The sequence below is a fragment of the Blastococcus sp. SYSU D00820 genome (assembly GCF_054050695.1).
This window is the reverse complement of sequence record NZ_JBJGZW010000011.1, coordinates 1-110,807: the sequence shown is the minus strand read 5'-3', so window position 1 is coordinate 110,807 and position 110,807 is coordinate 1. Positions and strand designations below refer to the sequence as shown.

Sequence of the window (110,807 nt, the reverse complement as noted above, 5' to 3'; positions counted from 1 at the left end):
GCCGGCTGTCGGCGGCCGAGGCCGGGCAGCTGGTGCGCACCGGGCGGGCGATGGAGCACCTGCCGGCGCTGGCCGAGGCGCACGAGGCGGGTCTGGTGACCGCGCAGCAGGTCGCCGTGGCGGCCAAGGCGGTCACCCCGGCGCGGCTGGCCGCGGCCGCCGACCAGGGGGTGGACCTGGCAGTGATCGACGCGGTGCTCACGCAGGTGGCGGTCGACCAGCCGCACGAGAGCCTGGTGGCCGCGGTCGAGCACTACCTCGACGTCCTCGATCCCGACGGGCCGGAGCCCGACCCGACCGAGCAGCGCGAGCTGCACCTGACCAGGAACGGTGACGGCACGGTCAGCATCCGCGGCACCCTGGACGCCGTCGGCGGGGAGAAGCTGCAGGCCGCGGTCGAGGCCCACACCCAGGCCGACCGGCCCGCCGGTGACGAGCGCACCCGCGCCCAGCGGCAGGGCGATGCGCTGGTGCAGATCGTCGACGACGCCCTCGCCGGTGGCAGCTTGCCGGTGCTGCGCACCCGCAAGCCCCAGGTGGTCGCGACGATCCCGCTGTCCGACCTGGCCTCGCCCGACACCGGCCGCGGCGCCGGGCGGATGGGCTTCGGTGCCACCATCTCCGCCGCCCGCGCCCGCTGGCTCGCCTGCGACGGCGAGATCACCCGCCTCGTGATGGGCCCCGAGGGCCAGCCGCTGGATGTCGGGCGGACCGCCCGGGTCGTGCCGCCGCACCTGCGGCGGGCGGTGGAGGCCCGCGACGGAGCGTGCGTGTTCGCCGGGTGTACCGCTCCGACGCACTGGTGCGACGTCCACCACCTGGTGCACTGGATCGACGGGGGCGCCACCAGCCTGGACAACTCCGCGCTGCTCTGCGAGCGGCACCACACGAAGGTGCACCACGGGTTCCGCATCGAACGGCAACCCGACGGCCGATGGCGCACCCTCCGGCCCGACGGGAGTGAGATCAGCTTCCCGCCCGCGCTGGCCCGGACCGGCTGAGCGCTGCCCGTACGCTGGACTCCCGTGAGCTTGACCATCGGGATCGTCGGCCTGCCCAACGTCGGCAAGTCGACCCTCTTCAACGCCCTGACCAAGAACGACGTGCTGGCCGCGAACTACCCGTTCGCGACCATCGAGCCCAACGTCGGCGTGGTGGGCGTGCCCGACCCGCGGCTGGACAGGCTCGCCGAGGTCTTCTCGTCGCAGAAGATCATCCCGGCGACGGTGTCGTTCGTCGACATCGCCGGCATCGTGCGCGGCGCCAGCGAGGGGCAGGGGCTGGGCAACAAGTTCCTCGCCAACATCCGCGAGAGCGACGCGATCTGCCAGGTCATCCGGGTGTTCACCGACCCCGACGTCGTGCACGTCGAGGGCCGGGTCGACCCGGCCGACGACATCGAGACGATCAACACCGAGCTCGTGCTGGCCGACATGCAGACGCTGGAGAAGGCGATCCCGCGACTGGAGAAGGAGTCGCGCAAGGACAAGGAGCGCAAGGTCCTGCACGACGCCGCCGTCGCGGCGCAGGAGGTGCTCAACAGCGGTAGGACCCTGTTCGCCGCCGGGGTCGACCCCGAGCCGCTGCGCGAGCTGACGCTGCTGACGACCAAGCCGTTCCTCTACGTCTTCAACGTCGACGCCGACGAGCTGTCCGACTCCGCGAAGCTCGACGAGCTGCGCGCGCTGGTCGCGCCGGCCGAGGCGATCTTCCTCGACGCGCAGACCGAGTCGGAGCTCATCGAGCTGCCCGCCGACGAGGCCGCCGAGCTGCTCGAGTCGATCGGCCAGAGCGAGCCGGGCCTCGACCAGCTGGCCAAGGTCGGCTTCCGCACCCTCGGGCTGCAGACCTACCTGACCGCCGGTCCCAAGGAGGCCCGCGCCTGGACCATCCCGGTCGGCGCGACCGCTCCCCAGGCGGCCGGCGTCATCCACACCGACTTCCAGCGCGGGTTCATCAAGGCCGAGATCGTCTCCTTCGACCACCTGATGGAGGCCGGGTCGATGGCCGAGGCCAAGGCGCGCGGCTGGGTGCGGATGGAGGGCAAGGACTACGTCATGCAGGACGGCGACGTCGTGGAGTTCCGCTTCAACGTCTGACGGGAGCGCGGCCGCCACACCGCGGGACACGCCCGCGGGGCCGCGAGTTGGGAGCCACCTCGCCGGCTGTCCCTCCAGTGCGCGCTCGTCGTTCACGTGCTGCGCAGACGCTGGGGTCTCCCCGATGGAGCGACAGCACTGGAGGTCCCCGTGACTGCATCGACACGCACCGAGCCGAGCGAGAAGAACCGCGCGGCGAAGGAAGCGCCCGAGGAGTCGGCCGCCGTCCGCCAGGAGGAGCCCCTCGCCCTGCCGGCGTCTCCCGACCGGGAGGTCCGCGAGCTGGTCCGCACGCAGGACGACGTGGCTCAGCGCGCCCGGCGTCTGGTGGCCGGGGAGCTGCTGGCGGACGGCGCGAACGGCGGCGAGGAGCGCCACCGGGTCGACCGGCTGCTCGAGCAGGCCCGCACGCAACTCCGCGTCGAGCTGCAGGAGCAGGAGCAGGAGCGCGCCCGTCGGCAGCTGCAGGAGGCGGCCCGGAGCGGCGAGGAGGCCGTGGAGGGCGTCGTCCAGAGCCTGCTGACGATCGTCCGCAGTGTCGTGCCCCCGGTGCTGGTCCGGCCCGAGCAGTTCATCGAGGCGTCGTTCGCCCTCGCCGACCAGGGGCTCCGGGTCGGTCGCCGGCTGGCGCTGACCGTGGCCGGAGGCGCACGAGGTCTCGCGCAGGCGGCATGACCTGACGTCGCGGGCGGTGGACGCGTCCGGCGCCGTCCACCGCCCGTCGGTCCGCGCGAGACGGCGGGGTCGTTCACCTTCGTGCGGTAGATCTGCGGCATGCCGGCCGTGCACCTGGAGATCGAGAAGAAGTACGCCGCGGACGAGGCCTTCGAGCTGCCGCGGCTGACGGAACTGGTCGTGCGGGCCGAGGACGGTTCCGCAGCCTGGGACGGCGCCCCGGTCAGCGAGGGCGAGCCGGTCCGGCAGGAGCTGGCGGCCACCTACTTCGACACCGCCGACCTCCGCCTCATGGCCGCCGGGCTGACGCTGCGGCGACGCACCGGTGGGGACGACGCCGGCTGGCACCTGAAGGTCCCCGCCGGTGGAAGTGCCCGCTCGGAGGTGCGCCTGCCGCTCGGGCGCTCCTGGCGGACCGTGCCGGAGTCGCTGCGCCGCATGGTGCGCGCCCACACCCGGGGAGCGCTGCTGCGCCCGGTCGCGGAGATCTCCACCGACCGCACGGTGCACCGGCTGGTCGACGCCACCGGCCAGGTGCTGGCGGAGGTGGCCGACGACCGCGTGACGGCGCGCCGCCTCGTGACCGGGGGGAAGGCGGACGTCGCCGGCGCGGCGACGTCGTGGCGGGAGATCGAGGTCGAGCTCGTCGGCGGCGCGGCCGAGCTGATGGACGCCGTCGACGCGCGGCTCCGCGAGCGCGGCCTGGCCGCCGCGCCGAGCTCGTCGAAGCTCGCTCAGGTGCTGGACGGCGCCGGCACGCGACCGAAGAAGCAGCGCGCCGTCCGGCTCACCGCCAAGGCCGAGGCCGGCGCGGTCGTGCTCGCCCACATCGGCGAGCAGGTCGCACAGATCCGCGCGCAGGACCTGCCGGTCCGCCTGGACGCCCCCGACAGCATCCACAAGATGCGGGTGGCCACCCGTCGCCTGCGCAGCGCCCTCACCACGTTCAAGCCGCTCTTCGACGGCGAGGTGGTGCGTCCGCTCCGGGGTGAGCTGAAGTGGCTGGCCGCCGAGCTCGGCTCGGCCCGGGACGCCGAGGTGATGCGCGACCGGGTGGCCGCCGTGGTCGGCGGGCAGACGACCGACGCCGCCACCACTGGCCAGGCCGTCGAGGGCCTCGACCAGGTCTACCGGGAGGCGCACGACCGCGTGCTGGCCGAGCTCGACGGGGATCGCTATCACCGGCTGCTGCACCAGCTCGACGCCCTGGTGACGACGCCGCCGCTGACGCCCCGCGCCGGCGAACGGGCCGGGAAGGTCCTCCCGCGGCTCGTCGGGCGCAGCTACACCGTCGTCCAGCGGCTCGTGGAGCAGGCCCACGCCCAGCCGGAGGGAGCGGAGCGCGAGGAACTGCTGCACGACGCACGCAAGGCCGCCAAGGCCGCCCGCTACGCCGCGGAATCGGTCTCCCGGGTGTTCGGCGACGACGCCACGGCCTTCGCGGAGGCCATGGAGGCGGTGCAGGAGGCGCTGGGCGAGCACCAGGACTCGGTCCTCACCCGCGAGCGGCTGCGCACGCTCGGGCTGGACGCCCCCTCGGTCGAGGTGGCGTTCCTCTACGGCCGCCTGCACGCGCTCGAGGAGGCCCGTGCCGAGCACTTCCGCGACCAGTTCGCCGTCGCGTGGAAGGCGGCGGGCCGGAAGTCGCTCCACCGCTGGACGCGCTGACCCGGGCGCTCGCCTGCGGGCGGCCCTGACCCGTTGTGGGGAAGACGCGGGAACGCCTGCCTCCGGACCATCGCTGCGTGACGTCGGTGGAGCGGGTCAGGTGAGCGTGGACGACCTCGAGGGCACCGACTGCGAGTGCGGCGGGCGGCTCGACGGTGGGCACGACTGGTGGTGCGACGGCCGTCCGAGCTCGGTGATGGGCGGTGCACGAGCTGGCTCCCGAGCCCGGGACGCGGACGCCGTCCGCCGGGCGCGGCCATCGGCGCACCAGAGGCCGGCTCCCGTGCTCAGCGAGCAGCCTCCGGAGCCGCCCGCGGACCCGATGTACTGGCTCCGGGCGCAGACCGAGGAGCTCAGGCGTCAGAGCGACCTGCTGCAGCGGATGAGCCGGCACACGGCGCTGCTGTACGGCGTCACGGTCGCCTGGCTCGTGCTCCTGGCGCTGGGGTTCATCGTGGCTCTCGTCGAGCTCTCGGAGTCCGGCGGCTTCTGAACCAGGTCGGCGGCCTCACACCCGTCCGCGCAGGATGCGCCGCCAGTAGACCTGCGGCAGCCCGTACCGGTCGAACCACCACGTCGTCCGCCGCGGCTTGACCGGATCGACGAACGGCACCGACGGGGTCAGCCGGCTGTCCCGGTCGACCTCGGCGAGCAGCAGCCGGCGGCGGCTGACGGTGATCGGCATGACGGTGTACCCGTCGTACCGCTGCATCCGCCCACCGCTGCGCGCCGCCGCCAGGTTGGCGCTCAGCACCGCGACCTGCTTGCGCAGCGCGCCGCCGGACGGACGCGTGCGCAGGTCCGCGGCATCGCCGAGGCCCCAGATCGACTCGTGCCGCCGGTGCCGCAGGGTGAACGGGTCGACGTCGACCAGGCCGGGGTCCGGATCGGCGGCCAGGCCGCTGTCGGCGATCCACCGCGGCGCCCGGTAGCGCGGCACCAGGTGGGCGGCCGCGACGTCCTCCAGCACGCGCGTCCCCGTCGGCGAGGTGACCACGACGTCGTGCAGGTCGGCGTCCACCCGCTCGACCCGGCTCTCCCGCAGCACCTCGACGCCGTAGTCGGCGAAGGCCTGCTCCAGCAACGTGTCGGCGCGCGGCACCGCCGTCGCGGTCGCCCCGGGCAGCACGAGCGTGACGTCCAGGTCGCCGAGCACCCCGGCCCGCCGCCAGGCGTCGCACGCCATGAACAGCGGCTTGAGCGCCGTGGGGCCGCAGGACGCCGGCTCCGGCGGCACCGAGAACACCACGGACCCTCGCGACACCGACGTCAGCAGCGGCCACACCCGCGGCGTGCTGCCCGGCACGTACGTCGAGGCGGCCCACCCGTCGGCGTACGCCTCCTGCAGACCGGGGGTGGCCGCCCAGTCCTCCTCCAGGCCCGGGCAGAGCACGAGGTTGCGGTAGGCGATCGTGCGCCCCCGGCGGGTGCGGACGGTCGCGGCGGCGGCGTCGACCGCGTCGACGCCGTCCCGGATCCAGGTGCACCCGTCGGGGACGACGTCGGCCATCGGGCGCTCCAGCTCGGCCATCGTCGCCTGGCCGCCGCCCACGTAGTTGAGCAGCGGCTTGTACCGGTGCACCGGCTGCGGGGCCACGACGGCGACGTCGGAGACGCCGTCGCGCAGCAGCTTCGCCGCCAGGGAGATGCCGGCGTTGCCGCCGCCGACGATCAGCACGTCGTGCCGGTCCACGTCCACCTGCTGGGATGAGGCCACGTGCCCAGCCTGCCGACCGGGGGAGACCCTCGCAGCGCGGGAAGCTCAGGCGGCCGGTCGACGCGCGGCCAGCAGCACCTGGGGCAGGCCGAGCACGTCGGCCGGCAGCCGGAGCACGGACACCGGCTCGAGGCCCGCGTCGGCGAGCATCGCCGTGAGCTGCTCGGGCAGCCACAGGTGCGTCGTCCACGCCACCGGCACGCCGTCGTAGGCCTCGGTGCGGACGACGTCGTCCTCCCCGACGTGGGTGCCGACCAGCACCTGGCCGCCGGGCACCAGCGCGTCGGCGAAGGATCGGAGGACGTCGGGCAGGACGTCGCGCGGGAGGTTGAACAGCGACCACCAGCCCAGCACGCCGCCGAGCGACCCGTCCTCCAGCGCCAGCTCGGTCGCCGACGCGACGTCGAACCGCAGGTCCGGGTGCAGCCGCCGCGCGTGCGCCACCATCCGTGGCGACAGGTCGACCCCCGCGACGTCGAGGCCCAGGCCGGCCAGGTGCGCCGTCACGTCCCCCGGACCGCAGCCGACGTCCAGCACCGGTCCCAGGCCGCGCACCGACTCGGCGAACGCCGCCAGCGCGGCGCGCAGCCACGGGTGGGCGTCGAGCCGGCCGGCACCCATCGCCACGTAGCGGTCGGCGACCAGGTCGTAGGACTCGCGCACCACGTCCAGGTCGGCCGGCCGGGGGATGCTCCGTCGCACCTCGGGACTCTCGCACGGCCGCTCACCGCCGCAGCTCGGCCACCTCGTCCAGCCGGCCGAGCTTGTGCGGGTTGCGCACCGCGAACAGCCGGGTGATCCGGCCGTCCTCCACGACGAAGGTGATCGCGGTGTCGAGCTCGCCGCCCGGGTCGATGCGCGCGGCGACCGTGCCGTTGAGCAGGGGAGTGGTGATCCGGACGCCGGGCGCGAGGGTCGCGAACCGGGACAGCGCCGCGGCCACCCGCTCCCGCCCCGCGATCGGGCGCCGCGCCGCGGGCGCCAGACCGCCGCTGTCGGCCACCACGACGACGTCCGGTGCCAGCACGTCGAGCAGCCCGTGGACGTCGCCGGCGGTGACCGCGGCGAGGAACCGGTCCACGACCCGCTGCTGCTCCGCGCGGCTGACCACCGTCCGCGGCCGGCGCGCCGCCACGTGCTCGCGCGCCCGGTGCGCGATCTGCCGGACGGCGGCGCTCGACCGCCCGACCGCGGCGGCGATCTCGTCGTAGGGCACGTCGAACACCTCGCGGAGCACGAGCACCGCCCGCTCGACCGGCGCCAGCGTCTCCAGCACCGTCAGCATCGCGATCGAGACGCTCTCGGCCAGCTCCACGTCGTCGGCGACGTCCGGGCTGGTCAGCAGCGGCTCGGGCAGCCACTCACCCACGTAGTCCTCGCGGCGGCGGGCCAGGGTGCGCAGCCGGTTGAGCGCCTGCCGGGTCACGATCCGCACGAGGTAGGCCCGCGGGTCGCGCACCGCGGCCCGGTCCACCTCCGCCCACCGCAGCCAGGTCTCCTGCACCACGTCGTCGGCGTCGGCGGCCGAGCCGAGCATCTCGTAGGCGACGGTGAACAGCAGGCCGCGGTGGGCGAGGAACGGGTCGTCGTCGGTCATGCCGTCGCGCGCTCCGCCAGCGGCGGCAGGCCGCAGGACGCCGCGAACTCCTGCGACCGGATGCCCAGCGCCACGTTGCCGCGGGCGGTCATGTTCATCATCCCGATCCGCGCGGTCAGCTCGACCAGCGCGGCGGGCCCGAGCTCGGCCAGCAGCGCGGCGGACAGCTCGTCGGTCACGGCCGGCGGCGTCGCGCTCATCGCCTCGGCGTACTCCATCACCCGTCGCTCCAACGGCGTGAAGACGTCGGACTCCCGCCACCGCGGCACCTCCCGCGCCTTGGCCGGGTCGAGCCCGCGGTGCCGCGTGAGGAAGTAGTGCAGGTCCAGGCAGAAGCTGCAGCCGATCGTGCCGGCGGCGGCCATGGCCGCGTAGGTCGCCAGCGCCGGGTCCAGCCGGTTCCAGGAGTCGACCTTGCGGCCGAACCCCATCGAGTCCCTGAGCACCGCCGGGTGGTGCCACATGACCGCGGCGCCCGCGGGCACCTGGCCGAAGATGCGGCGGCTGATCGTCTTGAGCAGGGCGCCGTAGAGGCCGGTGATCTCGGCCGGCGGAACCCGCGTGCTGCTCGCCATGTCTCCTCCTGCGTCGTGGTGGTGTCGACATGGAGACACCGGCCGCGGCCCGGGTGTGACAGCAGGGCGAGTTAACACGTCCGCCACCGCCCGGACGCCGTTCCGAATCCCGCGTTACCGAGCCTCCTCCCACCGGCCGACCGCGGCCGGGGACGGAGGACGACGCAGTGCACGACAGCCCCGGCGGCAACGCCGCGCTCCTGGCCCGCATCCGCTCCGGGGAGCTGTCGGCCGTCGAGGCCGTGGGCGGCGCACTGCGGGCGGCGGAGGAGGACCGGTCGTCGCCGGTTCCGCTCGCCTCGGTCCTCCGGACGGCGCCCGGCGCCCTGGCGGAGGCCGCGGAGATCGACCGGCGCCGCGCGCGGGGCGAGGAGCTGCCGCCGCTGGCGGGCCTGCCGATCACCGTCAAGGACGCCTTCGACGTCGCCGGCCTGGTCAGCGGCCACGGCGTACCCGGCGAGGAGCACCTCGCGGCGACCGACGCCCCCGCGGTCGCGGCGCTGCGCGCGGCCGGCTGCGTCGTCGTCGGCAAGACCACCGTGCCCGCCCGGCTGGCCGACGTCCAGGCCGGCACCGACGCGCACGGCTGGGCGCGCAATCCCGCCGACCGCACCCGCACCGCGGGGGGCTCGTCCGGCGGGGCGGCGGCCGTGGTCGCCGGCCAGTCGCGGCTCGACCTCGGCAGCGACATGGTCGGCTCGGTGCGGATGCCGGCCGGCTGGTGCGGCACCGCCGCGCTGCGGCCGACCCTGGGCCTGGTGTCCAAGCGCGGACACCTGCCGTGGCCGCCGCACCTCCGGCTGGAACCGCCGGCCTCGACGGTCGGGCTGATCGCCCCCTCCGCGGCCGACCTGTGGACGCCGTTCGAGGCGCTGCTCGCCGGCGCCGGCACCGGGCGCGCCCCCGTCGCTCCCGGACGGCGCAGCGGCCGGCCGCGGCTGGGCCTCTGGCTCCCCGACGACTGGCCGGTCACCGGCGGGGAGACCCGGCGGGCGCTGCTGCGGTGGTCCGGGGAGGTGGCCGGCGCCGGGTGCGACGTCGTCCCGGTGACCCCGCCGCGGTCCGGGCGGGCCGAGGCCGCGCTCTACGCCCGGCTGACCGCCGCCGAGATCGCGCACGGCGCCGGGGACCTGTCGCCGGCGCGCCCGCTGCTGGCCGACCTGGAGGAGCAGGCCGCGGTGGTCGACGCCTGGCGGATCGAGGTCTTCGGTGCCGTCGACGCGCTGCTCTGCCCGGTCACCCCCGTCGTCGCACCGGCCGTCTCCGCCGAGCCCCTCGACCGGCGCACCGTCGTCGTCGACGGCCGGGAGCTGCCCGCCGCGTCGCTCATGGACTGGTCGGTGCTCACCTCGGTCGCCCACTGCCCGTCGGTGGTCCTGCCGGCCGGCCCCGGCGACGAGAGCGGGCTGCCGGTCGGCGTCCAGCTGCTCGGCGCTCCCGGCACCGACCTCGCCCTGCTCGACCTCGCCTGCGAACTGGAGGCCCTCGTGCCCGTCCCGTCGACCGCCCCGGCTCTCGCATGACCGCGCCGCGCGGCTACGACCTCGCCGTCACCGGCGGCACGGTGCTGCCCATGGACGGCGGCGCCCCGCTGCCCGACGCCACCGTGCTGGTCGCCGACGGGCTGGTCGTCGACGTCGTGACCGGCCAGGTGCCGAGCCCGGTCGCCCGAACCATCGACGCGACCGGCTGCGCCGTCCTCCCCGGGTTCGTCGACTGCCACACCCACGTGGCCTCCAACATGCTGCTGCGCGGGCTGCTCGAGGACACCGAGCTGTTCGCCTGGCTCGAGACCATGTGGAAGCTCAAGCGCGGCTTCGACTCCGAGACGCTGTACTGGGCGTCGATGTGCGGCCTGGTCGAGATGGCCAAGGCGGGCATCACGACCTTCAACGAGCACTTCGACGGCTACGCCGTCACCCCGCAGGTCCGCGCGCTCCAGGAGCTGCCGCTGCGCGCCACCCTCGGGTTCGGGTTCGCCGACGGCGGCGTCTACGAGGCCGTGGGCGAGTGGTCGTGGGCCGCGGTGAAGGACTTCGACGCCGCCACCGCCGGCGCGGTGTCGGCCGGGGTCGACGGCGACCGGATCCGCCTCGGGCTGTCGCCGCACGCGCCCTACTCCTGCTCCCCGGAGCTGTGGACGGCGGTGCGCGGGCTGGCCGACGAGCGCGGCCTGCCCGTGCACACCCACGTGGCCGAGGGGCTGCGCGAGCAGGCGTACATGGAGCAGACGTACGGCCGGACGACGGTGCAGTGGCTGGCCGACATCGGCTTCCTGGGCCCCGACGTCACCGCCGCGCACTGCACCCAGCTGACCGCCGGCGACATGGCCCTGCTGGCCGAGCACGACGTGAAGGTGGCGCACTGCCCCGTCTGCAACGCCAAGATCGTCTCCGGCACCATGGACCTGCGCGGCCTGCGGGCGGCCGGGGTCACCGTCGGGCTGGCCACCGACGGCCCGGCCAGCCACAACACCCTGGACGTGTTCCAGGAGATGAAGTTCGCCGCGATCACCCACAAGCAGGCCACCGGTGACCCGACGTTCCTGCCCACCCGCGAGGTGCTGCACATGGCCACGCGGGACGCCGCCGTGGCCATGCACCGGCCCGAGCTCGGGCGGCTGGTGCCGGGTGCGCCGGCCGACCTCGTCGTCGTCGACCTGGACAAGGCGCACACCGCGCCGGTCTACGACGTCGAGGCGACGCTGGTCTACGCCAGCCGCGCCGACGACGTGACGCACACGGTGGTCGGCGGCCGGGTGGTGGTCGACGGCGGCCAGGTGGTGGGCGTCGACGAGCGCGAGGTGGTGGCGCGGTTCCGCGAGCACGCGCACGCGCTGGCGCGGCGCACGCTGTGAGCTCAGTAGTGGATGGCGCCCCGGGTGCCGCCCCCGACCGCGATCGCGTCGCCGGTGATGCCGGCGCTGCGGGGTGAGGCCAGGAAGGTCACCACGTCGGCGACCTCCTCGACGGTCACCAGGCGGCCGATGCTGACGCCGCCCGCCTGCGCCTGGGCCCGCGCGACCTCCTCGACCGGCACGCCCTCGCGCGCCGCCTGCTCGGCCAGCTGCGCCGCCCGCCGTTCGGTCACCGTGATGCCGGGGTGGACGACGGTCACGGTGATGCCGTGCGGGCCGAGCTCGTCGGCCAGGTTGGCGGTCATCGCGGCGACGGCCACGTTGCGCACCGACCCCACCAGCGAGCCGGTGCGTCGGGCGTTGAGCCCGCTGACGTTGACGATCCGGCCCCAGCCGGCGGCGACCATGTGCGGCGCGACGGCGCGGGCGCAGCGCAGGTAGCCGAGCACCTTGGTCTCCAGCTCGACGCGGACGTCGTCGTCGGTCAGCTCGTCCAGCGGCGGGATCGGGGCCGACGAGGCAGGCCGGGCGGCGGCGTTGACCAGCACGTCGACCCCGCCGAGGGCGCCCGCCACGGACCCGACCATGGCGCGCACCGCGGCGTCGTCCCGGGTGTCGGCGGGGGAGACCAGGACCGTCGTCCCGTGCCGGCGGACGCGCTGCGCCGCGCGCTCCAGGGCGTCGGCGTCGCGGGCCACGAGGGCGACGTCCGCGCCCTCGGCGGCCAGGCCGTCGGCGACGGCGAGGCCGATGCCGCGGCTGGCTCCGGTGACGATCGCGCGCTTGCCGCGCAGCTGCAGGTCCACGGGCCCATCCTGGCCGCAGTGCCCGGTCGGCGGCCCGGTCAGCGGCCGGGCAGCGCCAGCCGGACGCCGAACCCGATGAGCGCCAGCCCGGTGGTGCCCTCGACGGCGCGGCGCACCGCCGGGCGCTGCAGCCACCTGCGGGCGGCCGCCGCCCCGCCGATCAGGGCGGCGAACCAGGCCAGGCTCAGCAGCGCGTGCACCCCGGCCAGCAGCAGCCCCATGCCCAGGGGGGCGACGTCCGGCGGCAGGAACTGGGGGAGCGCGGCCACGTAGAAGGCGCCGACCTTGGGGTTGAGCAGGTTGGTCAGCAGGCCGGTGCGGGCCGACCGCCACCAGCCGGCCGGCTCGGCCGTCCCGGCGCCGTCCTCGGTCGCGGTCGAGCGCAGGAGTCGCCAGAGGATGCGCCCGCCGAGCCACACCATGTAGGCCGCCCCGGCCAGGCGCAGGACGTCGTAGGCGAGCGCGGAGGCGGTGACCAGCGCGGACACGCCCGCCGCGGCGGCCGCGCCCCAGGCGAGGACCCCGCCGACCACGCCGAGTGCGGTCGCCACCGCCTCGCGCCGGCTGCGGGTGACCGCGGCGCGCAGGACGAGCGCGGTGTCCATGCCCGGTGTGAGCGTCAGCAGCAGCGCGAGGACGGCGAAGCCGAGGACGGCGCTCCCGACGGTCACCGGTCGAGGTTAGAGCGGGCGCGGAACCGGGCGCCGCGGTGCTGCGGGTCAGCCGCGCGGCCGGGCGTTCCAGTCGATCGGCAGCTGCTGCGGGCCGGGGCCGTCCGGGCCGGCGGCCGACCAGCCCATGTCGTCCGGTACGGCATCCGCGCGCGGCGTCGTCGCGATGTGCAGGGCCAGGCCGAGGACGGCGAGACCGGCCAGGGCCGGCAGCCGTTCGTCGGTCACGGACTCGTTCTGCTGCTCGGCGATGATCGTCAGGAGATCCTTGGCCACCCAGCCGTTCACCACCTGCTGCTGCGGGGCGCCGGACGTGTTGGCTTCGTTGCGCTCGTAGTCCGACAGCGCTTCACGGATGGCAGCCGAACTGTCGCCCAGTTCCTCCGGCGCCATCGCGTACCAGACGACGACGGCGGCGACGGCGAGCACGACGGCGCCGATGCGGCGGAGCAGGGCCACGGCAGGCTCCTCGCGTGGAGGCGGACGTCCGGCGTCCACGGGAACTGGGTCGTTCCAGTTCTTCGGCCGTCGTCCGCGGAACTCTCCTCCAACCGCGCGATCAGCTCATCCCGCGAGCCGCGCGCACTCCTCGCAGCGCGGCTCGCTGCCCGGGGCGTGCCAGTCCCGGTCGGCGATCGCCGTGACCAGCACGCCGCACACCGACGCGGCGAGGCCGTCGACGACCGGCCGGGACACCGCATGCGTGAGGTCCCCCGGCTGGCGGCCGTCCCGGCGCACCTCGACCGACGCCACGAACCCGTCGAGCACGGGGAGACAGAGCGACATGGCGGGGAGCATGCGCCGCCCAGATGACGGTGTCGTGAACGGCGACGGAACTCCGCGCCGGTGGTTAGACCCTCCCGGCACTGGACAGTCAGCGGAGCGTTGCCCCGCGTCCGAGCAGCGGACGGCGAAGCCGAGCGGGCACCGAGGAGGACCGATGCGAGCGATGACCTACCGGGGGCCCTACAAGCTCCGCGTCGACGACAAGCCCATGCCGGTGATCGAGCACCCCAACGACGCCATCGTCCGGGTCACCCTCGCCGCCATCTGCGGCTCCGACCTGCACCTCTACCACGGCCTCATGCCGGACACCCGCGTCGGCCACACCTTCGGCCACGAGTTCATCGGCGTCGTCGAGCAGGTGGGCCCGTCGGTGCAGAACCTGTCGGTCGGCGACCGGGTCATGGTGCCGTTCAACATCTTCTGCGGCTCCTGCTGGTTCTGCGCCCGCGGCCTGTACTCCAACTGCCACAACGTGAACCCGAACGCCACCGCGGTCGGCGGCATCTACGGCTACTCGCACACCACCGGCGGCTACGACGGCGGGCAGGCGCAGTACGTCCGGGTGCCGTTCGCCGACGTCGGCCCGGTGCGGATCCCCGACTGGATGCACGACGAGGACGCCGTCCTGCTGACCGACGCCGCCGCGACGGGCTACTTCGGCGCCCAGCTCGGCGAAATCGCCGAGGGTGACACGGTCCTCGTCCTCGGTGCCGGCCCGGTGGGCCTGATCGCGGCGCAGTCGGCCTGGCTGATGGGCGCCGGACGGGTGATGGTCGTCGACCAGCTGGAGGAGCGGCTGGCCAAGGCGCGCACCATGGCCCATGCCGAGACCTTCAACTACACCGAGTACGACGACATCGTCGTCGAGATGAAGAAGCAGACCGACCACCTCGGCGCCGACGTCGTCATCGAGGCCGTGGGGGCCGAGGCCGACGGCAGCCTCCTGCAGCACGTCACGGGGACGAAGCTGAAGCTGCAGGGCGGGTCGCCGATCGCGCTGAACTGGGCCATCGACTCGGTCCGCAAGGGCGGGACGATCGGGGTCGTGGGCGCGTACGGGCCGGTGCCCAACGCGGTGAAGTTCGGCGACGCCCTCAACAAGGGGCTGACGCTGAACATGAACCAGACCCCGGTGAAGCGCCAGTGGCCACGCATGTTCGAGCACGTCCGCAACGGCTACCTGACCCCGCGCGAGATGGTGACCCACCGGTTCCCGCTGGAGCACATCGCGGAGGCCTACCACGTGTTCTCCGCCAAGCTCGACGGCTGCATCAAGCCGCTCGTCCTGCCGAGCGCGGCCTGAGGGAGGAGCAGACATGACCGAGCAGCCACGGACCTCCGACGTCCCGAGCGCCTACGTCCGGGACAAGCGCACCGGAACGCCGTCCCGCGAGGAGCTCCGCGCCCGGATCCCGGGCTGGGGCGTCGACCTCGACCCCGCCGACCGGCCCTCGAACCGCCGGCTGGACTACGCACCGGACCGCACAGGAGCGCACTGGGACTTCCCGGAGCGGCAGCCCGAGAAGTGGCCGCGGGAGCGCTCGATCGAGCACGCCTTCGTCACTCCGGTCTTCGGCACCGCGCAGCCGCCCAAGGGGCTGTCCGGGGCGATCCGGAAGTTCTCCTACCGGGCGTACGGCGAGGGCCGCCTCGGCCACTGGCTCCTGCTGATCCTGGCCGACCGCGTGGACGCGTGGGAGGAGCACCTCAGGTCCTTCGGCACCCTGCGACCGGACAACCCCGTCACCGAGACCGGGGTGCGCGCCGAGTTCACCCACGACGGCCTGGGGTCCCGCTTCGGCAGCAAGCGCACCGACTGGCGGCACCAGCTCCTCGATCCGGTGATCGTCGCCGGGCCGTGGGTGGCGGGGGTCGCCGTCGTCACCCGGTACGCGGTGCGGGCGCTGCGGCGCTGACCGGCGGGCGCGCGGTCGGTCAGCCGAGCAGCGCCAGGACCCCGCGCGGGGCCTGGTTGGCCTGGGCGAGCATCGCGGTGCCCGCCGAGACCAGCACCTGGGCGCGGCTCAGCGCGACCGTCTCCAGGGCCATGTCCGCGTCGCGAATCCGGGACTCGGCGGCGGTCGTGTTCTCCAGCGTCGTGCCCAGCCGGCCGATGGTGTGCTCGAGCCGGTTCTGGACGGCGCCGAGGTAGCCGCGCAGGCTCGACACCCGGCCCAGGGCCGCGTCCACGAGCGTCATCGCGTCGGCCGCTCCGGTGGTGGTGGCCGCCGGGGTGTAGGCCGGGGTCAGCCGGACGGCGTCCGCTGCCGTGGACCCGACGCCCGGCGGGTCACCGAAGAAGTAGAGGGCGCCCGGCGTGGCCGACAGCGGGATGTACACCGTGCCCAGTGCCGGGATGGCCGCGGCGTTGATCCGGCCGAGGAAGTCCTGCGAGGTCACCGCCCCGGTGTAGTCGACGCTGCCCAGGTCGAAGGTCCGGCCGTCGTAGCAGATCCTGCCGGTCAGGGACCGGTAGGCGGCGGCGTGGCCGGGCTCGGTGACGAAGTCGCCGTCGATCTTGAGCCGGCCTGACGTCGGCACCCCCTCGGCGTCGGAGACGGCGGGGGTGACCGTCGTGGTCGGCCCGGAGCCGGACGTGCCGCCGGTGACGTCGATGCCGGCCAGCCCGAGCCCCGCGGCGTCCAGGCCGGCGCCGGTCCGCCCGATGACGACGGTGACGGTGTCGCCGACGTCCGCCCCGACCTGGAAGGTGCCCCGGTAGCTGCCGTCCAGCAGCGACCGGTCGTCGAAGCGCGTGGTCGTGGCGATCCGGGTCAGCTCCTGCCGCAGCTGGGCGACCTCCGTCTGGATCGCCTCGGCGGCGGTCGCGCTCACCGCACCGCCGTTGGCGGCCTGCACCGTCAGGTCGCGCATCCGCTGGAGGATCCCGGTGGTCTCCTCGAGGGCACCGTCGGCGACCTGCACGAGGCTGATGGCATCGCGCGTGTTGCGCATCGCCTGGGCGGTGCCGCGGGCCTGCGAGCGCAGCCCCTCAGAGAGGGCCAGCCCCGCGGCGTCGTCCGCGGCGCGGTTGACGCGGTAGCCGGACGACAGGCGCTCGATCGACCGGGCCGTCGCCGCGTTCGCCGTCCCCAGCGCCCGGGAGACGCCCAGTGCGGCGACGTTCGTGACAACGCTCATGCGGAAAGCCGGCCTCCGTGCTGCGGTGGTGCGCCCGCCGCATCCGTGCAGCAGGTGGTCCACCCTCCTCAACGGCCGGAACAGGACCGCAATCGCGTCGAGCGGGCAGGTGGTGCCGGTGTGACGGGTGGGGTCAGTCGCGCGGGCCCGGCCGCCCCGACGGCCGCGGCGGCGGGAGGGGGAACTCCCCGGTGTCGGCGACCTCGGCCGCCACGTCGCGCAGCTTCCGGTTGCCGTGCTGGCTGGCCCGGCTGAGCAGGCCGAAGGCCTCCTCGCGGGTCACCTTGTGCCGCTCCATGAGCACGCCCTGCGCGATGCCGATCTCCCGGCTGCTGGCCAGCGCGGCCTTCAGGTTGGCCGCCTGCTGGCTCATCCGCCCGCCCCACAGCGCCAGCGCCGCGTACGTGGTCAGGACCGACAGCAGCGGCAGCGAGGCATCGAGGTCGAACGCGTGCGGACGCCGCGAGTAGAGGTTCAGCCCGCCGATCACCTCGCCGCCCTCCTCGCCGAGGAACAGCCGGTAGGACAGCATCGAGCGGATGCCGTGCTCGGCCGCGCGCGGCCCGAACTCCGGCCAGCCCTCGCCCTCGAGCAGGTCCCCGGCCAGCATCGGCCGCCGGTGGGCGAGGGCGTCCACGCAGGGACCGCTGCCCAGCCCGTACTGGATCCGGTCGACCTCGTCGACCACCGGATCGGTGGCGCCGATGGTGAACAGCTCGCCGTCGTCGTCGAGCCGGGTCAGCCCGGCGTGGTCGGCGCCGGGCATGAGCTCGACGGCGGCCTCGGTCATGGCGCGCGCGGCGTCGGCCTCGCTGTCGAAGGGGCGCAGCCGCCGCCCGACGACCGCGTAGAGCCGACCGAGGTGCTGCGGGAGACCGGCTGCCGCCGGAGAGGTGCCCACTGAGAAGAACCGTCCTGGTCCGAGACGCGTGCGTGGGCCGACCTTTTGACCGCGGGACGACCTTACTAGGGCACGGGCGAGATCCGATCGCCCCCCGCCGGTCGGCCGACCGATGAGATCCCGGTGCCCCGGCGGTCGGACCTGCATGACCACCGCCCCGCGCGAGCTCGACGCCGTCTTCACCGCCCCGATCGAGAAGGACGGCGCCTTCCCGACCTACCTGACCGTGCCCGGTTCCGCCGAGCTGTTCGGCACCCGCCGGGCGGTCAAGGTCGGCGGGACGGTCGACGGCCACGCCTTCACCGCCACCTGCATGCCCTCGGGCAGCGGGCCGCACTGGCTGCCGCTGCGGGCGGCGATCTGCGCGGCCATCGGCAAGAGGGAGGCGGGGGAGCCGGTGACCGTGCACCTGCAGCAGCGGTTCAGCTGAGCCCGGTCAGGGACGCGGCAGCCGGTCCAGGCCCAGCACCCGCTCGAGCAGCCGGTACCGGAAGGCGAGGCTCAGCATCACGAACCAGAGCGCGAGCGCGGGCAGCACGGTGTCGAACACCGGAGCGGCCGGGCCGGTGAGCCCGAAGTAGTCCGACAGTGCCGGGATGAACAGCACCCCGGCCAGCGCGGCGAACAGGCCGACGACCAGCAGCGCCGGGCGCTTGTCGGCGACCGGTGCGGTCCAGGCCGCGAACAGCCGGAACGGCGGCCGCAGGAAGAGGACGAGCAGGAACGAGGCGACGGCGACGAAGGTCGACAGCCCGGTCTGGGCGCCGATCGTCGCCGCCGCCTCGGTGAACCCGGCGTCCCCGTAGCGCAGCCCGGTGTAGCCCTCGAACTCCGAGACGACGTCGGCCGGCGCCCGCGCCTCGGTGAGGCCCTCCGACACCCGCGTGTACAGCCAGGTGTAGACGGCGGTGCCCCCGGCCGCGGTCAGGATCGACGCCGGCACGACGAAGCGGCCCAGGTTGGCCAGCAGGTGCGGATCCGGCAGCTCGGGCCGCGCCCAGGCGGTGAGGAACAGCGTCGGGACGCCGACGGTCAGCAGCGTCAGGCCGACCTGCGCGGGGGAGTAGGGGAAGCCCAGCCCGAGCATCGTGACGCCGAGGATGACCAGGCCCTGGGTGACCACCCGGGCGAAGAACAGCTGCATCGACGTCTGGATGCCGCTGATGATCCGGCGGCCCTCCTGCTGGGCGGGCAGCAGCGCGGCGAAGCTGTCGTCGGTGAGCACGATGTCGGCGACCTCGCGGGTCACCGCGCTGCCGCTGCGCATCGCCACCCCGACCTGGGCCTGCTTGAGCGCGCGGGCGTCGTTGACGCCGTCGCCGATCATGGCGACGTAGCGCCCCTGCCGGCGCAGCGACGCGACGATCCGCTGCTTCTGCTCGGGTGCGATCCGGCCGAACACCGTCGCCTCCGCCACGGCGGTGTCGAACTCGGCGTCGGGCAGCCCGTCCAGCTCGGCTCCGGTCACCGGGGTCGCCACGGCGAAGCCGGCCTGCCGGGCCAGCGACGCCACCGTGCGCGGGTCGTCACCGGAGACGACCTTGAGCGCGATGCCCTCGCGGGTCAGTCGCGTGACGGTCTCCCGCACGTCCGGGCGCAGCTCGTCGGCGAGGGCGACGAGGGCGACCGGTGCCAGCGCAGGCAGCCGCGGCCGGCCGTCGGGGCCGCGCAGCACCGCCTCGCGGGCGCGGGCCAGCACGAGCACGCGCAGCCCCTCGCCGGTCCAGGCGTCGACCTCCGGCGCGGACACCCCGAGCGCGTCGGGCGCGCCCAGGACCCACGCCGCGTCGTCGGTGGCCAGGGCGCTCCAGCGCAGCGAGGAGGAGAACGGCACCTCCTCGCGCACCGACGTCCACGGCTCGCCGGGCAGGGCGGCGGCCAGGGCCGCCGTGGTCAGGTTGGGGAGGGAGACGCTGCGGGCGAACGAGCCGAGGACGGTGCGCACCGCCGCGGGGTCGGCGCCGTCCAGCGGCTGCACCTCGGCGAGGTCCAGCCGCCCGGTGGTCAGCGTGCCGGTCTTGTCCAGGCAGACGACGTCGACGTGGCTCACCGACTCGACCGCGTTCACCCGCTGCACCAGGGCGCCCTGGGTCGAGCTGCGCACCGCGCCGGCGGTGTAGGCGACCGCCACCAGCAGGAACAGCCCGTAGGGCACCAGCCCGGACAGGACGGCGCTGGTCTGCACCACCCGCACCAGCGGCAGCCCCTCGAGCGCGGCCTGGACCAGGATCGTCACGCTCATCAGCACGACCAGCGCCATCTGCAGCCGGACGACGAACTCGATCCGGCGCTGCAGCGGGGTGCTCTCCACGGTCAGCTCGCGGGCCTCGGCGGTCAGCCGGTTGGCGTAGCTCGCCGCGCCGACGGCCTCGGCCAGCTGGAAGCCCTCCCCGGAGACCACGAAGCTGCCGGACAGCAGCGCGTCGCCGGGCCGCTTGGGCAGCGGCTCGGACTCGCCGGTCAGCAGGCTCTCGTCGACCTCCAGGCGGCTGTCGTCCAGCAGCGGGCCGTCGATGACCACCTGGTCGCCCGGGCGCAGGTGCAGCACGTCGCCGCGGACGACGGCCTCCGGCGGCACCTCGGTGTCCCGGCCGTCGCGGACCGCCTGCACCGGCGAGCGGCCGAGCAGCTGCAGCCGGTCGAGCTTGCGCTTGGCCCGGATCTCCTGCGCCGCGCTCAGCGCGGCGTTGAGCAGCCCGGTGCCGACGCTGATGAAGGCGTCGTTGTACCGGCCCAGCGCCAGCAGCGCGGCGCCGATCGTGAACAGGATCGTGTTGTAGAAGGTGAAGACGTTGGTGCGCAGGATCCGCGCCACCGTCCGCGAGGAGCCGTGGCCGGCGCCGTTGCCCTCGCCACGGCGCAGCCGGGCGGCCGCCTCGGCGGCGGTCAGCCCGACCGGGGGCGGCACCGCGTCGGTCCGGTCGAGTGCGGCGCTCGCCATCGGCTCCTCCTCGGGCCCGTGTCGCACCGGGCGCCCCCGAGTCTGGCGGGTCTTCCTGGGAGTCCGCGCAGGCACCGGAAACGGCTCGCCGGGCGCCGTCCCCGGCGGCTACGGTGCCCGCCCGTGTCCACCCGCACCTACCGCGTCATCGTGCGCGGTGTCTTCGACGGCCTCGACGAGAGCCGGCGCGCCCAGCTCCTGGAGCGGGTGGCCGAGCACGACCTGTTCGCCGCCCGGTTCACCGAGGAGGGGTCGCTGACCTACGACGCCTCCCTCTCGGCCTTCAGCCACCGGTCGGTGGTGCGGGTCGACCCCGGCCCCGGCGAGGAGGACGACGCGCACGCCGCCGGCCAGCTGCTGGCGATGGCCTGCCTGGACGCCGCCGGGGTGGGGCACCGCCGGTTGCGGTCCACCGTCACGTGCATGGACGACGTGAAGGTGCGCCGCCGCTGACCCTCGCGGTGTTTGCCGCCGCCCCGGCCGCGGGCAGGCGTGTCCGGTGACCTACTCGATCGTCGCCCGCGACCTGACCACCGGTGAGATGGGCGTGGCCACCCAGTCGCAGGCCTTCGCGGTGGGCAGCAGCGTGCCGTTCGCGCTGCCCGGGCAGGGCGTGATCGCCAGCCAGTCGATGGCCGAGCCGATGTACGGCCAGATCGGGCTGGACCTCCTGCGCGGCGGCTTCACCGCCACCGAGGTGCTGACCGCCCTGCGCAGCGTCGACCCGCACCCGGAGCGGCGGCAGGTCGCCGTCCTCGCCGTCACCGGCGACCTCGCCGTCTACACGGGCGAGCAGTGCGTCGACGCGGCCGGGCACATGGTGGGGGAGGGCTGCGTGGCGCTGGCGAACATGGTCGCCGGCCCGGTGGTGTGGGAGTCGATGGTCGCCACCTTCGAGACCTCGCAGGGCGCGCTGGCCCACCGGCTGCTGTCGGCCCTGCACGCGGCCGAGCAGGCCGGCGGGGACGTCCGCGGCCGGCGGTCGGCCGCGGTCTTCGTCGTGCGGGCCACCACGACCGGCCGGCCCTGGCACGACACCGTCGTCGACCTGCGGGTCGACGACTCCGACGACCCGGTGGGGGAGCTCGACGAGCTGGTGGTCCGGTTGGCCCGCTACCAGGACGTCGTCCGCGCGTTCCAGCAGGCCATCGGCGGCGACGCGGTCACCGCCGACCGCGTGCTGGAGGAGCTGCGGCTGCCCGATCCGCACACCGAGCCCGACCACGTGCTCTGGCGGGCCGTCGTGGCGGGGCTGGCCGGCCGGGAGGACGCCGCCCGCGCGCTGCTGACCCAGCTGGCCGCGGTCGCGCCCCAGTTCGTCGAGGTGGGCCGCCGGTTCGGCGACGCCGGGCTGGTGCCGGCCGACCTGATGGCGCGGATCCTCCCCGAGGGCGCGACCGGGACCTGACCGTCAGCGGCGGGGCCGGCCGGTGCGCGGCCACCGCAGCACCCGGCGCAGCGCGGCCTGCGCGTCGTCCAGCAGCGCCTGCTCCTCCGCCGTCGGGCAGCAGGGCACGGCCTCGGTGAGCGCCTGCACGGCCCGGGCGCTGCGCTGCCGGCCGCGCCAGGTGGTCTCCGGCCGGCCGCCGGCCAGGCCGGCGGCGGTCCACAGCGCCGCCCGGCTCTCCTCCGACGGCGCCACGCCGCGGGCCCGCAGGTCCGCGGCGGCGTCGAGCAGCACCTGCAGGTGGGGCGGGTCGGCGGGGGTCATCCCCCGACCGTAGGGCCGGCCGGCCGGCTCAGCCGCCGACGGGGAAGACCAGCAGCGAGCTGGACGCGGTCGCCACCGTGCGGCCCGCCCCGTCGGTGACCACGCCCTCGGCGAAGGCCACCCGCCGGCCGGGCTTGACCACCGTGCCGACGGCGGTGAGCGGCCCGCTGTCGGCCGTCACGGCCCGCAGGTAGCTGACCTTGAGCTCGATCGAGGTGTAGCCCAGACCCCGGGGCAGGGTGGAGTGCACGGCGCAGCCGGCCACCGAGTCGAGCAGGGTGCAGACCAGCCCGCCGTGGACGACGCCGATCGGGTTGTAGACCGACTCGTCGACGGCGCAGCCGAACTCGACGCGGCCCTCCTCGACCGCGGCGAGGTGCATCTGCATGAGCGACACGATCGGCGGGGGCGGGAGCTCGCCGTCCCGCACGGCCTGCAGCGTCTCCAGGCCGGAGCGCTCCAGCCCGGCGGCCGCGGTGACCAGCGGGTCGTGCCAGGTGACCGTGCGCGAGCGCGGCGCGCCCCAGGCCTCGGGGGCGGCGGTCACTCGCCCTCCTCCTCCGCCGGCAGGCCCGACAGGATCCGTCCGGCAGGGGTGAGCACCCGTTCCACCCGCGACTGGTCCACCGGCTCGCCGCAGGTGCGGCAGACCCAGGCGGCGTCGATGCGGTGCGGCTCGTGCCCGTCGGGGGCGTGCTCGAGGCGCACTGGCGGCTCCTCGGCGGCCCAGCGGTCGCCCCACTGCAGCAGTGCCTGCAGCACCGGCAGCAGGTCACGGCCCGACGCGGTGAGGTGGTAACCCGACCGCGGCGGGTTCTCGCTGTACTGCCGCCGCTCGAGGACGCCCGCGGCGACCAGCGCGTTCAGCCGCGCCGTCAGCCGGTCGCGCGGGGCTCCGGTGCCTCGGGCGATGTCGCTGAACCGGTGGTTGCCGAGGGACACCTCGCGGACCACGAGCAGCGACCAGCGCTCGCCCACCAGTTCGAGGGCGGCGGCGATCGAGCAGGGGCGTCCGGGCAGCGTGGCGAGGTCGTAGGCGGCGGTCACCCCCCAAGGTTTGCACGTCAAACCGACTCCGCGCTACCGTGACCTTCAGTTGGACAATCAAACTGCAAGGGAGCGGTCATGCGGGATGCGGTGGTGGTCGAGGCCGTGCGGACTCCGGTGGGCAAGGGCAAGCCGGGCGGGGCGCTGTCCGGCGTCCACCCGGCCGACCTGCTCGCCCTGACGCTGGAGACGGTGGTGGAGCGCGCCGGGATCGACCCCGCGCTGGTGGACGACGTCATCGCCGGGTGCGTGACGCAGACCAGCGAGCAGGCGGCGAACATCGCCCGCACCGCGGCGCTGGCCGCGGGCTTCCCCGAGGCGGTGCCGGCCACCACGGTCGACCGGCAGTGCGGCAGCAGCCAGCAGGCGGTGCACTTCGCCGCCCAGGGCGTGATCGCCGGCGCCTACGACGTCGTCGTGGCCGCGGGCGTGGAGTCGATGAGCCGGGTGCCGATGGGCAGCGCGGCCCGCCAGGCCGGCGACCTGGTGGGGGAGCGGTTCGCCGCCCGCTATCCGGAGGGGATGACCAGCCAGGGGATCAGCGCGGAGCTGATCGCCGCGCGGTGGGGCCTGTCGCGGTCGCAGCTGGACGGCTACGCCGCGCGCAGCCACGCCCGCGCCGCCCAGGCCTGGCGGGACGGCGCCTTCGCCCGCCAGGTGGTGCCGGTCAAGGCGCGGCAGGCGGACGGGTCGGTGGCGCTGGTGGCCACCGACGAGTCCGTCCGCGAGGGCACCGACGTCGAGGTGCTGGCCCGGCTCCGGCCGGCGTTCCAGGACGACGCCGTCGCCGCCCGCTTCCCGGAGATCGACTGGCGGGTGACCGCCGGGAACAGCAGCCCGCTCAACGACGGCGCCGCGGCGCTGCTCATCACCACCAGCGAGAAGGCCCGCGAGCTCGGCCTGACCCCGCGGGCCCGCATCCACACCATGGCCGTCGTCGGCGACGACCCGCTGCTCAAGCTCACCGCGGTGATCCCCGCGACCGAGCGGGTGCTGCGCCGGGCCGGGCTGGGCATCGGCGACATCGACCTGTTCGAGGTCAACGAGGCCTTCGCGTCCGTCGTCCTCGCCTGGCAGGCCGAGACCGGCGTGACGACCGACCGGCTCAACGTCCTCGGCGGCGGCATCTCCATCGGCCACCCGCTGGGCGCCAGCGGTGCCCGGATCATGACGACGCTCGTCGACGCGCTGCACGACCGCGGCGCCCGGTACGGGCTGCAGACGATGTGCGAGGCCGGCGGGCTGGCGAACGCGACGGTGCTCGAGCGCCTCTGACCAGGTGCCCCCGCACACGACGGCGGGCGGGGACCCCGGATGGGATCCCCGCCCGCCGGCGGTCGTGCTCGATCAGCTCTTCGGACGAGCCCCCGCGCGCAGCGCGCCGAGCAGGTCGTGGTTGAGCCGCGAGATGGTCTCCATCGAGATGCCCTTGGGGCACGACGCGGAGCACTCGCCGATGTTGGTGCAGCCGCCGAAGCCCTCGCGGTCCTGCTGCGCCACCATGTTGACCACCCGGTCGTTGCGCTCGGGCTGGCCCTGCGGCAGGAGCCCGAGGTGGGTGACCTTGGCGGCGGTGAACAGCATCGAGGAGGCGTTCGGGCAGGCCGCGACGCAGGCGCCGCAGCCGATGCAGGTGGCCGCGTCGAAGGCCGCGTCGGAGTCCTTCTTGGCGACGAGGATCGAGTGGGCCTCGGGCGCCGTCCCGGTCGGGGCGCTGATGTAGCCACCGGCCTGGATGATCCGGTCGAACGCCCGCCGGTCGACGGCGAGGTCCTTGATGACCGGGAACGCCGACGAGCGCCACGGCTCGATGTCGATCGTGTCGCCGTCCTTGAACGACCGCATGTGCAGCTGGCAGGTCGTGGTCTGCGGGTGGTTGTCGAACAGCCCGTTGCCGTGCGCGCGGCCGTTGATCATGACGCCGCACATGCCGCAGATGCCCTCGCGACAGTCGTGGTCGAAGGCGACGGGGTCCTCGCCGTTCATGATCAGCTGCTCGTTGAGCACGTCGAGCATCTCGAGGAACGACATGTCCGGGGACACGTCGTCGAGCTTGTAGCTCACCATCTGGCCCTTGACCGACGGGTCCTTCTGCCGCCAGACGCGGAGGGTCAGCCGCATCCCCCGCTTCTCGTGGGGTGCGGTGGCGGTCCGGGGACCGCCGGGGGTCATCGTCACTTGTAGCTCCGCTGGGCGAGGTGGACGTACTCGTACTCGAGGGCTTCGCGGTGCAGGACCGGCGGCTCGCCCAGCGGCGTCCACTGCCAGGCAGCGACGTAGGCGAAGTTCTCGTCGTCCCGCAGGGCCTCGCCCTCGGGGGTCTGGCTCTCGGCGCGGAAGTGGCCACCGCAGCTCTCGCGGCGGTGCAGGGCGTCGATGCACATGAGCTCGGCGAGCTCGATGAAGTCGGCGACCCGGCCGGCGTGCTCGAGGGTCTGGTTGAAGGAGTGCCAGTCGCCCAGGACCTTCACGTTGGTCCAGAACTCCTGGCGGATCTCACCGATGCGCTCGATGGCCTTGCGCAGGCCCTCCTCGGTGCGCTCCATGCCGCAGAGGTCCCACATCAGCTGGCCGAGCTCCCGGTGGAAGCTGGCCGGGCTGCGCGTCCCCTGGATGTCGAGCAGCTTGCGGGTCTGCTCGAGCACGCCCTGCAGCGCCTCGGCGGCCGCGGGGTGGCTGTCGTCGACCTTGGGGAAGGGCGCGTCGGCGAGGTACTCGGTGATGGTGGCCGGCAGCACGAAGTAGCCGTCGGCCAGACCCTGCATCAGCGCGCTGGCGCCCAGGCGGTTGGCGCCGTGGTCGGAGAAGTTGGCCTCACCGATCACGAACATGCCGGGGATGGTCGACTGCAGGTCGTAGTCGACCCACAGCCCGCCCATCGTGTAGTGGACCGCCGGGTAGATGCGCATCGGCGTCGAGTAGGGGTCCTCGCCCGTGATCTGGGCGTACATGTCGAACAGGTTCCCGTACTTGGCCTCGACCGCCTTGCGGCCCAGCCGCTCGATGGCCTCGGCGAAGTCCAGGTACACACCCAGCCCGTTGGGGCCGACACCGCGACCCTCGTCGCAGACGTTCTTGGCCTGCCGCGAGGCGATGTCGCGCGGCACCAGGTTGCCGAACGAGGGGTAGATCCGCTCCAGGTAGTAGTCGCGGTCGGCCTCGGGGATGTCCCGCGGGTCGCGGGTGTCGCCGCGCTCCTTGGGCACCCAGACGCGGCCGTCGTTGCGCAGCGACTCGCTCATCAGCGTGAGCTTCGACTGGTACTCGCCGTGCACCGGGATGCAGGTCGGGTGGATCTGCGTGTAGCAGGGGTTGGCGAAGTACGCCCCCCGCTTGTGCGCCCGCCAGATCGCCGTGGCGTTCGAGCCCTTGGCGTTGGTCGAGAGGTAGAAGACGTTGCTGTACCCGCCGGTGGCGAGCACGACGGCGTCGGCGAAGTGCGTGCTGATCTCACCGGAGACCAGGTCGCGGGCGACGATGCCGCGGGCCCGGCCGTCGACGACGATCAGGTCCAGCATCTCGGTGCGGGCGTGCTGCTCGACGGTGCCGGCCGCCATCTGCCGCTCGAGGGCCTGGTAGGCGCCGTAGAGGAGCTGCTGGCCCGTCTGGCCGCGGGCGTAGAAGGTCCGCGACACCTGGGTGCCACCGAAGGAGCGGTTGTCGAGCAGGCCGCCGTACTCGCGGGCGAAGGGGACGCCCTGGGCCACGCACTGGTCGATGATGTTGACGCTGACCTCGGCCAGCCGGTGCACGTTGTTCTCGCGGGCGCGGAAGTCGCCGCCCTTGACCGTGTCGTAGAACAGCCGGTGGACGCTGTCGCCGTCGTTGCGGTAGTTCTTCGCGGCGTTGATGCCGCCCTGCGCGGCGACGCTGTGCGCCCGGCGCGGGCTGTCCTGGTACCAGAAGGACTTCACGCGGTAGCCGGCCTCGCCGAGCGTCGCGGCGGCGGCGCCGCCGGCCAGGCCGGTGCCGACGACGATGATCGTCATCTTGCGGCGGTTGGCCGGGTTGACCAGGCGCCCGCGGAAGCGGCGCTCGCTCCAGCGCTCACCGATCGGCACGTCCGACGGTGCCTTGGTGTCGGCGATCGGGTCGCCGACGGTGAAGAGGTCGAGAGGCATGTCCGGGGAGTCCCTTACTCGATGATTCCGAAGAGGACGGCGAAGGGGGTGAGCAGGAACCCGATCGTCAGCACCGTGGCGATGGCGGTGGCCGCGTGGTTGACGGTGACCTCGCGACGCCGGTTGCTCTGCCCGAGGGTCTGCGTGGCGCTCCAGATGCCGTGCCGCAGGTGCATGCCGACCAGGATCACCGCGATGGTGTAGAAGGCGACGACGACCGGGTTCTGGAAGCTGGCCAGCAGCCGGTCGAACGGCGTGCTGTCGTGACCCTCGCGGTTCACCGCGCCCAGGGTGAGGTCGAGGATGTGGAAGACGACGAACGCGATGATGATGACGCCGCCCCAGCGCATCGTCCGCGAGGCGTAGCTCTGCGCCACGGGCTTGCGCGTGACGTACCGCTCGGGGCGGGCTCGCTTGGCCTGGCGCCACAGCGAGACGGCGGCCCAGATGTGGGCGGCCACGGCGACCAGCAGGACGATGCGGATGATCCACAGGAGGGTGGCGCCCGGCAGGGCCGGGTTGCCGAGGGTCCGCAGCCAGCCGGAGTAGTGGTTGAACTCCTCGGCCCCGAAGAAGGCCTTGAGGTTCCCGATCATGTGCGCGATCAGGTACAGCACCAGGATGATGCCGCTGACCGCCATCACCGCCTTCTTGAAGACCGAGCTCGTCTTCGCGGCCTTCGGGGTCCTGCGCTGACCCGCGTGCGTCTGCGTCACCACGGCACAAAGCTAAGTCCGTGCCGTCCCCGCGGCCAGGTAAACACGAGGTGACACGCCTCATGTAAGGCTAGCCTCAGCAGCCGCTCGACCAGGGGGTCCTGGAGCCGGGGGGCGGCGAGCGCGCGGGGGCGGGATGGGGGCAGGATCTCCCCCGTGGCAGGACCCACCCGCGGCTTCCTCGGCCGCCGACGCGACCGCGATCCCCGACTCCCGCCCGGTCAGTACGACGCGGGCAGCGACTGGCCGGTGCTCACCGCCGAGCCGACCCCCCGGATCAGCCCCGAGACGTGGAGCATCACCGTCGACGGCCGGGTCGAGCAGCCCACGACGTGGAGCTGGGACGAGGCGCACGCGCTGCCCCGCAGCGAGTACGCCGGCGCCATCCACTGCGTCACCACCTGGTCGAAGTTCGACACGCACTTCGCCGGCGTCAGCGTCGACACGCTGCTGGAGGCCGCCCGGCCCACGGCCGAGGCGGCGTTCGTGATGGCCACGTCGAAGACCGGCTACACGACCAACCTCCCGCTGGCCGACGTCACCGGCGGCAAGGCCTGGGTGGTCTGGGAGTACGAGGGCGGCCCGCTGCCGGTCGAGCACGGCGGCCCCGCCCGGCTGCTCGTGCCCCACCTCTACTTCTGGAAGAGCGCCAAGTGGGTCACCCGGCTCACCCTCATGGCCCGCGACCAGCAGGGGTTCTGGGAGCAGAACGGCTACCACGACCGCGGCGACCCGTGGCTCGAGCAGCGCTACCAGGGTGACTGAGCCTCGGGACGGGGCCATGGGGAGGAGCGGTCGCCGGGCACCGGCCGGCGGCTGGCGGACGGCGACGGTGCGGGAGGTCGACCGGCCCACGCCGCGCACCGTCCGGCTGCGGCTGGAGGTGCCCGACCGGGTCGACCACCTGCCCGGCCAGCACTACGTCGTCCGGCTGACCGCCGAGGACGGCTACCGCGCGCAGCGCTCCTACTCGCTGGCCTCGGCGCCGTCGGACCCGCTCGTCGAGCTGCTCGTCGAGCGGCTGGACGACGGCGAGGTGTCCACGTACCTGGCCGACGTCGTCGAGCCCGGCGACGTCCTCGAGGTCCGCGGGCCGATCGGCGGCTGGTTCGTGTGGGAGGGCGACACCCCGGCGCTGCTCGTGGGCGGCGGCACCGGCGTCGTCCCGTTCGTCTCCATGGTGCGCACCGCCCGGGAGGCCGGCCGGCTGGACCTGCTGCGGGTGGCGGTCTCCACCCGCACGCTGGCCGCGCTGCCCTACGCCGCAGAGCTGCGGGAGGCCGGCGCGCTCGTCGTCACCACCCGGGAGCCCTCGGGCATCCGCCCGGCGGGCCGGCTCACCGGGCCGGACCTGGTGCCGCTGTGGGAACCGGGGCAGGACGTCTACGTCTGCGGGTCCACGCCGTTCGCCGAGGCAGCCACCCGGCTGCTGGAGGGGCTCGGCGTGCCGGCGCCGTCCATCCGGGTGGAGCGGTTCGGGCCCAGCGGCGGACCGGGCTGACCTGCGGCAGGCTGCCCGCATGACGACGACCGCTCCCTCCCCGTCCCCGGCCGCCGCCACCGCGCTGGACCCGGCCCTCGTCGCCCGGCTGGCCGGGCTGGTGACCGCCGCGCCCGGCCGCCCGACCCAGGCCTCGACCGCGCCGTTCGACGGCAGCGTCGTGGGGGAGGTGCCCACCTGCACCGCCGAGGACGTGCAGGAGGCGCAGCGCCGGGCCCGGGCCGCCCAGCGGGAGTGGGCGGCCCGGCCGCTGGCCGAGCGGTGCGCGGTGATGCTGCGCTACCACGACCTGGTGCTCGAGCGGCAGCGCGAGATCCTCGACGTCGCCCAGACCGAGACCGGCAAGGCGCGGGTGAGCGCGTTCGAGGAGCTCGCCGACGTCGCCATGACCGCGCGGTACTACGCGCACACCGCCGCCCGGCACCTGCGCCCCACCCGCCGGCAGGGCGCGCTGCCCGGGCTGACCAAGGCCGTCGAGCACCACCACGCCAAGGGCCTGGTCGGGGTGATCAGCCCCTGGAACTACCCGCTCACCCTCGCCGTCTCCGACGCCGTCCCGGCGCTTCTGGCCGGCAACGGCATCGTGCTCAAGCCCGACGCGCAGACGCCGTTCACCGCGCTGATCGCCGTCGAGCTGATGATCGAGGCCGGCCTGCCGCGCGACCTGTTCCAGGTGGTCACCGGCCGCGGGCGCGACCTCGGGACGCCGCTGATCGAGGGCGTGGACTACCTGATGTTCACCGGCTCCACGGCCACCGGCCGGGTGGTGGCCGAGCAGTGCGCCCGCCGGCTGATCGGCTTCTCGGCCGAGCTGGGCGGCAAGAACCCGATGCTCGTGCTGGCCGACGCCGACCTCGACAGGACCGTCGAGGGCGCGGTGCGGGCCTGCTTCTCCAACTCCGGCCAGCTGTGCATCAGCGTCGAGCGGATGTACGTCGAGGACGCCGTCTACGACCGGTTCGTGCCCGCCTTCGTCGAGCGGGTGCGGCGGATGCGGCTGGCCGCCGGGCTGACGTGGGACGCCGAGATGGGGTCGCTGGTCAGCCAGGACCAGTTCGACGTCGTGACCTCGCACGTCGACGACGCCGTCGCCAAGGGCGCCCGGGTGCTGGCCGGCGGCCGGGCCCGCCCCGACCTCGGGCCGCTGTTCTACGAGCCGACCGTGCTCGAGGGCGTCACCGACGAGATGGTGCTCGCCCGCGACGAGACCTTCGGCCCGGTGGTCGCCGTCGCCCGCGTGCGGGACGCCGACGAGGCGGTCGAGCGGGCCAACGACACCTGCTACGGCCTGAACGCCAGCGTCTGGTCGACCCCGCGCCGCGGCGCCGAGCTGGCCACCCGCATCCAGGCCGGCACGGTCAACGTGAACGAGGCCTACGCCGCGGCCTGGGCCAGCCACGACGCCCCGATGGGCGGCATGAAGGACTCCGGCGTCGGCCGCCGGCACGGGCGCGAGGGGATCCTCAAGTACACCGAGAGCCAGACCGTCGCCGTCCAGCGCGGGCTGCCGGTCGGGCCGCTGCCGGGCCTGCCGCTGGAGCGCTACGCCTCGGTGATGACCGCCGGGCTCAAGGCGCTCAAGCGCATGCCGTTCATCCGCTGAGCGGGTCAGCCGGGCAGGCCGGCCGCCCGGCGCAGCTCGGCCTTCCGCCCGGCCGGCAGCACCCGCCAGTCCAGGTCGAGCAGGGCGCCCTCCAGGGCCCACAGGAACACGGTGCTCAACCGGGGCGTGCCGGCGTCGGCCAGCCGCCGGTAGGCCTCGGCGGCGCCGACCTCGTCGAGATCCTCCGGGGTGCGGATGCCCACGCGGGCCAGCGCCGCCTCGCTGGCCGCCCCGAGGTTGCGCAGGTCGCGCAGGCGGCGCGGCGCGGGGTCAGCGGGCACGGGAGGTCCCTCGGCAGGTCACCCGCCCAGCCTGGCGCCCGGCCCCGGCCGCCGTCCAGGGACGGCCGGTGCGGAGCCGCCGCGCCGCGCTCGTCATGATCGGGGGCATGCGACACCGCGAGGTCACCGCGTCCGCGACCGTCGACGCGGAGCTCCGCGCGGCCCTGCTGACCTGCTGGACCGACGTCACGAACGCCGGCGGCGCGGTCGGCTTCGTCGCCCCGGTGACCGCCGCGGAGGTCGCGCCCGTGCTCGACGCGCTGATCGAGCGGGTGCACTCCGGGCAGCAGGTGCTCTGCCTGCTGCGGGTGGACGGCGCGCTGGCCGGGTTCGCCGCGCTCGCGATGTCGGCCAGCCCGCTGCGCCGGCACTGGGCCACCGTGCTGCGCGTGCAGGTGCACCCCGCCCGCCAAGGCGAGGGTCTGGGCCGGGTGCTCATGGAGGGCGTGCACGCGATCGCCCGCGACCGCGGCCTGGAGTTCCTGCACCTGACCGTGCGCAGCGGCTACGGCCTCGAGGGCTTCTACGAGCGGCTCGGCTACCGGGTGTTCGGCCGGATGGCCGGCGCGATCCGGCTGGCCCCCGGCGACGACCGCGACGAGGTGCACCTGACCTGCCGGCTGTGAGGCGGCCACGGGTGGACGGTCGCGGGCGCGGGTAGGCCGCGCCCCGGCACCCGCCGCAGCAGCCGGCCCGGGGTGCCTCGTCGAGGAGGAACTGTGGCCGACACCGCACGCGAGGAGCTGGGAGCCACCGACGCCCCGGCCGAGGACCAGGTCACCCAGGCGTTCGACATGATCGTCCAGGAGGGTGCGCAGCGGCTGCACCGCACCTGGCGGGAGGTGCTCACCACCGGGCTGGCCGGGGGCCTGGAGGTCGCCGTGGGCGTCCTCGCCATGCTGGCCGTCTACGCCGAGACCGGCAGCCACCTGCTGGCCGGCCTGGCGTTCTCCATCGGCTTCATCGCCCTGCTGCTGGCCCGCAGCGAGCTGTTCACCGAGGGCTTCCTCGTGCCCGTGACCGCCGTCGTGGCGGCGCGGGCCGGCGTGGGCCAGCTGGCCAAGCTGTGGACCGGCACGCTCGTGGCCAACCTCGTCGGGGGCTGGCTGGTCATGTGGGTGATCGTGCACGCGCTGCCGGAGGTGGGGGCCACCGCCGTCGAGTCCGGACGGGCGTTCGTCGAGGCGCCGCTGGACCTGCAGTCGGTCTGCCTGGCCTTCCTCGCCGGCGCCGCCATCACCCTCATGACGCGGATGCAGCACGGCACCGAGTCCGACCCGGCGAAGATCGTCGCCGCGGTGGCCGGGGCGTTCGTGCTGGCCGGCCTCCAGCTGTTCCACTCGATCCTCGACTCGCTGGTCATCTTCGGCGGCATCCACGCCGGGGCGGACTACGGCTACGGCGACTGGCTGGCCTGGTTCTGGTACACGACGCTGCTGAACATGGCCGGCGGGCTGCTGGTGGTCACCTTCCTGCGGCTGCTGCGCAGCAAGGAGCTGCTCCAGCGGGAGCGGGCGCAGGCGCACGCGGGGTCCTGACCGCCGCGCCTTCCCCGGCGCAGCCGCCGGGGTCGCCATGCTGGCGCCCGTGATCGAGCTGGCCGGGCTGACCAAGGTCTACCGCGACCGCGTCGCGGTCGACGGGCTCACCGTCACGATCCGCCCGGGCCGGGTCACCGGCTTCCTCGGCCCGAACGGCTCCGGCAAGACGACGACGATGCGCTGCGTGCTCGGGCTGACCCGGCCCACCGCGGGCACGGCCACGGTGCTCGGCCGGCCCTACCGGGAGCTGGACCGGCCGCTGCGCCGGGTGGGGGCGCTGGTCGACCCGCGCGCCCGCCATCCCGGCCGGACGGCGCACGCCCACCTCACCGCGCTGGCGCAGAGCAACGGCCTGCCCCGCGCGCGGGTCGACGAGGTGGTGGAGCTGGTCGGGCTCGGCTCGGTGGCCTCCGACCGGGTGCGCGGGTTCTCCCTCGGCATGGGCCAGCGCCTGGGCATCGCCGCGGCCCTGCTCGGGGACCCCGAGGTGCTGCTGCTCGACGAGCCGGTCAACGGGCTGGACCCCGAGGGCATCCGGTGGGTGCGCGAGCTGCTGCGCGACCTGGCGGGGGAGGGGCGCACGGTGCTGGTCTCCAGCCACCTGATGAGCGAGATGGAGGACACCGCCGACCACCTCGTCGTGCTGGGCCGGGGCCGGCTGCTGGCCGACGTGCCGATGGCCGAGCTGCTCGGCGCGCACGCCGCCGTCCGGGTGCGCAGCCCGCGGGCGCCGCTGCTGGCCGCGGCGCTGCGCCGGGCCGGTGCGGCCGTCGCGCTCGAACCGGACGGCGCGCTCCGGGTCGAGGGGATGGCCGCGGCCGGCGTCGGCGACGTCGCCTTCGCCGCGGGCGTGCCGGTGCACGAGCTGGCGCCGGTGCACGCCTCGCTGGAGGCCGCCTACCTCGCGCTCACCGGTGGCGAGGTCGAGTACCGGGCGGGGCTGCCGTGAGCACCGGCCTGCTCGCCGCGGAGTGGACCCGGCTGCGCTCGCTGCGCTCCACCTGGTGGTGCACCGCGGTCTACCTGGGCGTGGTCGGCGGCTTCGGCTTCCTGGCCGCGGCCACCACGCCGTCCAGCCCGCGGGCCGACGTCGCGGTGTCGGTCGCGCTGACCGGCTTCGGCTTCGGCCAGCTGGTGCTCGTCGTCCTCGGGGTGCTGGTGGTCAGCACCGAGTTCGCCAGCGGCAGCGTGCTGTCCTCGCTGGTCGCGGTGCCCCGGCGGACGTCCTGGCTGGCGGCCAAGACCGCCGTGGTCACCGGGTGGGCGGTCCTGCTGACCGCCGTGCTCGCCGTGGCCTGCGCGCTGGCCGCGCGCACGCTGACCGCCGTGCCCGGCGGGGTGCCGCTCACCGACCCCGCGGTGCTGCGGTCGCTCGGTCTGCAGGTCGCCGGGGCGGCGCTGGTCACCGTGCTCGGCGTCGGCCTCGGCGCGGTGCTCCGGTCGACCGCCGGCGGCGTGGGCCTGGGGACGGCGCTGGTCTTCGTCCTGCCGCCGGCGATGGCGCTGGCCGGCGGCCGGGTGGCCGAGCGGATCTCGCAGGCGCTGCCGGCGCTGCGCGTGGGGGAGGACGCGTTCCTCGCCGTCGCGACCGGCTGGCCGGTCGGGCTGGCCGTCGCGGCCACCTGGGCGCTGGCCGCCTGGGCGGTCGGCGCGGTGCTGCTGGAGCGCCGCGACGTCTGAGAGCATCCCGGTCCCCTCGCCGACAGGAGCCGCCCGTGTCCGCACCCGCCACCGTCGAGGAGTACCTGGCCGCGCTGCCGCCGGAGGCGCGGGCGGTGCTGGAGGAGGTCCGCGCGGCCGTGCTGCGCGGGATGCCCGGCGCCACGGAGACCATCCGCTACGGCATGCCGGCCGCGATGCTGGCCGACCGGTACGGCCTGCACTTCGCCGCGTGGAAGAAGCACGCCGCGCTCTACCCCGTCCCGCCGCTCGACGGGGAGCTCGAGGCCGAGGTGGCGCCGCTGCGCTCGGGCAAGGACGCCGTGCACCTGCGCTACGGGCGGCCGGTGCCGGCCGACCTGGTGGAGCGGGTGGCCCGGCGGATCGCCGAGAGGTAGCGCCGGGAGGCCACGGCCTGCAGCACCCGGCTGGCCGGCGCGACCAGCCGGGCCGCGGGGGAGGCCAGCCGGTAGAAGACCCGGAGGGTGAAGAGGACGTCGCCGTCCGGCGTCAGCCGCACGACGAACGACTCCTCGCCGCTCTCCGGGTGGCCGGGCAGGGTGCCGTAGGCGAAGCCGCGCTCGTCGCCCTCGGCCTGGGCCCACACCACCCGGCACGGGATGTCGTAGCCGAGGGGGAACAGCCCGGCGGTGAGGACGACGACCGTCCCCTCCCGGGTGGCCGGCCCGTCGGCGCGCACCCGCAGCCCGCAGCTGCGCTGGGCGGCCCAGCCGAACACCGCCGCGGCGGCCGCCTCGTGGTCGGCCGCGCCCCGGCCGACCACCACCGACCGCTCCGCGGTCGTGTACCCCGCCGGCAGGACGGCGTCGCGCGTGGCGCCCACCTCCGCGTAGGTGAACGGCGCACCCGCCCAGGCCGCCGGCGGCCGGCTGCGGAACAGACCCATGCGCCGAGTCTGCCTGCGCCGGCGCGGGCGCACCGCGTAGGTTGACCGGCACTGTGCTGCCCGCCGTCACCGCCACCCGCTACGTCACCCCGCTGCGCGAGGGTGGCTCGCTGCCGGGGCTCATGGAGGCCGACGACCTCGGCACCTACGTGGTGAAGTGGCGGGCGGCCGGCCAGGGCGTGCGGGTGCTGGTCGCCGAGGTCGTCTGCGGCGAGCTGGCCCGCGCGCTGGCGCTGCCGGTGCCGGCCCTGGTCACCGTGGACGTCGCCGCCGAGCTCGCGGTGGGGGAGCCCGACCACGAGGTGCAGGAGCTGCTGCAGCGCTCGGCGGGCCGCAACCTGGGCCTGGACTACCTGCCCGGGGCGCTGGACTTCGAGGCCGGCGCGGACGGCGTGGACCCCGAGCTGGCCGGGCGGGTGCTCTGGTTCGACGCGCTGATCGGCAACGTCGACCGCTCCTGGCGCAACCCCAACATGCTGTTCTGGCACGGCCGGCTGCAGCTGATCGACCACGGTGCCGCGCTGACCTTCCACCACTCGTGGGCCGGGGCGCCGGCCGCGGTGCGCCGTCCGTACGACGCGAGCCAGCACGCGCTGGTCGAGTGCGATCCGCGGGTGGCCGACGCCGACACGGCGCTCGTCCCGCGGGTCACCCGCGAGCTGCTGGAGTCGGTGCTCGCCCAGGTGCCCGACGAGTGGCTGGAGGGCCCCGAGCCCGACGAGCCGCCGGACGCCGTCCGCCGCCGGTACGTCGACCAGCTGCTGGCCCGGCTGGCCGCGCGTGACGCCTGGCTGCCCGGGGTGGTCGCCGCCGCGGCCGCCGGGGGCGGCGGGCGCCGGGCGCCGAAGGTCGGCCAGAACCGCCCGGCGTGGCTGGGCCCGCCGCCGCCCGAGGGCGTGACGCAGCGGTGAGGGAGACCTTCGAGTACGCCGTCCTGCGGGTGGTGCCGCGCATCGAGCGCGGGGAGTCGCTGAACGCCGGCGTCCTCGTCTACTGCCGGCAGCGCGACTACCTCGGCTCCCGGGTGCACCTCGACGCCGACCGGCTGCGCGCCCTGGACCCGACCGCGGATGCCGCGGCCATCGAGCGCGCGCTGCAGGCCGCGGCCGACGTCTGCTCGGCCGCGCCCGTCGCGGGCGCGGCCGGCCGCGAGGCGCTGGGCTCGCGGTTCCGCTGGCTGACCGCGCCGCGCAGCACGGTCGTGCAGCCCGGGCCGGTGCACACCGGCCTCACCGAGGACCCGGATGCCGAGGCCGACCGGCTGCTGCGGCTGCTGGTGCTGCCGGTCAGCGAGTAGCCCGGTCGGCGAGTGGTTCAGCCGGGCAGCAGCGCGTCGATCCGCCGGGCCAGCTCCAGGTCCAGCTCGCTCACCCCGCCGGCGGAGTGGCTGACCAGCGTCAGGTGCAGGGTGCGCCAGCGCAGGTCGACGTCGGGGTGGTGGTCCATCTGCTCGGCGACGAAGCCGATCCGCACGATCGCGGCCACGGCGTCGGCGAACGACGGCAGCTCGACGGTGCGGCGCAGCCCGCCGCCGTCGCCGGACCACAGCGGCAGCCCGGGCAGGGCGGCCGCCAGCTCGTCGTCGGTCAGGCGCGGCGGGCGTGGCACGGGTGGATCTCCCCTTCCGCGTCGGCGGCCTCGTCCGGGGACCCGCGGCGCGCGCAGCGCGTCGTGGGCAGGACGAGGTCCTTCCTCAGAGGTGCAGGCCGCACTCGGTCTTGCCGCGCCCGGCCCAGCGCCCGGCACGCGGGTCCTCGCCCGGGGCGACCGGGCGGGTGCACGGCGCGCAGCCGATCGACGCGTAGCCGATCTCGGCCAGCGGGTTCACCGGCACCTGGTGCTCGGCGATGTAGGCGTCGACGTCGTCCTGCGTCCAGGCCGCCAGCGGGTTGACCTTCACCATGCCCCGCTTGGCGTCCCAGTCGACGATCTTCGTGCCCGCCCGGGTGGGCGACTCGTCGCGGCGCACGCCCGAGCCCCACGCGGCGTAGCCGGCCAGCGCCTGCGCCAGCGGCTGCACCTTGCGCAGCGAGCAGCACAGGTCGGGGTCGCGCTGGTGCAGCTCGGGGCCGTGCTCGGCGTCCTGCTCCGCGACGGTCTGCGGCGGGGTGACGTTGACCAGCGTGATCGGCAGGACGCCGCTGATCCAGTCACGGGTGCCGATGGTCTCGGCGAAGTGGTACCCGGTGTCGAGGAAGACCACGTGCACGCCGGGGACGGCGCGCGAGGCCAGGTGCGACAGCAGCCCGTCGGCCATGGACGACGTGACGGCGAAGTCGTCGCCGAAGGTCTCCCCGGCCCAGCGCAGCACGGCCAGCGCCTGCTCGACCGGGTCGGTGATGCCCTCGAACCGGGCGTCGGCCGCTGCGGCCAGCTCCGGGGTCGCCAGCTCGGGGGTGGGCCGGATCGCGGTCGTCATGGGTGCTGCACTCCTGTTCCGGTCAGCCGGACGGTGAAGGTCCGCAGGCACGCGGCACAGTGCCACTCGCCGGCGTCCCCGTGCGGGGTCAGTTCCTCGTCCCCGCAGTACGGGCAGTGGAACACCGGCAGCTGCCGGGTCCTTCCCGTCGGCTGGTCGTCGTCCACGTCAGAGCAGCCAGTCTTCCTCGGCCCGCGCCACGTACGCGGCGAAGCTCTCGCCGTCGGTGCGCCGCTCGAGGTAGCCGCGCAGCACCCGCTCGCAGTAGTCCGCGGTCTCGGCCTTGGTCACCTTGTGACCGCGGAACTTGCGGCCGAAGGTCGCCTCGACGCCGAGGTGGCCGCCCAGGTGCACCTGGAAGCCCTCGACCATCTCGCCGCTGTCGTCCTTGACCATCGACCCCTTGAAGCCGATGTCGGCGGTCTGGAACCGGGCGCAGCTGTTGGGGCAGCCGTTGACGTTGATCCCGATCGGGGTGTCGAAGTCCGGCAGCCGCTTCTCCAGCTCGGCGTAGAGGTCCTGCGCGTGCTGCTTGGTCTCGACGATCGCCAGCTTGCAGAACTCCAGGCCCGTGCAGGCCATCGTGCCGCGGCGGAAGGCGCTCGGGCGGACCTGCAGGTCGTGCTCGGCCAGCGCCTCGACGAGCGCCTCGACCTTCTCGTCCGGCACGTCGAGGATGACCAGCTTCTGCTGGGTCGTCGTCCGGATGCGGCCCTCGCCGTACTCGTCGGCGAGGTCGGCGATGTGGGTCAGCAGCGTGCCGGTGATGCGGCCGGTGCGCAGGGCGAAGCCGACGGCGTTGCGGCCGTCCTTCTGCTTGGCGACGCCCACGTGGTCGCGCTGGTCGTGCTTGGCCGGCGCGGGGGCGGGGCCGTCGGGCAGCGCCGCGTGCAGGTACTCGTCCTGCAGCACCTGGCGGAACTTCTCCGGGCCCCAGTCGGCCATGAGGAACTTGATGCGGGCGCGGTTGCGCTGCCGGCGGTAGCCGTAATCGCGGAAGATCGCGGTGCAGGCGGCCCAGACCTCGGTCACCTGGTCGGGACGGACGAAGACGCCGATCCGCCGGCCGAACATCGGGTTGGTGGACAGCCCGCCGCCGACCCACAGGTCGTAGCCGGCCTCGCCGGCCTCGTTCCGCACGCCCACGAAGGCGACGTCGTCGATCTCGGGCTCGGTGCAGTGGTCGACGCAGCCGGACATCGACGTCTTCCACTTGCGCGGCAGGTTGCTGAACTCGGGGTTGCCGACGTACTTGGCGACGGTCTCGGCGATGACGTCGGTGGCGTCGATGACCTCGTCCTCGAGGATGCCGGCCAGCGGGCAGCCGAGCATGACGCGCGGCACGTCGCCGCAGGCCTCCATGGTGGACAGGCCGACCGACTCCAGGCGCCGCCAGATCTCGGGGACGTCCTCGATGCGGATCCAGTGGTACTGCACGTTCTGCCGGTCGGTGACGTCGGCGACGTCGCGGCCGAACTCGGTGCTGATCCCGCCGAGCACGCGGAGCGCGTCGCTGGTCAGCTGCCCGCCGTCGATACGGGCCCGCATCATGAAGTAGGAGTCCTCGAGCTCCTCCGGCTCCAGCACGGCGGTCTTGCCGCCCGGGATGCCCGGGGCGCGCTGGGTGTAGAGGCCCATCCACCGCATCCGGCCGCGCAGGTCGCCCGGGTCGATGCTGTCGAAGCCGCTCTTCGAGTAGATGTCGAGGATCCGCTGACGCACCTCGAGGCCGTCGGAGTCCTTCTTCATCCGCTCGTTGGGGTTGAGCGGCTCGCGGTAGCCCAGCGCCCACTGGCCCTGGCCGCGCTGCATCGTGTCGCGACGCTGTGGCCGGTTGCTGGTGCGGGAGGGGGTGCTCACGGCGGGTCGTCCTTACTGCGCCGTCCGCCCGGGCAGCGGCCAGGACGGTGGTGGGCGCCGTTCGATCGGAGGGCGCAGCGGATGCTGCGCGAGGGGATCGGAGGTCAGCGCGCGAGGCGACAGACCGCGCTGCTGACCAGCGCGAGATCGATGTGACGGCGCGCGACGAGGAACAGGCCGCGGTCGGTCACGCCCCCGATGGTCCCACATCCCCGCCGTTCCCCGGCGGGGCGCTCAGCGAGCGGGGGTGGTGACCTCGTCCATGGCGGCGCGGATGCGTGCCACGGACTCCTCCAGCGGGGTCACCGACGTGTCGATGACCAGCTCCGGCGCCACCGGCGGCTCGTACGGGTCGTCGATGCCGGTGAAGCCGGGGATCTCCCCGGCCCGAGCCCGGGCGTAGAGCCCCTTCACGTCGCGGCCCTCGCACACCTCGAGCGGGGTGGACAGGTGCACCAGCACGAACCGGCCGTGCCGCTCGACCAGGGCGCGGGCCTCCTCACGGGCGGCCTCGTAGGGCGCGATCGCGGCGACGACGACGGTGCCGCCGTGCCTGACCACCTCGCCGGCGACGAAGCCGATCCGGCGGATGTTGAGGTCGCGGTGCTCGCGGGAGAAGGAGAGCTCGCTGGACAGGTGGGTGCGCACGACGTCGCCGTCCAGCACCGTCACCGGGCGGCCGTCGGCCTCCAGGGAGGCGACCAGGGCGTCGGCGATCGTGGACTTCCCGGCGCCGGACAGCCCGGTCAGGAAGACGGTGACACCGGCGCGCTGCGGAGCGGACATGCCGGCCAGTGTCGCCCAGCGGGTCGGGCGGTCAGTCGGCCGGGGGCTCGCTGAACGAGCGCCAGGCGTCCTCGACCGCGGCCAGCTCGGCCACCTCGGCGGGCAGCTTGCCCGCGACGACGTCGGCCAGCGACACCTCCTCGAGCACCCGGCGGTAGGCCGCGCGGGCGGCGACCCACACGCCGGCCAGCGGCTCGGCGGTGCCGGGGTAGCGCACGTCCTCGGGGCGCTGCCCGTGCACCTCGGCGAGGAAGCCCTGCTCGACCCGCATGACGCGGGCGATCGAGATCTCCGCCGGCGGCAGCGCCAGCCGGTAGCCGCCCTCGCGGCCGCGCTGGCTGGTGACCAGCCGGGCGTGCTGCAGGTCGCCGAGGATCGACTGCAGGAAGCGCGAGGGGATCCCCTGGGCGGTGGCGATGCGGTCGCAGGTGAGCGCGCCGGGCGCGGCCGCGGCCAGCTCCACGGCGGCGCGGACGGCGTAGTCGACCCGGGCGGTGATGCGCACGACAGCCATCCTGCCCTGTCTGTCACTGTGGGTCCGTGTTCCAGCTGCGATTCACCACCGTGGTGGAGGCGCCGCTGACCGTGGCGTTCGACGTCGCCCGTGCCCTCGGGCGTCCCTGGGGGACGCCGCTGGAGGAGGTCGTGTCGCTGCGGCCCTACCGGGACGTGTACGCCGCGGCCCTGGGCCGGGGCTGGGTCACGCACTCCCGGCGCTTCTCCGCCACGGGTGCCGGCACGCTGGTCGACGAGCAGGTGGACTGGGAGACCGGGCTGCCCCGCCCGCTGCGGGGCGCGGTGGACCAGCTGGTGCTGCGCCGGCGGATCGTCCGCGCCATGCAGGCGCACCTCGACGCCTACGCCGCCGCGGCCGCCCGGCGGTCGCTGGAGGTGGTGCAGGTGGTCGGCGCCGCGCTGGTCGACGGCGACCGCGTGCTGGTCGCCCAGCGCGGGGACGGCCCCTACGCCGGCTGCTGGGAGTTCCCCGGCGGCAAGGTCGAACCGGGGGAGGCCGACCTGGCGGCCCTGGTGCGCGAGTGCCGCGAGGAGATGGGCGTCGAGATCGCGCCGCAGGCCTTCCTCGGCGAGGTCCCGCTGGACGGCGTCGTGGGGGGCGGGGCGCCGGGGGCGTCGACCCTGCGGGTCTGGTGGGCGCGGATCGCCGCCGGCCATCCGCAGCCGCACGAGCACTCCGAGCTGCGGTGGGCGCGGGCCGGGGAGCTCGACGAGCTGGACTGGATCCCGGCCGACCGGCCGCTGCTGCCCGCCGTCCGGGAGCTGCTCGGCCGGGTCTGACGGGCCTACCCCGACCGGGTGGATCACCGGAGCCGCGCCGCCCGGCCCCGACGCCGCCCCGGGGTGCGTCCCGCGGGGACGCCGCGGCACCCGACCGTGTCCGCGGCTCCGGTCCGGCCGGTTCACCGTCACGGTGGGTGACGGGCAGTCCCCCGGACACGACTCCGGACGCCGTCCCGAGGGGAGCGGCGTCCGGAGAGACGTGTGCCGGCCGCGGCCGGCGGACCTGCTACTTGAAGACGTCCTTGACCTTCTCGCCGGCCTGCTTGAGGTTGCCGGCCGCCTGGTCCTTCTGGCCCTCGGCCTTCAGGTCGCGGTCGTCCGTCGCGTCGCCGACAGCCTCCTTGCCCTGGCCGGTCAGCTCCTGGGCCTTGTTCGACAGCTTGTCCATGCCACTCATCTCGGGCTCCTCTCGTCGGTTCTCCGTCCGCACCGGTACCCATGGGGTCCGGAGACGAACCCGGGAGCCCCCGCCGCGTTCACCCGGTCGGGCGAACGCGGCCGACCGCGGTGACCGGTCCCCGACGGCGGCTGCCGTCCCGCTGTGTGAGATCGTGAGCCAAGGTCACAAATGGATGACGGCGGTGGCGAGGCCCCCGAGGCCCTCCTAGCGTTGCCGGTCGTACACGGACGGTTTCGAATCCGTTCGGTGCGCGTCCTCCGATGACCGCCAGCGGCCGCGGGTTCCGTGCCTGCCGCTGGTCGACAGTTCCGTTCCCCTCTGCGGGACGAGAGAGGCTCTGCACGTGATCCTGAAGAAGCGCCACGGTGCGCTCGTCGCGACGGCACTCGCCGGCGTGCTGGTCCTGACCGCCTGCGGCGGCGGCGGGGACGACGGGAACGGCGGTTCCGCCGAGGGCGGCACCGGCGGCACCTACAGCATGTACATCGGCGAGCCGGAGAACCCGCTCGTGCCGGGCAACACCACCGAGGACCAGGGCAACCAGGTCATCCACTCGCTGTGGACCGGTCTGATCGAGTACGGCGACGACGGCGGCATCCAGTACACCGGTGTCGCGGAGTCGATCGAGACCGAGGACAACATCACCTGGACGGTGACCCTCAAGGACGGCTGGACGTTCCACGACGGCACGGCGGTGGACGCCGAGTCCTTCGTCGACGCCTGGAACTACACCGCCTACAGCCCCAACGCCTTCAGCGGCTCCAGCTTCTTCGCCAACATCGAGGGCTACGACGACCTCCAGGCCCCGACGGACGACGCCGGTGAGATCACCGGTGAGCCGGCGGCGCAGGAGATGAGCGGCCTGCAGGTCGTCGACGACCGCACCTTCACCGTGACCCTGACCGGGCCCTTCGCCCAGTTCCCGGTGACGGTCGGCTACACCGTCTTCTACCCGCTGCCCGACGCGTTCTTCGAGGACCCCGAGGGCTTTGGCACGCAGCCGATCGGCAACGGCCCGTTCCAGGCGGAGGAGGAGTACGAGCCGGGCATCGGCTTCACCCTCACCCGCTACGACGACTACGCCGGTGAGAACCCCGCGCAGGCCGACTCGCTCGAGTACCGGGTCTACGCCGACGTGAACACCGCCTACACCGACGCGCAGGGCGGCACGCTCGACATCGTCCGGCGCATCCCGGCCGACGCCGCGGCGACCGCGCAGGACGAGTTCGGCGACCGCTACATCGAGACCGAGTCCGCCTCGTTCGACTTCCTGCGGCTGCCGCTCTACGACGAGCGCTACGCCGACCCGCGCGTGCGCCAGGCCCTGTCGCTGGCCATCGACCGCGAGTCGATCAGCGAGGCGATCTTCGGTGGCACCCGTGAGCCGGCCGACTCGTTCATCCCGCCGACCATCCCGGGCTACCGGGAGGGTGCCTGCACCTACTGCGAGTTCGACCCCGACCAGGCCAACCAGCTGCTCGACGAGGCCGGCTTCGACCGCGGCCAGCCGATCGAGCTGTGGTTCAACGCCGGTGGCTCGCACGAGGCCTGGATGCAGGCCGTGGGCAACCAGCTGCGGGACAACCTGGGTGTCGAGTACGTCCTGCGGGGCGACCTGCAGCAGGCCCAGTACCTGCCGCTGGCCAGCGAGCAGGGCATGACCGGCCCGTTCCGCCAGGGCTGGGGCATGGACTACCCGAGCCCGCAGAACTTCCTCGAGCCCCTGCACAGCACGACGTCCTTCCCGCCGGGCTCCAACTACTCGTTCTACTCGAACCCCGAGTTCGACGAGCTGGTCACGCAGGGCAACCAGGCGGCCACCGAGGACGAGGCCATCGAGTTCTACAACCAGGCCGAGGACGTCCTCGCCGAGGACATGCCCCTCATCCCGATGTTCTTCCGGGTCGAGCAGACCGTGACCTCGGAGAACGTCAGCAACGTCAAGGTCGACATCTTCGGCCGGGTCGACACCGCGGCCGTGACCGTCAACTGACCCCGCGTCGACCGACGTAGCCCGCGACCGCCGGGGACCCCTGTCCGACGGGCAGGGATCCCCGGCGGTCCGCTGTGCGGGCCCGCATCATGGACGACATGCGACCCGGCTCCGCGCCGAGCCGCGTGTCCTGACCGAGGAGGGACATGGGCCGCTACATCGCGCGCCGCCTTCTGCTGACCGTCCCGGTCCTGCTGGGGGCGTCGTTCCTCATCTTCGCGATGGTGTACGCGCTGCCCGGCGACCCCATCGCCGCGCTGGCCGGCGACCGCAACGTCGCGCCGGCCGTCCTGGCCCAGCTCCGCGCGGACTACAACCTCAACGACCCGCTCTGGCTGCAGTACGTGAAGTACCTGGGTGACCTGCTGCAGGGCGACCTCGGCACCGACTTCCGCGGCCGGCCGGTGCTGGACACGATCAGCCAGCGGCTGCCGATCACCCTCCAGCTGGCCGTGGTCGCCGTCGGCTTCGAGATCGTGATCGGCGTCGTGGCCGGCGTGCTGGCCGGCATCCGCCGCAACGGCTTCTTCGACAACGTCGTCCTCGTCTCGACGACGCTGCTGGTCTCGATCCCGATCCTCGTGCTGGCCTTCGTGGCGCAGTTCGTCTTCGGCCTCAAGCTCGGCTGGTTCCCGACCTCGGGCCCCAGCGAGGGCTGGTACAGCTTCCTGCTGCCCGGCCTGGTGCTCGCCTCCGGCTCGCTGGCCTACGTGGCCCGGCTGACCCGGACCAGCATCGCCGAGAACATGCGCGCCGACTACGTGCGGACGGCGCGGGCCAAGGGCCTGCCCCGGCGGACGGTCATCGTGCGGCACACGCTGCGCAACAGCCTGATCCCGGTGGTGACCTTCATCGGCGCCGACATCGGCTCGCTCATGGGCGGCGCCATCGTCACCGAGACGGTGTTCAACCTGCCCGGCATCGGCCGCGCGGTGTTCGACTCCATCAGCGCCCAGGAGGGCGCCGTGGTGGTCGGCATCGTCACGCTGATGGTCTTCTTCTTCATCTTCTTCAACCTGGTCGTCGACGTGCTCTACGCCGTCCTCGACCCGAGGATCCGTTATGACTGACCAGCAGCAGCGGGACCTCCTCCACGACGAGGTCGAGGCCGGCACCACCACCGGCCTGGCCAGTCCGTCGGTGGACGTCACCAGCTCCCGGCAGAACAGCCTGTGGAGCGACGCCTGGGCGTCGCTGCGCCGCAACGTGCTCTTCTGGATCGGCGCCTTCCTGGCCGTGGTCTTCACGCTCATGGCGCTGTTCCCGTCGCTGTTCGCCCGCGGCCAGGACCCCCTCGCCTGCAGCCTGTCCAACTCGAAGGCCCCGCCGTCGGCCGAGCACTGGTTCGGCTTCGACCAGCAGGGCTGCGACTACCTGGCCAACGTCGTCTACGGCGCGCGGAACTCGCTGCTCATCGGCGTGCTCGGCGTCCTGGGCGTGCTGGTGCTCGGCGTCGTCGTCGGCAGCATCGCCGGGTACTACGGCAAGCTCGTGGACGGCGTCCTGTCGCGGGTGACCGACATCTTCTACGCGCTGCCGCTGGTCCTCGGCGCCGTCGTCCTCCTGCAGGTCGGCCCGTCCACCGACATCCCGATCATCAACACCCGGGGGCCGGGGGCGGTGGCCATCGCCCTGGCCCTGTTCGGCTGGATGACGGCGATGCGGCTGGTCCGCTCGCAGGTCATCGCGGTGAAGAGCTCCGACTACGTCGCCGCCGCACGGGCGATGGGGGCCTCCAACACCCGCATCCTGGTGCGGCACATCCTCCCGAACGCGGTCGCGCCGGTGCTGGTCTACGCGACGATCACCATCGGCGTGCTGATCGCCGCCGAGGCGACGCTGACCTACCTCGGCGTGGGCCTGCAGGTGCCGTCGATCTCCTGGGGGCTGCAGATCTCCCAGGGGCAGACGCTGCTGCGCACCGCGCCGCACCTGGTGCTCTTCCCGAGCCTGATCCTGACCCTGACGGTGATGGCCTTCGTCCTCATGGGCGACGCCCTCCGTGACGCCCTCGACCCGAGGCAGCGCGCATGACCCGATCCCAGCCCGCACCCACCGGCACGACCGTCCCCTCGGGGGCGCCGCTGCTGGAGGTCGACGACCTGCACGTGGAGTTCCGCCAGCGCTCCGGGGTGGTGCACGCCGTCAACGGCGTGAGCTACACCCTCGGTGAGGGGGAGACCCTCGCCATCCTCGGCGAGTCCGGCTCCGGCAAGTCGGTCTCGGCCCAGGCGATCATGGGCATCCTCGACTCGCCGCCGGCGGTCATCAGCGGCGGCGGGATCCGGTTCGAGGGCCGCGACCTGCTGTCGATGCCGGCCGAGGAGCAGCGGAAGGTCCGCGGCCCCGGCATCTCGATGATCTTCCAGGACGCCCTGTCCTCGCTGAACCCCGTGTACAGCGTGGGCTACCAGATCGGCGAGATGTTCCGCGCCCACCAGGGCATGTCGAAGAAGGACGCCCGCGCCCGGGCGATCGACCTGATGGACCGCGTCCGCATCCCGGCCGCGGCCCGGCGGGTCGACGACTACCCGCACCAGTTCTCCGGCGGCATGCGGCAGCGCGTGATGATCGCGATGGCGATCGCGCTCGACCCGCGGATCCTCATCGCCGACGAGCCGACGACGGCGCTCGACGTCACCGTGCAGGCGCAGGTCATGGACCTGCTGAAGGAACTGCAGCGGGAGACCGGGATGGGGCTCATCCTCATCACCCACGACCTGGGCGTGGTCAACGAGGTCGCCGACAACGTCGCCGTCATGTACGCCGGGCGGATCGTTGAGCGGGGCACCGTCGACGACGTGTTCACGCGGCCGGCCCACCCGTACACGGACGGCCTCATGAGCTCGGTGCCGCAGGTGGAGGCCAAGGGCGGCCGGCTGCAGCCGATCGTCGGCCAGCCGCCCAACCTCGCCGCCATCCCCAGCGGCTGTCCCTTCCACCCGCGCTGCTCCCGCCGCCGTCTCGGCGCGGCGGCCGCGCCCGGCCGCGAGTGCGCGACCGACGTCCCGCCGCTGCGGCTGGTCGTCCCGGGTCGCGAGGCGGCCTGCCACTACAGCGAGGAGGTGCTCGGTGTCTGACGACAGCGCCGGGAGCATCGCAGCGAGGAACGAGCGAGGAGCGGACCGGGGCGTGGAGTCGGACCGGACGGCGGTGTCTGACGACAGCGCCGGGAGCATCGCAGCGAGGAACGAGCGAGGAGCGGACCGGGGCGTGGAGTCCGACCGGACGGCGGTGTCCGGGTCGACGACCGGTGGCGCCCGCGGCGAGACGCTGCTCGAGGTGCGGGACCTGCAGAAGCACTTCCCGCTCACCCAGGGCGTCGTCTTCAAGCGCACGGTCGGCCACGTCCGCGCGGTCGACGGCGTGAACCTGACCCTGCGCCGCGGGGAGACCGTCGGCCTGGTCGGCGAGTCCGGCTGCGGCAAGTCGACGGTGTCCAAGCTGCTGGTCGCGCTGGAGAAGCCGACCGCCGGGGAGATCGTCTACAAGGGCCGCGACGTCACGAAGCTGTCGGGCAAGGCGCTCAAGGACTACCGGCGCGAGGTCCAGATCATCTTCCAGGACCCGTACGCCTCGCTGAACCCGCGGATGACCGTGGGCGACATCGTGGCCGAGGGCTGGGCGGTGCACGACGACGTCGCGCCGAAGAAGGGCCGGCTGCAGCGCACCCAGGAGCTGCTCGACCGCGTCGGTCTCAACCCCGACTACGTCAACCGCTATCCGCACCAGTTCTCCGGCGGCCAGCGGCAGCGCATCGGCATCGCCCGCGCGCTGGCGCTGCGGCCGGAGATCATCGTCTGCGACGAGCCGGTGTCGGCGCTCGACGTCTCGGTGCAGGCTCAGGTGGTGAACCTGCTCGAGGACCTGCAGGACGAGTTCGGGCTCTCCTACCTGTTCATCGCCCACGACCTGTCGGTGGTGCGGCACATCTCCGACCGGGTCGCGGTCATGTACCTCGGCAGCATCGTCGAGGAGGGCACCGACGAGCAGGTCTACACCTCGCCGGCCCACCCCTACACGCAGGCGCTTTTGTCGTCGGTGCCGCTGCACGAGCCGGCGCTGCGGGGCCAGAAGGACCGCATCCTGCTGCAGGGCGACGTCCCGAGCCCGGCCGACCCGCCCTCGGGCTGCCGGTTCCGCACCCGGTGCTGGAAGGCCCAGGACGTCTGCGCCGAGGAGGCGCCGGCGCTGGTCGACCGCGGGCAGGGGCACCCCTCGGCGTGCCACTTCGCCGAGGCGCGGACCGTCGTCCCGGTCGAGGGGGAGTAGCCCGGCGCTCGGAGGGCGCCTGCTCGCGGATGCGGCGGCCGGGGAGAATGGCCGACCGTGACCGCCGACCGCCGCCTGCTCCTGGTCCACGCCCACCCCGACGACGAGACGATCAACAACGGCGCCACGATGGCGCGCTACGTCGCGGAGGGCGCGCAGGTCACCCTGCTCACCTGCACCCTCGGCGAGGAGGGCGAGGTCCTCGTCCCGGAGCTGGCCCAGCTCGCACCGGAGGAGGCCGACCAGCTCGGTGGCTACCGGATCGGGGAGCTGGCCGCCGCCATGGCGGCCCTCGGGGTGACCGACTGGCGGTTCCTCGGCGGCGCCGGCCGGTACCGCGACTCCGGGATGATGGGCGTGCCGGCCAACGACAAGCCCCGCGCGTTCTGGAACGCCGACCTCGACGAGGCCGTCGGGCACGCGGTCGCCGTCGTCCGGGAGATCCGCCCGCAGGTCGTGGTCACCTACGACGAGAACGGCGGCTACGGCCACCCCGACCACATCCAGGCGCACCGGGTGGCGATGGCCGCCGTCGACGCCGCCGCCGACCCCGCCTACCGGCCGGACCTCGGCCGGCCGTGGTCGGTCGCGAAGGTCTACTGGTGCTGCGTGCCCCGCTCGGTGCTGCGGGAGGGCGCCGAGGCCATGGCCGCGCTCGGCGAGGAGTCGCCGTTCGCGTCGATGGGCGAGGTCGAGGACATCCCCTTCGGCGTCCCCGACGAGGTGGTCACCGCCGCGGTCGACGGCCGGCCGTACGCCGGGCGCAAGGACGCCGCGATGCGCGCGCACGCCACGCAGATCACCGTGGACGGCCCCTTCTTCGCCCTGTCGAACAACCTCGGCCAGGAGGTGCTGGGCGTCGAGTACTACCGCCTGGTGCGCGGCGAGCGGGGCCCGGCCGGCGACGCCCCCAACGGCTGGGAGGACGACCTGTTCGCCGGGCTGGACGGATGACGCTCCGGGTGCTCGGCGGCGCCGGGCTGGTCCTGGCCGCCGGGTGGCTGGCGCTGGTCGAGGTCCTCTGGCTGCCGCTGCGGATCGGCACGGTGCTCGTGCCCGTGTCGGTGGTGGCCGCCGCCGTCGGCAACCTGCTGCTGGTCACCCTCACCCACCGGGTGACCGGGTCACGGCTGGCCGCGGTGCTGCCGGCGCTGGTGTGGGCCGCGATCGCCGTGCTGGCCGCCCAGCGCCGCCCGGAGGGCGACCTGCTGCTCCCCGGCGGAGGCGCGCTGGGCACGCTGAACCTGGTGTTCCTGCTGGTGGGCGTGCTGGCCGCGGCCGTCGCCGTCGGCCGGGTGCTGGCCGCTCCGCCGCCGCGGAAGCCGGCCCCGGGTCAGGAGACCGCCGCGCGCCGGTAGTGGTAGCGGTGGTGCTCGACGAAGCCGGCCCGCCGGTAGAGCGCCCGAGCCGGCGCGTTCGACGACGTGACCTGCAGGTACACCCACCGGGCCCCCTGCTCGGCGCCCCACCGCGTCAGCGCCGCCATGACCGCGCGGGCCAGCCCGCGGCGGCGGTGCTCCTCGGCGACGGTCAGGGCGCTCACCCCCAGCCAGCCGTCGGTCACCACGCCCCGGGCGACGGCGGCCAGGGGAGCGGGCGCGGGGTCCAGCCGCACCGAGGCGAACGCCAGCACCTCGGCGTTGGTGAGGACGGCGGCCGCCGACGGCGGCAGCGCCGACCCCAGGTGCCGGTAGCCGGCCAGCCAGCCGTCGTCCGGGGCGGGGGAGAGGTCCACCGGGACGCCGTCGGCCGCGGGCGGGACGGCCAGCGGCGCGGTGAGCACCAGCGTGTCCTCGTCGCGCTCCCAGCCGGCGGCGGCGAACGCGGCGTCGGCCGCCCGCGCCTGCACGCCGGGCAGCATCGCGCACGGCCGCAGGCCGCGGTCGGCGTACCAGCGGGTCACCGCCGCGACGGCCTCCGGGAGGGGCCGGCCGGGGTCCCCGGCCACGAGCACGGAGTTGGCCCGGCCGGTGAAGCCGCCGCCGGCGCGCAGCGACCAGTCGCCCAGGGTCTCCTCCTCGTCGCCCCGCCAGCCGCGGGCGGCCAGCCGCTCCAGCTCCACGACGCCCAGCGGTGAGCGGCTCTGTCCCATGCTCCGATCCTCGGTGGCGGCGCCCGGGCTCCCCCGACCGGGGTGGCGGCGCCGACCGGTCGCGCTGCCCGCGGCGGCGGGCGGCATACTGACCGCGGACGATCGACCCTGGTCCGCGGGCCAGGTGTCCCCTGTACGCGCCTCGGAGGAAACCGCCGTGACCTACGTCATCACCCAAGCCTGCGTCGACGTCCTCGACAAGGCGTGCATCGACGAGTGCCCGGTGGACTGCATCTACGAGGGCGACCGGATGCTCTACATCCACCCCGACGAGTGCGTGGACTGCGGCGCCTGCGAGCCGGTCTGCCCGGTGGAGGCCATCTACTACGAGGACGACGTCCCGGACAAGTGGAAGGACTTCTACAACGCCAACGTGGAGTTCTTCTCCGACCTGGGCAGCCCGGGTGGCGCGGCCAAGACCGGCCGGGTGGGCAAGGACCACCCGCTGGTCGCGGCGCTGCCGCCGCAGGGCGAGGGTCACTGACGAGCACCACCCCGGGAGCGGCGCCCGCCCGGCTGCCCGACTTCCCCTGGGACTCGCTCACCGGGGCGCGGGCGCGGGCCGCGCAGCACCCCGGTGGGGTGGTCGACCTGTCCATCGGGACGCCGGTCGACGACACCCCGCCCGTGCTGCGCAGCGCGCTCGCCGAGGCGGGTGACGCCCCGGGCTACCCGACGGCGCTCGGCACGACGGCGTTGCGGCAGGCCGCCGCCGGATGGCTGGACCGCCGGCTGGGCGTGCGGGTCGCCGATCCCCTGGCCGCCGATCCCTCGGTGATCCCGACCGTCGGCTCCAAGGAGCTGGTGGCGCTGCTGCCCACGCTGCTGGGGCTGCGCAACGGCACGGTGGTCGTCCCCGAGGTCGCCTATCCGACCTACGAGGTCGGCGCGGTGCTGTCGGGCCTGGCGGTCCGCCGCACCGACGTGCCGCCGGAGGACGCCGCGGGCATCGAGCTGGTCTGGCTGAACTCGCCGGGCAACCCGCACGGCCGGGTGCTCACCGACGACCAGCTGCGCGCCTGGGTCACCTGGGGCCGCGCGCACGGCGTGCCGGTGGTGGCCGACGAGTGCTACGTCGAGCTCGGCTGGGACGTCGTCCCGCGGTCGGTGCTGCACCCGGAGATCGCCGGCGGCGACCACACCGGGCTGCTGGCGGTGCACTCGCTGTCCAAGCAGTCCACCGCCGCGGGCTACCGCGGCGGCCTGCTCTCCGGTGACCCCGCGCTCGTGCGGCGGGTCTGGGAGGTCCGCCGGCACCTCGGGCTGCTCGTCCCCACCCCGGTGCAGGCGGCCATGGTCGCCGCGCTGGAGGACGACGCCCACGTCGACGTGCAGCGCGAGCGCTACCGCGTCCGCCGCGAGCGGCTGTCGGCCGCGGTGCGCGCGGCCGGCGCGCGGATCGACCACTCCGAGGCCGGGCTCTACCTCTGGGTCACCCGCGACGAGGACTGCTGGGCCACCATCGAGTGGCTGGCCGGCCTCGGCATCGTCGCCGCGCCCGGCTCCTTCTACGGCCCGGCCGGGTCCCGGCACGTGCGGATGGCGCTGACCGCCACCGACGAGCGGGTCGACGCCGCCGTGGAGCGGCTCACCGCCTGACCTCCCCGGGCTGCAAGCGGGGCACGAGTGCGCTGCCACCGGGGCCCAAGGCGCCCGGAGCACCGTCGGTGTCAGCGCCGCCGCGGACCTCCCCCCGCCGCGGCGGCGCTCCCGCCCACGGGGCGCCCGGCGCCCCCGCTCCCGGAGGTCCTCCGATGATCACGCTGCTCGTCGTCCTCGCCGTCCTCGCCGCGGCCGCGCTGCCGACCCTCGTCCGCTGGCTGGCCACCGGCACCGACGGGCGGCCACGGGTGGTCGACCCGGCCCACGTCGACCACCCGGAGCTCTACGGCCGGGCGCGGATGGGGCTGGTCTGAGCCTGCGGGCTCAGCCGGCCACCTCCAGCCGGACGGTGTCGTCCGCGGCGCCGGAGTCGGTCCAGCCCTCGGCCGGCGTCCAGGTGCGGCCGGCGAAGGCGACCGAGGTCAGGTGCAGCCGCTGGGCGTGCGCCACCGCCCAGGTGGCCCCGGCCCAGCCGGCACCGGCGTCGACCGCGACCGCGCCGAACTCCTCACCGGCCGGCACGCCGAGCTCGGCCTCCACCGCCCCGGCCGCGGCCGCGGTGCGGACGCTGAGCCGGCCCGCGGGCTCGGCCGGCGTGTACGCGCAGCTCAGCCGGCTCGGGGCGGCTGAGAGCAGCACGCCGGCCAGCTCCTGGGCCATGCCCTCGTGCTGCTGGTACGCCTCGGGGAAGCCGCTGCGCTGCACCGCCTGCGCGACGTCGGTCAGCCGGCCGGTGTCCCAGCCGGGCACCTGCACCAGCCGGTCGTAGAAGATCCCGGCCGCGTACACCGGGTCGCGCACCTGCTCCGGGCTGCCCCAGCCCTGCGAGGGCCGCTGCTGGAACAGGCCGAGGGAGTCGCGGTCGCCGTAGTCCAGGTTGCGCAGCCGCGACTCCTGCTGGGCGGTCGCCAGGGCGATCACCACGGCGCGCTCGGGCAGCCCGCGGGCCCGGCCCACCGCCGCGATCGTCGCGGCCGACGACGCCTGCTCGGTGGTCAGCGCCAGCTCGCTGTCCTCGATGCGGCAGGTGCCGTCGGCGGCGGGCGCGGACCGGCCGTCGGCGTTCCAGGCGACCGCCACGACGACGGCGACGGCGACGAGGACCACCGGGATCCAGGCCGCGGCCCACACGGTGGCCGGCCGGCGCCGTCGGGTGCGCCGCCCGCTCGCCCGGCGGGCACCCGACCGGGGCCGTCCGGCGGCGGCCGGACGGCGTCGTCCGGTGCCCGCGCCGCTCACCGGATCGACTGTAGGTGCCCTGCCTGGCAGCTTCCTGGACCTCCGCGGGGGTGCCGCGCGGGCGCCGGCGTCGCTAGCGTGGGCGGCTCCGTCCCCCCGCGCACGAGGAGCCCATCTTGGCCGACGTCCTGCTGCCCGGTGTCGCCGCGACCCGGGTGCGCACCCCGCGACTGACGCAGAACGTGCTGCACCCGGCGGGCACCGACCCGGCCGGCCCGGGGGAGGCCGTGCTGTTCGTGCACGGCAACGTGAGCTCGTCGCTGTTCTGGCAGCAGCCGCTGCTGGCGCTGACCGAGGCGGGGGTGCGCGCGCTCGCGGTGGACCTGCGCGGCTACGGCGACACCGATCCGCTGCCGGTCGACGCCACCCGCGGCGTCCGCGACTGGGCCGACGACGTCACCGCGCTGGTCGAGACGCTCGGGCTGGACCGCGTGCACCTGGTCGGCTGGAGCCTGGGCGCCGGCGTCGTCCTCCAGGCCCTGCTCGACGCGCCCCAGCGGGTCGCCTCCGTGGCGCTGGTGGCGCCGATCAGCCCGTACGGCTTCGGCGGCACGACCGGTCCCGAGGGGCGCCCGCTGGCCGCCGACGGCGCCGGCTCCGGCGGTGGCGCGGCCAACCCGGAGTTCGTCGCCGCGCTGGCCGCCGGCGACACCACGGCCGACCAGCCGACCAGCCCGCGGTCGATCCTGCGCTCGTTCTACGTCGCCCCCGGCTCGCTGCCGATCGACCCGGGGCTGGAGGACGTCTTCGTGGCCTCGATGCTGTCCACCCGCACCGGCGAGGACCACTACCCGGGCGACGCCGCGACCAGCGACACCTGGCCCGGCATCGCGCCGGGCACCCGCGGGGTGCTCAACACGATGGCGCCGACGGTCTTCGACCTCTCCGGGATCGTCGACCTGGCCGACAAGCCGCCGGTGCTGTGGATCCGCGGGGACGCCGACGCGATCGTCTCCGACACCTCCGCCTTCGACCTGGCGTTCCTGGGCTCGGTCGGGGCGGTGCCGGGCTGGCCGGGGGAGGCCGACTGCCCGCCGCAGCCGATGGTCGCCCAGACGCGGTCGGTGCTCGACCGCTACGCCGCCACCGGCGGGGCCTACCGCGAGCTGGTGCTGCCCGGCGTCGGGCACTCCCCGCACGTGGAGCGGCCCCAGGAGTTCGTCGTGGCGCTGCTGGAGCACCTCGACGCCCCGGCGGAGGAGCCGGCCAACCTCTAGTTGTTGTGCAGCTCGGCGTTCAGCGCGCCCCACTCGCCGCTGCGCGGCAGCACCTCGAGGGCGCCGCTGACGCTGTTGCGGCGGAACAGCAGGTCGTCCCGGCCGGAGAGCTCCTTGGCCTTGACCACCGCGCCGTCGGGCAGCGTCACCCGCGAGCCGGCGGTCACGTAGCACCCGGCCTCGACGACGCAGCGGTCGCCGAGGGAGATGCCGATGCCGGCGTTGGCGCCCAGCAGGCAGCCGCTGCCGATGGAGATGACCTCCTTGCCGCCGCCGGACAGCGTGCCCATGATCGAGGCGCCGCCGCCGACGTCGCTGTCCGGGCCGACGACGACGCCGGCGCTGATCCGGCCCTCGACCATCGAGGGCCCGAGAGTGCCGGCGTTGTAGTTCACGAAGCCCTCGTGCATGACCGTGGTGCCCTCGGCGAGGTGGGCGCCGAGCCGCACCCGGTCGGCGTCGGCGACGCGGACGCCGGAGGGGATCACGTAGTCGACCATCCGCGGGAACTTGTCGACGCTGAACACCGTCACCTGGCCGACGGCCGCGCGCAGCCGGTGGGCGTTGAAGCCGGCCGCCTCGACCGGCCCGGCGCTGGTCCACGCCACGTTGGCCAGCAGCCCGAAGACGCCGGTCATGTCCGCCCCGTGCGGCCGGATCAGCCGGTGCGAGAGCAGGTGCAGGCGCAGGTAGACGTCGTGGGCGTCGACCGGCGGCTGGGACAGGTCGGCGATCACCGTGCGGACGGCGACGACCTCCACCCCGCGCGCGTCGTCGGTGCGCACCAGGCCGCCGTAGTCGGGGCCGAGCTCGCCGGAGAGCTCCAGCGCACCGAGCTTGCTGGTGCCGGTGCGGGCACCCTCGGGGGCGCCGAGCCGCGGCTCGGGGTACCAGGTGTCGAGCACCGTCCCGGCGGAGGTGATGGTGGCCAGGCCGGCCGCGACGGCGGAGATCGGAGCGTCGGTCACGGGTGCCGACGCTACCGAGGGCCGCCCGGCGCTGCGACGGCCGGCACCCGGGGCCGCCCGTAGGCTCGGGTCGTGAGCAGCGCACCTGGCCTGGACCTCTCCGCCGACGTCCTCACCCTGACCCGTGCGCTGGTCGACGTCCCCTCCGTCTCCGGCGACGAGGCGGCGCTCGCCGACGCGGTCGAGGCGGCGCTGCGGGGCCTGGGGGGCCTGGAGGTGGAGCGGGTCGGCGACGCCGTCCTCGCCCGCACGAACCTCGGCCTGCCCACGCGGGTGGTCCTCGCCGGCCACCTCGACACCGTGCCCATCGCCGACAACGTGCCCAGCCGGCTGGAGGGCGACCGGCTGTTCGGCTGCGGCACCAGCGACATGAAGGCCGGCGACGCGGTGATGCTGCGGCTGGCCGCGCGGTTCGGCGTCCCGGGTGCGACGCCGGCGCACGACCTCACCTTCGTCTTCTACGACAACGAGGAGGTCGAGGCGGTCAGGAACGGCCTCGGCCGGGTGGCCCGCGAGCGGCGCGGCTGGCTCTACGGCGACCTCGCCGTCCTGCTCGAGCCCACCGACGGCGAGATCGAGGCCGGCTGCCAGGGCACGCTGCGCGCGGTGCTGGAGGTGCCCGGCCGGCGGGCGCACAGCGCCCGCAGCTGGCTGGGGGTCAACGCCATCCACGGCGCCGCCGGCATCCTCGCCACCCTCGCCGGCTACGCGGCGCGCGAGGTGGAGATCGACGGCTGCACCTACCGCGAGGGGCTCAACGCGGTGCGGATCGAGGGCGGGGTGGCCGGCAACGTGGTCCCCGACGAGTGCCGGGTGACGGTCAACTTCCGCTACGCCCCCGACCGGGACGAGGACGCCGCCGAGGCGCACGTGCGCGAGGTCTTCGCCGACGCCCTGGCCGCCGGCGCGACCCTCGCCGTCGTCGACAACGCCGGTGGGGCGCTGCCCGGCCTCGCCGAGCCGGCGGCCGCGGCGTTCGTCGCCGCGGTCGGCCGCCCGGCGCGGGCCAAGCTCGGCTGGACCGACGTCGCCCGCTTCGCCGCCTTCGGCATCCCGGCGGTCAACTACGGCCCCGGCGATCCCCAGCTCGCGCACACCCGCGAGGAGTCCGTGCTGGTCGAGCGCCTGCAGCCGGCCGAGGACGCCCTCGTCGCCTACCTGTCGACGCCGACCTCCTGAAGGAGCGCCGCATGACGACCACGCCCCCCTCCGACGGCCAGCGCAAGCCGCGCCCGACCCGCCACCGCGGGCCGGTGATGCTGCGCGGCGGCGAGCCGGACCCCCGCACGGTCGGGACGACCACCGACCAGCGGCTGCTCGACCGCCGCGGCCCGACCGACTGGGTGCACACCGACCCGTGGCGGGTGCTGCGGATCCAGAGCGAGTTCGTCGAGGGCTTCGGCCTGCTCGCCGAGCTGCCGCGCGCGGTGAGCGTGTTCGGCAGCGCGCGGACCAAGCGCGACGACCCGGCCTACGCGTCGGGGGTGGCCATCGGGGCGGCGCTGGCCCGCGCCGGCTACGCGGTGATCACCGGCGGCGGTCCGGGGGCCATGGAGGCGGCCAACCGCGGCGCCTCCGAGGCCGGCGGGCTCTCCGTGGGGCTGGGCATCGAGCTGCCGTTCGAGCAGGAGCTCAACGAGTGGGTCGACGTCGGCATCGCCTTCCGCTACTTCTTCGTCCGCAAGACGATGTTCGTGAAGTACGCGCAGGCCTTCGTCATCCTGCCCGGCGGGTTCGGCACCCTCGACGAGCTGTTCGAGGCGCTCACGCTGGTGCAGACCCGCAAGGTCACCCGGTTCCCCGTCGTGCTGTTCGGCAGTGCGTACTGGCAGGGGCTGATCGACTGGGTGCGGGCCACGATGGTGCCGGCCGGGACGATCAGCGAGAGCGACCTGGAGCTGTTCACCGTGACCGACGACGTCGACGAGGTGCTGCGGGTCGTCCAGGAGGCCGAGTCGCAGCGGGAGGCCGGGGACGGCGGCGGCGGCATGCGGGCGCCGCTCACCCCGCTGCCGGCCGACGACTGACGTGCTGACCTTCCTCGTCTTCGTCCTCACCGTGCTGGTCGTCGGCGGGCTGCTGTTCCTGGGCGCGTCGATGCTGCTCGGCAGGGGGGAGACGCAGCCGCCCGCGGAGCTCGACCGCTCGCCGGTGGAGCTGCCCGACGACCGGCCGGTGACCGCCGACGACGTCCGGGCGCTGCGGATCACGGTCGCGTTCCGCGGCTACCGGATGACCGAGGTCGACTGGCTGCTCGACCAGCTGGCCGCCACCCTCGACGAGCGGGACCGCGAGCTGGCCGCGCTGCGCGCCAGGGTGGCCGACGGCTCCCGCCCGGTGGACGGCACGGCGCCGCCGGCCGGCGACGCCCCCGCGCCGGCCGCGGGTGACGAGGACGGAGCGCGCACCGGTGCCTGAGCTGGTCGAGCGGATCGAGATCGAGGCGCCCGCCGAGCGGGTGTGGGCGGCGCTGACCGACTGGACCCGGCAGGGCGAGTGGATGCTGGCCACCGACGTGGAGACCGTCGGCGGCCCGGCGCAGGGGATCGGCGGCCGGCTGGCCGCCCGCACCGGCATCCCCTGGCGGCGCGGGCGGCACCTGGGCGTGCTCGACACGATGGTGATCACCGAGTGGCAGCCGCCGGAGCGCGTCGTCGTCCAGCACACCGGCCGGATCGTGCGCGGCCCCGGCATCTTCGAGGTCGAGCCGCAGGGTGAGCGGTCGGTGTTCGTGTGGACCGAGCGGCTGTACCTGCCCTTCGGCCTGCTGGGGCAGGTCGGCTGGCCGCTGGCCCGGCCGTTCGTCGTGCTCGGCGTCCGGCTGTCGCTGCGGCGCTTCGCCGCCTTCGCCGCCCGCTACCCCGACCCGGCGTGACCGCCGCGGCCATCCGGGCGGCGCTGGCCGAGCTCGCCGATCCCGAGCGGGCCGCCGGGATGGCGCGGTACTTCCAGGCCCGGCCGGGCGGCTACGGCGAGGGCGACCGCTTCCTCGGCATCGCGGTGCCGCCGCAGCGGCAGGTGGCGCGGCGCGAGGCCTCGCGGACGCCGCCGGCCGACGTCGCCGAGCTGCTGGCGAGCCCGTGGCACGAGGAGCGGCTGACGGCGCTGTTCGTGCTGGTGGAGCAGTTCCGCCGGGGCGGGGAGGAGGAGCGGGCGCGGATCGTCGAGCTCTACCTCGGCTGCCGCGACCGGGTGGACAACTGGGACCTCGTGGACGCCTCGGCGCCCTACCTGCTCGGGCCCTGGCTGCTCGACCGGGACGACGCGCTGCTCGACGAGCTGGCCGCCTCGCCGTCGGTCTGGGACCGGCGGATCGCGGTGATGGCGACCTTCGCCGCGATCCGCGCCGGCCGCCCCGAGCCCACGTTCCGCATCGCCGACCGGCTGCTGACCGACGAGGCCGACCTGGTGCAGAAGGCCGTCGGCTGGATGCTCCGCGAGGTCGGCAACCGGCAGCCGGAGCGGGCCGAGGAGTTCCTCGCGCCGCGCTACCGGCGGATGCCCCGCACGATGCTGCGCTACGCCGTCGAGCGGTTCCCGCCCGACCGCCGGCGGGCGTACCTGGCCGGGCGGGTCTGAGCCGCGCTCGACCCGGCCCCTGGGGCCGGGCGCAGGGTCGACGCCGGGGACGAGCAGCTGCTGCAGGTGGGGGAGTTCCTCCGCCGCACCCGCCTGTCACCCGAGGCGCTGCGCCTGTACGCCCGCTCGGGGCTGCTGGCGCCGGCCGGGTGGAGGTCGCCTGACCGGTCAGCGGGGGCGGCCGGCGACGAAGGCCAGGGCCTCCCGGGCGAGGACGACGTCGGCGGTCGCGTCCGCGCCGAGGGCGACCCACTCCCGCATCGGGTTGCCCCGGCCGTTGCGGAAGGGACTGCCGGCGCCGCTGGCCAGCAGCTCCTCGACACGGCCCCGCGGCAGCTTGAGCACCAGCTCGCCACCGACGGCCATGGCCACGATCGAGCCGTCCACGGTCAGCGCCGTGGAGCCGAAGCGCCGCCGTCCCCCCGGTCCGGGCACCGCGACCCCCGGCTCCCCGGACAGGGCCTCGGCCACGGCGGCCAGCCGGGCCTCGGCGTCGCGCGGTCCGTCGGGCGTGCTCATCGCGCCTCCTGCCATGGCCCCGGCGAGGGACCGATCGGGGGCGGTCATCATGACCCGGTGCGCAGCGGAACGGGAACGGGTCGATGAGCCGGCGGGGCTGGGTCCTCTTCCTCGCGATGTCGGTCATCTGGGGCATCCCCTACCTGCTGATCAAGGTGGCGGTCGGCGAGCTGTCGCCGGTGGTCGTCGTGTTCGGCCGCTGCGTCGTCGGAGTGGTGCTCCTGCTGCCGTGGGCGCTCGCCCGGGGCAGCGTGCTGCCGGCGCTGCGCCGCCACTGGCGGGCGCTGCTGGTCTTCACCGTGCTGGAGATGACCGGGCCGTGGCTGCTGCTCTCCTACGCCGAGCTGTCGCTGTCCAGCTCGCTCACCGGCCTGCTGGTCGCCGGCGTGCCGTTCGTGGCCGCGGTCGCCGCCCGGCTGGCGGGGGAGGAGGAGCGGCTCACCCCGGTGCGCCTGCTGGGCATGGCGGTCGGCGTCGGGGGGATCGCGCTCCTGCTCGGCCTGGACGTCGAGGGCGTCGGCCTGCTCCCGGTGCTGGCGGTCGCGCTCGTCGTGGTGGGCTACGCGACCGCGCCGCTGGTGGTCAGCCGGCGCCTCGGCGACGTGCCCGGCGTGACCGCCAGCGCGATCGCGCTCACCGTCACCGGCCTGGTGTACGCGCCGTTCGCCGTGCCGCGGCTCGGCCAGCTGGGCGACGCCCCGGCCGACGCGCTGCTGTCACTGCTCGCGCTGGGTGTCGTGTGCACCGCCCTGGCGCTGTCGCTGTTCTTCGCGCTGATCCGCGAGGTCGGCCCGCAGCGGGCGCTGGTCATCACGTTCCTCAACCCGGCGGTCGCCGTGCTGGCCGGGGTGCTGGTGCTCGACGAGCCGTTCACGCTCGGGCTCGCGCTGGGCCTGCCGCTGGTGCTCGTCGGCTGCGTGCTGGCGACCCGGCGCAACCAGCCGCGGGACGCCGCGACGCCGCCCGTGGACGCGCCCGTGCCGTAGTGCGATTCGCGGCCTGAGCTGGGGATTCGCCTTGCTGGCGCCCTCGGCGGTCGGTAGACTTCGTACATGTGTTCGACGGTTGATCCAGGGGGCGATGCCCTCGACGCGATCGCTGCCGGGGTCGCCGACCGCAATCGGCGTGACGCCGAGCTGACCCGTCAGGTGCGGGCAGCAGAGCTGGCTCAGGCGGCCGAGCGGGACGGCCTGAAGGCGATGACGTCGTGGTTGAAGGGTCACTGCCGGATGGCGGGGCCCGAGGCGCTGCGGCTGGTGCGCAACGGCCGCGCGCTGGAACACCTGCCGGCTCTCGCGGAGGCGTTCGCGGCGGGGCTGGTCAGTGCGCAGCAGGTGCACGTCGCGGCCGACGCGGTGACGCCGGCCCGGCTGGCCGCTGCGGCGGCGCAGGGGATCGATCTGGCGGTGATCGACGCGGTGCTCACCCAGGTGGCCATCGACCAGTCGGTCGAGAGCCTGGTCCAGGTGGTGAAGAAGTACGTCGACAACCTCGATCCCGACGGACCGGAACCCGATCCGACCGGGCAGCGGTCGTTGACGATCAGCCGGCACGCCGACGGCACGGTCTCCTCCGGCACGCTGGACGCCGTCGGCGGGGAGAAGCTGCAGACCGTCATCGAGGCGCACACCCAGGCCGACCGGCCCGCCGGTGACGAGCGCACCCGCGCCCAGCGGCAGGGCGATGCGCTGGTGCAGATCGTCGACGACGCCCTCGCCGGTGGCAGCTTGCCGGTGCTGCGCACCCGCAAGCCCCAGGTGGTCGCGACGATCCCGCTGTCCGACCTCGCCTCCACCACGGTGGCCCGGGGTGCGGGGCGGATGGGGTTCGGTGCCGCCATCTCCGCCGCCCGCGCCCGCTGGCTGGCCTGCGACGGCGAGATCACCCGCCTGGTCATGGGGCCCGAGGGGCAGCCGCTGGACGTCGGCAGGACCGCCCGCGTCGTGCCGCCGCACCTGCGGCGGGCGGTCGAAGCGCGGGACGGGGCATGCGTGTTCGCCGGCTGCACCGCTCCGACCCACTGGTGCGACGTCCACCACCTGGTGCACTGGATCGACGGTGGCGCCACCAGCCTGGACAACTCCGCGCTGCTGTGCGAGCGGCACCACACGAAGGTGCACCACGGCTTCCGCATCGAACGGCAAGCCGACGGCCGATGGCGCACCCTCCGGCCCGACGGCACCGAGATCACCACCCCCGCACCCCTGCGCGCCACCGCCGCCTGACCCGGCCGCCCCGCCGCCGCGCCCCGCGCGGACGGCGGCACCGGCATGCCCCACGCAGGCTCGTGCTCTGCCCACGCCGGGGGGCAGACCACGAGGACGCCGGAGGACACCTGCCCCGGCCGGGACCGTCGGCAGCGACGGCTAGCGTCGCCGGCATGGACGCCGACCGCGTGCGCTGCGAGTGGGGCAACAGCGCCCCCGAGTACGTCGTCTACCACGACGAGGAGTGGGGGACGCCGCTGCGCGGCGACGACGCCCTCTTCGAGCGGCTGTGCCTCGAGGCGTTCCAGTCGGGGCTGTCCTGGATCACCATCCTGCGCAAGCGGCCGGCCTTCCGGGCGGCCTTCGCCGGCTTCGCCATCGACGCCGTCGCCGCGTTCACCGAGGACGACGAGGCGCGCCTGATGGCCGACGCCGGCATCGTGCGCAACCGCGCGAAGATCTCCGCGGCCGTCCGGAACGCGCGGGCGGCGCAGCAGGTGCCGGAGGGCCTCTCCGACCTGCTGTGGTCCTTCGCGCCGACCGGGGAGCGGCCCCGGCCGGCCACGCTGGCGGAGGTGCCGGCCACCAGCCCCGAGTCGGTCGCGATGGCCAAGGAGCTCAAGCGCCGGGGCTTCGCCTTCGTCGGCCCGACGACCGCCTACGCCCTCATGCAGGCGACCGGCATGGTCGACGACCACGTCGTGTCCTGCTTCCGGGCGACGCCGACGGGGGCCCTCCGGTTGGATCCCGGCCGCTGATACGGGATCATGGGCACAGCTCACTGCACGTACTGGAGCCACACCGCTGTCGTCGACAGCGGGTGGCCGGCGAAGGAGGCACGCATGGCGGCCATGAAGCCGCGCACGGGTGAAGGTCCCCTGGAGGTCACCAAGGAGGGGCGCGGCCTGGTCATGCGCGTACCGCTCGAGGGCGGCGGTCGTCTCGTCGTCGAGCTGTCGCCCGACGAGGCGGCGGCGCTCTCGGAGGCCCTGAAGGGCGCGACCAGCTGACCGGTACCGCGAGTCTGCCCAACGGCAGCCCCGCGCACCACGACGCGGCCCCGGTCGACGGCTCCACGCCGGCGACCGGGGCCGCGCCGTTGCCGCGGGTCGACATCTCCGCCGGCCTCCCGCGCCTCGGCGAGGACGACGTGCTCGCCGTCCCCGTCGGGCCCGAGGGCGCCCTGCCGTCCTGGCTGACCGCCCCGGCGCCCGGCGTGCCCAGCCCGGTGAACCCCCAGTTCCTGGCCGGCGCGCTGCGCGACACCGGCAACAGCGGCCGCCCCGGCACGATCACCAACGTGCCGGTGCCCGGCCGGCACCCGCGCAGCGTCGTCGCCGTGGGCGCCGGCGAGGGCACGCTGCCCGACGTCCGCAGCTACGTGGCCACCGCGGTCCGGCGCGCGCAGACGCTGGCCGAGCACGGCGCCCGCCGGCTGGTCCTGCCGCTGGACGCCGTGGCCCCGGCCGGCGCCGACGAGGTCCGCGCCGCCGTCGAGGCCGCGCTGCTGGCCGGCTACCGCTTCCGCGAGACCAGCCGGCCGCACCCGCCGCGGCTGGCCGCCGTCACGGTGGTCGCCGCCGACGCCGACGACCCCGCCGTGGTCGCCGCCGCGCGGGCCGGGCGGATCACCGCCGAGGCCGTCGCCTGGGCGCGCGACCTGATCAACACCCCGAGCAACACGAAGAACCCGGCCTGGCTCGCCGAGCAGGTGGTGCAGCGGCTGGGCGGGCTGGAGTCGGTGACCGTCACCGTGCTCGGCCCCGAGGAGCTGCGGGCCGGCGGCTTCGGCGGCGTGCTCGCCGTCGGCGGCGGCTCGGCCAGCCCGCCGCGGCTGGTCGTCGCGAGCTACCGGCCGCCGTCGGCCGGCGACGCCCACCCCGTGCTGGTCGGCAAGGGCATCACCTTCGACACCGGCGGCATCTCGATCAAGCCGACCGCCGGCATGCGCGAGATGAAGACCGACATGGCCGGGGGTGCGGCCGTCCTCGCCGCGGTCGACGCCGCCGCGCGGCTGCAGCTGCCCCTCGCCGTGACCGCCGTCGTCCCGGCCGCGGAGAACGCCGTCTCGGGCTCCTCGTACCGCCCCTCCGACGTCGTCCGCCACGTGGGCGGCCGCACCACCGAGGTGCTCAACACCGACGCCGAGGGCCGCATGGTGCTCGCCGACGGCCTGGCGCACGCCCGGCTGGAGCTCGGCGCCACCGTGCTGGTCGACGTCGCCACCCTGACCGGCGCGATGAAGGTCGCGCTCGGCACCCGCACCGCCGGCCTGTACGCCACCACCGACGGGCTGGCCGACGCCCTCGCCACCGCCGCCGGCCACGCCGGCGAGCAGGTGTGGCGGATGCCGCTGGCCGAGGAGCACGCCGACCTGCTGGCCAGCGACGTCGCCGACGCGAACAACGCGCCGGGCAACCCCGGCGGGACGACGGCGGCGCTCTTCCTCCGCCCGTTCGCCGGAGACCTGCCCTGGGCGCACCTGGACGTCGCCGGCCCCGCGCGTGCCGGCTCCGACCATGCCGAGGTGGTCAAGGGCGGCACCGGCTTCGGCGCGCGGCTGCTGCTGCGCTGGCTCGAGGCCGGGGCGCCGGTCGACCCGCCGCCGACCGTCACCGACTGAGAGCAGGGCGCATGAGCAGCGACGACACCGGCGTCGTCTTCCCGGCCGGCCCCGACGGCCGGCGCAGCACCGCGGCGGTCGGCCGGGCGGTGGTGGCCGACGCGCTGCGCCCGGTCGACCCGACCGGCGCCCGCGCCGCCGAGCAGGAGACCAACTGGCGGGCCGGGTACCTCGTGCACTTCCGCCGGCTCGTCGAGGCCGGCCTGACCTCGCCGGAGGCGGCGCTGGCCGTCGCCGACGCGGGGCTGGCGAGCCTGCACGACCGCATGCGGGTGGCCGGGTCCGGCGGCGAGCAGCCGCTGGACTCGCTCACCTCCGCGCCGGCGGCCCGCGCGCTCGGCACCGCGGAGGTGACGGGGGAGGCCGAGCCCGAGCGGGAGTTCTCGCTGCCCTTCCGCGGCCGCCGGCTGCGCGGCGACGACCTCGCCCGCCAGCTCGACACCTGGACCGGCTGCGGGGCGCTGGAGCCCTCGGCGGCCGAGGCGGTGCGCGCGGTCGCCGCCCACCCCGAGTGGCTCGCGCTGCCCGGCCGCACCGTGGTCGTCCTCGGCGCGGGTGCCGAGATGGGGCCGCTGCCGGCCCTGCTGCGGTGGGGCGCGCGGGTGGCGGGGGTCGACCTGCCGCGCGAGGCGGTGTGGCAGCGGGTCCTCGACACCGCCCGGCGCAGCGCCGGCACCCTGCTGGTGCCGACCTCCGGCGACGACGCGGACCTCGCTGCGCGCGCCGGCGCGGACCTGGTGGCCGACGTGCCCGGCGTCGCCGACTGGGTGGCCGCCCTGCCGGGCTCCCCGGTGCTCGGCAACTACGTCTACGCCGACGGCGCGGCCAACGTGCGCGTCTCCACCGCCGTCGACGCCCTCACCGTCCGGCTGCAGGGCGCCCACCCCGACCTGGCGCTGGCCTTCCTCGCCACGCCGACCGACGTCTTCGCCGTCCCCGGCGAGGCGGTGGCGCACTCGGTGCGGGCCTACGCCGGGCGCTCGCGGCCGGCCAAGCTGCTCGGCCGGCCGCTGCGCACGCTCACGGCGGGGCGGGTGCTCCAGCGGGCCTACGTGCCCGGCGCCGATCCGGGCATCTGCGACAGCCTGGTCGCCCAGCAGGGGCCGAACTACGCGCTGGCCAAGCGGCTGCAGCGGTGGCGGGCCACCACCGCCCGCGCCGCCGGCGCCACCGTGTCGATGAACGTCGCACCGCCCACCCGCACCCGGTCGGTGGTGAAGAACCGGGCGCTGGCCGCCGCCTACGCCGGAGCCCACCGGTTCGGCGTCGAGGTGTTCGAGCCGGCCACGTCCAACGTGCTCATGGCCGCGCTGCTCGTGCACGACCTGCACACCGGCGGCGGACCGCGGCACGAGCACCCGTGGCAGGACGAGGCGCACGCCGCCGTGCACGGCGGGCTGTGGCGCACCGCGTACGCGCCCCGCAGCGCGCTGGGGCTGGCCGCGGTGCTGGGGCTGGGCGCCGCGCGCGCCTGACCAGGGTTCCGGAACCGGCCGGGGACGGTCGGGCAGGATGCACCGAGTGAGGTCCTCCTGGCTGCGCCGGCTGGCTCCCGTGCTGGTCGTCGTGGCGGTGCTCGCCGTCGCGGTCACCGCGCTCCTGGTGTTCCGGCCCGCCCCGGGCACCGCCGGGGGCGTCGACGCCGGCGGCATCGCGCCACCCGCCGTCCCCAGCGCCGCTCCGCCGACGGCGGAGCAGCCGCCGGGCGCCGAGTACGAGTCGCCGCCGCTGCCCGGCGCGATCACCTGCTCGCCGGCCGGGCTGCAGATCACCTCCGGCCCGGTCGACGCCGCCCTCGGCCACCGGGCGGTCGTCGTCACGGTCACCAACTGCGGCACCGGGCCGCGCGAGGTCACCGGCTACGCCGGGGTGGAGGTGCTCGACGCGGCCGGGGCGCCGATGCCCGTCTCGGTCGTGCACGAGTCCACCTACATGGTCATCGACCCCGGCCCCGCGCCGCTGGTGCTGCAGCCCGGGCAGACCGCGGTGACCGGCCTGTCGTGGTCGGCGACGGTCACCGACGGCGAGATCGGCGAGGGCCAGGCGGTGCGCATCCGCGCCGTCGCCGGTGACACCGCGCAGGTGCTGCCCATGTGGGTCGACATGGGGACCACGGGAGAGATCGCCGTCGCCGCCTGGGCGACGGAACTCGCACGCTGACGCCTGGACGCACCAGCGCGCAGCACGCAGGGTGGAGGGATGCCGAGGATGCTGCGGGCCCGCGCGGCCTGGGAGGTCGTCCGCTCGGGGGATCTGCGGGGCCGTGTCCGCGCCACCCGCGACGGGCAGGCCGCGGTGCGGCTGCACCAGGTGGCGGCCGGGCTCTCGACCGGTGTGCTGGACGCGCTGGCCGCCGGCACGGCGTCGACCGCGGAGCTCGCGACCCGTTGCCGCTGGACCGACGCGGACCTGGCCGCGGCCTTCCTCCGCGGCCTCGCCGCCGCCGGGGTGGTCGCCGCCGACGGCGACCGCTGGCGGCTGACCGCGCGTGGCCGCGCGGTGGTCGGCGACGACCTCGTCCGCGCCTCCCACGAGGCGTTCGCCGGCTTCCACACCGACCTCTACCGCGGGCTGCCCGCGCTGCTGGCCGGCGGTCCGCGGCGGCGGGACGTCGTCGAGCACGGCGGCGTGATCGCGCGCGTGTCGGCCGCCTTCGAGCCGCTGGTCTCCGCCGTCCTGACCCGCACGGTGACCGAGCTGCGCCCCCGGCGGGTGCTCGACGTCGGCTGCGGCGCCGGGCTGCAGCTGGCCATGGCGCTGGAGGCCGCGCCCGACGACGCGGTGGGGATCGGCGTGGAGACCGACGCCGACGCGGCCGCGCTCGCCGAGCGCACGCTGGCCGGTCGCGGTCTGGCCGGGCGGGCCACCGTGCTCCGCGCCGACGTCCGCGCGGCGCTCACCGATCCGGCCGGGCCGCTGGCCGAGCCGGTCGACCTGGTGCTGCTGGCCAACGTCGTCTACTACCTGCCGGTCGGCGAGCGGGTCGCGCTGCTGCGCGACCTCGCCGGGGCGCTCGCCCCGGGCGGCGCGCTGCTGGTCGTCACCACCGCCGCCGACCCGTCGGCGGTCAGCCGCCACTTCGACCTGCTGCTGCGCGCGCAGGAGGGGGCGATGGAGCTGCCCGACGCCGGTGGCCTGGCCCGGCAGATGGAGGAGGCCGGGCTGGGCGACGTGCGCACCGAGCGGCTGGCCCCGGGGGCGCCGCTGATCGCGGTCACCGGCCGGCGGGCCTGATCAGGCCGGGCCCACCATCCCGGCCACGATCTCGGCCGACAGCGCCACGAGCGGCAGCCCGCCGCCGGGGTGCGACGAGCCGCCGACCAGGAACAGCCCGCGGACGGCGGAGGCGTTGGGCGGGCGCAGGAACGCCGCCCGCGCGCCGTTGCTCGACGTGCCGTAGATCGAGCCGCCGACGCTGCCGGTGTCGCGCTCGAGGTCGGCCGGCGTGCGCACCACCCGCCAGCGCAGCCGGTCCCGCACGTCCAGCCCGCGCTCGGCCATCACCGCCAGCACCCGGTCGGCGTACCGGTCGGCCAGCCCCGGCTCGTCCCAGTCGACGCCGCCGGCGGGCTCGTGGCGGGGCGCGTTGACCAGCACGAACCACGACTCGCTGTCGTCGTCCGGTCGGGTCGCCGGGTCGTCGGGCGCGCTGACGTACACCGTCGGATCGGGCACCGGGCGCGGCCGGCCGCGGTCGCGGCCGACGCCGAACACCGCGTCGAACTCGGCGTCGTAGTCCCCCGGGAACAGCACGGTGTGGTGGGCCGGCCGCGGCGTGCGGCCGCGCAGTGCGAGCAGCAGCACGAACCCCGACAGGGACGGCGTGCTCCGCGCCAGCGCCCGGCGCACGCCCCGGGTGGCGGGGGAGGGGGCCAGCAGGTCGCGGTGCAGGGCGGCGGCGTCGGCCCCGGAGACGACGACGTCGGCCGGCAGCAGCTCGCCGCCGGCCAGCCGCACGCCGGTGACCCGCCCGCCCTCGGTCAGCACCCGCTGCACCGCCGTCCCGGTGCGGATGACGGCGCCGCGCTCGGCCGCCCGGTCGGCCACCGCGGTGCCCAGCCGGCGCAGGCCGCCGCGCACGTACCAGGACCCGAACGCCTGCTCCACGTACGGCACGGTCGCCAGCACGGCCGGCGCCCGCCGCGGATCGGAGCCGGAGTACGTGGCGTAGCGGTCGAGCAGCACGCGCAGCCGCGGATCGGTCAGCGACCGCTCGCCCAGCCCGCGCAGGGTCTGCCAGGGGGCGACGGTGCGCACGTCGCGGGCGCTGCGGGCCAGCCGGGCGAGGGTGGCCGCGCCGGCCAGGGGAGAACGCAGGAACGGCTGCTCGGTGACCCGCCACATCCGCGCCGCCCGGGCCATGAGCGCCGACCACTGCGTCCCGGCCCCGCCGCCGAGGGCGTCGTCGAGGGCGGCGGGCACGGCGGCGGCGGTGCCGGGCAGGGCGAGGCGGGTGCCGTCGGCGAACCGGTAGGTGACGGCGGGGTCCAGGCGCACCAGGTCGACGACGTCGTCCAGCGGCGCACCGGTCGCGGCGAACAGGTCGCGGTACAGCCGGGGCAGCGTGACCAGGCTCGGCCCGGTGTCGAACCCGTGACCGTCGCGGGCGTACCAGCCGAGCTTGCCGCCGATCGTGGGCGCCTGCTCCAGCACGGTGACGCGGTGCCCCAGCGCGGCCAGCCGGGCGGCCGCGGCGAGCCCGCCGAGCCCGGCGCCGACCACCACGACCCGCGCCATGCCGCCACGCTAACCGGCCGCGGCGTGTCGCCCGGACGGGGCACGGTCGTTTGCGCCGTCGAACCGGCCGGGTAGCCGGTCGTCCCCGGGGAGCCGACCCGGGCGGGGCGAACTGGGGAGGTCGGGTCCGTGGCGAGGCGGACGACGGCACTGGGTGCGGCCGTGGGGGCGGCGCTGGCCCTCGGCGGCTGCGCCGAGCTGCAGGAACCCGACGTGGAGCACACCGCCACGTCCTTCGCCGACGCGTCGGCCGACGCCGCGCTGCGCTGCGCGCTGCTGGCACCGGAGACGCTGCGGGCGCTGGAGCTGGACGAGGAGTCGCCGTGCGCCCAGGCGATCGGCGAGGTGCCGCTGGGCGGCGGCCCGGTGGAGTCGGTGGAGGTCTGGGGCGAGGAGGCGCAGGTGCGGCTCAGCGGCGACACGCTCTTCCTCACGCGCACCCCCGACGGGTGGCGGGTGACCGCGGCGTCGTGCACGCCGGCCGGCGAGGGCCGCTACGACTGCCGGCTGGAGGCGTGATGCGGCACGTCCGGGCCGTCTACGTCGCCTACCTGGCCGTCATCCTGCTGGGCACCCTGTACTGCACGGTGCTCGCGCTCCTGGGCCGGTGAGACCGGTGCGCCGGTTCCTGCGGGAGAACAGCCTCAGCCTCGCCTTCGGCGGGTTCTTCCTCCTCAGCCTCGTCGGGCAGGCGGTCGCCGGCGTCGCGCGGTTCAACGACGAGCGGGTCGGCGACGGGGTCGGCGAGGTCTCGCTGCTGCACTACGTCACCTCGTCGTCCTTCGCCGTCGACGTCATGGAGAACTGGCAGTCGGAGTACCTGCAGTTCTTCCTCTACGTGTTCGCCACCGTGTGGCTGGTCCAGCGCGGCTCGGCGGAGTCCAAGGAGCTGCACCAGACCGGCATGGAGACCGACGAGGAGCAGCGGGTCGGCGACCACGCGCGTGCCGACTCCCCGCCCTGGGTGCGGGCCGGCGGCTGGCGGACGACGGTGTTCTCGCGCTCGCTGGGCCTGGTGATGGGCGGGCTGTTCCTGCTCACCTGGGCGGCGTCGTCGATCGCCGGGTGGGCCGCCTACAACAACGAGCAGCTGCGCGGGCACGCCGATCCGGTCAGCTGGGTCGGCTACCTCGGCCACGCCGACTTCTGGGACCGCACCTTCCAGAACTGGCAGTCGGAGATGCTGGCCGTGGGGTCGATGGCCGTGTTCGCCGTCTACCTCCGGCAGCGGGGGTCGCCGGAGTCCAAGCCGGTGGGCGCCGCGCACGGGGACACCGGCGACACGGGCTAGAGGGGCACCGTGACCGCGAGGACGGCGAGGTCGTCGGCCTCGTAGCGCGAGCCGGCCAGCCGGGCGTCGACCGCGGCGGTGATCGTCGCGGCGATGCACTCCGCGGCGTCGGGGCCGGGCCGCGTCAGCAGCGCCATGAGCGCCTCCTCGCCGAACTGGACGCCGTCGTCGTCGCGGGCCTCGGTGACCCCGTCGGTGTAGAGCACCAGCGAGGCCCCCGGCGGCAGGTCGACCGACACCGGCGGGAACTCGGCGCCGGCCTCGATGCCCAGCGGCCGGGCGCAGTGCCCGACCTCGGCCCAGCCCTCGGGCGTGCGCACCAGCGGCCGCGGATGCCCGGCGACGGCCACCTGCGCGGTCACCCCGCCGGCGGCACGCGGGCCCAGCACCACGCAGCAGGCGGTGACGAAGCGCAGCGGCCCGCCCGCCTGCTCGGCCAGCAGCGCCGCGTTGACGGCGGCGAGCACCTCCGCCGGGTCGCCGTGGGACGCCGCCGCGCGGGCGGTGTGCCGGGTCAGCGCGGTGACCGCCGCGGCCTCCGCGCCGGTGCCGCAGACGTCGGCCATGAGCACCATCCAGCGCCCGTCGGGAAGCGCCGTCACGTCGTAGGTGTCCCCGCCCACCAGCGCCGAGCCGCCGCCGGGGCGGTACCGGGCGGCCAGCTCCAGGCCGGGCACCACGGGCAGGTGGGAGGGCAGCAGGCTGCGCTGGAGGGTGTCGGCGAGGTCGCGGACCTCGGACTCGGCGCGCAGCCGGGCGAGGAACTGCCCGATCTGCCGGCCGGCGTGGGCGAGGACGTCGAGCAGCTCACCCGGCACCGGCCGCGGCTGCCGGGAGAACAGCTCCACGACGGCGAGCACGGCGTCGCCGCGCAGCACCGGGAAGGCGACGCCGGTCCGCAGCCCCTCCACCCGCACCCGCTCGGGGTAGAGCACTCGCGGATCGGTCGGCAGGTCCTCGAACACGACCGGCGAGCGCTGCGCCCACGCGGTGCCGGGCAGTCCCTCCCCGGAGGCGAACCCGCGGGTGGAGGTGACCTCGTGCAGCGTCCGCTCCGCGCCGTCGGCGCTCCACGTGAAGGCGTACCGGAGCCGGCCGGCGCCCTCGTCGGCCTGCCACAGCCGGGCGGCGTCCCAGTCCAGCTCGGCGCAGAGGGTGGGCAGCAGCCGCTGGAAGGCGACGTCGGCGTCCGGCGCCTCGGTCAGCGCTGCGGTGACCCGCAGGGTCGCCGCCAGGTAGCGGCTGACCTGCAGCTGGCGCTCCAGCAGGATCGTGGCGCTCGCGTCGCGGAGGACGGCGACCACGACGGCGCCGTCCGGTCCGGCGTCCGTGCCGGGCTCCAGCCGGGAGAGGGTCAGGTCGATGGCGACCTCCCTGCCGCTGGCGTGCAGGGCCGGCACCTGGGTCGTGGCGCCGACCAGCTTGCCCTGACCCGTGCGGCGGTACCGGGCGAAGCCCTCGCCGTGGCCGGAGCGGAAGCGCTCGGGCATGAGGACGCTCAACGGCCGGCCGACGAGGTCCGCGGGTTCGTGGCCGAGCAGCGTCCGCACGGCCGGGTTCACGTAGGCGATCCGCCCGGCCGCGTCGGCGACGACGACGGTGTCCGGCAGCGCCGTCAGCAGCGCGTCGGCCGGCACGCCCGTCATGTGTCCCCCCTCGCAGGGCGGCTGGCGGCCCCCCGCCAGCAGGATGGCACACGGCTGGTCAGCATCTCGACACTCAGTGTCGAGATGTCCGCTCGTCGACAGGGTGCCCGGCGCCCGGTGGTCAGAAGGCGTAGCGGATGCGGAGCCAGGGCGCGGTGCGCTGGACCAGTTCGCGCAGCCGGGCGACGCCGGCGCGCTTGACGTCGTTGCGGTAGCGCACGTTCCACTGCCCGTTCTGGCTGCGCTTGGGCTGCTGGAGCTCCGGCCGCCACAGCAGCTCCTCGGCCTTCGGGTGCCAGCCGAGGTTGACCTGGTGCAGGTCGCGGTTGTGGGTGAGCAGGATGACCTCGGCGGCCGCCTGCGCCTTGGCCGCCGGGCCCAGCTCGTCGTCGAGCTGCCGGAGCAGCTGCGCCCAGTCGGCCTCCCAGCCCTCGCGGAGGATGACCGGGGAGAGGTTCAGGTGCACCTCGTAGCCGGCGGCGACGAAGTCGTCGACCGCGGCGATCCGCTCGGCGACGCGGCTGGTGCGCACGTCGACCACGCGCGAGTCGGCCTCGGGCATCACCGAGAACCGGACGCGCGTGCGGCCCTGCGGGTCGAGGTCGAGCAGCTGCCGGTTGACGTACTTGGTGGCGAAGGAGGCCTTCGCCGTCGGCAGCTCGCGGAAGGTGGCGACCAGGTCGGCGACGTTGTCGCTGACCAGCGCGTCGACCGAGCAGTCGCTGTTCTCGCCGATGTCGTAGACCCAGCTGACCGGGTCGACCTGGTCGGGCTCGGGCTTGACCCCCTGGCGGGCCACGTGCCGGCGCAGGTAGCCGGTGATCTGCTCGATGTTGGTGAAGACGGTGATCGGGTTGGCGTAGCCCTTCTGCCGTGGCACGTAGCAGTAGGCGCAGGCCATCGCGCAGCCGTTGGCCGTCGAGGGGGCGATCCAGTCCGCCGAGCGGCCGTTGGGCCGGGCGGTCAGCGACTTCTTGACCCCGAGCACCAGCGTCTCGGTCTTGACGCGGACCCAGCGGTCCACGTTGCCCTCGTTGCCGTGCAGCTCGGGGATCTTCCAGTGCGAGGGCACCTCGACGACCTCGGCGCCCGGGAAGCGGTCGAGGACCTGACGGCCGCGGGCGGAGTCCAGCGCGGCGGGTTCGGCGTAGACGCGGCGGACGTCGAGGAGGCGGGTGGGGGAGGGGGCGGACGGCGGCTGCTGCGGAGCGGGTGCCACACCGGGTACAGCGATGCCCGGACGGCCCCGATTCCGGACGGGGGTGCGCCGGCCGACACACCCGCGGTCAGCAGTCGGCGTCGGAGGACGCCCGCAGCTCCACCGGGTCGAGGACGCCGTCGAGGACGTCGGCGGCGAGGTCGTCGACCGACCGCCCGCTGCCGAAGGCCGCCGCCCGCAGCAGCGCGAGGGCGGTCGGGGTGTCGACGGAGCAGGCCAGGCCGACCCGGCCGATGGCCTGCCAGACCGCCGCGCGGCGGCGGGCGGCGGGCGCGTGCAGCCAGTCGGGGCCGCGGTCCTCGCTCCACGACGACCAGACCGCCGCCTCGGCCAGCGTGGTGGTCACCAGGCTGCCCACCGCCAGGGCCTCGAAGACGTCGATGCGCGCGAGGTCGGCCTCGTCGACGACGTAGAGGTCCAGCGCACCGTGGCCGGCCAGGCTCTGCGGCAGCGGCAGCGCGGCCACCGCCCGGTAGGGCGTCTCCGCGGCCAGCAGCTCGGCGTAGACCGCCCAGCGGCGGCGGAGGTCCTCGCCGAGCGCGAAGACCGGCTCCCGCGTCTCCTGGGCGGTCAGGCACGGCCCGGCACCGACGGTGAACTGCAGCCGCTCGGCGGTGGCGGAGTCCTCGTCGGAGCCGCCCAGCGGCAGCCGCCGGCCTGCCGCGTCGACGATGCTCAGCCCCGCGCCGGCCACCGGCAGGGTGCGGGTGCACGCCACCATGAGCCGCACCGGCAGCAGCTCGGGACCGGCCAGGGCCGGGTCGCGGACGTCGACGAGCGCGGCGGTGAAGCGCTCGGCGATGGAGGGCATGCCGGGGACCCTGCCCGCCGCGCGCCGCGCCAACCCTCGCCCGGGACCTAGGTCACTCCTCCGGCACGCCGGACCGGTACGTGTAGGCGGCCTCGCGGACGGCGTCGTCGCTCTCCAGCCCCGCGCCCAGGGCGCCGCCGACGGTGGCCAGCGACGAGGTCAGCCAGGCCAGCTCGAGGTAGTCCGACAGGTGCGGCTCGTGCCCGAGCCCCTCGCCGAACAGCGGCTCGACCACCAGCAGCAGGGCTCCGGCGAGGGCGAGGACGAACAGCACCGCGTACAGGCAGAGGACGCCGATGACGACGGTGGTCGTGGTGGCCACGTTGAACAGCAGCACCTGCTTGCGCACCCGCCGCGACGAGGGCCGCTCCCACAGCTGCGCGCCCACGACCAGCGTGGCGACGACGGCGATCACCGAGCCGAGGGCGACCACGGCCAGCCGTACCCAGCCGAAGCTGTCGGCCAGCCGCCAGATGTCCGCGGTGACCAGCGCGAACACCCCCGCGGCGATCGCCGCGGTGAGCGCCCGGGACAGCCGCGCCGCCAGCACCCACGGCCGGTTGGCGCGGATCATGCCGAGGAGCAGCCGCAGGTTGCCGGTGAGCACCCGGGCGGTGAAGCGGACCCCCTGGTCCTCGTCGGCCGGGTCGGTGGCCAGCTCGCGCAGCCGCCGGCCCATCGCGGCGCGGTCGCCGGCGTCGAGTTCCCCCTCGTCGCCGGCGCCGAGCAGCGCCCGCACCAGGCCGACCGCGGTGCGCAGGGCCCGCCGGCGCTGCCCGACCGCACCGAGCGCGGGCAGCGACAGCAGTGCGACCTGGTGCAGCGGGCTGGCGTGCCCCACCACCGGCCGGCGGGCGACCTCGAGCGGGACGTCGGTCAGGGTGACGGCGAGGTCCCAGTCCTCGGCCAGCAGCCGCCGCCGCGTGGCGGTGACCAGCTCGTCGTCGTCGGCCGGGGGCTGGACCAGCCCGTCCTCCACGCAGCGCACGTCCCAGCGCACCTCGGGGTGCTCGGCACCCAGCTCCCGCTCGAGCTCCCCGGCCAGCCACCGGGCCAGCTCGGCCGGGGCGCCGGGTGCGGCCACCAGACCGACGACGACGTCGGGCAGCGCGACCTCGTCCGGTCCCGCCCCGCCGCTGCGCCGCGGCGTCACGTGCTCGTCCTCCCCGGTGGCCGTCACAGCTCGAGCTGCCCCTCGCGTCCGGTCCGCCACTTGAGCAGGACGATGCTGGCGTCGTCCTGGAGCTGGCCGGCCTGGTGCTCCATCACGCTGCCCATGAGCCGGCGCATCGTCTCCGGGGGCGGGTCGCCCACGCGCTCGGCGCGGACGACGAGGTCGGCCAGCCGCTCCTCGCCGAAGAACTCCCCCTCGGGGGAGCGGGCCTCCACGATGCCGTCGGTGTAGAGCAGGACGCGGTCACCGGAGCGCAGCGTCGTGCTGCACACCTGGGGCTTGCGCGACAGCAGGCCCAGCGGCCGGGCGGGCGGGCACGGCGCCGGGTGGATCAGCGCACCCTCGCGGATCACCAGCGGGTCGGGGTGGCCGCAGTTCACCCAGCTCAGCACGCCGGTGTCCAGGTCCAGGCGGGCCATCACGGCCGTGGCGAACTGGCTGCCGGGAAACTGGCCGGCGACAACGCGGTCGACGGCGGCGGCGATGTCGGGCAGCTCCTGCCGGTCGCGGCGGGCGTGCCGGTAGGCGCCGACCGCGGCGGTGGCCAGCAGGGCGGCGGGCAGGCCGTGGCCGACGGCGTCGAGCACCATCAGCTCCACCAGCGGGTCGTTGGCCGCGTAGTCGAAGGTGTCCCCGCCGATCTCGTACGAGGGCTCCAGGGCGCCGGTGATGACCACCCGGTCGGTCGCGTAGGTCAGCGGCGGCAGGAGGTCCCACTGCATCTCCGCCGCCAGGGTGAGGCTCCGGCGCCGGCGGAGCCGGGCGAAGACGTCGCTGTAGGCGTCGCGGGTGACGGTGATCTCGGCCACCAGCGAGGCGAAGGAGCGGGCCTCCTCCTCCAGGTGCGTCGTCACCTCGCCGTCGACGACCACCTCGAGGACGCCCAGCCGCTCGGCGCCGTCCAGCAGCGGCACCCACACCCGGGCCGCGCCGTCGCCCGGTGGTGACCGCACCACCTCGACCCGGCGGAACGCCCGCCCGGCCACCGAGCCGTCGATGGTCAGCTCCTGCCGGGGTGGCACGCCCTCGCCCGGGACCGGGAGCAGCGCGTGCTGTGCGTAGTCGGCGAGGTAGACGACGGCCTCGCGCGCGCCCAGGAGCGCAGCGTGCTCCGACACCACGGCGCCCAGCCGCTCGGCCGGCAGCTGGTGGGACGCGCGTACCAGCGACCGCAGCGGGTCCTCGCCCGAGACCGCCGATCGTGTGCCCACGACGGGTCAGGGTCTCATCCGGTGCGCGGCCGCGCGCGGCGCCGGGTCAGGACCGGGCGGCGAGCACCGCGTTGTAGACGGTCACCGTCTGCTGGGCGACCGCCGGCCAGCCGAACTCCGAGAGCACCCGCTCGCGGCCGGCCGCGCCCATCGCGGCGGCGCGCGGCGGATCGGCGAGCAGCTCGGCGATCCGCGCGGCGAGGCCCGCCTCGAAGGTCGCGGGGTCGGCCGGGTCGTAGGGCACCAGCAGACCGGTGCGGCCGTCGGCGACGACCTCGGGGATGCCGCCGACCGCGCTGGCGACGACCGCGGTGCCGCAGGCGGCGGCCTCCAGGTTCACGATGCCGAGCGGCTCGTAGACCGACGGGCAGACGAACACCGTCGCCCCGGTGATCAGCGGCACCAGCTGCTCGCGCGGCAGCATCGCCTCGATCCAGACCACGCCGCTGCGGCGGGCCTGCAGGGCGGCGACGGCCTCGGCGACCTGCTGGCGCTCGGCCGGGGTGTCGGCGGCGCCGGCGCACAGCACCAGGCCGGCCTCCGGGGGCAGCTGGTCGGCGGCGGCCAGCAGGTGCGCCAGCCCCTTCTGCCGGGTGATCCGGCCGACGAACAGCGCGTAGGGCCGGTCGGGGTCCACGCCCAGGGACCGGACGACGTCGGGCGCCGGCACCGGCCGGTAGGCCTCGGCGTCGACGCCGTTGTGCACCACGTGCACGCGGGCCGGGTCGAGCTCGGGGTAGACGGCGAGGACGTCGTCGCGCATGCCGGCGCTGACCGCGACGACCGCGTCGGCCGACAGGTACGCCGTCCGCTCCACCCACGACGACAGCCGGTAGCCGCCGCCGAGCTGCTCGGCCTTCCACGGCCGGCGCGGCTCCAGGGAGTGCGCGGTGACCACGTGCGGCACGCCGTGCACGAGCGCGGCCAGCAGCCCCGCCCCGTTGGCGTACCAGGTGTGGCTGTGCACGAGGTCGGTGCCGGCCAGCGCGGCGGCGATCTCGACGTCGGTGCCCAGCGCCTGCAGCGCGCCGTTGGCACCGGCCAGTCCCGCCGGGACGGCGTGGGCGACCGCGTCGGCCCGCTCTGCGCCGAAGCAGTGGACGTCGATGTCGGGCCCGGCCGGCAGCGACCGCAGCGCCGCCACGAGGTGCTCGACGTGCACCCCGGCCCCGCCGTAGACGTCCGGAGGCCACTCGCGGGTCACGATCCCGATGCGCACCACATCACCCTAGGGGGCGGTACGCGACCGGATGGGGGGCGCCGGTGGCGGCCAGCGGATACGTTTCCGTCATGCGTGGCGGTCCTCGGGTCCTCGGCATCGTCCTGGCCGGCGGTGAGGGCAAGCGTCTGGCTCCTCTCACCCAGGACCGGGCCAAGCCGGCGGTCCCCTTCGGTGGCAACTACCGGCTCATCGACTTCGTGCTCTCGAACCTGGTCAACGGCGAGATCCGGCAGATCGCCGTCCTCACCCAGTACAAGAGCCACAGCCTCGACCGGCACATCACGACGACCTGGCGGATGTCGCAGCTGCTGGGCAACTACGTGACCCCGGTGCCGGCGCAGCAGCGGCTGGGCCCGCGCTGGTACACCGGCAGCGCCGACGCGATCTTCCAGAGCCTCAACCTGATCTACGACGAGCGGCCGGAGATCGTGGTCGTCTTCGGCGCCGACCACGTCTACCGGATGGACCCGGCCCAGATGGTCGCCCAGCACCTGGAGACCGGTGCCGGCGTGACCATCGCCGGGCTGCGGGTGCCGCGGGCGGAGGCCGGCGGCTTCGGGATCATCGACGCCGCGGCCGACGGCAAGGTGCTGGGCTTCCTCGAGAAGCCGGCGGACCCGCCCGGCCTGCCCGACTCGCCCGACGAGAGCTTCGCCTCGATGGGCAACTACGTGTTCACCACCGACACGCTGCTGGAGGCCCTGCGCGCCGACGCCGAGGACCCCCACTCGGTGCACGACATGGGCGGCTCGATCATGCCGATGCTCGCCGACGCCGGTGAGGCCTACGTCTACGACTTCTCCACCAACATCGTCCCGGGGGCGACCGAGCGCGACCACGGCTACTGGCGCGACGTGGGGACGATCGACAGCTACTTCGACGCGCACATGGACCTCGTGTCGGTGACCCCGGTCTTCAACCTCTACAACGACCGGTGGCCGATCTACACGATGCCGCCGCAGCTGCCGCCGGCGAAGTTCGTGCTCGGCGGGCGGGCCGAGGAGTCGATGGTCAGCGCCGGCGCGATTATCGGCGGCGGCTCGGTGCACCACTCCGTGGTGTCGCCGGGCGTGCGGATCGAGCGGGGCGCCCGGGTCGAGGACAGCGTGCTCATGGACGGCGTGCAGATCGGCGAGGGCGCCTACGTGCGCCGGGCGATCCTGGACAAGAACGTCGTCGTGCCGCCGTGGGCGCGCATCGGCGTCGACTTGGACGCCGACCGGGAGCGGTACCACGTGAGCGCCGGCGGGGTGACGGTGCTCGGCAAGGGCGCCCGCGCCCTGGCCTGACGCCGGTGCCGGCCGTGCCGCCGCTGGTCGTGACCCTGCTGCTCGGTGCCGAGGCCCAGCGGCGGTTCGACCGGCTGCGCGCCGAGCACTTCCCGCCCGAGCGGAACCACCTCGGGGCGCACGTGACGCTGTTCCACGCGCTGCCCGGCGAGCAGGAGCCCGAGGTCGCCGCGGACCTCGCCGCCGCGGCGGACCGGCCGCCGTTCGCCGTCCGGGTGACCGGCGTGCGCTCCCTCGGCCGCGGGGTGGCCTACACGCTGGAGTCCGCCGAGCTGGCCGCGCTGCGCGACGGGCTGGCCGGTGCCTGGCGGCCCTGGCTGACGCCGCAGGACCGGCAGCGGCACGCGCCGCACGTGACGGTGCAGAACAAGGTCGACCCGGCCGTCGCCCGGGCGCTGCACGCCCGGCTGGCGGCGGAGTTCGTGCCCGAGCTGGTGCCCGCCCGCGGGCTGGGGCTGTGGCGCTACCTGGGCGGGCCGTGGGAGCCGGTGGCCGAGTACGGGTTCGCGGCCGGCTCCTGACGCGCGGTGCTGGCCACGAGCAGGCCGGCGCCGACGGGCAGCACCGCGGAGGTCAGCCGCTCGTCCTCGCGCACCCGGCGGGCGACGTCGCGCCAGGCGACGGTCTGCGGATCGCGGACCGACCGGTCGGCGATCCGGCCGCCCTCGAGCAATCCGTGGCAGACGAACACCCCACCGGGGCGCAGCAGCTCCAGCAGGGCGGGCAGCTGGTCGGCGAACTCGGTGGGGGAGCCGGCGCAGACGACCATGTCGTAGCCGCCGGGCGACAGCCGGGGGAGGACCTCGCCGGGCGTGCCGAAGATCATCCGGGTGCGGCCGGGTGGCACGCCCGCCCCGGCGAAGGCGGCGCGGGCGGCGCGCAGCTGCTCGGCGTCCCCGTCGAGCGCGGTGAGGACGCCGTCGGGCCGCATCCCCTGCAGCAGCCACAGCCCGGCGACGCCGCCGTCGCCCAGCGACACCACCGAGCGCGCCCCCGCGCCGGCGGCGAGGACGGCGAGGGTGGCGCCGGCGGCCGGGCCGACCGGCGCCGGCCCGTGCAGGCGCGCGGCCCGCTCGCGAGCGGCCGCCTGCGCCGGCGTCTCCGACGCGTACCGGGCGGCGTAGGCGGCGCCGGCCTCGCCGCCGGAGCCCGGCTGCGGTCCCTGGGCGCTCATCACCGGCCGAGGGTAGTGGCCCGCGGCCGGTCCCCCGTGCGGGGAACACGACCTGTGAGGTGCCTGTGAACGGGAACACCGCCCGGCCGGCCGTCCGTTGGTCCGTTCGTGCGCCTGAAGCGAGCCGCCGCCGACCGCCCCGCCGACTCCGGACCGGGCGTCGCGGCCGCGGTCTGCGATCCTGTGTCCGTGCCCGACGCCGACCCCACCGAGCCCCAGCCGGCCGACGCGCCCGTCGCGTCCACCGCCGGCGAGGTGTGGGTGGCCCCGACGTGGGAGCAGGTCGTCCGGGAGCACTCCGCCCGCGTCTACCGGCTGGCCTACCGGCTGTCGGGGAACGCGCAGGACGCCGAGGACCTCACCCAGGAGACCTTCGTGCGGGTCTTCCGGTCGCTGGCCGACTTCTCGCCGGGCACCTTCGAGGGCTGGCTGCACCGGATCACGACCAACCTGTTCCTCGACATGGTCCGCCGTCGCCAGCGGATCCGGTTCGACGCCCTGCCCGAGGACACCGAGCGGCTGCCCGGCACCGCCCCCAGCCCCGAGCAGGTGTACGCCGACACCCACCTCGACCCCCAGGTCCAGGCCGCGCTGGACGCGCTGGCGCCGGAGTTCCGCGTGGCCGTCGTCCTCTGCGACATCGAGGGGCTGACCTACGAGGAGATCGCCGCGACCCTGGGCATCAAGCTCGGCACGGTCCGCAGCCGCATCCACCGCGGCCGCGTCCAGCTGCGCCAGGCCCTGGCCCACCTCGATCCGCGCCGTCCCGGGATCGCGGTCGCGGGGGAGGGGGCGGCGTCGTGAGCATCCCGGAGAGCCACCTCGCCCAGGAGGCGATCGCCGCCCTCGTCGACGGCGAGCTGCCCAGCGGCCCGGCCGGCCGCGCCGCCCGCCACCTCGCCGGCTGCGCCCAGTGCCGGATGGCCGTGCAGGCCCAGCGCGAGGCCAAGGAGGCGCTGCACCGCGCCGCCGACGTCGCCGTCCCCGGTGACCTGCTCTCCCGGCTGCAGGCCATCCCGTTCACCACCGACGTCCCCGGCGCCGGGGGCGGCATGGGCGGGCTGTCCGCCGGCGGTGGGCAGCTGGTGTTCTCGGGCGCCTCGGGCTCCTGGTCGGTGCCGCTGGCGCCATCCGCACCCGAGCCGCACCGCCCGGGACAGGCCCGCTGGCTGCGCCGCGGCGTCGCCGGCGCCCTGGCCGGCATCGGCATCGGGGTGACCGCGCTGGCGCTGAGCCTGCCCGCCCCGCAGGTCGACGACCGGCCGCAGCCCACCGTCGCCGGGCCGACCGCCGGGGAGCGCAGCGAGGTCGTGCCGCCGGTCGTCCGCGCCCTCACCGTGGGATCGTCTGTGTCGGGCACCCGGGGCGGGACGCCCTGACCGACCACGACCGACCGACGTCCGGGGAGGACCCGCTGCCCGAGACCCCGCCGTCCTCCGGTGCGTCCGAGGAGGCCTTCGCGCGTCCCTCCGGCGCCGGCGCGTTCGACCCGCCGCCGTCGCGGCCCCGGCCGGCGCTGTCGCCCACCCCGCCGCCGAGCCCCGCCCAGAGCGCGGCGTTCGGCCGCCCGGCGGCGGTGGCCGGCAGCTTCGCCGGTGACCGGCCCACGCCTCCGCCGCGCCCGCTGCCGGCACCGCCGCCCGAGGCGGTGCTGCGCGCCTTCGCCCCGCCCGGCACCCAGCGCTCCGGGCTGCAGGAGCCCCCCGGCGGGCGTCCCGGGCGCCGGCGCACCTCGGCCGGCCCGTGGTGGAAGCCCGACGCGAAGAGCGACCCCTGGCGCGACCCGTACGCGCCGGCCGGCCTGACCGGCCCCGCCGTCTACGAGGAGGAGGCCGAGCAGGAGGGCCCGGTCGTCGTCGACGCCAAGGGGCGCAAGAAGCTGCGCCTGCGCGACCTGACCGTCCGGCTGTCGGTGCTGGTCCTCCTGGCCGTGCTGCTCGTCGGCGCGCTCGGCGGCGGTCTCGGCTACCTCCTCACCCGCACCGCGGCGGAGTCCCCGCTGCTGGCGCCGGGCACGGAGCTCTCCGAGACCGACGAGGCCATCGTCCGCGAGCCCGGCTCGGTGTCCGCGATCGCCGCGGAGATCACGCCCGCGGTCGTCTCGATCGAGGTGCGGGTCGGTGACACCGGCGGCACCGGGTCCGGCGTCGTGGTCGACGCCGAGAACGGCTACATCGTCACGAACAACCACGTCATCTCCTCCGCCGACGGCGCGCAGGACGCGGAGATCCGCGCGGTCTTCTCCGACGGCAGCGGGTCGGTGGCCCGCATCGTCGGCCGCGACCCGGCCAGCGACATCGCCGTCATCAAGGTGGAGAAGCCGGGCCTGGTGCCCGCCGCGCTCGGCAACTCCGACGACGTCGTCGTCGGCGACCCGGTGCTGGTCATCGGCTCGCCCCTCGGCCTGGCCGGCACGGTGACCGCCGGCATCGTCAGCGCGCTCGACCGGCCGGTGCGCCTGTCGGGTCAGGGCACCGACACCAACGCGGTGATCAACGCCGTGCAGACCGACGCGCCGATCAACCCCGGCAACTCCGGCGGTGCCCTGGTCGACGCCACCGGCGCGGTCATCGGCATCAACACCGCGATCGCCTCGGTCGGCGGCGGCAGCGTGGGGCTGGGCTTCGCGATCCCGATCAACACCGCCCGGGACATCGCCGAGCAGCTCATCGCCACGGGCACGGCGGTGCACGCCTCGCTGGGCGTGAGCGCGCGGTCGGTCACCGACGGCGTCCGCAACGGCGCGCTGGTGGTCAACGTCGAGCCCGGCAGCGCCGGCGCCGAGGCGGGGCTGCAGGAGCAGGACATCATCATCGCCGTGGACGACGAGCCGGTCGGCACCTCCGAGGAGCTCGCCGTCGCCATCGACGCCCGCCAGCCCGGTGACACCGTGACCATCGAGTACGTGCGCGGCGGCGCGGCGTCGACCACCACCCAGGCGACACTCGACCAGGCCTGAGGCGGGGGCCGCCTAGGCTGGGTGGGGTAGCGAGGGAGGGTGCGTGTTCGACTCGATCGGCTGGGGCGAGATCGCCGTCGTCGCGTTGGCCGCGCTGTTCATCTTCGGCCCTGAGCGGTTGCCGCACCTGGCCAAGGACGCCGCCGCCGGGCTCAAGCGGCTGCGCGAGGCGATCAGCGGCGTCCGCTCCCAGGTCGACGAGTCGCTGGGGGAGGACCTCGCCGGGCTGCGCGACCTCGACCTGCGCAAGTACCACCCGAAGACGTTCATCCGCGACCAGCTGCTCGCCGACGACGACGCCCCGCCGGTGCGCCGCGGCAGCGCCACCGGCTCCGCCGGGCTGATCAAGGACGGCACCGCGGCGGCGGCCGGTGCGACGGCGGCGGGGGCGGGTCTCACGCCCGGACGGCGGGCTTTGGCGGCCCGGGCCGCCGCGGCGCGGTCGCGGGACGCCGGCACGCCGCCGCCGTTCGACATCGACGCGACCTAGCCACCGCCGCGCGCCTCCGTCGCACCCGGTCCCGCACTGCCGGCGTTCCTCGTCCATCGCGGGCGCTGCAGCGCCGGCAGTGCGCGTGAACCGCCCGCGATGCACGAGAGGCCGGCCCCCGCGGACGGGGACCGGCCTCTGGCACGCGTCAGCTCAGTGGCGGACCGGGGTCAGCCCCAGGGAGCGCCCGGACAGCCCGCGCTGGCGGACGGCGAGGCCGTCGGCGATCTTCGTGAGGGCCTGGGCCGCTGCCGACTCGGGCTCGGCGAGCACGATCGGCGCACCGGCGTCCCCGGCCTCGCGGAGGCGGGTGTCCAGCGGGATCTGGCCGAGCAGCGGCACCCGCGCACCCAGCGTGCGGGTGAGCGCGTCGGAGACCGCCTCGCCGCCGCCGGAGCCGAAGACCTCCATGCGGCTGCCGTCGGGCAGGTCCAGCCACGACATGTTCTCGACCACGCCGACCACCTGCTGGTGGGTCTGGCTGGCGATGGCGCCGGCCCGCTCGGCCACCTCGGCGGCGGCCAGCTGCGGGGTGGTGACCACGAGGATCTCGGCGTTGGGCACCAGCTGGGCCACCGAGATCGCGACGTCGCCCGTGCCGGGCGGGAGGTCCATGAGCAGGACGTCGAGGTCGCCCCACCACACGTCGGCGAGGAACTGCTGCAGCGCGCGGTGCAGCATCGGCCCGCGCCACACCACGGGGGTGTTGCCCGGGGTGAACATGCCGATCGAGATGACCTTCACGCCGTAGGCCTGCGGCGGCATGATCATGTTGTCGACCTGGGTGGGCTTGTCCTCGACGCCCAGCATCCGCGGCACCGAGTGGCCGTAGATGTCGGCGTCCACGACACCCACCGACAGCCCGCGCTTGGCCAGCGCGGCGGCGAGGTTCACGGTGACGCTGGACTTGCCCACGCCGCCCTTGCCCGAGGCGACCGCGTAGACGCGGGTCAGCGAGCCGGGCTGGGCGAAGGGGATGACCGGGTCGGCGGTGTCGGTGCCGCGCACGGTCTTGCGCAGCTCGGCGCGCTGCTCGTCGTTCATCACGTCGAGGCCGACCTGCACCGAGGTCACCCCGGGGACGGCGGACACGGCCTGGGTGACGCGGTTGGTGATGGTCTCCCGCATCGGGCAGCCGGCGACGGTGAGGTACACCTCGACGCGCACGGCGCCGTCCTCGGCGATCTGCACGTCCTTGACCATGCCGAGCTCGGTCAGGGGCCGGTTGATCTCCGGGTCCTGGACGGTGGCCAGAGCGGCGTTCACGGCGTCGAGCGCCGGGGAGCCGGTCAGCGTGTCGGACATCGTTCTCGTCTGTCTCCTTCGAGGGGGACCCGGCCCGGCCCGCCGACGGCGGCGGCGACCTGCGCACTCGGATCTCCTGCCACTGTACGGCGGCGTCGCGCACGCGCCCGCCGCTGCAGGGGGTGATGTGCTGCGCACCGGGCTGTCGCCGGCGGTCGTTAGCCTCGCTGACCGTGTCCACCGCTGCCGCGCGCTCGGCCGTCCTGCGCGACGCGATCGGCCTCGGCGTCGCGGTCGGCCTCTACGGCGTCGCCTTCGGGGCCGCCGCCGACGCCGCGGGGCTCGACGCCTGGCAGGCGCTCACCATGTCGCTGCTGATGTTCACCGGCGCCTCGCAGTTCGCCCTGGTCGGCGTGCTCGGCGCGGGCGGGAGCGTGCTGGCCGCCGTCGGCAGCGCCCTGCTGCTGGGCACCCGCAACACCGTCTACGGCGTGCGGCTGGTGCCGCTGCTGCGGCCGCGGGGCGGGCTGCGCCGGCTGGGCACCGCGCACTGGGTCATCGACGAGACCACCGCGCTCGCCGTCGCCGCGCCCGACCGCGCGCTGGCCCGGCTGGGCTTCCTCGCCGGCGGCGCCACCATCTACCTGCTGTGGAACGCGACCACGCTGGTGGGCGCGCTGGGTGCCGCTGCCCTGGGGGAGACCGCGCAGGCCGCGCTGGACGCCGTCGTCCCCGCCGCGTTCCTCGCGCTGCTGTGGCCGCGGCTGCGCCGCGGGGCCACCGAGCCCGCGGTGCAGCGCCGGGTCGCCGCCGGCGGCGCGGTCGTGGCCCTGGCGCTCACGCCGTTCGTGCCGGCCGGCGTGCAGGTCATCGCGGCGGTGGTCGCGGTGGCGCTGGCCGGCCGGCCGCGACGCGCGGCCGGGGAGGGGGCGGCGTGAGCAGCGGCGCGCTCTGGACGGCGGTGCTCGTCGGCTCGCTGGGCTGCTACCTGCTCAAGCTCGCCGGGCTCTCGGTGCCCGCGGCCTGGGTCGAGCGGCCGTGGGTGAGCCGGGTGGTGGAGTTCGTGCCCGCCGCCCTGCTGGCCGCGCTGGTCGCCGTGCAGGCGCTGACCTCCGGGCAGGACCTCGTGGTCGACGGCCGGCTGGTCGGGCTGGCGGTGGCCGCGCTGGCCCTGGCGCTGCGGGCGCCGTTCATCGTCGTCCTCGTGCTGGCCGGGGCGGCGGGAGCCGGCGTCCACCTGCTCGCGGGCTGACCGGTCCGCCCCGCTAGGTTGTTGCGAAGAGTTCGCAACAAGGGGCTGGAGAGATGTCCATGCAGGTCCGGCGTCCGCGCGTCGTGCGATGGGTGCTCGCCCTGGCGGCCCTGCCCCTGGTGGCGAGCGGCTGCTCGGCGCCCGGCGGAGGCGACGGGGGCGGGTCGGCCGACCGCCGGCTGGTGCTGGCCGACGCCTACGAGCCGGAGCTGTTCAACCCGGTCGCCGGCCACGGTGAGACCGGCAGCTCCAAGGTCTACGACGGCCTGGTCCGGCTGGCCGGGGGAGCCGGCATCCCCGAGCTCGAACCGGCGCTGGCGGTGCAGCTCCCCGAGGCCGACGCGCAGGCGCGGGAGTGGACGGTGCGGCTGCGGGAGGGAGTGCGCTTCTCCGACGGCACGACGTTCGGCGCGGAGGACGTCGTCGCCACCTACGAGGCGGTGCTGGACCCGGCCTCCGCGTCGCCCATCGCCGGCAACTACTCGATGATCGACGGCGTCGAGGCCGTCGACGAGCACACCGTCGTCTTCCGGCTGGCCTACTCCTACGCCCCCTTCCCGACCAAGCTGCTGCTGGGCATCGCTCCCGCCGAGGCGCTCGCCACCCCCGGCCCGGCCGAGGAGTCCCCGCTCAACACCGAGCCGGTCGGCACCGGGCCGTACCTGCTCACCGAGCGGCGGGCCGACCGCGTCGTGTACACCGCCAACCCCGACCACTGGGACGGCGAGCCCGAGGTGCAGGAGCTGGTCGTCGTGCACGTGCCCGACGACAACACCCGGGCCCAGCGGATGTCCACCGGCGAGTTCGACGGGACGACGCTGCCGCCGCTGCTCGCCCAGACCCTCGACGGCCGCGAGGGCCTGACCGTGGTCGGGCACGACAGCGCCGACTACCGCTCCGTCTCCCTCCCCGCCGGCGACCCGGTCACCGCCGACCCGGCCGTGCGGCTGGCGCTGAACCACGCCGTCGACCGGGCGGCGATGGTCGAGTCGATCCTCGGCGGGCGGGGGAGCGAGGCGCACACGCCGGTGCCCGAGGTGTTCGGCGAGTACGTCGATCCCGGCGCGACCTTCGCGCACGACCCCGACCTGGCCGCCGAGCTGCTCGACGAGGCGGGGTGGGTGCCCGGCCCCGACGGCATCCGGGTCCGGGACGGGCTGCGGGCCCAGTTCACGCTCATGTACTTCCCCGAGGAGACGCTGCGCCGCGACCTGGCCCAGGCCTTCGCCTCCGACGCGCTCGCGGTCGGGGTGCAGGTCGACCTCGAGGCGGTCGACCGGCCGCAGTTCCGGCCGCGGATCCCGGTCGACGCCGGGCTGCTCGGCGGGGGCGACGTGCCCTTCGACCCCGACACGCAGCTCTACAACGCGCTGCACTCCCGCTTCACCGCCGAGGGCGTCGGCGGCCCGTTCGACAACCCGAGCGACTACACCGACCCCGCCGTCGACGCCGCGCTGGACGAGGCGCGGCGCAGCCTGGACCCCGCCGTCCGGGTGGCGGCCTACCAGCGGGTGCAGCGGGAGTTCGTGGCCGCGCCGCCGGCGGTGATGCTGGTGTTCCTCGAGCACGTCTACGTCATGCGCGACGGCGGCTGGACCGGCACCGAGCCGGTGCTGGAGCCGCACTCGCACGGGGTGGCCTGGGGCCCGTGGTGGAACCTGCAGGACTGGCGCCGGGAGTGACCGGCCCCGCCGCGGTCCGGCCGGTGCGGCGGGTCCGGTGGCGCGAGGCCGGGCGCATGGCCGCCCGCCGGCTGCTGTTCGTGCTGCCCGTGGTGGTGGCCGTCTCCGCCGGGGTGTTCGCCGTCGCGGCGGCGTCCCCGTTCGACCCGCTGGCCGGCTACCTCGGCGACCGGTACCTGACCGCCAGCCAGGAGGTGCAGGACCGGATCGCCCGGGAGCTGGGTGCCGACCGGCCCTGGTGGGTGCACTACGGCTGGTGGCTGGGCGAGCTGGTCACCGGCGACCTGGGCACCTCCCGGGCCTTCGGCCAGCCGGTGGCCGACGTGGTCGCCGAGCGGCTGCCGTGGACCCTGCTGCTGGTCGGCACCGCGCTGGTCGTGGCCGTCGTCCTGGCGCTCGTCCTCGGCACGTGGACGGCCTACCGGCGCGGCGGCCTGCTGGACCGCCTCGTCACCCCCTGCTGCCTGCTGCTGCAGGCGGTGCCCCCGTTCGTGGTCGCGCTCGGCGCGGTCGCCGTCCTCGGCCTGGGCCTGGCGTGGCTGCCGGTGGCCGGGCTGACCGACGCGGGCGCGGAGCTGTCGGTCGGCCAGGTCGCCCGGCACCTGGTGCTCCCGGCCCTGGTGCTGGCGCTGTCCCAGCTGCCGTGGCTGCTCCTCCACGTGCGCGAGGCGCTGCTGCGGGCGCTGGCCGAGGACCACGTGGTGGCCGCCCGCGCCCGCGGGCTGGCCGAGCGCACCGTCGTCCTCCGGCACGCCCTGCCCACCGCGCTGCTGCCGTTCGTCACCCTCCTCGGCGCCCGGCTGCCCGAGCTCGTCGTCGGCGCCGTGCTGGTCGAGGAGGTCTTCAGCTGGCCGGGGCTGGCCCAGGCGGTGGTCACCTCGGCGGTCGAGCTCGACTTCCCGCTGCTGGCGTTCCTGACGCTGGTGACCACGGTGGCGGTGCTGGTCGGCTCGCTGCTCGCCGACTGCGCCTACGTGTTGCTGGACCCGCGGGTGAGCGCCGATGGGTGAGCGCGACCGCCGGCTGCTCGCCGGGACGGCGCTGCTGGCCCTGCTCGTCGGCTACGCGGTGCTGGTGCCGTGGGTGGCCGGGGTCGACGACCGCGTCACCGACTTCGCCGCCGCCCGCCAGGCGCCCGCGGCCGGCGCCCTCTTCGGCACCGACTCCGCCGGGCGCGACCTCTTCGTGCGGACGGCGGCGGGGCTGCGGGTCTCGCTGCTGATCGCGCTGGTGTGCGCGGTGCTGTCGACGGTCATCGGCGCGGTGGTGGGCGCGCTGTCGGCGGTCGCCGGCGGCTGGGCGGACCGGCTGGTGATGCGGGTGGTCGACGCCCTCAACGCGGTGCCGCACCTGCTCCTGGGCATCGTGCTGGTCGCCCTCTTCCGCGGCAGCCTGGTGGCCGTCATGGCCTCGATCGCGCTCACGCACTGGACGCAGGTGGCGCGGATCGTGCGCGCCGAGGCGCTCTCGCTGCGCGACCGCGAGCACGTCGACGCCGCCGTCCTGGCCGGTGCGACCCGCGCGCAGGTGGTGCGCCGGCACCTGCTCCCCGCCGCGCTGCCGCAGGCGCTCGTGGCTGCCGTCCTGCTGCTGCCGCACGCCGTCTGGCACGAGTCGACCCTGAGCTTCCTGGGGCTCGGCCTGCCGCCGCACCGGGCGAGCCTGGGCACCCTGCTGGAGGAGGCGCGCAGCTCGCTGCTGCTCGGTGGGTGGTGGACGCTGGTGTTCCCCGCGCTGGCGCTGGTCCTGGCGACCCTGGCCGTGGCCGCGATCGGCGCCTCCCTGCGCGACCGCACCGCGCTGCCGCGGCGGGCGGAGGTGCGGGCATGAGCACCCCGGCGCTGGAGGTGGCGGACCTGACGGTGCGCTTCCGGCTCGACCGGCGGCAGGCCGCGGTGCACGCCGCCACCGACGTCTCGTTCGCGCTGCACCGGGGCCGGGTGCTGGCGCTCGTGGGGGAGAGCGGCTGCGGGAAGTCGGTGCTGGCCGCCGCGCTGCTCCGCCTGCTGCCGGGCAACGCGACGGTGACCGGCCGCGCGGTGCTGGCGCCGGGCGGCGGGGGCGCGGCACCGCTGGACCTGCTGGCCGCCGGCGACCGCGTCCTGCGGCGGAGTGTCCGCGGACGGCGCGTCGCGCTGGTGCCGCAGTCGGCCGCGACCGCGCTGACCCCGGTGCGGACGGCGCGGGCCCAGCTGGAGGAGACCGTCGCCGAGCTGGCCCCGGGGGCCGATCGCCGGCGGCACGCGGAGGAGCTGGCCCGCCGGGTCGGCCTGGACCCGGCCGATCTCGACCGCTTTCCGCACGAGCTGTCGGGTGGGATGGCCCAGCGGGTCGCGGTCGCCCTCGCGCTGGCGGGGGAGCCGGAGGTGGTGCTCGCCGACGAGCCCACGGCCGGGCTGGACGCCCCGCTGGTCGACCGCACCCTCGCCCTGCTGCGCCAGGTGGCCGACAGCGGCTGCGCCGTCCTGCTGATCACCCACGACCTGGGGGCGCTGCTGCGGAACCCGGACGTCGCCGACGACCTGGCGGTCATGTACGCCGGCCGGCTCCTGGAGACCGGCCCGGCCGGGCCGGTGCTCGACGCCCCGGCCCACGACTACACGCGCGACCTGCTCCGGGCGCTGCCCGCCGGCGGGCTGGTCCCGATCCCCGGCGCTCCGCCCGAGCTGACCGACCTCCCCGACGGCTGCGCCTACCACCGGCGCCGGCCGGAGGCCGGGCCGTGCGACGGCGGGCTCGTGCTGCACGGGTCGGGGGCGCGCCGCGCCCGCTGCCGGGAGCCGGAGCCGGTCCCGTGCTGACCGCCGAGGGGATCGAGGTCGGCTACCGGCCCGGGCAGCCGGTGCTCACCGGGGTCTCGCTCCGCGTGGCCCCCGGCGAGGTGGTGGGCCTCGCCGGCCCCAGCGGCTGCGGCAAGTCGACGCTGGCCCGGGTGGTCGCCCTCCTGCTCGCCCCGTGGCGCGGGGTGGTCACCGTCGACGGCACCGCCGCGCCCGGCGTCCGGTACGCCGTCCCGGCGCCGCTGCGGACGGCGGTCGGGATGGTCTTCCAGTCGCCCCGCCGGTCGGTCGACCCGCGGCTGCGGCTGGCCGACGTCCTCGCCGAACCGCTCCTCGTCGGGGGCCATCCGCTGTCCGGACGGCGGTCGGCGGCGGCGCGCCGCGAGCGCACCGCCGCCGTGGCCGAGCGGGTCGGGCTGACGGCGGACCTGCTGCGGCGGCGCCCGCACGAGGTCAGCGACGGGCAGCTCCAGCGCGCCTGCCTGGGCCGCGCGCTGCTGCAGGAGCCGCGCTACCTGGTGTGCGACGAGATGACCGCGATGCTCGACGCGTCGACGGCGGCGGCGCTGGTGGCGGTGGTGCGCGCCGAGGTCGACGCCGGCCGGCTGGGCGTGCTGGCGATCAGCCACGACGAGGAGCTGCTCGCCGCGTGGGCCGACCGCCGGGTCGACGCCCGCGACCGGAGCGCCGGCGTCCCCGGCCCCATCCGCTGACCGCGGCTACGGTGCCCCGGTGGACGACCTGGCCGGCATCCGCCGCGCGATCGACGCCGTCGACGAGGAGCTCGTGGCGGTGCTCGCCCGCCGGGAACGGCTGGTCCGCGCGGCCGGCCGGCTCAAGACCGACGCCGCCGCGGTGCGCGCGCCGGGCCGGGTCGAGGAGGTGGTCGCGCGGGCCCGCGCAACCGCCGAGCGGGCCGGGGCCAGCCCGGCCGTGGTCGAGCGGGTGTACCGGGCGATGGTGGCGGCCTTCGTCGACCTCGAGCTGGCCGCCACCGGTCACGCCGACGGGGTCGTCGTCCGCCGGGCGGCCGACGCCGACGCCGGGGAGGTGCTGACGCTGCAGCGGGCGGCCTTCGTGACCGAGGCGCAGGTGTACGGCGATCCGCACCTCCCGGCGCTCACCGAGACCCTCGAGGAGCTGCGGGAGGTGCTCGCCCGGGACGTCGTGCTGGTCGCCGTCCGCGGGGCCCGCGTGGTCGGGGCGGTGCGCGGCCGGGTGACCGGCGACGAGCTGGCGGTGGGCCGGCTGACCGTCGTCCCGGACTGCCGGGGGCAGGGCATCGGCACCGCGCTGATGCGGGCGGTCGAGTCGGCCGCGGGGCCCGGGGTGCGCCGCGCCGTCCTGTTCACCGGCGCCCGCAGCGAGGGCAACCTGCGCCTGTACCGGGGGCTCGGCTACGTCGAGCAGCGGCGGGAGCGGGTCTCCGCGGCGCTGGAGTTCGTGCACCTGGCCAAGGAGCTGGGCACCCCGGGCTGAGCCGGCCGGGACGGTGCAGGGGGACGGCGGTCAGCCGAGCCCGGCCTCCGCCCGCGCCGCGGCCCGCAGCTCCGCCCGGTCGACGCCGAGCGCCGCCAGGGCCCGGGGCACGGTGCCGCGTTCCAGGTCGCAGGCCGCCACGACGACGTGCGCGCCCCGCAGCCGGGCCGGCCGCACCGACTTCGACAGCGCGACGGCGGCCTGGAAGACCTGCTGGGCCTGCGGTGTCGCGGACAGCACGCCGGTCGCCGGCGCCCGCAGCGCACCGCCCGCGGAGCCGCCGTCCAGGCCGATCCCGGCCAGCGCGTCCTGGTGCGCCGCCTCGACCGCGGCGCGCAGCCGAGCGGGATCCACGCCCACCCGGGCGAGCGCGCGCGTTGCGGTGCCATCGGGCAGCGCCGTCGCCGCCAGCAGCAGGTGCTCGGGGCCGTGCCGCTCCTCGCCGGCGGCCCGGCCCTCGGCCTCGGCGGCGGTGAGCAGCGCCTTGACGGTCCGGACGTCGCGCAGCGCGTCGAGAAGTCCCACGGTTTCCTCCTGGTCAGTGCCCGCGCCGTGCGCGGACCTCGGGGGCGAACTTCTTGTGGGCGGCCTGCGCGCTGATGCCGAGGGCCTCGCCGACCTGCGCCCACGTCCAGCCCTGGTCGACGGCCGCGGTCACCGCGTCGAGCTCCAGCCGGCCGGCGAGCCGGCGGAGCGCGACGACGGCGGCCAGGGCCGCCTCGGGGTCGTCCGGGGAGGGCAGGGGGTGCGCGTCCACCACGCCCATCAACCTAGGTTGATAGCGCCGATCCGTCAACTCCGGTTGATGGAGGCCCGTCAGGCCGAGCTGTCCCGCGCCTTCTTCTTGCTCTTCTTCTCGCGCTTCTCGCCGTCCTCGGCGTCGTCGCCCACCAGCCGGGTGAGCTCGCTGCGCAGGAAGTCGCGGGTGGCCAGCTCGCCGACGGCCACGCGCAGCGCGGCCAGCTCCCGGGCCACGTACTCGGTGTCGGCGCGGGTCTGCGCGGCGCGGGCGCGGTCCTCCTCGGCCTGTACCCGGTCGCGGTCGGCCTGCCGGTTCTGCGCCAGCAGGATCAGCGGCGCGGCGTAGGCGGCCTGGGTGGAGAAGGCCAGGTTGAGCAGGATGAACGGATAGGGGTCCCACTGCAGGCGGACGGCGGCCACGTTCAGCGTGATCCAGACGACGACGATGATCGTCTGCACGGCGAGGAACCGGCCGGTGCCGAGGAAGCGGGCGATGCCCTCGGCGAACCGGCCGACCGCGTCGGGGTCCAGCCGCAGCAGGGTGCCGAGGCCCCGTGACTGCCCCCGCGGGACGTCGAGGCGGCGGCCGGAGGACTCAGCCACGCCGGGCCCGCTCGCGCCAGTCCTCGGGCAGCAGGTGGTCGAGCACGTCGTCGACGCTGACCGCGCCGACCAGCCGGCCCTGCGCGTCGACCACCGGCGCCGCCACCAGGTTGTAGGTGGCGAAGTAGTGGGTCACCTCGGCCAGGGGCGTCTCGGGCCGCAGCGGCTCGAGGTCGTCGAGGACGCCGCTGACCAGGCCGGACGGCGGCTCGCGGAGCAGCCGCTGGATGTGCGCCAGCCCCAGGTAGCGCCCGGTCGGGGTGGCCGACGGTGGGCGGCACACGTACACCTGGCTGGCCAGCGCCGGGGTCAGCTCGGGCTCCCGCACGCGGGCCAGCGCCTCGGCGATGGTGGCATCGGGCGTGAGGATCACCGGCTCGCTGGTCATCATCCCGCCGGCGGTGTCCTCGGAGTACTGCAGCAGCTGGCGCACCGGCTCGGCCTCGTCGGGCTCCATGAGCTCCAGCAGCCGGTTGCGGTCGACGTTGGACAGCTCCGACAGCAGGTCCGCGGCGTCGTCGGGGTCCATCTCCTCGAGGATGTCGGCGGCGCGCGCCTCCGACAGCGTGCCCAGGATGGTGATCTGCTCGGCCTCGGGCAGCTCGCCGAGCACGTCGGCCAGCCGGGCGTCGTCGAGCGCCTCGGCCACCTCGTGCCGCCGCTTGATCGGCAGGTCCTGCAGGGCGTGCGCGAGGTCGGCGGCGTTGAGCTCGCGGTAGGTGGCGATCAGCGTCTCGGTGCCCTGGCCGGTCTCGGGCAGCGCCAGCCCGGCCACCTCGTCCCAGGCCAGCTGGTGCAGCTGCCCGCGGCGGCCGAGCCGGCCGGGTTCCTGGACGGCGAGGCGGGTGAGCTGCCAGTCGCCGGTGCGGGTCTGCTCCACGGCCGCGTCGACGACACTGGCCGGCCGGCCGGACTCGACGATGCGGACCGAGCGGTCCAGCAGCTCGCCCAGCACGAGGGTCTCGCCGCGACGCTGCTCGAAGCGCTTGAGGTTGATCGTGCCGGAGGAGAGCACCACGGCGCCGGGGTCGACGGAGGTCACCCGGCCCATCGGCACGAAGATCCGCCGGCGGGCGACCACCTCGACCACCAGCCCCAGCACGCGCGGGCAGGCGGTGCCCACCCGCAGCGCGACGACGACGTCGCGCAGCTTGCCCACCCGGTCGCCGTTGGGGTCGAAGACGGGCAGCCCGGCCAGCCGGGAGACGTATGCCCGGGTCACCGTCGTCACGGACGCCGAGGCTACCGTCGTGCCGTGAGCGCGCTGGACTACGAGATCGTCGACGTGTTCGCCCCTCGCGCGTTCGCCGGGAACCCGCTGGCCGTCGTCCTGGACGCCGGGGACCTCAGCACCGAGCAGTGCCAGGCGCTGGCCAACGAGTTCCACCTGTCGGAGACGTCGTTCCTGAGCGCGCCCACCGCCGGGTCGGGGGCCGACTACCGGGTGCGGATCTTCACCCCGTACACCGAGCTGCCCTTCGCCGGGCACCCCAGCGTCGGCGCGGCGGCGACCCTCGTCCGCACCGGCCGGCTGGCCGCCGGCACGCTGCGCCAGGAGTGCGGGGCCGGCGTGCTCGACGTCGTCACCGACGCCGACGGCGCCCGGCTGTCCGGCGGCCGCCCCACGCTCGAGGACGGGCCCGACCCGGCGGCGCTGGCCGCCGCGATGGGGCTGTCGGCGGCCGACCTCGCCGGTCTCCCGGCGCACGTGGCCGGCGTCGGCCTGCCGTTCACCTTCCTGGCCGTGCGGCGCGAGGTGGTCGACGCCGCCCGCCCCGACGCGGCCGCGCTCGGCGCGCTGGGCGTGGCGCACGGGGTCTCGGTGCTGGCGTGGGACGGCGGCACCGCCACCGCGTACGCCCGCGTGTTCGCCGAGGGCCTGGCGTGGGGGGAGGACCCCGCGACCGGCTCGGCGGCGCTGGCCACCGGGGTCTGGCTGACCGCGACCGGCCTGGCGCCCGCCGACGGGACGGCGTCCTACACGGTGCGGCAGGGCGAGGCGATGGGCCGGCCGTCGGTGCTGGCCTGCACCGTGTCGGCGAGCGGCGGGCAGGTGACCGCGACGACCGTGCAGGGCGCCGTCGTCCCGATCGCGGCCGGTCGCATCCGCATCCCGGACTAGCCGCCGGTGTCCACCTCGACCTCGGCGGCGTCGGCCTGGGCGATCTCGCGGCCGGGCGGCCGGGACGTCGTCTTCATGGCGATCGCCGTCCTCGGCGTCTCGATGTCGGGGCCGTTGACCGCGCTGGTCGCCGCGCCCTTCCTGGCCATCGCGTTCTGGCGCAACGCGGCGGGCGCCGCGCTGCTGCTGCCGGTGCTGCTCGGCCGCGAGCGGTCGGCGCTGGCCGGGCTCCGGCTGCGCGACCTGCGCAGCTCCGCGGTGGCGGGGGCCTTCCTCGCCGGGCACTTCGCCGCCTGGCTGCCGAGCCTGTCGATGACGACGGTCGCCGCGTCGACCGCGCTGGTGACCACCACGCCGATCTGGACGGCGCTGGTGGCACGGCTGTCGGGCGTGCGGCTCAGCGGGGCGACCTGGGCGGGGCTGGCGCTGGCCGTCGCCGGCGCGGCGCTGATCGCCGGGGTCGACGTGACGGTCAGCCTGAGGGCGCTGGCCGGCGACGGGCTGGCCCTGCTGGGGGCGATCGGTGCCGGGGGCTACGTGCTGGCCGGGGCGCGGGCACGCGAGCGGCTGTCCACCTCGGCCTACGCCGTCGTCTGCTACTCGGTCTGCGCGGCGCTGCTGGCGGTCGCCGCGGTGGTCGCCGGCGTGCCGCTGGGAGGTTTCTCGGCCCGCGACTGGTGGCTCATCGCGGCGATCACGGTGTGCGCGCAGATCCTCGGGCACACGATGCTCAACCTGGTGCTGTCGCGGGTCGGCCCGACGATGGTCAGCCTCGTCGTGCTGCTGGAGGTGCCGGGCGCCCTGCTGGTCGCGCTGGTGCTGCTGCAGCAGGCGCCGCCGCTGCTGGCGCTGCCCGGCATGGCCGCCGTCGTCGTCGGCGTGGCCCTGGTCGTGCGGGCCAGCCGGCCGACCACCCTGGTGGAGGCGGCGACCTAGAAGGACCCCGTCCTTCCCACCCTTCGCACGCTCGGCGCGGTGCCCTGGACGGGGCCGCACGAGCGACCACCTGGTGAGGGTGATCACGCGGCAGCGCGGCCGACCGGCGGCGTCGCTACTCTCCGGTAACAACCCGACCGACATCGCACAGCGGAGGCACCGTGGCCGAGCTCCGATCCCGTCGTTCCAACCTGGCCGTCCCGGGCAGCAACCCGCGCTTCCTCGAGAAGGCCAAGGGCCTGGGCGCCGACCAGGTGTTCCTGGACCTGGAGGACGCCTGCGCGCCGCTGGCCAAGCCCGGCGCCCGCAAGAACATCGTCGCCGCGCTCAACGAGGGTGGCTGGGGCGACAAGATCCGTACGGTCCGCGTGAACGACTGGACGACGGAGTGGACGTTCCAGGACGTGCTCGAGGTCGTCGGCGGCGCCGGCGCGAACCTCGACTGCATCATGCTGCCGAAGGTCGCCGACGCCGCCCAGGTGCAGGCGCTGGACATGCTGCTGACCCAGATCGAGAAGGCCAACGGCCTGGAGGTCGGCCGGATCGGCATCGAGGCGCAGATCGAGACGGCGCAGGGCCTGATCAACGTCAACTCGATCGCCTTCGCCAGCCCGCGGATCGAGACGATCATCTTCGGCCCGGCCGACTTCATGGCCAGCATCAACATGAAGTCGCTGGTGGTCGGCGCCCTGCACCCGGACTACGCCGGCGACCCGTTCCACTACATCCTCATGCAGATCCTCATGGCCGCCCGCGCCCGCGGCGTGCAGGCCATCGACGGGCCGTTCCTGCAGGTGCGCGACGTGGAGGCCTTCAAGGAGGTCGCCAAGCGCTCGGCGGTGCTCGGCTTCGACGGCAAGTGGGTGCTGCACCCCGGCCAGGTCGACGCGGCCAACGAGATCTACTCGCCGTCGCAGGAGGACTACGACCACGCCGAGCTGATCCTCGACGCCTACGAGTGGGCCACCTCCGAGGCCGGCGGCAAGAAGGGCTCGGCGATGCTGGGCGACGAGATGATCGACGAGGCCAGCCGCAAGATGGCCCTGGTCATCGCCGGCAAGGGCCGGGCGGCGGGCATGCAGCGCACCTCGTCGTTCACCCCGCCGGAGCAGTGAGAGAGGACCCTGCAGGGTGGCCCGACGGCCCCCTGCAGGGTCCCGCCGCGAGCCCGCGAGCGGTTGGGGGAGGGGGTCCTTCAGGGGCCGAAGCTGATCGACGCGGCGGCGACGACGAAGAAGGTCAGCCCCAGCACGAACAGCGCCGTGCCGATGCCGCCGACGATCATCCCGGCCAGCGCCAGGCCCTCGCCCTCCTCCCCGGTCTCCTTGATCTGCCGGCGCGCGACGATGCCGAGCACCAGGCCGACCGGCGCGAAGACGAAGGCGAGCACCAGCGCGAGGATCGCCGTGGTGTTGGTCGGGCGGCTCAGGTACACCGGCGTAAAGCCGGGCGGCACGCCGTAGCCCGGCGGGACGCCGTACCCCGGAGGCGGGTACCCCGGCGGGGGGCCGTAGCCGGGCGGCGGGCCGTACCCCGGCGGGGGAGGGGCGTAGCCGGGCGGGCCGTGGACCGGCGGATCGCCCCGGTAGAACTCGTCGCTGCTCATGCCGTCCTTCCGCTCACTGGCCGACCGCCGCCGCCGGGAGGGCGGCCAGCCGGGTGGCGATGGCCTGGGCGGCCGCTGCGCCGGTGGCAGGATCCTCCGCGATCAGCACCGAGACCACGGCGCCACGCCCCTGCGCGATGACCTCCTGGGTGACGCCTCCGCCGAGCTCGTACAGCACGACGACCGGCGTGCCCACCAGCCCGTCGACCGGCGGGGGCGGCAGGAAGGTGCGGTCGGCGGCCGGGCAGGTGGCGAAGGCGGTGCGCAGCTCCTCGAGCGCCGCCGTCCCGGAGGCGGCCGAGTCGTAGGCGATCGACTCCGAGACCACGGTGGCGGTACCGGCCGGGTCCAGGCCGACGACGGGGTGCTTGGCGGTGCGCGCGCCCTCGGTGGTGAAGGTCAGCCCGCAGATGCCGGCCAGGCTCGGGTTGTCCGACAGGTCGCCGTCCGGCACCGGGTTGGCCTGGATCGACCAGCCCGGCGGCAGGTCCGCGGCCCGCAGCGCGACGGCCAGCGCGCCCTCGTCGGGGGTGGTGGCCGCGGCCGGGTCGGCGGCGGCCGCCGCGGACGCCTCGGCCTGGGCCGGCTCGGGCTCGTCGGTGCCGGCGGCGCGGGACCCGCCGTCGCCTCCGCCGCAGCCGGCCAGGACCAGGACGGCGGCGGTCAGCAGGATCGGCAGGCGGCGGGGGCTCACCGGCGCGACGCTAGACGGTGCGCCCGGCGACCGGCCCCGCGGCGTGACCGGGGACACGGCGGCGGGATCGGCCCCGTGGCCCATACTCGCGGGTAACAACGGACACCGGAGTCCCGGAGGAGTGACCGATGGCCCGTCTGGCGCAGACCGCCGACCTCACCGACGTCCAGCAGGAGATCCTGGCGACGGTGCGTTCCTTCGTCGACAAGGAGATCATCCCGAACGCCCAGGAGCTGGAGCACGCCGACGCCTATCCGCAGGAGATCGTCGACGGGCTCAAGGAGCTCGGCATCTTCGGGCTGATGATCCCCGAGGAGTACGGCGGCCTCGGCGAGAGCCTGCTGACCTACGCGCTGGCGGTCGAGGAGATCGCGCGCGGCTGGATGAGCGTCTCCGGGGTGATCAACACCCACTTCATCGTCGCCTACATGCTCCGCCAGCACGGCACTCCGGAGCAGAAGGAGCGGCTGCTGCCGCGCATGGCCACCGGTGAGGTGCGCGGCGCGTTCTCGATGTCCGAGCCGGGTCTGGGCTCCGACGTCGCCGGCATCCGCACCCGGGCCGTGCGCGACGGCGACGGGTACGTCATCGACGGCCAGAAGATGTGGCTGACCAACGGTGGCTCCTCGACCCTGGTGGCCGCGCTGGTGCGCACCGACGAGGGCGCGGAGAAGGCGCACCAGAACCTCACCACCTTCCTGGTGGAGAAGCCGGCCGGCTTCGGCGAGGTGGCGCCCGGGCTCACCATCCCCGGGAAGATCGACAAGATGGGCTACAAGGGCGTGGACACCACCGAGCTGGTGTTCGACGGCTTCCGGATCGACGCCGACGCCGTCCTGGGCGGCCGGACCGGGCGCGGCTTCGCCCAGATGATGGACGGCGTCGAGGTGGGCCGGGTCAACGTCGCCGCGCGCGGCTGCGGCATCGCCATCCGCGCCTTCGAGCTGGCCATCGAGTACGCCCAGCAGCGGGAGACCTTCGGCAAGCCGATCGCCGAGCACCAGGCGATCGCGTTCAAGCTGGCCGAGATGGCGACCAAGGTCGAGGCCGCGCACGCGATGATGGTCCGCGCCGCCCGGCTCAAGGACGCCGGCCAGCGCAACGACGTCGAGGCCGGCATGGCCAAGCTGCTGGCCAGCGAGTACGCCGCCGAGGTCACCCAGGACAGCTTCCGCATCCACGGCGGCTACGGGTACTCCAAGGAGTACGAGATCGAGCGGCTCATGCGCGAGGCGCCGTTCCTGCTCATCGGCGAGGGCACCAGCGAGATCCAGAAGACGATCATCAGCCGCGGCCTCCTCAAGGAGTACCGCGCCAAGCGCTGAGGAAGGACCCCCTGCCCCCACCACTCGCACGCTCGCGGCGGGCCCCTGCAGGGGGCCACGGTGGGGCAGGGGGTCCGCTCATCAGCGGGCCGGACGGCGCTCGTAGGTGCGCCGCGCCCACAGCCAGCCGACGACGGCGAAGCCGACGCACCACGCCATCGCCACGACCGCGCTGCTGCCGATCGCGGTGCCGGTGAGCAGCCCGCGGAGGGTCTCGATGACCGGCGTGAAGGGCTGGTGCTCGGCGAACCAGCGCAGCCCGGCCGGCATCGAGTCGGTGGGAACGAAGCCGCTGCCGAAGAAGGGCAGCAGGAGCAACGGCATCGGCAGGTTGCTCGCCGACTCGACGCTCTTCGCGGCCAGGCCCATGGCGACCGACAGCCACGACAGCGCGAAGCTGACCAGGGCGAGGAAGCCGGTCGCGGCCAGCCACTCGACCACCCCGGCGTCGGGGCGGAACCCGATCAGCACCGCCACGCCGAGCACCAGCGCCAGGCCGATGAGGGTCTGCACCACCGCGCCGCCGACGTGGCCGGCGAGCACCGCGGCCCGCGCGATGGACATGGTGCGGAACCGGTTGATGATGCCCTCGGTCATGTCCATGGCGATCGAGATGGCGGTGCCCTGGGCGGCCGCCGCGATCGCCAGCACCAGCAGGCCCGGGGTCAGGTACTCGGCGTACTCCGCCCGGCCGCCCGAGGGCCCGCCGAGGCCGGCGCCCAGCGTGCCGCCGAAGACGTAGACGAACAGCAGCAGGAAGACGATCGGCATCCCGGCGACGACCACGGTGAGCGCGGGGTAGCGGACGGCGTGCCGCAGGTTGCGCCGCAGCATGGTCGCCGAGTCGGCGAGCGTGTAGGTGAGGGTGGTCATGGCGTGGGCACCTCCGCGTCGGTGGGGTGGCCGGTCAGGGCCAGGAAGACGTCGTCCAGGTCGGGCTGCTGCACGGTCAGGTCGGCGACGTCGACCGCGGCCGCGTCCAGGCGGGCCAGCACCTCCCGCAGCGCAGCGACGCTGCCGTCGCCGGGCACGTCGAGCGCCAGCGCGTCGGGATCGGCGGTGGCGCCGGGGAAGAGGCGGGCGGCGTCGTCCAGCGCCTGCCGGCCGGAGAACTGCAGCCGCACCGAGCCGCCGGGCACCAGCCGCTTGAGCTCGCCGGCGGTGCCCTCGGCGACCAGCCGGCCGCCGTCGAGGACGCCGATCCGGTCGGCGAGCTGGTCGGCCTCCTCCAGGTACTGCGTGGTCAGCAGCACCGTGACGCCGTCGGCGACCAGCCCGCGGACGACGTCCCACACCGCCCGGCGGCTGCGCGGGTCCAGGCCGGTGGTCGGCTCGTCGAGGAAGACGATCCGCGGATCGCCCATCAGCCCCATGGCGAGGTCGAGCTTGCGGCGCATGCCGCCGGAGTAGGTCTTGGGGCTGGTGGCCGCGGCCCCGACCAGGTCGAAGCGCTCGAGCAGGTCCGCGGCGCGGGCCCGGCCGGTGCGGTGGTCCAGGTGCAGCAGGTCGGCCACCAGCCGGAGGTTCTCGCTGCCGGTCAGCAGGTCGTCGACGGCGGTGGACTGGCCGGTGACCGCGATGGCCGCGCGGACGGCGTCCGGCTCGCGGGCGACGTCGTGCCCGGCCACCTGCACCTCGCCGGCGTCGGCGGGGGTCAGCGTGGACAGGATGTCGACGGTGGTGGTCTTGCCCGAGCCGTTGGGGCCGAGCAGCGCGTAGACCGAGCCGGTGGGCACGGTGAGGTCCAGGCCGTCGAGCACGACGTTCGGGCCGAAGCCCTTGCGCAGGCCCGTGACGCTGATGGCGGATGTCATGGCAGGTCCTCTCAGGCCCGGCGGATGAGGATGTCGCCGTACGAGGTGCGGGCGTGGATCTCGACGGTCTCGTCGGCCCCCTCGGGCCCGTCGGCCTCGGTGAGCAGGTTGCGCAGCCGGCCGGTGCCGGTGGAGACGTCGAGCCAGGCGGCCGTCCCCTCGCGCACCCCCGCCTCGACCTCGCCGTAGGCGGTCTCGAGGACCAGGGAGCCGCGGACGGCCTCGCCGACGCGCACCTGGCCGTACTTGGTGGTGCCGGTCAGCGACGCCAGCGCGCGGTCGACGGTCACGTCGCCGTAGCCGGTCTCCAGCCGGGCCGGGCCGGCGGTCTCGCCCACCCGGACGTCGCCGTAGGAGGTGGTGACGTCGGCCTCGCCCGCCACCGCGGCGGCCGAGATGCTCCCGCTGGAGCTCCGGGCGCGCAGGCTCGCGGCCTGGTCGAGGCGGACGCCCCCGTGCTTGCACTCCAGGTCGGCGGCGCCCAGCCGGCCGGTGCAGGTGATGTCGCCGGCGGTCGTGCGGACGTCGAGCGAGGACCCCGCGGGGAGGACGACGTCGACCTCGACCTCGGGGCCGGCCCCGAAGAAGAGCAGGCGGGGCCGGCTGGTCGACCGGACGAGCAGCTCGCCGTCGGCGAAGGTCACCTGGGCCTGCTGGGCGGCGGCGACGTCGGCGCCGCTGGCCGGGTTGCGCGGCCGGACCGTCACGGTGGTGTCGTGCCGGTCGTCGGCACGGACCTGCACGGCTCCGTGGACGACCTCGATGCGGGCCCGGATGGGCCCGGGGGTGTCGAACGTGGGCATGGCTGCGCCCTCCTCGGGGCAGGGGCGATCGCCCCCGGACCGGTCGGCCGGGGTCGGCGGTACGAGGTGCGAGGTGCGGGGTGCCGGCCGGCGCTAGCGCGCCCAGCCGGTGTAGTCGGAGCCGTAGGCGCGACGGCCGCGCCGCGCCGTCGACGACGGGGAGCCGGGCTCGAGCGCGGTGGCGACGGCCCGGACCAGCCAGGTGTTCACCGAGACGCCGAGGCGGGTGGCCGCCTCGTCGACGCGGGCCTTGAGCTGCTCGGGCAGCCGCAGGGTGATGCGGAGGGTCTCGCCCTCCTCGACCTCCGGAGCCGGCTCGGCCGCGGCCGGTGCCGGCGGCTCGGCTGCCTCCGGCGCCGGCGGGTGGGTGACGGCGAAGCCGAGGTCGCCGCCGCGGAGCCGGACGTCGACGGTGCCGGGCGCCAGCTGGCCGGTGATCTCCTCGGCCGCCTGGGACAGCGCGCTGAGCAGGGCCAGCCGCACCGACGCCTCGAGCGGCGCGGTGAGCCGCTCGGCGAGGGCGCGGGCCTCGTCGCCACCCGCCTCGGCCGCGGTGAGGAGGTCGCGGCGGAGCTGTTCGACGAAGGGGCTCAGGTCCATGACGCCATAATGACACCACGATGACGTCACATGCAAGCGTCATGACGCCACGGGTGGTGTCACGGCGTCGATGCGGCAGGGTCGGCGGGGTGGGACGCCGCGGCTGGGTGAGCGCCGCCACCGCGGACGGGCGGTGGGGTCCGCGGCCGGCCCGTGCTGACCGTCCAGCGGTCAGGCCTTGCCGTCGGTCAGCCCCGGCGGGCGGCCATGGGCAGCCAGACGGCCAGGCCCATGAGCAGCATGGCCAGCGGCACGTGGACGACGATCGGCGTGCCCTCGCCGGCCCGGCCGAGGAAGTACTCGGCGACCAGCAGCACCAGCAGGAGCACCGTGCCGACGACCACCGGCGTCCGGTGCCGCATCCACACGACGGCGGCGACCGCGGCCAGCAGGGCCAGCACGATGGTGGCCTCGGCGCCGTGCTGGTGCACGTTCACCCAGGTGCCGTAGTCCGCGCCGCTCAGGAACAGTCCGGCCCACAGGCCCTGCAGCAGCACGCCGAGCGAGGTGAGGCCGACCAGGGCGCTGAAGGCGGGGTGGGGCCGGCGGACGTCGGTGGCGGGGCTGGCGGCGGGAGTGGACATGGCTCCTTCTCTCGGTCGGGACGGGTCGCCGCCGAGTCTGCCGGACCGGTCGCCGGGGGCCGCGGTGCGTGCGAGGGTCGCCAGGGTGAACGGTGCACAGGCGCTCATCCGCACGCTGGTCTCCGCCGGGGTCGACGTCTGCTTCGCCAATCCCGGCACGTCGGAGATGCACTTCGTCGCGGCGCTGGACGACGTCCCGGAGATGCGCGGCGTCCTCACCCTCTTCGAGGGGGTGGCCACCGGCGCCGCCGACGGGTACGCCCGGATGGCCGGCCGCCCGGCGGCCACGCTGCTGCACCTGGGCCCGGGCCTGGGCAACGGCCTGGCCAACCTGCACAACGCCCGCCGCGGCCGGGCGCCGCTGGTCAACGTCGTCGGCGACCACGCGCGCTCGCACAAGCGGCTGGACGCGCCGCTGGAGAGCGACATCGACGCCCTCGCCGGCACCGTCTCCGCGTGGGTGCGCCGCTCGCTGACGCCCGAGGACGTCGCCGCGGACGCCGCCGACGCGGTGGCCGCGGCCACCCGGGGCGGGGTCGCCACGCTCGTGCTGCCGGCCGACGTCTCGTGGTCCGAGGGCGCCGAGCCGGCCGGTCCGCCGGCGCCGCACTCCCGGCCGGTGGCGCCCCAGGAGCGGGTGGCCGAGGTCGCGGCGGTGCTCGACGACGGCGAGCCGGCGGTGCTCTTCGTCGGCGGGGACGTCGCCGCGTCGGAGGAGGGGCTGGTGCTGGCCTCGGCGATCGCCACGGCCACCGGCGCCCGGCTGATGGCGGAGGTGCTGCCCGCCCGGCTGGTGCGCGGCGCGGGGCTGCCCGACGTCCCCCGGCTGCCGTATCCGCCGGAGCTGGCCGCCGGCGCGCTCGCCGGCACCCGCCGGCTGGTGCTCGCCGGCGCGCTGTCGCCGGTGGACTTCTTCGGCTATCCGGGGGAGCCGGGCACGCCCGTGCCGGCCGACTGCACGGTGCACGTGCTGTCCGAGCCGGGGGAGGACGGCGTCGCGGCGCTGCGGGCGCTGGCGGCCCGGGCCGCTCCGGAGGGCCGGCCGGTGCTGCTGGAGGCCTCGCGGCCGGAGATCCCGGACGGCCCGCTCACCCCGCGCGCGCTGGCGGCGGTCGTCGGCGCGCTGCTGCCCGAGCGCGCGATCGTCGTCGACGAGGCGCTGACCTCCGGAGTCGGGCTGGCCGAGCTGACCTCGGGGGCGCCGCAGCATGATTGGCTGTGCCTGACCGGCGGCGCGATCGGCGACGGGCTGCCCATGGCCATCGGTGCCGCGGTGGCCTGCCCGGACCGGCCGGTGATCGGCATCCAGGCCGACGGCAGCGCGATGTACACGATCTCGGCGCTGTGGACCCAGGCCCGCGAGCAGCTCGACATCACCACGATCGTCTGCGACAACGGCGCCTACGCGATCCTGCAGGGGGAACTGTCGCGGGTCGGGGCGGACGGCGGTGGCCAGCGGGCGGCGAAGCTGCTCGACCTCGGCGGCCCGGCGCTGGACTTCGTCGCGATCGCCACCGGCATGGGGGTGCCGGCCACGCGCGCGACGACGCCGGCCGAGCTGGCCGACCAGCTGCGCCGGGCGCTGGCCGAGCCGGGTCCGCACCTGGTCGATGCGGTGCTGACCTCCGGGTGAGCCTTGTGACCGAGCGAGCGCTTGGTTAACGTCCCGCCCAGATCCCCGGGAGGGCGCGATGAGCGACGACGACGTCTACTACGACCCCTTCGACGCCAGGACGCTGGCCGATCCGGTGGCGGCCCACCGCCAGCTGCGGGAACGCTGTCCGGTGCACCACCACCCGGGCTTCGGCGAGCGGGGCTTCTACACGCTGTCCCGGCACGACGACGTCCGCGAGTTCTACCGGGACTGGGAGCTGTGGTCCTCCGAGTGGGGCCAGGCGCCGATCTACGTCAAGGAGGGCGGGCTCAAGTCCGACCCGCCGGAGCACACGATCTACCGCAAGCCCGTCGTCGAGGCGTTCTCCGCCCGTCGCACCGCCGCGATGGAGCCGCTGGTGACGGCGGCGGTCGACGAGCTGCTCGACGCGATCGAGCCGGCGCCCGACGGCTCCTTCGACCTGGGCCGGGCGCTCGCCGTTCCGCTGCCGATGATCGTGATCTGCCAGGTGCTGGGCATCCCGGTCGAGGACCGCGACCTCTTCACCGAGTGGTGCAACGCGTTCATGGCCGCGCAGAACGTCGGCGACGCCGCCGTCCAGGGGGCCGCGCGGGCGAAGATCGACGCCTACATGACCGGGGTGCTCGCGGACCGGCGCGCGCAGCTGGCCGCCGAGGAGGCCGGCGGCCCGCCCGCGGCCGACGACATGCTGAACTCGCTGATCCGGGCCGAGCACGACGGCGAGCGGTTCACCGACGAGCAGCTGCTGCCGCTGCTGCTCCTGCTGCTGGTCGGCGGCTCGGAGACCAGCACCTCGCTGATCACCAGCCTGGTCATGCGGCTGCTGGAGCACGGGCTGTGGGAGCGGGTGCGCGACGACCGCCGGCTGGTCGAGGTGGCGATCGAGGAGACGCTGCGCTTCGACCCGCCGGTAATGGGCGTGTTCCGCACCAACACCCGGCCGGTGACGATGCACGGGGTGACCATCCCCGAGCAGTCCAAGGTGCACGGGCTGTACGCCTCGGCCAACCGCGACGCCGCGGTCTGGGACGACTCCGACTCCTTCCGGCTCGACCGCGACGTCACCCACCTGCGTCGCACCCACCTCTCCTTCGGCGTCGGCCAGTACCTCTGCCCGGCCGCGGCGCTGGCGCGGATGGAGGCCCGGATCTCGCTGGAGCGGCTGCTCGACCGGTTCCCGCGGCTGGTGCTGACCGGCGTCCCGGAGCGCACCGAGTCGTTCATGATGTGGGGCCACAAGACGTTGCCGGTCGGTACCGCTCCGCGATGAGGGGCGGTCGGCACACCACTGCCCGCGCGTCCTCGTGCTCTGCCCCCGGGTGTGGGCAGAGCACGAGCGTGCCGGGGACCTGACCTCACCCGGGGGGATGAGCAGGCGGCCGGCCGCTCCAGGGCCCGGCGGGTCGGGCCGATGCGCTCGTGGGGAGGGTCCCCGCGAGCGGAGGTGCGGTGTGCTCCAGGCGAGGTCCGGCAGCGGCAGGTGGCGCGCTGCCGCCGGCTGGCCGGCGCTGCTCGTCGTCGCCCTGACCACCCACGCCCTGGCCCATGGCACCACCCCGGCGCAGCTGCTGTACCTCGGCGTCGACGCGGCTGCGGTGTCCTGGGCGTGGTGGGGGGCCTCGCACGGCCGCGACCGGGCCGGTGCGGGGCTGATCGCGCTCGGGGTCTCCCTGTCGGCCCTCGGCGACCTCATCTGGCAGGTGTTCGCCTGGACCAGCGGCGTGCCGGACGTCTCGGTCGCCGACCTCGCCTACCTCGGCGGCTACGTCGCGCTCGCCGCCGGTCTGTGGCGCATGGCCGATGCCGGCCGCGTACCGCTGGCCGAGGCCGCCGAGGGATGGATCGACGCGCTGGTCGTCTTCGTCGCCGTCCTCTGCCTCGTCTGGCAGTGGTCGGTCGCGGCGACGATGAGCGACGGGTCCCTCCCGTGGCTCACGCGGGCCACCTGGGCCCTGTACCCCGCGCTGGACGCCGTCCTGATCGGCCTGGTGTTCCGTCTGGTGACCGCGCAGTCGCGGACCCTGCGCACCCGGCTGGCCGTCGTCGGGGGTGCCGGCTGCTGGCTGGCCTCCGACCTCACCTACCTCCTGGCCGCCGACGCCGAGGCGACCTCCGCGCTGCTCGACACCGGCTGGCTGCTCGGCGCCCTGATGATGGCCTGGTCGTGCCAGCCGTCTGCCGGGCACGCGGCACGCGACCGCGACCGCGACCGGGGTGGCCGGGTGGCCTTCGGCCTGAGCCGGCTGGCCGTCTGCCTCGGCGCCCTGCTGGTGCCCCCGGGCATCGAGCTCTCCCTCGACGTGGCCGGCGAGGAGGACGCGTCGTCGGTGACCTTCGCCGGCACCTTCCTACTGGTCGTCCTCGTCTTCGTGCGCGCCGCGCTGCTGCTCCGCGGCGAGGCTGTGGCCCGCGGCCAGGTGCTGGCCCAGCAGCGCTACAGCGCCGCGCTGGCCGCGCACTCCGCCGACGCGGTGGTCGTCGTCAGCCGGGACGGCCGGCTGCTCAGCGACCCCTCGGCGGTGCCGACGCTCGCGGGTGTCGGAGTCGGCACGGAGGTGGCCGCCGGCGACCTCGTGCAGATGACGGGGGTCGACCCCACCGAGGCCCACGCCGCCTTCCGCCGGGCGCTGCAGGCCCGCGGCGCGGTGGTCGACGTGGAGCTGCGCTGCACCGTCGCCGGGGAGGAGGGCTGGATCGGGGCCCGGCTGGTCGACCTGGGCGACGATCCGGACGTGCGCGGCGTCGTCGTCCACGTCATCGACATCACCGACCGCAAGCGGGCCGAGATGGCCCTCGCCCACCAGGCCTTCCACGACGTGCTGACCGGACTGGCCAACCGCGCGCTGTTCGCCGACCGCGTCGACCAGGCGCTGCGCCGTGGCGCCCGCGGCAGCGGGACGGCGGCCGTCGTCTTCATCGACCTCGACGGCTTCAAGGCCGTCAACGACACGCTGGGCCACGCCGCCGGCGACGCGCTGCTGCGCGAGGTGGCCGCGCGGCTGACCTCGGCGGTGCGCGCGGACGACACCGTCGCGCGGCTGGGCGGCGACGAGTTCGCCGTCCTCGTCGAGCAGTCGGGGGAGGGATCGGAGGAGGCCGAGGCCACCGCGGCGCGGGTGCTCGAGGTGCTCGCCCGGCCGATCGCCCTGGACCGGCAGGCGGTGACCGTGTCCGGCAGCGTCGGCATCGCCGTCGGCCGGCCGGGCGCGACCGCCGACTCGCTCGTGGGCGACGCCGACATCGCGATGTACGCCGCCAAGATGGCCGGTCGCGGCCGCGCGGTGGTGTTCGACCCGGGCATGCGCGCGGCGGCGGTCGCGGCGCGCGAGCTGGAGCAGGAGCTGCAGGGCGCGCTGACAGCCGGGGAGTTCCGGCTGGTCTACCAGCCGGTCGTCGCCCTGGACGACGGCCGGGTGACCGGCTTCGAGGCGCTGCTGCGCTGGCAGTCGGCCGCGCTGGGGGACGTCGAGCCGGAGCGCTTCGTGCCGGTGGCCGAGGCCTCGGGGCTGATCGAGGAGATCGGCGCCTGGGTGCTGAGCGAGGCCTGCGCGACGGCCGCCGCCTGGCGGGCCGAGCACGCGGCGGACCTGACGATGGCGGTGAACGTCTCGGCGGTGCAGCTGGCCGGGCCGCACCTGGTCGGACAGGTCACCGCGGCGCTGGCCGAGCACGGGCTGCCGGCGTCGGCCCTGGTGCTCGAGGTGACCGAGACGGCACTGTGCAGCGACCCGGAGCGGGCGACCCGGTGCCTGACGGCGCTGCGGGCGCTCGGCGTGCGGGTGGCGCTGGACGACTTCGGCACCGGCTACTCGTCGCTGGCCCACCTGCGCCAGTTCACCGTGGACGTGCTCAAGATCGACCGCTCGTTCGTCGCGGCCATCGAGGGAGACAGCGAGCTGCCGTCGATCCTGCGCGGGGTCATCGACCTGGGCCGGACGCTCGGGCTGGAGATCCTCGCCGAGGGCATCGAGACCGAGGGCCAGCTGGCGCTGCTGCGGCGCGGTCGCTGCGACCTGGGGCAGGGCTACCTGTTCGCCCGGCCGCTGGAGAGCGCCGACGCCGAGCTCATGCTGCTCGGCGAGGGCGCGCGCACCGGCGCCTGAGGGCTCAGCTGCCGGTCGGCGGCCGCTCCTGCGGGAGCGGCGGGCGCGGTGGCAGGCGCACCTCGCGGGTGGCGCCGGGGGAGGCGTCGGCAGGGTCGGCGTGTCGGCCGGGGTCGGCATGTCTGCCGGGGGAGCCCTGGGTCCAGGAGAGGGTGACCGGCTGCTGCTGTGCCGGCTGCTGAGGTGCCGGCTGCTGTTCAGGTGACCACTGCGGGGCCGGCGGGGCGTAGTGCTGCGGCGGCTGCTGCTGCCACTCGGGCGGCGACTGCTGCTGCCAGGCCGGCTGCTGCTGGTGCTGGGGCTGCTGCCACTGGGGCTGGCCCTGCTGCGGTTGCTGCTGCCAGCTCGGCTGCGCGGCCTGCTCGTGCTGCGGCTGCCCGTACTCCTGCTGCCGCCCGTACTGCTGCGGCGCGCCGGCCGGCTGGGCCGTCGTCCCGCCGGCCTTCCTGGCCTTCGAGGCCTGGACGCGCCGCCAGATGTAGAAGCCGATCAGCGCGAGGCCGAGCAGGGCGAGGCCGCGGCCGAGCCAGATGAGGTCGCCCGAGGCGTCCTGCTCCTGGCCGATGAGCGTCAGGAAGCCGTGCCAGATGCTCTCCGCGCCGCGGCCGCGGCTGGAGGACGACGTCGGCTCGTAGTCGACGGCGGCGACCGCGCAGCCGCCGACGATGGCGACCACCGCCAGAACGCCGATGATCTTCGTGGTCCGGTCCGGCTTCATGCCCCACCTCGTCCGTCGTGCCGAGGTCGCACACGGTAGCCCGCTGAGGCCGGGCTCCGGCTCCTCGCGCGCGTCGAGGGCGCGGGCGCCGCCACGTCCGCGCACCGTCCGGGGACACGGACGCGCGCGGGGAGTCCGCTCTGCCGCGGTGGGGGGGGGGGGGGGGGGGGGGGGGGGGGGGGGGGGGGGGGGGGGGGGGGGGGGGGGGGGGGGGGGGGGGGGGGGGGGGGGGGGGGGGGGGGGGGGGGGGGGGGGGGGGGGGGGG

The 110,807-nt window shown here is 75.3% G+C and carries 121 protein-coding genes (1 of these 121 running past the window's edge); 71 read left to right on the top strand and 50 right to left on the bottom strand.

Annotated features, from left to right (window positions below; translation table 11 throughout):
• From ACI79R_RS13555 to ACI79R_RS13535, 5 genes are all read left to right on the top strand, one after another.
• A protein-coding gene (locus ACI79R_RS13555; protein WP_456574154.1) for a DUF222 domain-containing protein crosses the window boundary here: on the top strand, positions 1-1,001 show its 3' portion. Its footprint begins 172 nt before the window's first position; the window shows 1,001 of its 1,173 coding nt (coding positions 173-1,173); the start codon falls outside the window, past its left edge; its stop codon occupies positions 999-1,001.
• Positions 1,002-1,025: 24 nt separating this feature from the next.
• Entirely contained in the window at positions 1,026-2,099 is a 1,074-nt protein-coding gene (gene ychF / locus ACI79R_RS13550; protein WP_456574153.1) for a redox-regulated ATPase YchF, read from the top strand.
• Positions 2,100-2,249: 150 nt separating this feature from the next.
• Positions 2,250-2,774 (top strand): hypothetical protein, encoded by a 525-nt coding sequence (locus ACI79R_RS13545; protein ID WP_456574152.1) that lies wholly within the window; start codon positions 2,250-2,252, stop codon positions 2,772-2,774.
• 99 nt (positions 2,775-2,873) lie between these two features.
• On the top strand, positions 2,874-4,442 hold the full coding sequence (locus ACI79R_RS13540) for a CYTH and CHAD domain-containing protein (RefSeq protein ID WP_456574151.1): 1,569 nt from the start codon (positions 2,874-2,876) through the stop codon (positions 4,440-4,442).
• A gap of 283 nt (positions 4,443-4,725) precedes the next feature.
• Positions 4,726-4,935, top strand: coding sequence for a hypothetical protein (locus tag ACI79R_RS13535; protein ID WP_456574150.1), 210 nt, complete (start codon positions 4,726-4,728; stop codon positions 4,933-4,935).
• 15 nt (positions 4,936-4,950) lie between these two features.
• On the opposite strand, the gene ACI79R_RS13530 is transcribed toward ACI79R_RS13535, so the two are convergent.
• Genes ACI79R_RS13530 through ACI79R_RS13515 form a run of 4 tightly spaced genes read right to left on the bottom strand, consistent with a single transcriptional unit; the run spans position 4,951 to position 8,331 of the window.
• Positions 4,951-6,159, bottom strand: coding sequence for an FAD-dependent oxidoreductase (locus ACI79R_RS13530; protein ID WP_456574149.1), 1,209 nt, complete (start codon positions 6,157-6,159; stop codon positions 4,951-4,953).
• A gap of 45 nt (positions 6,160-6,204) precedes the next feature.
• On the bottom strand, positions 6,205-6,861 hold the full coding sequence (locus ACI79R_RS13525) for a class I SAM-dependent methyltransferase (protein ID WP_456574148.1): 657 nt from the start codon (positions 6,859-6,861) through the stop codon (positions 6,205-6,207).
• A 22-nt stretch (positions 6,862-6,883) separates the two neighbouring features.
• A complete protein-coding gene (locus ACI79R_RS13520) occupies positions 6,884-7,756 on the bottom strand; it encodes an RNA polymerase sigma-70 factor (protein ID WP_456574147.1) in 873 nt (290 codons plus the stop codon).
• The gene (locus ACI79R_RS13515) at positions 7,753-8,331 is read right to left on the bottom strand and encodes a carboxymuconolactone decarboxylase family protein (RefSeq protein ID WP_456574146.1); all 579 of its coding nucleotides are present in this window, start codon (positions 8,329-8,331) and stop codon (positions 7,753-7,755) included. Before ACI79R_RS13515 ends, ACI79R_RS13520 begins: the two co-directional genes overlap by 4 nt.
• Positions 8,332-8,498: 167 nt before the next feature.
• Here ACI79R_RS13515 and ACI79R_RS13510 point away from each other — a divergent pair, with 167 nt between their 5' ends.
• Together ACI79R_RS13510 and ACI79R_RS13505 are read left to right on the top strand one after the other, a co-directional pair.
• A complete protein-coding gene (locus tag ACI79R_RS13510; RefSeq protein WP_456574145.1) occupies positions 8,499-9,854 on the top strand; it encodes an amidase family protein in 1,356 nt (451 codons plus the stop codon).
• The gene (locus ACI79R_RS13505) at positions 9,851-11,188 is read left to right on the top strand and encodes an amidohydrolase family protein (protein ID WP_456574144.1); all 1,338 of its coding nucleotides are present in this window, start codon (positions 9,851-9,853) and stop codon (positions 11,186-11,188) included. The genes ACI79R_RS13510 and ACI79R_RS13505 overlap by 4 nt, the downstream gene beginning before the upstream one ends.
• 2 nt (positions 11,189-11,190) lie before the next feature.
• On the opposite strand, the gene ACI79R_RS13500 is transcribed toward ACI79R_RS13505, so the two are convergent.
• From ACI79R_RS13500 to ACI79R_RS13485, 4 genes are all read right to left on the bottom strand, one after another.
• Positions 11,191-11,994 (bottom strand): SDR family NAD(P)-dependent oxidoreductase, encoded by an 804-nt coding sequence (locus ACI79R_RS13500; RefSeq protein WP_456574143.1) that lies wholly within the window; start codon positions 11,992-11,994, stop codon positions 11,191-11,193.
• Positions 11,995-12,032: 38 nt separating this feature from the next.
• Complete coding sequence (locus tag ACI79R_RS13495) at positions 12,033-12,665, bottom strand: LysE family translocator (protein ID WP_456574142.1); 633 nt, start codon at positions 12,663-12,665, stop codon at positions 12,033-12,035.
• Between the two features lie 48 nt (positions 12,666-12,713).
• A complete protein-coding gene (locus ACI79R_RS13490; RefSeq protein ID WP_456574141.1) occupies positions 12,714-13,124 on the bottom strand; it encodes a hypothetical protein in 411 nt (136 codons plus the stop codon).
• A gap of 105 nt (positions 13,125-13,229) precedes the next feature.
• A complete protein-coding gene (locus tag ACI79R_RS13485; protein WP_456574140.1) occupies positions 13,230-13,451 on the bottom strand; it encodes a hypothetical protein in 222 nt (73 codons plus the stop codon).
• Between the two features lie 154 nt (positions 13,452-13,605).
• Here ACI79R_RS13485 and ACI79R_RS13480 point away from each other — a divergent pair, with 154 nt between their 5' ends.
• Both ACI79R_RS13480 and ACI79R_RS13475 read left to right on the top strand, forming a co-directional pair.
• A complete protein-coding gene (locus tag ACI79R_RS13480; protein WP_456574139.1) occupies positions 13,606-14,754 on the top strand; it encodes a zinc-dependent alcohol dehydrogenase in 1,149 nt (382 codons plus the stop codon).
• A 13-nt stretch (positions 14,755-14,767) separates the two neighbouring features.
• Positions 14,768-15,367, top strand: coding sequence for a hypothetical protein (locus ACI79R_RS13475; protein ID WP_456574138.1), 600 nt, complete (start codon positions 14,768-14,770; stop codon positions 15,365-15,367).
• Between the two features lie 19 nt (positions 15,368-15,386).
• On the opposite strand, the gene ACI79R_RS13470 is transcribed toward ACI79R_RS13475, so the two are convergent.
• Both ACI79R_RS13470 and ACI79R_RS13465 read right to left on the bottom strand, forming a co-directional pair.
• Entirely contained in the window at positions 15,387-16,592 is a 1,206-nt protein-coding gene (locus ACI79R_RS13470; protein WP_456574137.1) for a flagellin N-terminal helical domain-containing protein, read from the bottom strand.
• A 133-nt stretch (positions 16,593-16,725) separates the two neighbouring features.
• Positions 16,726-17,493, bottom strand: a complete 768-nt coding sequence (locus ACI79R_RS13465) for a GAF and ANTAR domain-containing protein (RefSeq protein WP_456574136.1) — start codon at positions 17,491-17,493, stop codon at positions 16,726-16,728.
• Between the two features lie 145 nt (positions 17,494-17,638).
• Here ACI79R_RS13465 and ACI79R_RS13460 point away from each other — a divergent pair, with 145 nt between their 5' ends.
• The gene (locus ACI79R_RS13460) at positions 17,639-17,923 is read left to right on the top strand and encodes a DUF1905 domain-containing protein (protein WP_456574135.1); all 285 of its coding nucleotides are present in this window, start codon (positions 17,639-17,641) and stop codon (positions 17,921-17,923) included.
• A 6-nt stretch (positions 17,924-17,929) separates the two neighbouring features.
• Here the strand turns inward: ACI79R_RS13460 and ACI79R_RS13455 are convergent, their stop codons facing one another.
• The gene (locus ACI79R_RS13455) at positions 17,930-20,434 is read right to left on the bottom strand and encodes an HAD-IC family P-type ATPase (protein WP_456574134.1); all 2,505 of its coding nucleotides are present in this window, start codon (positions 20,432-20,434) and stop codon (positions 17,930-17,932) included.
• A gap of 123 nt (positions 20,435-20,557) precedes the next feature.
• Here ACI79R_RS13455 and ACI79R_RS13450 point away from each other — a divergent pair, with 123 nt between their 5' ends.
• Together ACI79R_RS13450 and ACI79R_RS13445 are read left to right on the top strand one after the other, a co-directional pair.
• Positions 20,558-20,887 (top strand): DUF6204 family protein, encoded by a 330-nt coding sequence (locus tag ACI79R_RS13450; RefSeq protein ID WP_456574133.1) that lies wholly within the window; start codon positions 20,558-20,560, stop codon positions 20,885-20,887.
• 46 nt (positions 20,888-20,933) lie between these two features.
• Positions 20,934-21,842, top strand: coding sequence for a DUF1028 domain-containing protein (locus ACI79R_RS13445; RefSeq protein WP_456574132.1), 909 nt, complete (start codon positions 20,934-20,936; stop codon positions 21,840-21,842).
• A 3-nt stretch (positions 21,843-21,845) separates the two neighbouring features.
• On the opposite strand, the gene ACI79R_RS13440 is transcribed toward ACI79R_RS13445, so the two are convergent.
• The 3 genes from ACI79R_RS13440 to ACI79R_RS13430 are packed head-to-tail and all read right to left on the bottom strand — an operon-like array spanning position 21,846 to position 23,192.
• Positions 21,846-22,145: a hypothetical protein gene (locus tag ACI79R_RS13440; RefSeq protein WP_456574131.1), complete on the bottom strand. Its 300-nt coding sequence runs from the start codon at positions 22,143-22,145 to the stop codon at positions 21,846-21,848.
• 28 nt (positions 22,146-22,173) lie between these two features.
• Positions 22,174-22,692 carry a PaaI family thioesterase gene (locus ACI79R_RS13435; protein ID WP_456574130.1) on the bottom strand — a complete coding sequence of 173 codons (519 nt, stop codon included), beginning with the start codon at positions 22,690-22,692 and terminating at the stop codon, positions 22,174-22,176.
• The gene (locus tag ACI79R_RS13430; protein WP_456574129.1) at positions 22,689-23,192 is read right to left on the bottom strand and encodes a winged helix-turn-helix transcriptional regulator; all 504 of its coding nucleotides are present in this window, start codon (positions 23,190-23,192) and stop codon (positions 22,689-22,691) included. Before ACI79R_RS13430 ends, ACI79R_RS13435 begins: the two co-directional genes overlap by 4 nt.
• A gap of 78 nt (positions 23,193-23,270) precedes the next feature.
• Between ACI79R_RS13430 and ACI79R_RS13425 the strand changes: the two genes are divergently transcribed.
• The gene (locus ACI79R_RS13425; RefSeq protein ID WP_456574128.1) at positions 23,271-24,467 is read left to right on the top strand and encodes a thiolase family protein; all 1,197 of its coding nucleotides are present in this window, start codon (positions 23,271-23,273) and stop codon (positions 24,465-24,467) included.
• A 72-nt stretch (positions 24,468-24,539) separates the two neighbouring features.
• Here the strand turns inward: ACI79R_RS13425 and ACI79R_RS13420 are convergent, their stop codons facing one another.
• The 3 genes from ACI79R_RS13420 to ACI79R_RS13410 are packed head-to-tail and all read right to left on the bottom strand — an operon-like array spanning position 24,540 to position 28,032.
• The gene (locus tag ACI79R_RS13420) at positions 24,540-25,364 is read right to left on the bottom strand and encodes a succinate dehydrogenase/fumarate reductase iron-sulfur subunit (protein WP_456574196.1); all 825 of its coding nucleotides are present in this window, start codon (positions 25,362-25,364) and stop codon (positions 24,540-24,542) included.
• Between the two features lie 2 nt (positions 25,365-25,366).
• Entirely contained in the window at positions 25,367-27,313 is a 1,947-nt protein-coding gene (locus ACI79R_RS13415) for a fumarate reductase/succinate dehydrogenase flavoprotein subunit (protein ID WP_456574127.1), read from the bottom strand.
• Positions 27,314-27,327: 14 nt separating this feature from the next.
• On the bottom strand, positions 27,328-28,032 hold the full coding sequence (locus tag ACI79R_RS13410; RefSeq protein WP_456574126.1) for a succinate dehydrogenase cytochrome b subunit: 705 nt from the start codon (positions 28,030-28,032) through the stop codon (positions 27,328-27,330).
• A 153-nt stretch (positions 28,033-28,185) separates the two neighbouring features.
• Between ACI79R_RS13410 and ACI79R_RS13405 the strand changes: the two genes are divergently transcribed.
• Genes ACI79R_RS13405 through ACI79R_RS13395 form a run of 3 tightly spaced genes read left to right on the top strand, consistent with a single transcriptional unit; the run spans position 28,186 to position 31,133 of the window.
• Positions 28,186-28,794 carry a sulfite oxidase-like oxidoreductase gene (locus ACI79R_RS13405; RefSeq protein WP_456574125.1) on the top strand — a complete coding sequence of 203 codons (609 nt, stop codon included), beginning with the start codon at positions 28,186-28,188 and terminating at the stop codon, positions 28,792-28,794.
• Between the two features lie 16 nt (positions 28,795-28,810).
• Positions 28,811-29,530 (top strand): FAD-binding oxidoreductase, encoded by a 720-nt coding sequence (locus tag ACI79R_RS13400; protein ID WP_456574124.1) that lies wholly within the window; start codon positions 28,811-28,813, stop codon positions 29,528-29,530.
• A gap of 19 nt (positions 29,531-29,549) precedes the next feature.
• The gene (locus ACI79R_RS13395; protein ID WP_456574123.1) at positions 29,550-31,133 is read left to right on the top strand and encodes a succinic semialdehyde dehydrogenase; all 1,584 of its coding nucleotides are present in this window, start codon (positions 29,550-29,552) and stop codon (positions 31,131-31,133) included.
• A gap of 5 nt (positions 31,134-31,138) precedes the next feature.
• Here ACI79R_RS13395 and ACI79R_RS13390 read toward each other — a convergent pair whose 3' ends face one another.
• Entirely contained in the window at positions 31,139-31,414 is a 276-nt protein-coding gene (locus ACI79R_RS13390) for a TfoX/Sxy family protein (protein ID WP_456574122.1), read from the bottom strand.
• A 107-nt stretch (positions 31,415-31,521) separates the two neighbouring features.
• On the opposite strand from ACI79R_RS13390, the gene ACI79R_RS13385 reads away from it, so the two are divergent.
• The 5 genes from ACI79R_RS13385 (at position 31,522) to ACI79R_RS13365 (ending at position 35,012) form a co-directional block, all read left to right on the top strand.
• Entirely contained in the window at positions 31,522-32,040 is a 519-nt protein-coding gene (locus tag ACI79R_RS13385; protein WP_456574121.1) for a GNAT family N-acetyltransferase, read from the top strand.
• A gap of 93 nt (positions 32,041-32,133) precedes the next feature.
• Positions 32,134-32,952 carry a formate/nitrite transporter family protein gene (locus ACI79R_RS13380; protein ID WP_456574120.1) on the top strand — a complete coding sequence of 273 codons (819 nt, stop codon included), beginning with the start codon at positions 32,134-32,136 and terminating at the stop codon, positions 32,950-32,952.
• Between the two features lie 49 nt (positions 32,953-33,001).
• Positions 33,002-33,904 carry an ABC transporter ATP-binding protein gene (locus ACI79R_RS13375; protein WP_456574119.1) on the top strand — a complete coding sequence of 301 codons (903 nt, stop codon included), beginning with the start codon at positions 33,002-33,004 and terminating at the stop codon, positions 33,902-33,904.
• Positions 33,901-34,635, top strand: a complete 735-nt coding sequence (locus tag ACI79R_RS13370; protein ID WP_456574118.1) for an ABC transporter permease — start codon at positions 33,901-33,903, stop codon at positions 34,633-34,635. Before ACI79R_RS13375 ends, ACI79R_RS13370 begins: the two co-directional genes overlap by 4 nt.
• Before the next feature lie 35 nt (positions 34,636-34,670).
• Entirely contained in the window at positions 34,671-35,012 is a 342-nt protein-coding gene (locus ACI79R_RS13365) for an iron chaperone (RefSeq protein ID WP_456574117.1), read from the top strand.
• On the opposite strand, the gene ACI79R_RS13360 is transcribed toward ACI79R_RS13365, so the two are convergent.
• Complete coding sequence (locus ACI79R_RS13360; protein WP_456574116.1) at positions 34,949-35,521, bottom strand: DUF1990 family protein; 573 nt, start codon at positions 35,519-35,521, stop codon at positions 34,949-34,951. The genes ACI79R_RS13365 and ACI79R_RS13360 overlap by 64 nt on opposite strands.
• 53 nt (positions 35,522-35,574) lie before the next feature.
• Here ACI79R_RS13360 and ACI79R_RS13355 point away from each other — a divergent pair, with 53 nt between their 5' ends.
• On the top strand, positions 35,575-36,432 hold the full coding sequence (locus ACI79R_RS13355) for a HipA family kinase (RefSeq protein ID WP_456574115.1): 858 nt from the start codon (positions 35,575-35,577) through the stop codon (positions 36,430-36,432).
• The gene (locus ACI79R_RS13350) at positions 36,429-36,818 is read left to right on the top strand and encodes a DUF3037 domain-containing protein (RefSeq protein WP_456574114.1); all 390 of its coding nucleotides are present in this window, start codon (positions 36,429-36,431) and stop codon (positions 36,816-36,818) included. Before ACI79R_RS13355 ends, ACI79R_RS13350 begins: the two co-directional genes overlap by 4 nt.
• Positions 36,819-36,835: 17 nt before the next feature.
• Here ACI79R_RS13350 and ACI79R_RS13345 read toward each other — a convergent pair whose 3' ends face one another.
• From ACI79R_RS13345 to ACI79R_RS13325, 5 genes are all read right to left on the bottom strand, one after another.
• Positions 36,836-37,129, bottom strand: coding sequence for a 4a-hydroxytetrahydrobiopterin dehydratase (locus tag ACI79R_RS13345; RefSeq protein WP_456574113.1), 294 nt, complete (start codon positions 37,127-37,129; stop codon positions 36,836-36,838).
• Positions 37,130-37,214: 85 nt separating this feature from the next.
• On the bottom strand, positions 37,215-37,940 hold the full coding sequence (locus tag ACI79R_RS13340; protein ID WP_456574112.1) for a phosphoadenylyl-sulfate reductase: 726 nt from the start codon (positions 37,938-37,940) through the stop codon (positions 37,215-37,217).
• A gap of 168 nt (positions 37,941-38,108) precedes the next feature.
• Entirely contained in the window at positions 38,109-39,800 is a 1,692-nt protein-coding gene (locus tag ACI79R_RS13335; protein WP_456574111.1) for a nitrite/sulfite reductase, read from the bottom strand.
• Between the two features lie 234 nt (positions 39,801-40,034).
• Positions 40,035-40,586, bottom strand: coding sequence for an adenylyl-sulfate kinase (cysC, locus tag ACI79R_RS13330; protein ID WP_456574110.1), 552 nt, complete (start codon positions 40,584-40,586; stop codon positions 40,035-40,037).
• Positions 40,587-40,617: 31 nt separating this feature from the next.
• On the bottom strand, positions 40,618-41,100 hold the full coding sequence (locus ACI79R_RS13325) for an RrF2 family transcriptional regulator (RefSeq protein WP_456574109.1): 483 nt from the start codon (positions 41,098-41,100) through the stop codon (positions 40,618-40,620).
• A gap of 26 nt (positions 41,101-41,126) precedes the next feature.
• Between ACI79R_RS13325 and ACI79R_RS13320 the strand changes: the two genes are divergently transcribed.
• Positions 41,127-41,882 (top strand): (deoxy)nucleoside triphosphate pyrophosphohydrolase, encoded by a 756-nt coding sequence (locus tag ACI79R_RS13320; RefSeq protein ID WP_456574108.1) that lies wholly within the window; start codon positions 41,127-41,129, stop codon positions 41,880-41,882.
• A gap of 229 nt (positions 41,883-42,111) precedes the next feature.
• Here ACI79R_RS13320 and ACI79R_RS13315 read toward each other — a convergent pair whose 3' ends face one another.
• A complete protein-coding gene (locus ACI79R_RS13315) occupies positions 42,112-42,282 on the bottom strand; it encodes a CsbD family protein (protein WP_456574107.1) in 171 nt (56 codons plus the stop codon).
• Positions 42,283-42,628: 346 nt separating this feature from the next.
• Here ACI79R_RS13315 and ACI79R_RS13310 point away from each other — a divergent pair, with 346 nt between their 5' ends.
• The 7 genes from ACI79R_RS13310 to ACI79R_RS13280 all read left to right on the top strand — a co-directional run bounded on the left by ACI79R_RS13310 (position 42,629) and on the right by ACI79R_RS13280 (position 49,908).
• On the top strand, positions 42,629-44,278 hold the full coding sequence (locus ACI79R_RS13310) for a peptide ABC transporter substrate-binding protein (protein ID WP_456574106.1): 1,650 nt from the start codon (positions 42,629-42,631) through the stop codon (positions 44,276-44,278).
• 146 nt (positions 44,279-44,424) lie between these two features.
• On the top strand, positions 44,425-45,348 hold the full coding sequence (locus tag ACI79R_RS13305) for an ABC transporter permease (RefSeq protein ID WP_456574105.1): 924 nt from the start codon (positions 44,425-44,427) through the stop codon (positions 45,346-45,348).
• Positions 45,341-46,312 carry an ABC transporter permease gene (locus tag ACI79R_RS13300; protein WP_456574104.1) on the top strand — a complete coding sequence of 324 codons (972 nt, stop codon included), beginning with the start codon at positions 45,341-45,343 and terminating at the stop codon, positions 46,310-46,312. The genes ACI79R_RS13305 and ACI79R_RS13300 overlap by 8 nt, the downstream gene beginning before the upstream one ends.
• Positions 46,309-47,358 (top strand): ABC transporter ATP-binding protein, encoded by a 1,050-nt coding sequence (locus ACI79R_RS13295; protein WP_456574103.1) that lies wholly within the window; start codon positions 46,309-46,311, stop codon positions 47,356-47,358. The genes ACI79R_RS13300 and ACI79R_RS13295 overlap by 4 nt, the downstream gene beginning before the upstream one ends.
• A 133-nt stretch (positions 47,359-47,491) precedes the next feature.
• Positions 47,492-48,550, top strand: coding sequence for an ABC transporter ATP-binding protein (locus tag ACI79R_RS13290; RefSeq protein ID WP_456574102.1), 1,059 nt, complete (start codon positions 47,492-47,494; stop codon positions 48,548-48,550).
• Between the two features lie 57 nt (positions 48,551-48,607).
• Positions 48,608-49,504 (top strand): N-acetyl-1-D-myo-inositol-2-amino-2-deoxy-alpha-D-glucopyranoside deacetylase, encoded by an 897-nt coding sequence (gene mshB / locus ACI79R_RS13285; RefSeq protein WP_456574101.1) that lies wholly within the window; start codon positions 48,608-48,610, stop codon positions 49,502-49,504.
• On the top strand, positions 49,501-49,908 hold the full coding sequence (locus tag ACI79R_RS13280; protein ID WP_456574100.1) for a hypothetical protein: 408 nt from the start codon (positions 49,501-49,503) through the stop codon (positions 49,906-49,908). The genes mshB and ACI79R_RS13280 overlap by 4 nt, the downstream gene beginning before the upstream one ends.
• Here ACI79R_RS13280 and ACI79R_RS13275 read toward each other — a convergent pair.
• Complete coding sequence (locus ACI79R_RS13275; RefSeq protein WP_456574099.1) at positions 49,884-50,642, bottom strand: GNAT family N-acetyltransferase; 759 nt, start codon at positions 50,640-50,642, stop codon at positions 49,884-49,886. The two genes, ACI79R_RS13280 and ACI79R_RS13275, sit on opposite strands and share 25 nt — an antisense overlap.
• A 157-nt stretch (positions 50,643-50,799) precedes the next feature.
• Here ACI79R_RS13275 and fdxA point away from each other — a divergent pair, with 157 nt between their 5' ends.
• The 3 genes from fdxA to ACI79R_RS13260 all read left to right on the top strand — a co-directional run bounded on the left by fdxA (position 50,800) and on the right by ACI79R_RS13260 (position 52,558).
• Complete coding sequence (gene fdxA / locus ACI79R_RS13270; RefSeq protein ID WP_089404596.1) at positions 50,800-51,126, top strand: ferredoxin; 327 nt, start codon at positions 50,800-50,802, stop codon at positions 51,124-51,126.
• Entirely contained in the window at positions 51,123-52,241 is a 1,119-nt protein-coding gene (gene dapC, locus ACI79R_RS13265) for a succinyldiaminopimelate transaminase (protein ID WP_456574195.1), read from the top strand. Before fdxA ends, dapC begins: the two co-directional genes overlap by 4 nt.
• A 155-nt stretch (positions 52,242-52,396) precedes the next feature.
• Positions 52,397-52,558, top strand: a complete 162-nt coding sequence (locus ACI79R_RS13260; RefSeq protein ID WP_456574098.1) for a hypothetical protein — start codon at positions 52,397-52,399, stop codon at positions 52,556-52,558.
• 10 nt (positions 52,559-52,568) lie between these two features.
• On the opposite strand, the gene ACI79R_RS13255 is transcribed toward ACI79R_RS13260, so the two are convergent.
• Positions 52,569-53,483, bottom strand: coding sequence for a hypothetical protein (locus ACI79R_RS13255; protein ID WP_456574097.1), 915 nt, complete (start codon positions 53,481-53,483; stop codon positions 52,569-52,571).
• Positions 53,484-53,599: 116 nt separating this feature from the next.
• Between ACI79R_RS13255 and ACI79R_RS13250 the strand changes: the two genes are divergently transcribed.
• Positions 53,600-54,700, top strand: coding sequence for an alpha/beta fold hydrolase (locus tag ACI79R_RS13250; protein WP_456574096.1), 1,101 nt, complete (start codon positions 53,600-53,602; stop codon positions 54,698-54,700).
• Here ACI79R_RS13250 and dapD read toward each other — a convergent pair.
• The gene (gene dapD, locus ACI79R_RS13245) at positions 54,697-55,668 is read right to left on the bottom strand and encodes a 2,3,4,5-tetrahydropyridine-2,6-dicarboxylate N-succinyltransferase (protein ID WP_456574095.1); all 972 of its coding nucleotides are present in this window, start codon (positions 55,666-55,668) and stop codon (positions 54,697-54,699) included. The genes ACI79R_RS13250 and dapD overlap by 4 nt on opposite strands.
• A 72-nt stretch (positions 55,669-55,740) precedes the next feature.
• Here dapD and dapE point away from each other — a divergent pair, with 72 nt between their 5' ends.
• Genes dapE through ACI79R_RS13220 form a run of 5 tightly spaced genes read left to right on the top strand, consistent with a single transcriptional unit; the run spans position 55,741 to position 59,247 of the window.
• Entirely contained in the window at positions 55,741-56,847 is a 1,107-nt protein-coding gene (gene dapE / locus ACI79R_RS13240) for a succinyl-diaminopimelate desuccinylase (RefSeq protein ID WP_456574094.1), read from the top strand.
• An 11-nt stretch (positions 56,848-56,858) separates the two neighbouring features.
• On the top strand, positions 56,859-57,695 hold the full coding sequence (locus ACI79R_RS13235; protein ID WP_456574093.1) for an LOG family protein: 837 nt from the start codon (positions 56,859-56,861) through the stop codon (positions 57,693-57,695).
• Between the two features lies 1 nt (position 57,696).
• Entirely contained in the window at positions 57,697-58,086 is a 390-nt protein-coding gene (locus ACI79R_RS13230; protein WP_456574092.1) for a DivIVA domain-containing protein, read from the top strand.
• On the top strand, positions 58,079-58,543 hold the full coding sequence (locus ACI79R_RS13225; protein WP_456574091.1) for an SRPBCC family protein: 465 nt from the start codon (positions 58,079-58,081) through the stop codon (positions 58,541-58,543). The genes ACI79R_RS13230 and ACI79R_RS13225 overlap by 8 nt, the downstream gene beginning before the upstream one ends.
• Positions 58,540-59,247, top strand: coding sequence for a DNA alkylation repair protein (locus ACI79R_RS13220; RefSeq protein WP_456574090.1), 708 nt, complete (start codon positions 58,540-58,542; stop codon positions 59,245-59,247). The genes ACI79R_RS13225 and ACI79R_RS13220 overlap by 4 nt, the downstream gene beginning before the upstream one ends.
• Positions 59,248-59,415: 168 nt before the next feature.
• Here ACI79R_RS13220 and ACI79R_RS13215 read toward each other — a convergent pair whose 3' ends face one another.
• Positions 59,416-59,766 (bottom strand): TfoX/Sxy family protein, encoded by a 351-nt coding sequence (locus tag ACI79R_RS13215; RefSeq protein WP_456574089.1) that lies wholly within the window; start codon positions 59,764-59,766, stop codon positions 59,416-59,418.
• A gap of 83 nt (positions 59,767-59,849) precedes the next feature.
• Here ACI79R_RS13215 and ACI79R_RS13210 point away from each other — a divergent pair, with 83 nt between their 5' ends.
• From ACI79R_RS13210 to ACI79R_RS13175, 8 genes are all read left to right on the top strand, one after another.
• Positions 59,850-60,752 carry a DMT family transporter gene (locus tag ACI79R_RS13210; RefSeq protein WP_456574088.1) on the top strand — a complete coding sequence of 301 codons (903 nt, stop codon included), beginning with the start codon at positions 59,850-59,852 and terminating at the stop codon, positions 60,750-60,752.
• A 66-nt stretch (positions 60,753-60,818) separates the two neighbouring features.
• Positions 60,819-61,991, top strand: coding sequence for a DUF222 domain-containing protein (locus tag ACI79R_RS13205; protein ID WP_456574087.1), 1,173 nt, complete (start codon positions 60,819-60,821; stop codon positions 61,989-61,991).
• 155 nt (positions 61,992-62,146) lie between these two features.
• Positions 62,147-62,731, top strand: a complete 585-nt coding sequence (locus ACI79R_RS13200) for a DNA-3-methyladenine glycosylase I (protein ID WP_456574086.1) — start codon at positions 62,147-62,149, stop codon at positions 62,729-62,731.
• 84 nt (positions 62,732-62,815) lie between these two features.
• Positions 62,816-62,983 carry a DUF3117 domain-containing protein gene (locus ACI79R_RS13195; RefSeq protein ID WP_012947303.1) on the top strand — a complete coding sequence of 56 codons (168 nt, stop codon included), beginning with the start codon at positions 62,816-62,818 and terminating at the stop codon, positions 62,981-62,983.
• 140 nt (positions 62,984-63,123) lie between these two features.
• The gene (locus ACI79R_RS13190; RefSeq protein ID WP_456574085.1) at positions 63,124-64,596 is read left to right on the top strand and encodes a leucyl aminopeptidase; all 1,473 of its coding nucleotides are present in this window, start codon (positions 63,124-63,126) and stop codon (positions 64,594-64,596) included.
• A gap of 11 nt (positions 64,597-64,607) precedes the next feature.
• A complete protein-coding gene (locus tag ACI79R_RS13185) occupies positions 64,608-66,071 on the top strand; it encodes a hypothetical protein (protein WP_456574084.1) in 1,464 nt (487 codons plus the stop codon).
• Between the two features lie 46 nt (positions 66,072-66,117).
• Positions 66,118-66,756 carry a DUF4232 domain-containing protein gene (locus tag ACI79R_RS13180; RefSeq protein WP_456574083.1) on the top strand — a complete coding sequence of 213 codons (639 nt, stop codon included), beginning with the start codon at positions 66,118-66,120 and terminating at the stop codon, positions 66,754-66,756.
• 39 nt (positions 66,757-66,795) lie between these two features.
• A complete protein-coding gene (locus ACI79R_RS13175) occupies positions 66,796-67,830 on the top strand; it encodes a class I SAM-dependent methyltransferase (protein WP_456574082.1) in 1,035 nt (344 codons plus the stop codon).
• On the opposite strand, the gene ACI79R_RS13170 is transcribed toward ACI79R_RS13175, so the two are convergent.
• Positions 67,831-69,333 carry a phytoene desaturase family protein gene (locus tag ACI79R_RS13170; protein ID WP_456574081.1) on the bottom strand — a complete coding sequence of 501 codons (1,503 nt, stop codon included), beginning with the start codon at positions 69,331-69,333 and terminating at the stop codon, positions 67,831-67,833.
• Between the two features lie 129 nt (positions 69,334-69,462).
• Between ACI79R_RS13170 and ACI79R_RS13165 the strand changes: the two genes are divergently transcribed.
• Entirely contained in the window at positions 69,463-69,852 is a 390-nt protein-coding gene (locus tag ACI79R_RS13165) for a hypothetical protein (RefSeq protein ID WP_456574080.1), read from the top strand.
• 97 nt (positions 69,853-69,949) lie between these two features.
• Entirely contained in the window at positions 69,950-70,624 is a 675-nt protein-coding gene (locus ACI79R_RS13160; protein WP_456574079.1) for a DUF6766 family protein, read from the top strand.
• Here ACI79R_RS13160 and ACI79R_RS13155 read toward each other — a convergent pair.
• The 6 genes from ACI79R_RS13155 to glgA form a co-directional block, all read right to left on the bottom strand.
• The gene (locus ACI79R_RS13155) at positions 70,621-72,270 is read right to left on the bottom strand and encodes a SpoIIE family protein phosphatase (protein ID WP_456574078.1); all 1,650 of its coding nucleotides are present in this window, start codon (positions 72,268-72,270) and stop codon (positions 70,621-70,623) included. The two genes, ACI79R_RS13160 and ACI79R_RS13155, sit on opposite strands and share 4 nt — an antisense overlap.
• 121 nt (positions 72,271-72,391) lie before the next feature.
• Positions 72,392-73,489: a spore photoproduct lyase family protein gene (locus ACI79R_RS13150; RefSeq protein ID WP_456574077.1), complete on the bottom strand. Its 1,098-nt coding sequence runs from the start codon at positions 73,487-73,489 to the stop codon at positions 72,392-72,394.
• Between the two features lie 67 nt (positions 73,490-73,556).
• Complete coding sequence (locus tag ACI79R_RS13145; RefSeq protein ID WP_456574076.1) at positions 73,557-74,300, bottom strand: GAF domain-containing protein; 744 nt, start codon at positions 74,298-74,300, stop codon at positions 73,557-73,559.
• A 52-nt stretch (positions 74,301-74,352) separates the two neighbouring features.
• Complete coding sequence (locus tag ACI79R_RS13140) at positions 74,353-75,480, bottom strand: hypothetical protein (protein ID WP_456574075.1); 1,128 nt, start codon at positions 75,478-75,480, stop codon at positions 74,353-74,355.
• Entirely contained in the window at positions 75,477-76,685 is a 1,209-nt protein-coding gene (locus tag ACI79R_RS13135) for a PP2C family protein-serine/threonine phosphatase (protein WP_456574074.1), read from the bottom strand. Before ACI79R_RS13135 ends, ACI79R_RS13140 begins: the two co-directional genes overlap by 4 nt.
• 46 nt (positions 76,686-76,731) lie before the next feature.
• Complete coding sequence (gene glgA, locus ACI79R_RS13130; protein ID WP_456574073.1) at positions 76,732-77,904, bottom strand: glycogen synthase; 1,173 nt, start codon at positions 77,902-77,904, stop codon at positions 76,732-76,734.
• 71 nt (positions 77,905-77,975) lie between these two features.
• Between glgA and glgC the strand changes: the two genes are divergently transcribed.
• Both glgC and ACI79R_RS13120 read left to right on the top strand, forming a co-directional pair.
• Entirely contained in the window at positions 77,976-79,196 is a 1,221-nt protein-coding gene (gene glgC / locus ACI79R_RS13125; RefSeq protein ID WP_456574072.1) for a glucose-1-phosphate adenylyltransferase, read from the top strand.
• A gap of 5 nt (positions 79,197-79,201) precedes the next feature.
• A complete protein-coding gene (locus tag ACI79R_RS13120) occupies positions 79,202-79,717 on the top strand; it encodes a 2'-5' RNA ligase family protein (RefSeq protein ID WP_456574071.1) in 516 nt (171 codons plus the stop codon).
• Here the strand turns inward: ACI79R_RS13120 and ACI79R_RS13115 are convergent.
• Positions 79,660-80,370, bottom strand: a complete 711-nt coding sequence (locus ACI79R_RS13115; protein WP_456574070.1) for an O-methyltransferase — start codon at positions 80,368-80,370, stop codon at positions 79,660-79,662. The two genes, ACI79R_RS13120 and ACI79R_RS13115, sit on opposite strands and share 58 nt — an antisense overlap.
• A gap of 189 nt (positions 80,371-80,559) precedes the next feature.
• On the opposite strand from ACI79R_RS13115, the gene sigE reads away from it, so the two are divergent.
• The 4 genes from sigE to ACI79R_RS13095 all read left to right on the top strand — a co-directional run bounded on the left by sigE (position 80,560) and on the right by ACI79R_RS13095 (position 83,819).
• The gene (gene sigE, locus ACI79R_RS13110) at positions 80,560-81,174 is read left to right on the top strand and encodes an RNA polymerase sigma factor SigE (protein ID WP_456574069.1); all 615 of its coding nucleotides are present in this window, start codon (positions 80,560-80,562) and stop codon (positions 81,172-81,174) included.
• Positions 81,171-81,749, top strand: a complete 579-nt coding sequence (locus ACI79R_RS13105) for an anti-sigma factor family protein (RefSeq protein WP_456574068.1) — start codon at positions 81,171-81,173, stop codon at positions 81,747-81,749. The genes sigE and ACI79R_RS13105 overlap by 4 nt, the downstream gene beginning before the upstream one ends.
• Before the next feature lie 197 nt (positions 81,750-81,946).
• Positions 81,947-83,329 (top strand): S1C family serine protease, encoded by a 1,383-nt coding sequence (locus tag ACI79R_RS13100; RefSeq protein ID WP_456574067.1) that lies wholly within the window; start codon positions 81,947-81,949, stop codon positions 83,327-83,329.
• Between the two features lie 43 nt (positions 83,330-83,372).
• Complete coding sequence (locus ACI79R_RS13095; protein ID WP_456574066.1) at positions 83,373-83,819, top strand: twin-arginine translocase TatA/TatE family subunit; 447 nt, start codon at positions 83,373-83,375, stop codon at positions 83,817-83,819.
• A 153-nt stretch (positions 83,820-83,972) separates the two neighbouring features.
• Here the strand turns inward: ACI79R_RS13095 and ACI79R_RS13090 are convergent, their stop codons facing one another.
• Entirely contained in the window at positions 83,973-85,124 is a 1,152-nt protein-coding gene (locus ACI79R_RS13090) for an Mrp/NBP35 family ATP-binding protein (protein ID WP_456574065.1), read from the bottom strand.
• A 173-nt stretch (positions 85,125-85,297) separates the two neighbouring features.
• On the opposite strand from ACI79R_RS13090, the gene ACI79R_RS13085 reads away from it, so the two are divergent.
• From ACI79R_RS13085 to ACI79R_RS13050, 8 genes are read left to right on the top strand one after another with little or no spacing between them, the layout of a single operon-like run.
• Positions 85,298-86,002, top strand: a complete 705-nt coding sequence (locus ACI79R_RS13085; RefSeq protein ID WP_456574064.1) for an AzlC family ABC transporter permease — start codon at positions 85,298-85,300, stop codon at positions 86,000-86,002.
• Complete coding sequence (locus ACI79R_RS13080; protein ID WP_456574063.1) at positions 85,999-86,316, top strand: AzlD domain-containing protein; 318 nt, start codon at positions 85,999-86,001, stop codon at positions 86,314-86,316. Before ACI79R_RS13085 ends, ACI79R_RS13080 begins: the two co-directional genes overlap by 4 nt.
• Positions 86,317-86,369: 53 nt before the next feature.
• On the top strand, positions 86,370-87,998 hold the full coding sequence (locus tag ACI79R_RS13075) for an ABC transporter substrate-binding protein (protein WP_456574062.1): 1,629 nt from the start codon (positions 86,370-86,372) through the stop codon (positions 87,996-87,998).
• Complete coding sequence (locus tag ACI79R_RS13070; protein WP_456574061.1) at positions 87,995-89,008, top strand: ABC transporter permease; 1,014 nt, start codon at positions 87,995-87,997, stop codon at positions 89,006-89,008. The genes ACI79R_RS13075 and ACI79R_RS13070 overlap by 4 nt, the downstream gene beginning before the upstream one ends.
• On the top strand, positions 89,001-89,828 hold the full coding sequence (locus ACI79R_RS13065) for an ABC transporter permease (RefSeq protein ID WP_456574060.1): 828 nt from the start codon (positions 89,001-89,003) through the stop codon (positions 89,826-89,828). The genes ACI79R_RS13070 and ACI79R_RS13065 overlap by 8 nt, the downstream gene beginning before the upstream one ends.
• Entirely contained in the window at positions 89,825-90,799 is a 975-nt protein-coding gene (locus tag ACI79R_RS13060) for an ABC transporter ATP-binding protein (RefSeq protein WP_456574059.1), read from the top strand. Before ACI79R_RS13065 ends, ACI79R_RS13060 begins: the two co-directional genes overlap by 4 nt.
• Entirely contained in the window at positions 90,793-91,491 is a 699-nt protein-coding gene (locus tag ACI79R_RS13055) for an ABC transporter ATP-binding protein (RefSeq protein ID WP_456574058.1), read from the top strand. The genes ACI79R_RS13060 and ACI79R_RS13055 overlap by 7 nt, the downstream gene beginning before the upstream one ends.
• Before the next feature lie 19 nt (positions 91,492-91,510).
• Entirely contained in the window at positions 91,511-92,257 is a 747-nt protein-coding gene (locus ACI79R_RS13050) for a GNAT family N-acetyltransferase (protein WP_456574057.1), read from the top strand.
• 30 nt (positions 92,258-92,287) lie between these two features.
• Here the strand turns inward: ACI79R_RS13050 and ACI79R_RS13045 are convergent, their stop codons facing one another.
• The 4 genes from ACI79R_RS13045 to ACI79R_RS13030 are packed head-to-tail and all read right to left on the bottom strand — an operon-like array spanning position 92,288 to position 94,832.
• Positions 92,288-92,782 (bottom strand): Clp protease N-terminal domain-containing protein, encoded by a 495-nt coding sequence (locus tag ACI79R_RS13045; RefSeq protein WP_456574056.1) that lies wholly within the window; start codon positions 92,780-92,782, stop codon positions 92,288-92,290.
• Between the two features lie 13 nt (positions 92,783-92,795).
• Positions 92,796-93,023 carry an RNA polymerase subunit sigma-70 gene (locus ACI79R_RS13040; protein WP_456574055.1) on the bottom strand — a complete coding sequence of 76 codons (228 nt, stop codon included), beginning with the start codon at positions 93,021-93,023 and terminating at the stop codon, positions 92,796-92,798.
• Between the two features lie 50 nt (positions 93,024-93,073).
• On the bottom strand, positions 93,074-93,601 hold the full coding sequence (locus tag ACI79R_RS13035; RefSeq protein WP_456574054.1) for a DUF1003 domain-containing protein: 528 nt from the start codon (positions 93,599-93,601) through the stop codon (positions 93,074-93,076).
• Entirely contained in the window at positions 93,594-94,832 is a 1,239-nt protein-coding gene (locus tag ACI79R_RS13030; protein WP_456574053.1) for a magnesium transporter MgtE N-terminal domain-containing protein, read from the bottom strand. The genes ACI79R_RS13035 and ACI79R_RS13030 overlap by 8 nt, the downstream gene beginning before the upstream one ends.
• Positions 94,833-94,856: 24 nt before the next feature.
• Here ACI79R_RS13030 and ACI79R_RS13025 point away from each other — a divergent pair, with 24 nt between their 5' ends.
• The 3 genes from ACI79R_RS13025 (at position 94,857) to ACI79R_RS13015 (ending at position 97,774) form a co-directional block, all read left to right on the top strand.
• Positions 94,857-95,723: a PhzF family phenazine biosynthesis protein gene (locus tag ACI79R_RS13025; RefSeq protein WP_456574052.1), complete on the top strand. Its 867-nt coding sequence runs from the start codon at positions 94,857-94,859 to the stop codon at positions 95,721-95,723.
• Positions 95,724-95,729: 6 nt separating this feature from the next.
• A complete protein-coding gene (locus ACI79R_RS13020) occupies positions 95,730-96,659 on the top strand; it encodes a DMT family transporter (protein WP_456574051.1) in 930 nt (309 codons plus the stop codon).
• A gap of 161 nt (positions 96,660-96,820) precedes the next feature.
• Positions 96,821-97,774: an HpcH/HpaI aldolase/citrate lyase family protein gene (locus ACI79R_RS13015; RefSeq protein ID WP_456574050.1), complete on the top strand. Its 954-nt coding sequence runs from the start codon at positions 96,821-96,823 to the stop codon at positions 97,772-97,774.
• Positions 97,775-97,854: 80 nt separating this feature from the next.
• Here ACI79R_RS13015 and ACI79R_RS13010 read toward each other — a convergent pair whose 3' ends face one another.
• Positions 97,855-98,265: a DUF4190 domain-containing protein gene (locus ACI79R_RS13010; protein ID WP_456574049.1), complete on the bottom strand. Its 411-nt coding sequence runs from the start codon at positions 98,263-98,265 to the stop codon at positions 97,855-97,857.
• Between the two features lie 13 nt (positions 98,266-98,278).
• Positions 98,279-98,959, bottom strand: a complete 681-nt coding sequence (locus ACI79R_RS13005) for a hypothetical protein (protein ID WP_456574048.1) — start codon at positions 98,957-98,959, stop codon at positions 98,279-98,281.
• A 128-nt stretch (positions 98,960-99,087) separates the two neighbouring features.
• On the opposite strand from ACI79R_RS13005, the gene ACI79R_RS13000 reads away from it, so the two are divergent.
• Complete coding sequence (locus ACI79R_RS13000) at positions 99,088-100,284, top strand: acyl-CoA dehydrogenase family protein (protein ID WP_456574047.1); 1,197 nt, start codon at positions 99,088-99,090, stop codon at positions 100,282-100,284.
• A gap of 81 nt (positions 100,285-100,365) precedes the next feature.
• Here ACI79R_RS13000 and ACI79R_RS12995 read toward each other — a convergent pair whose 3' ends face one another.
• From ACI79R_RS12995 to ACI79R_RS12975, 5 genes are all read right to left on the bottom strand, one after another.
• Entirely contained in the window at positions 100,366-101,157 is a 792-nt protein-coding gene (locus ACI79R_RS12995; RefSeq protein ID WP_456574046.1) for an ABC transporter permease, read from the bottom strand.
• Entirely contained in the window at positions 101,154-102,098 is a 945-nt protein-coding gene (locus ACI79R_RS12990) for an ATP-binding cassette domain-containing protein (protein ID WP_456574045.1), read from the bottom strand. Before ACI79R_RS12990 ends, ACI79R_RS12995 begins: the two co-directional genes overlap by 4 nt.
• An 11-nt stretch (positions 102,099-102,109) precedes the next feature.
• The gene (locus tag ACI79R_RS12985; RefSeq protein WP_456574044.1) at positions 102,110-102,901 is read right to left on the bottom strand and encodes a DUF4097 family beta strand repeat-containing protein; all 792 of its coding nucleotides are present in this window, start codon (positions 102,899-102,901) and stop codon (positions 102,110-102,112) included.
• A 93-nt stretch (positions 102,902-102,994) separates the two neighbouring features.
• The gene (locus ACI79R_RS12980; protein ID WP_456574043.1) at positions 102,995-103,501 is read right to left on the bottom strand and encodes a toxin-antitoxin system HicB family antitoxin; all 507 of its coding nucleotides are present in this window, start codon (positions 103,499-103,501) and stop codon (positions 102,995-102,997) included.
• A gap of 188 nt (positions 103,502-103,689) precedes the next feature.
• Positions 103,690-104,085, bottom strand: a complete 396-nt coding sequence (locus ACI79R_RS12975; protein ID WP_456574042.1) for a hypothetical protein — start codon at positions 104,083-104,085, stop codon at positions 103,690-103,692.
• Between the two features lie 85 nt (positions 104,086-104,170).
• Between ACI79R_RS12975 and ACI79R_RS12970 the strand changes: the two genes are divergently transcribed.
• The 3 genes from ACI79R_RS12970 to ACI79R_RS12960 all read left to right on the top strand — a co-directional run bounded on the left by ACI79R_RS12970 (position 104,171) and on the right by ACI79R_RS12960 (position 109,824).
• On the top strand, positions 104,171-105,718 hold the full coding sequence (locus tag ACI79R_RS12970; protein ID WP_456574041.1) for an acetolactate synthase large subunit: 1,548 nt from the start codon (positions 104,171-104,173) through the stop codon (positions 105,716-105,718).
• A gap of 58 nt (positions 105,719-105,776) precedes the next feature.
• Positions 105,777-106,991: a cytochrome P450 gene (locus ACI79R_RS12965; RefSeq protein ID WP_456574040.1), complete on the top strand. Its 1,215-nt coding sequence runs from the start codon at positions 105,777-105,779 to the stop codon at positions 106,989-106,991.
• 181 nt (positions 106,992-107,172) lie between these two features.
• A complete protein-coding gene (locus ACI79R_RS12960; protein ID WP_456574039.1) occupies positions 107,173-109,824 on the top strand; it encodes a putative bifunctional diguanylate cyclase/phosphodiesterase in 2,652 nt (883 codons plus the stop codon).
• A 4-nt stretch (positions 109,825-109,828) separates the two neighbouring features.
• Here the strand turns inward: ACI79R_RS12960 and ACI79R_RS12955 are convergent, their stop codons facing one another.
• Positions 109,829-110,542, bottom strand: coding sequence for a hypothetical protein (locus ACI79R_RS12955; protein WP_456574038.1), 714 nt, complete (start codon positions 110,540-110,542; stop codon positions 109,829-109,831).
• Positions 110,543-110,807: the final 265 nt, after the last annotated feature.

Coding starts and splice junctions, on each gene's coding strand:
- ACI79R_RS13040 (WP_456574055.1), bottom strand. CDS start 93,023: ATGGGCGTGGTGGACGCGCACCCCCTGCCCTCCCCGGACGACCCCGAG.
- ACI79R_RS13065 (WP_456574060.1), top strand. CDS start 89,001: ATGGGTGAGCGCGACCGCCGGCTGCTCGCCGGGACGGCGCTGCTGGCC.
- ACI79R_RS13205 (WP_456574087.1), top strand. CDS start 60,819: ATGTGTTCGACGGTTGATCCAGGGGGCGATGCCCTCGACGCGATCGCT.
- ACI79R_RS13195 (WP_012947303.1), top strand. CDS start 62,816: ATGGCGGCCATGAAGCCGCGCACGGGTGAAGGTCCCCTGGAGGTCACC.
- ACI79R_RS13425 (WP_456574128.1), top strand. CDS start 23,271: ATGCGGGATGCGGTGGTGGTCGAGGCCGTGCGGACTCCGGTGGGCAAG.
- ACI79R_RS13520 (WP_456574147.1), bottom strand. CDS start 7,756: ATGACCGACGACGACCCGTTCCTCGCCCACCGCGGCCTGCTGTTCACC.
- ACI79R_RS13300 (WP_456574104.1), top strand. CDS start 45,341: ATGACTGACCAGCAGCAGCGGGACCTCCTCCACGACGAGGTCGAGGCC.
- ACI79R_RS13090 (WP_456574065.1), bottom strand. CDS start 85,124: ATGTCCGACACGCTGACCGGCTCCCCGGCGCTCGACGCCGTGAACGCC.
- ACI79R_RS13415 (WP_456574127.1), bottom strand. CDS start 27,313: ATGCCTCTCGACCTCTTCACCGTCGGCGACCCGATCGCCGACACCAAG.
- ACI79R_RS13400 (WP_456574124.1), top strand. CDS start 28,811: ATGGGGAGGAGCGGTCGCCGGGCACCGGCCGGCGGCTGGCGGACGGCG.
- ACI79R_RS12985 (WP_456574044.1), bottom strand. CDS start 102,901: ATGCCCACGTTCGACACCCCCGGGCCCATCCGGGCCCGCATCGAGGTC.
- ACI79R_RS13475 (WP_456574138.1), top strand. CDS start 14,768: ATGACCGAGCAGCCACGGACCTCCGACGTCCCGAGCGCCTACGTCCGG.
- ACI79R_RS13010 (WP_456574049.1), bottom strand. CDS start 98,265: ATGAGCAGCGACGAGTTCTACCGGGGCGATCCGCCGGTCCACGGCCCG.
- ACI79R_RS13060 (WP_456574059.1), top strand. CDS start 89,825: ATGAGCACCCCGGCGCTGGAGGTGGCGGACCTGACGGTGCGCTTCCGG.
- ACI79R_RS13305 (WP_456574105.1), top strand. CDS start 44,425: ATGGGCCGCTACATCGCGCGCCGCCTTCTGCTGACCGTCCCGGTCCTG.
- ACI79R_RS13210 (WP_456574088.1), top strand. CDS start 59,850: ATGAGCCGGCGGGGCTGGGTCCTCTTCCTCGCGATGTCGGTCATCTGG.
- ACI79R_RS13295 (WP_456574103.1), top strand. CDS start 46,309: ATGACCCGATCCCAGCCCGCACCCACCGGCACGACCGTCCCCTCGGGG.
- ACI79R_RS13275 (WP_456574099.1), bottom strand. CDS start 50,642: ATGGGACAGAGCCGCTCACCGCTGGGCGTCGTGGAGCTGGAGCGGCTG.
- ACI79R_RS13280 (WP_456574100.1), top strand. CDS start 49,501: ATGACGCTCCGGGTGCTCGGCGGCGCCGGGCTGGTCCTGGCCGCCGGG.
- ACI79R_RS13115 (WP_456574070.1), bottom strand. CDS start 80,370: ATGAGCGCCCAGGGACCGCAGCCGGGCTCCGGCGGCGAGGCCGGCGCC.
- ACI79R_RS12995 (WP_456574046.1), bottom strand. CDS start 101,157: ATGACCACCCTCACCTACACGCTCGCCGACTCGGCGACCATGCTGCGG.
- ACI79R_RS13325 (WP_456574109.1), bottom strand. CDS start 41,100: ATGGCTGTCGTGCGCATCACCGCCCGGGTCGACTACGCCGTCCGCGCC.
- ACI79R_RS13000 (WP_456574047.1), top strand. CDS start 99,088: ATGGCCCGTCTGGCGCAGACCGCCGACCTCACCGACGTCCAGCAGGAG.
- ACI79R_RS13360 (WP_456574116.1), bottom strand. CDS start 35,521: ATGGGTCTGTTCCGCAGCCGGCCGCCGGCGGCCTGGGCGGGTGCGCCG.
- ACI79R_RS13460 (WP_456574135.1), top strand. CDS start 17,639: ATGACCACCGCCCCGCGCGAGCTCGACGCCGTCTTCACCGCCCCGATC.
- ACI79R_RS13515 (WP_456574146.1), bottom strand. CDS start 8,331: ATGGCGAGCAGCACGCGGGTTCCGCCGGCCGAGATCACCGGCCTCTAC.
- ACI79R_RS12975 (WP_456574042.1), bottom strand. CDS start 104,085: ATGTCCACTCCCGCCGCCAGCCCCGCCACCGACGTCCGCCGGCCCCAC.
- ACI79R_RS13215 (WP_456574089.1), bottom strand. CDS start 59,766: ATGAGCACGCCCGACGGACCGCGCGACGCCGAGGCCCGGCTGGCCGCC.
- ACI79R_RS13145 (WP_456574076.1), bottom strand. CDS start 74,300: ATGCCCTCCATCGCCGAGCGCTTCACCGCCGCGCTCGTCGACGTCCGC.
- glgC (WP_456574072.1), top strand. CDS start 77,976: ATGCGTGGCGGTCCTCGGGTCCTCGGCATCGTCCTGGCCGGCGGTGAG.
- ACI79R_RS13480 (WP_456574139.1), top strand. CDS start 13,606: ATGCGAGCGATGACCTACCGGGGGCCCTACAAGCTCCGCGTCGACGAC.
- ACI79R_RS13315 (WP_456574107.1), bottom strand. CDS start 42,282: ATGAGTGGCATGGACAAGCTGTCGAACAAGGCCCAGGAGCTGACCGGC.
- ACI79R_RS13235 (WP_456574093.1), top strand. CDS start 56,859: ATGACGACCACGCCCCCCTCCGACGGCCAGCGCAAGCCGCGCCCGACC.
- ACI79R_RS13200 (WP_456574086.1), top strand. CDS start 62,147: ATGGACGCCGACCGCGTGCGCTGCGAGTGGGGCAACAGCGCCCCCGAG.
- ACI79R_RS13340 (WP_456574112.1), bottom strand. CDS start 37,940: ATGACGACCGCGATCCGGCCCACCCCCGAGCTGGCGACCCCGGAGCTG.
- ACI79R_RS13420 (WP_456574196.1), bottom strand. CDS start 25,364: ATGACCCCCGGCGGTCCCCGGACCGCCACCGCACCCCACGAGAAGCGG.
- ACI79R_RS12965 (WP_456574040.1), top strand. CDS start 105,777: ATGAGCGACGACGACGTCTACTACGACCCCTTCGACGCCAGGACGCTG.
- ACI79R_RS13385 (WP_456574121.1), top strand. CDS start 31,522: ATGCGACACCGCGAGGTCACCGCGTCCGCGACCGTCGACGCGGAGCTC.
- cysC (WP_456574110.1), bottom strand. CDS start 40,586: ATGTCCGCTCCGCAGCGCGCCGGTGTCACCGTCTTCCTGACCGGGCTG.
- ACI79R_RS13155 (WP_456574078.1), bottom strand. CDS start 72,270: ATGACGGGCGTGCCGGCCGACGCGCTGCTGACGGCGCTGCCGGACACC.
- ACI79R_RS13175 (WP_456574082.1), top strand. CDS start 66,796: ATGCCGAGGATGCTGCGGGCCCGCGCGGCCTGGGAGGTCGTCCGCTCG.
- ACI79R_RS12955 (WP_456574038.1), bottom strand. CDS start 110,542: ATGAAGCCGGACCGGACCACGAAGATCATCGGCGTTCTGGCGGTGGTC.
- ACI79R_RS13455 (WP_456574134.1), bottom strand. CDS start 20,434: ATGGCGAGCGCCGCACTCGACCGGACCGACGCGGTGCCGCCCCCGGTC.
- ACI79R_RS13395 (WP_456574123.1), top strand. CDS start 29,550: ATGACGACGACCGCTCCCTCCCCGTCCCCGGCCGCCGCCACCGCGCTG.
- ACI79R_RS13440 (WP_456574131.1), bottom strand. CDS start 22,145: ATGACCCCCGCCGACCCGCCCCACCTGCAGGTGCTGCTCGACGCCGCC.
- ACI79R_RS13485 (WP_456574140.1), bottom strand. CDS start 13,451: ATGTCGCTCTGTCTCCCCGTGCTCGACGGGTTCGTGGCGTCGGTCGAG.
- ACI79R_RS13505 (WP_456574144.1), top strand. CDS start 9,851: ATGACCGCGCCGCGCGGCTACGACCTCGCCGTCACCGGCGGCACGGTG.
- ACI79R_RS13260 (WP_456574098.1), top strand. CDS start 52,397: ATGATCACGCTGCTCGTCGTCCTCGCCGTCCTCGCCGCGGCCGCGCTG.
- ACI79R_RS12980 (WP_456574043.1), bottom strand. CDS start 103,501: ATGGACCTGAGCCCCTTCGTCGAACAGCTCCGCCGCGACCTCCTCACC.
- ACI79R_RS13470 (WP_456574137.1), bottom strand. CDS start 16,592: ATGAGCGTTGTCACGAACGTCGCCGCACTGGGCGTCTCCCGGGCGCTG.
- ACI79R_RS13075 (WP_456574062.1), top strand. CDS start 86,370: ATGTCCATGCAGGTCCGGCGTCCGCGCGTCGTGCGATGGGTGCTCGCC.
- ACI79R_RS13185 (WP_456574084.1), top strand. CDS start 64,608: ATGAGCAGCGACGACACCGGCGTCGTCTTCCCGGCCGGCCCCGACGGC.
- ACI79R_RS13170 (WP_456574081.1), bottom strand. CDS start 69,333: ATGGCGCGGGTCGTGGTGGTCGGCGCCGGGCTCGGCGGGCTCGCCGCG.
- ACI79R_RS12990 (WP_456574045.1), bottom strand. CDS start 102,098: ATGACATCCGCCATCAGCGTCACGGGCCTGCGCAAGGGCTTCGGCCCG.
- ACI79R_RS13540 (WP_456574151.1), top strand. CDS start 2,874: ATGCCGGCCGTGCACCTGGAGATCGAGAAGAAGTACGCCGCGGACGAG.